Annotated in this window: 104 protein-coding genes (2 of these 104 only partly in view); 72 read left to right on the forward strand and 32 right to left on the reverse strand. The window is 64.6% G+C overall.

What is annotated here, in order from left to right:
• Positions 1-532: the final stretch of a DcaP family trimeric outer membrane transporter gene (locus OA2633_RS11585; protein WP_083783268.1), read on the forward strand. The gene continues 809 nt to the left of window position 1, outside the view; the window shows 532 of its 1,341 coding nt (coding positions 810-1,341); its start codon lies off the left edge, out of view; it ends in the stop codon at positions 530-532.
• A 131-nt stretch (positions 533-663) separates the two neighbouring features.
• Here OA2633_RS11585 and OA2633_RS15525 read toward each other — a convergent pair whose 3' ends face one another.
• The gene (locus OA2633_RS15525; RefSeq protein ID WP_009802744.1) at positions 664-1,278 is read right to left on the reverse strand and encodes a TetR/AcrR family transcriptional regulator; all 615 of its coding nucleotides are present in this window, start codon (positions 1,276-1,278) and stop codon (positions 664-666) included.
• Between the two features lie 173 nt (positions 1,279-1,451).
• Here OA2633_RS15525 and OA2633_RS11595 point away from each other — a divergent pair, with 173 nt between their 5' ends.
• From OA2633_RS11595 to OA2633_RS11630, 8 genes are all read left to right on the forward strand, one after another.
• Entirely contained in the window at positions 1,452-2,525 is a 1,074-nt protein-coding gene (locus OA2633_RS11595; RefSeq protein ID WP_009802745.1) for a hypothetical protein, read from the forward strand.
• Between the two features lie 51 nt (positions 2,526-2,576).
• Positions 2,577-3,353, forward strand: coding sequence for a 16S rRNA (cytidine(1402)-2'-O)-methyltransferase (gene rsmI / locus OA2633_RS11600; protein ID WP_009802746.1), 777 nt, complete (start codon positions 2,577-2,579; stop codon positions 3,351-3,353).
• A 132-nt stretch (positions 3,354-3,485) separates the two neighbouring features.
• Complete coding sequence (locus OA2633_RS11605) at positions 3,486-5,534, forward strand: S9 family peptidase (protein ID WP_009802747.1); 2,049 nt, start codon at positions 3,486-3,488, stop codon at positions 5,532-5,534.
• 120 nt (positions 5,535-5,654) lie between these two features.
• Complete coding sequence (locus tag OA2633_RS11610; protein WP_009802748.1) at positions 5,655-6,434, forward strand: glucose 1-dehydrogenase; 780 nt, start codon at positions 5,655-5,657, stop codon at positions 6,432-6,434.
• 11 nt (positions 6,435-6,445) lie between these two features.
• Positions 6,446-7,657, forward strand: coding sequence for a kynureninase (locus OA2633_RS11615; RefSeq protein WP_009802749.1), 1,212 nt, complete (start codon positions 6,446-6,448; stop codon positions 7,655-7,657).
• Between the two features lie 64 nt (positions 7,658-7,721).
• Positions 7,722-8,786: an SMP-30/gluconolactonase/LRE family protein gene (locus tag OA2633_RS11620; RefSeq protein ID WP_009802750.1), complete on the forward strand. Its 1,065-nt coding sequence runs from the start codon at positions 7,722-7,724 to the stop codon at positions 8,784-8,786.
• Entirely contained in the window at positions 8,783-9,571 is a 789-nt protein-coding gene (locus OA2633_RS11625; protein ID WP_009802751.1) for an SDR family oxidoreductase, read from the forward strand. The genes OA2633_RS11620 and OA2633_RS11625 overlap by 4 nt, the downstream gene beginning before the upstream one ends.
• Positions 9,572-9,729: 158 nt before the next feature.
• A complete protein-coding gene (locus tag OA2633_RS11630; RefSeq protein WP_009802752.1) occupies positions 9,730-11,205 on the forward strand; it encodes a PAS domain-containing methyl-accepting chemotaxis protein in 1,476 nt (491 codons plus the stop codon).
• A gap of 26 nt (positions 11,206-11,231) precedes the next feature.
• On the opposite strand, the gene OA2633_RS11635 is transcribed toward OA2633_RS11630, so the two are convergent.
• Positions 11,232-11,651, reverse strand: a complete 420-nt coding sequence (locus OA2633_RS11635; protein WP_009802753.1) for a MerR family DNA-binding transcriptional regulator — start codon at positions 11,649-11,651, stop codon at positions 11,232-11,234.
• A 140-nt stretch (positions 11,652-11,791) separates the two neighbouring features.
• Between OA2633_RS11635 and OA2633_RS11640 the strand changes: the two genes are divergently transcribed.
• From OA2633_RS11640 to OA2633_RS11675, 8 genes are read left to right on the forward strand one after another with little or no spacing between them, the layout of a single operon-like run.
• Positions 11,792-12,691, forward strand: a complete 900-nt coding sequence (locus tag OA2633_RS11640; RefSeq protein ID WP_009802754.1) for an SDR family oxidoreductase — start codon at positions 11,792-11,794, stop codon at positions 12,689-12,691.
• The gene (locus tag OA2633_RS11645) at positions 12,688-14,298 is read left to right on the forward strand and encodes an acyl-CoA carboxylase subunit beta (RefSeq protein ID WP_009802755.1); all 1,611 of its coding nucleotides are present in this window, start codon (positions 12,688-12,690) and stop codon (positions 14,296-14,298) included. The genes OA2633_RS11640 and OA2633_RS11645 overlap by 4 nt, the downstream gene beginning before the upstream one ends.
• 29 nt (positions 14,299-14,327) lie before the next feature.
• Complete coding sequence (locus tag OA2633_RS11650; RefSeq protein WP_009802756.1) at positions 14,328-15,497, forward strand: acyl-CoA dehydrogenase family protein; 1,170 nt, start codon at positions 14,328-14,330, stop codon at positions 15,495-15,497.
• A 1-nt stretch (position 15,498) separates the two neighbouring features.
• The gene (locus tag OA2633_RS11655; RefSeq protein WP_009802757.1) at positions 15,499-16,299 is read left to right on the forward strand and encodes an enoyl-CoA hydratase/isomerase family protein; all 801 of its coding nucleotides are present in this window, start codon (positions 15,499-15,501) and stop codon (positions 16,297-16,299) included.
• A 2-nt stretch (positions 16,300-16,301) separates the two neighbouring features.
• On the forward strand, positions 16,302-18,287 hold the full coding sequence (locus OA2633_RS11660) for a biotin carboxylase N-terminal domain-containing protein (protein WP_009802758.1): 1,986 nt from the start codon (positions 16,302-16,304) through the stop codon (positions 18,285-18,287).
• The gene (locus OA2633_RS11665; protein ID WP_009802759.1) at positions 18,280-19,158 is read left to right on the forward strand and encodes a 3-keto-5-aminohexanoate cleavage protein; all 879 of its coding nucleotides are present in this window, start codon (positions 18,280-18,282) and stop codon (positions 19,156-19,158) included. Before OA2633_RS11660 ends, OA2633_RS11665 begins: the two co-directional genes overlap by 8 nt.
• A gap of 23 nt (positions 19,159-19,181) precedes the next feature.
• Positions 19,182-21,017, forward strand: coding sequence for a long-chain fatty acid--CoA ligase (locus OA2633_RS11670; protein ID WP_009802760.1), 1,836 nt, complete (start codon positions 19,182-19,184; stop codon positions 21,015-21,017).
• A complete protein-coding gene (locus OA2633_RS11675; protein ID WP_162010992.1) occupies positions 21,004-22,479 on the forward strand; it encodes an NAD(P)/FAD-dependent oxidoreductase in 1,476 nt (491 codons plus the stop codon). The genes OA2633_RS11670 and OA2633_RS11675 overlap by 14 nt, the downstream gene beginning before the upstream one ends.
• Here the strand turns inward: OA2633_RS11675 and OA2633_RS11680 are convergent.
• Complete coding sequence (locus tag OA2633_RS11680) at positions 22,476-23,399, reverse strand: alpha/beta hydrolase (RefSeq protein ID WP_009802762.1); 924 nt, start codon at positions 23,397-23,399, stop codon at positions 22,476-22,478. The genes OA2633_RS11675 and OA2633_RS11680 overlap by 4 nt on opposite strands.
• Before the next feature lie 152 nt (positions 23,400-23,551).
• Between OA2633_RS11680 and OA2633_RS15530 the strand changes: the two genes are divergently transcribed.
• Positions 23,552-24,685 carry a pentapeptide repeat-containing protein gene (locus OA2633_RS15530; RefSeq protein ID WP_009802763.1) on the forward strand — a complete coding sequence of 378 codons (1,134 nt, stop codon included), beginning with the start codon at positions 23,552-23,554 and terminating at the stop codon, positions 24,683-24,685.
• On the opposite strand, the gene OA2633_RS11690 is transcribed toward OA2633_RS15530, so the two are convergent.
• Positions 24,682-25,689, reverse strand: coding sequence for an alpha/beta fold hydrolase (locus OA2633_RS11690; RefSeq protein ID WP_009802764.1), 1,008 nt, complete (start codon positions 25,687-25,689; stop codon positions 24,682-24,684). The genes OA2633_RS15530 and OA2633_RS11690 overlap by 4 nt on opposite strands.
• Between OA2633_RS11690 and glpK the strand changes: the two genes are divergently transcribed.
• The 3 genes from glpK (at position 25,688) to thrS (ending at position 30,576) form a co-directional block, all read left to right on the forward strand.
• Positions 25,688-27,169 (forward strand): glycerol kinase GlpK, encoded by a 1,482-nt coding sequence (gene glpK, locus OA2633_RS11695; RefSeq protein WP_009802765.1) that lies wholly within the window; start codon positions 25,688-25,690, stop codon positions 27,167-27,169. The two genes, OA2633_RS11690 and glpK, sit on opposite strands and share 2 nt — an antisense overlap.
• Before the next feature lie 95 nt (positions 27,170-27,264).
• Entirely contained in the window at positions 27,265-28,608 is a 1,344-nt protein-coding gene (gene hemN, locus OA2633_RS11700; RefSeq protein WP_009802766.1) for an oxygen-independent coproporphyrinogen III oxidase, read from the forward strand.
• Between the two features lie 126 nt (positions 28,609-28,734).
• Entirely contained in the window at positions 28,735-30,576 is a 1,842-nt protein-coding gene (gene thrS / locus OA2633_RS11705; RefSeq protein ID WP_009802767.1) for a threonine--tRNA ligase, read from the forward strand.
• A 70-nt stretch (positions 30,577-30,646) separates the two neighbouring features.
• On the opposite strand, the gene OA2633_RS11710 is transcribed toward thrS, so the two are convergent.
• From OA2633_RS11710 to OA2633_RS16315, 3 genes are all read right to left on the reverse strand, one after another.
• On the reverse strand, positions 30,647-33,940 hold the full coding sequence (locus tag OA2633_RS11710; RefSeq protein ID WP_009802768.1) for an efflux RND transporter permease subunit: 3,294 nt from the start codon (positions 33,938-33,940) through the stop codon (positions 30,647-30,649).
• Positions 33,937-35,097 carry an efflux RND transporter periplasmic adaptor subunit gene (locus OA2633_RS11715; protein WP_009802769.1) on the reverse strand — a complete coding sequence of 387 codons (1,161 nt, stop codon included), beginning with the start codon at positions 35,095-35,097 and terminating at the stop codon, positions 33,937-33,939. Before OA2633_RS11715 ends, OA2633_RS11710 begins: the two co-directional genes overlap by 4 nt.
• Positions 35,098-35,258: 161 nt before the next feature.
• Positions 35,259-36,566: a hypothetical protein gene (locus OA2633_RS16315; RefSeq protein ID WP_009802770.1), complete on the reverse strand. Its 1,308-nt coding sequence runs from the start codon at positions 36,564-36,566 to the stop codon at positions 35,259-35,261.
• 288 nt (positions 36,567-36,854) lie between these two features.
• On the opposite strand from OA2633_RS16315, the gene OA2633_RS11725 reads away from it, so the two are divergent.
• From OA2633_RS11725 to OA2633_RS11735, 3 genes are read left to right on the forward strand one after another with little or no spacing between them, the layout of a single operon-like run.
• Positions 36,855-37,427, forward strand: a complete 573-nt coding sequence (locus tag OA2633_RS11725) for a TetR/AcrR family transcriptional regulator (RefSeq protein WP_162010993.1) — start codon at positions 36,855-36,857, stop codon at positions 37,425-37,427.
• Positions 37,424-38,488, forward strand: a complete 1,065-nt coding sequence (locus OA2633_RS11730; RefSeq protein ID WP_009802772.1) for an efflux RND transporter periplasmic adaptor subunit — start codon at positions 37,424-37,426, stop codon at positions 38,486-38,488. The genes OA2633_RS11725 and OA2633_RS11730 overlap by 4 nt, the downstream gene beginning before the upstream one ends.
• Before the next feature lie 25 nt (positions 38,489-38,513).
• Positions 38,514-41,615, forward strand: a complete 3,102-nt coding sequence (locus OA2633_RS11735; RefSeq protein ID WP_009802773.1) for an efflux RND transporter permease subunit — start codon at positions 38,514-38,516, stop codon at positions 41,613-41,615.
• Here OA2633_RS11735 and OA2633_RS11740 read toward each other — a convergent pair.
• Entirely contained in the window at positions 41,612-43,405 is a 1,794-nt protein-coding gene (locus OA2633_RS11740) for a glycosyltransferase family 2 protein (protein ID WP_156776229.1), read from the reverse strand. The genes OA2633_RS11735 and OA2633_RS11740 overlap by 4 nt on opposite strands.
• Before the next feature lie 283 nt (positions 43,406-43,688).
• Between OA2633_RS11740 and OA2633_RS11745 the strand changes: the two genes are divergently transcribed.
• From OA2633_RS11745 to OA2633_RS16165, 4 genes are all read left to right on the forward strand, one after another.
• Positions 43,689-44,624, forward strand: coding sequence for a hypothetical protein (locus tag OA2633_RS11745; RefSeq protein ID WP_009802775.1), 936 nt, complete (start codon positions 43,689-43,691; stop codon positions 44,622-44,624).
• Positions 44,625-44,771: 147 nt separating this feature from the next.
• A complete protein-coding gene (locus OA2633_RS11750) occupies positions 44,772-46,703 on the forward strand; it encodes a hypothetical protein (RefSeq protein ID WP_009802776.1) in 1,932 nt (643 codons plus the stop codon).
• A 98-nt stretch (positions 46,704-46,801) separates the two neighbouring features.
• Positions 46,802-48,166 (forward strand): hypothetical protein, encoded by a 1,365-nt coding sequence (locus OA2633_RS11755; RefSeq protein WP_009802777.1) that lies wholly within the window; start codon positions 46,802-46,804, stop codon positions 48,164-48,166.
• Between the two features lie 72 nt (positions 48,167-48,238).
• Entirely contained in the window at positions 48,239-48,421 is a 183-nt protein-coding gene (locus OA2633_RS16165) for a hypothetical protein (RefSeq protein WP_156776231.1), read from the forward strand.
• Positions 48,422-48,424: 3 nt separating this feature from the next.
• On the opposite strand, the gene OA2633_RS11760 is transcribed toward OA2633_RS16165, so the two are convergent.
• Positions 48,425-49,225 (reverse strand): DUF1295 domain-containing protein, encoded by an 801-nt coding sequence (locus OA2633_RS11760; RefSeq protein ID WP_009802779.1) that lies wholly within the window; start codon positions 49,223-49,225, stop codon positions 48,425-48,427.
• A gap of 163 nt (positions 49,226-49,388) precedes the next feature.
• On the opposite strand from OA2633_RS11760, the gene OA2633_RS11765 reads away from it, so the two are divergent.
• The 18 genes from OA2633_RS11765 to OA2633_RS11850 all read left to right on the forward strand — a co-directional run bounded on the left by OA2633_RS11765 (position 49,389) and on the right by OA2633_RS11850 (position 68,864).
• On the forward strand, positions 49,389-49,733 hold the full coding sequence (locus OA2633_RS11765; protein ID WP_009802780.1) for a helix-turn-helix transcriptional regulator: 345 nt from the start codon (positions 49,389-49,391) through the stop codon (positions 49,731-49,733).
• Positions 49,730-50,614, forward strand: a complete 885-nt coding sequence (locus OA2633_RS11770) for an MBL fold metallo-hydrolase (protein WP_009802781.1) — start codon at positions 49,730-49,732, stop codon at positions 50,612-50,614. The genes OA2633_RS11765 and OA2633_RS11770 overlap by 4 nt, the downstream gene beginning before the upstream one ends.
• A 9-nt stretch (positions 50,615-50,623) precedes the next feature.
• Complete coding sequence (locus OA2633_RS11775) at positions 50,624-51,055, forward strand: TIGR01244 family sulfur transferase (protein WP_009802782.1); 432 nt, start codon at positions 50,624-50,626, stop codon at positions 51,053-51,055.
• Positions 51,056-51,371: 316 nt separating this feature from the next.
• Positions 51,372-54,302: a hypothetical protein gene (locus OA2633_RS11780; RefSeq protein ID WP_040612669.1), complete on the forward strand. Its 2,931-nt coding sequence runs from the start codon at positions 51,372-51,374 to the stop codon at positions 54,300-54,302.
• Positions 54,303-54,380: 78 nt separating this feature from the next.
• Positions 54,381-57,101, forward strand: coding sequence for a TonB-dependent receptor domain-containing protein (locus OA2633_RS11785; protein WP_009802784.1), 2,721 nt, complete (start codon positions 54,381-54,383; stop codon positions 57,099-57,101).
• Between the two features lie 125 nt (positions 57,102-57,226).
• The gene (locus OA2633_RS11790; RefSeq protein ID WP_009802785.1) at positions 57,227-58,087 is read left to right on the forward strand and encodes a type II secretion system protein N; all 861 of its coding nucleotides are present in this window, start codon (positions 57,227-57,229) and stop codon (positions 58,085-58,087) included.
• A 5-nt stretch (positions 58,088-58,092) separates the two neighbouring features.
• On the forward strand, positions 58,093-60,078 hold the full coding sequence (gene gspD, locus OA2633_RS11795) for a type II secretion system secretin GspD (protein ID WP_009802786.1): 1,986 nt from the start codon (positions 58,093-58,095) through the stop codon (positions 60,076-60,078).
• A gap of 3 nt (positions 60,079-60,081) precedes the next feature.
• Positions 60,082-61,566, forward strand: coding sequence for a type II secretion system ATPase GspE (gspE, locus tag OA2633_RS11800; RefSeq protein ID WP_009802787.1), 1,485 nt, complete (start codon positions 60,082-60,084; stop codon positions 61,564-61,566).
• Positions 61,553-62,776, forward strand: a complete 1,224-nt coding sequence (gene gspF, locus OA2633_RS11805) for a type II secretion system inner membrane protein GspF (protein WP_040613587.1) — start codon at positions 61,553-61,555, stop codon at positions 62,774-62,776. Before gspE ends, gspF begins: the two co-directional genes overlap by 14 nt.
• A gap of 24 nt (positions 62,777-62,800) precedes the next feature.
• On the forward strand, positions 62,801-63,265 hold the full coding sequence (gene gspG / locus OA2633_RS11810; RefSeq protein WP_009802789.1) for a type II secretion system major pseudopilin GspG: 465 nt from the start codon (positions 62,801-62,803) through the stop codon (positions 63,263-63,265).
• Entirely contained in the window at positions 63,265-63,807 is a 543-nt protein-coding gene (locus OA2633_RS11815) for a GspH/FimT family pseudopilin (RefSeq protein WP_009802790.1), read from the forward strand. The genes gspG and OA2633_RS11815 overlap by 1 nt, the downstream gene beginning before the upstream one ends.
• Positions 63,804-64,172 (forward strand): type II secretion system minor pseudopilin GspI, encoded by a 369-nt coding sequence (gene gspI / locus OA2633_RS11820; protein WP_009802791.1) that lies wholly within the window; start codon positions 63,804-63,806, stop codon positions 64,170-64,172. The genes OA2633_RS11815 and gspI overlap by 4 nt, the downstream gene beginning before the upstream one ends.
• Positions 64,169-64,834 carry a type II secretion system minor pseudopilin GspJ gene (gspJ, locus tag OA2633_RS11825; RefSeq protein ID WP_009802792.1) on the forward strand — a complete coding sequence of 222 codons (666 nt, stop codon included), beginning with the start codon at positions 64,169-64,171 and terminating at the stop codon, positions 64,832-64,834. Before gspI ends, gspJ begins: the two co-directional genes overlap by 4 nt.
• Entirely contained in the window at positions 64,831-65,838 is a 1,008-nt protein-coding gene (gspK, locus tag OA2633_RS11830; RefSeq protein WP_009802793.1) for a type II secretion system minor pseudopilin GspK, read from the forward strand. The genes gspJ and gspK overlap by 4 nt, the downstream gene beginning before the upstream one ends.
• Entirely contained in the window at positions 65,838-67,124 is a 1,287-nt protein-coding gene (gspL, locus tag OA2633_RS11835; protein WP_009802794.1) for a type II secretion system protein GspL, read from the forward strand. The genes gspK and gspL overlap by 1 nt, the downstream gene beginning before the upstream one ends.
• Positions 67,121-67,627, forward strand: coding sequence for a type II secretion system protein GspM (gene gspM, locus OA2633_RS11840; protein ID WP_009802795.1), 507 nt, complete (start codon positions 67,121-67,123; stop codon positions 67,625-67,627). Before gspL ends, gspM begins: the two co-directional genes overlap by 4 nt.
• Entirely contained in the window at positions 67,627-68,358 is a 732-nt protein-coding gene (gene gspN / locus OA2633_RS11845) for a type II secretion system protein N (protein ID WP_009802796.1), read from the forward strand. Before gspM ends, gspN begins: the two co-directional genes overlap by 1 nt.
• On the forward strand, positions 68,358-68,864 hold the full coding sequence (locus tag OA2633_RS11850; RefSeq protein ID WP_009802797.1) for a hypothetical protein: 507 nt from the start codon (positions 68,358-68,360) through the stop codon (positions 68,862-68,864). Before gspN ends, OA2633_RS11850 begins: the two co-directional genes overlap by 1 nt.
• Here OA2633_RS11850 and OA2633_RS11855 read toward each other — a convergent pair.
• Positions 68,861-69,349 carry an A24 family peptidase gene (locus OA2633_RS11855; RefSeq protein ID WP_009802798.1) on the reverse strand — a complete coding sequence of 163 codons (489 nt, stop codon included), beginning with the start codon at positions 69,347-69,349 and terminating at the stop codon, positions 68,861-68,863. The genes OA2633_RS11850 and OA2633_RS11855 overlap by 4 nt on opposite strands.
• Before the next feature lie 49 nt (positions 69,350-69,398).
• Complete coding sequence (locus OA2633_RS11860; protein WP_009802799.1) at positions 69,399-70,547, reverse strand: questin oxidase family protein; 1,149 nt, start codon at positions 70,545-70,547, stop codon at positions 69,399-69,401.
• 97 nt (positions 70,548-70,644) lie between these two features.
• Here OA2633_RS11860 and soxR point away from each other — a divergent pair, with 97 nt between their 5' ends.
• A complete protein-coding gene (gene soxR / locus OA2633_RS11865) occupies positions 70,645-71,088 on the forward strand; it encodes a redox-sensitive transcriptional activator SoxR (protein WP_009802800.1) in 444 nt (147 codons plus the stop codon).
• 25 nt (positions 71,089-71,113) lie between these two features.
• Here soxR and OA2633_RS11870 read toward each other — a convergent pair whose 3' ends face one another.
• On the reverse strand, positions 71,114-71,380 hold the full coding sequence (locus OA2633_RS11870) for a hypothetical protein (RefSeq protein WP_009802801.1): 267 nt from the start codon (positions 71,378-71,380) through the stop codon (positions 71,114-71,116).
• Positions 71,381-71,593: 213 nt separating this feature from the next.
• Between OA2633_RS11870 and OA2633_RS11875 the strand changes: the two genes are divergently transcribed.
• Positions 71,594-72,766 carry a CaiB/BaiF CoA-transferase family protein gene (locus tag OA2633_RS11875; RefSeq protein WP_009802803.1) on the forward strand — a complete coding sequence of 391 codons (1,173 nt, stop codon included), beginning with the start codon at positions 71,594-71,596 and terminating at the stop codon, positions 72,764-72,766.
• Here the strand turns inward: OA2633_RS11875 and OA2633_RS11880 are convergent, their stop codons facing one another.
• On the reverse strand, positions 72,767-73,519 hold the full coding sequence (locus OA2633_RS11880) for a GntR family transcriptional regulator (protein WP_009802804.1): 753 nt from the start codon (positions 73,517-73,519) through the stop codon (positions 72,767-72,769).
• A 98-nt stretch (positions 73,520-73,617) separates the two neighbouring features.
• Positions 73,618-74,400, reverse strand: a complete 783-nt coding sequence (locus tag OA2633_RS11885) for an enoyl-CoA hydratase/isomerase family protein (protein WP_040613590.1) — start codon at positions 74,398-74,400, stop codon at positions 73,618-73,620.
• A gap of 186 nt (positions 74,401-74,586) precedes the next feature.
• Here OA2633_RS11885 and OA2633_RS11890 point away from each other — a divergent pair, with 186 nt between their 5' ends.
• Entirely contained in the window at positions 74,587-74,799 is a 213-nt protein-coding gene (locus tag OA2633_RS11890) for a hypothetical protein (protein WP_009802806.1), read from the forward strand.
• A 92-nt stretch (positions 74,800-74,891) separates the two neighbouring features.
• On the opposite strand, the gene OA2633_RS11895 is transcribed toward OA2633_RS11890, so the two are convergent.
• Entirely contained in the window at positions 74,892-76,079 is a 1,188-nt protein-coding gene (locus OA2633_RS11895; RefSeq protein WP_009802807.1) for an acyl-CoA dehydrogenase, read from the reverse strand.
• A 263-nt stretch (positions 76,080-76,342) separates the two neighbouring features.
• On the opposite strand from OA2633_RS11895, the gene OA2633_RS11900 reads away from it, so the two are divergent.
• The 3 genes from OA2633_RS11900 to OA2633_RS11910 are packed head-to-tail and all read left to right on the forward strand — an operon-like array spanning position 76,343 to position 78,671.
• Entirely contained in the window at positions 76,343-76,786 is a 444-nt protein-coding gene (locus OA2633_RS11900) for a thioredoxin family protein (protein ID WP_009802808.1), read from the forward strand.
• A complete protein-coding gene (locus tag OA2633_RS11905) occupies positions 76,783-77,856 on the forward strand; it encodes an NAD(P)/FAD-dependent oxidoreductase (RefSeq protein ID WP_009802809.1) in 1,074 nt (357 codons plus the stop codon). Before OA2633_RS11900 ends, OA2633_RS11905 begins: the two co-directional genes overlap by 4 nt.
• Positions 77,856-78,671, forward strand: a complete 816-nt coding sequence (locus OA2633_RS11910; RefSeq protein WP_009802810.1) for a PhzF family phenazine biosynthesis protein — start codon at positions 77,856-77,858, stop codon at positions 78,669-78,671. Before OA2633_RS11905 ends, OA2633_RS11910 begins: the two co-directional genes overlap by 1 nt.
• Positions 78,672-78,674: 3 nt before the next feature.
• On the opposite strand, the gene OA2633_RS11915 is transcribed toward OA2633_RS11910, so the two are convergent.
• On the reverse strand, positions 78,675-79,220 hold the full coding sequence (locus OA2633_RS11915; protein WP_009802811.1) for a hypothetical protein: 546 nt from the start codon (positions 79,218-79,220) through the stop codon (positions 78,675-78,677).
• Between the two features lie 164 nt (positions 79,221-79,384).
• Here OA2633_RS11915 and OA2633_RS11920 point away from each other — a divergent pair, with 164 nt between their 5' ends.
• Positions 79,385-80,677, forward strand: a complete 1,293-nt coding sequence (locus OA2633_RS11920) for a serine protease (RefSeq protein ID WP_040612675.1) — start codon at positions 79,385-79,387, stop codon at positions 80,675-80,677.
• A gap of 12 nt (positions 80,678-80,689) precedes the next feature.
• Here OA2633_RS11920 and OA2633_RS11925 read toward each other — a convergent pair whose 3' ends face one another.
• On the reverse strand, positions 80,690-81,712 hold the full coding sequence (locus OA2633_RS11925; protein WP_009802813.1) for a DUF481 domain-containing protein: 1,023 nt from the start codon (positions 81,710-81,712) through the stop codon (positions 80,690-80,692).
• A gap of 151 nt (positions 81,713-81,863) precedes the next feature.
• Here OA2633_RS11925 and OA2633_RS11930 point away from each other — a divergent pair, with 151 nt between their 5' ends.
• Complete coding sequence (locus OA2633_RS11930; RefSeq protein WP_009802814.1) at positions 81,864-82,598, forward strand: lysoplasmalogenase; 735 nt, start codon at positions 81,864-81,866, stop codon at positions 82,596-82,598.
• On the opposite strand, the gene rpoH is transcribed toward OA2633_RS11930, so the two are convergent.
• On the reverse strand, positions 82,595-83,485 hold the full coding sequence (rpoH, locus tag OA2633_RS11935; protein ID WP_009802815.1) for an RNA polymerase sigma factor RpoH: 891 nt from the start codon (positions 83,483-83,485) through the stop codon (positions 82,595-82,597). The genes OA2633_RS11930 and rpoH overlap by 4 nt on opposite strands.
• 215 nt (positions 83,486-83,700) lie before the next feature.
• Here rpoH and OA2633_RS11940 point away from each other — a divergent pair, with 215 nt between their 5' ends.
• Positions 83,701-84,219 (forward strand): GNAT family N-acetyltransferase, encoded by a 519-nt coding sequence (locus OA2633_RS11940; protein ID WP_009802816.1) that lies wholly within the window; start codon positions 83,701-83,703, stop codon positions 84,217-84,219.
• 72 nt (positions 84,220-84,291) lie between these two features.
• Positions 84,292-85,179, forward strand: coding sequence for a bile acid:sodium symporter family protein (locus OA2633_RS11945; protein ID WP_009802817.1), 888 nt, complete (start codon positions 84,292-84,294; stop codon positions 85,177-85,179).
• Here the strand turns inward: OA2633_RS11945 and OA2633_RS11950 are convergent.
• Positions 85,176-86,177 (reverse strand): RluA family pseudouridine synthase, encoded by a 1,002-nt coding sequence (locus OA2633_RS11950; protein ID WP_040612677.1) that lies wholly within the window; start codon positions 86,175-86,177, stop codon positions 85,176-85,178. The two genes, OA2633_RS11945 and OA2633_RS11950, sit on opposite strands and share 4 nt — an antisense overlap.
• Before the next feature lie 185 nt (positions 86,178-86,362).
• On the opposite strand from OA2633_RS11950, the gene OA2633_RS11955 reads away from it, so the two are divergent.
• The 3 genes from OA2633_RS11955 to sppA all read left to right on the forward strand — a co-directional run bounded on the left by OA2633_RS11955 (position 86,363) and on the right by sppA (position 92,520).
• Positions 86,363-88,699, forward strand: a complete 2,337-nt coding sequence (locus OA2633_RS11955) for a TonB-dependent receptor (RefSeq protein WP_009802819.1) — start codon at positions 86,363-86,365, stop codon at positions 88,697-88,699.
• A gap of 132 nt (positions 88,700-88,831) precedes the next feature.
• On the forward strand, positions 88,832-90,547 hold the full coding sequence (locus tag OA2633_RS11960; RefSeq protein WP_009802820.1) for an alkaline phosphatase: 1,716 nt from the start codon (positions 88,832-88,834) through the stop codon (positions 90,545-90,547).
• A gap of 101 nt (positions 90,548-90,648) precedes the next feature.
• Positions 90,649-92,520, forward strand: coding sequence for a signal peptide peptidase SppA (sppA, locus tag OA2633_RS11965; RefSeq protein WP_009802821.1), 1,872 nt, complete (start codon positions 90,649-90,651; stop codon positions 92,518-92,520).
• 56 nt (positions 92,521-92,576) lie between these two features.
• Here sppA and OA2633_RS11970 read toward each other — a convergent pair whose 3' ends face one another.
• Complete coding sequence (locus tag OA2633_RS11970) at positions 92,577-93,443, reverse strand: LysR family transcriptional regulator (protein WP_009802822.1); 867 nt, start codon at positions 93,441-93,443, stop codon at positions 92,577-92,579.
• 105 nt (positions 93,444-93,548) lie between these two features.
• Between OA2633_RS11970 and OA2633_RS11975 the strand changes: the two genes are divergently transcribed.
• Positions 93,549-94,181 (forward strand): FMN-dependent NADH-azoreductase, encoded by a 633-nt coding sequence (locus OA2633_RS11975; protein WP_009802823.1) that lies wholly within the window; start codon positions 93,549-93,551, stop codon positions 94,179-94,181.
• A 58-nt stretch (positions 94,182-94,239) separates the two neighbouring features.
• On the opposite strand, the gene folE is transcribed toward OA2633_RS11975, so the two are convergent.
• Positions 94,240-94,869 carry a GTP cyclohydrolase I FolE gene (folE, locus tag OA2633_RS11980; RefSeq protein WP_009802824.1) on the reverse strand — a complete coding sequence of 210 codons (630 nt, stop codon included), beginning with the start codon at positions 94,867-94,869 and terminating at the stop codon, positions 94,240-94,242.
• 285 nt (positions 94,870-95,154) lie between these two features.
• Between folE and cysS the strand changes: the two genes are divergently transcribed.
• The 4 genes from cysS to OA2633_RS12000 are packed head-to-tail and all read left to right on the forward strand — an operon-like array spanning position 95,155 to position 98,326.
• The gene (cysS, locus tag OA2633_RS11985; RefSeq protein ID WP_009802825.1) at positions 95,155-96,543 is read left to right on the forward strand and encodes a cysteine--tRNA ligase; all 1,389 of its coding nucleotides are present in this window, start codon (positions 95,155-95,157) and stop codon (positions 96,541-96,543) included.
• Positions 96,544-96,582: 39 nt separating this feature from the next.
• Positions 96,583-97,011, forward strand: coding sequence for an iron-sulfur cluster assembly scaffold protein (locus OA2633_RS11990; protein WP_009802826.1), 429 nt, complete (start codon positions 96,583-96,585; stop codon positions 97,009-97,011).
• A 59-nt stretch (positions 97,012-97,070) separates the two neighbouring features.
• Positions 97,071-97,427 (forward strand): membrane protein insertion efficiency factor YidD, encoded by a 357-nt coding sequence (yidD, locus tag OA2633_RS15915; protein WP_009802827.1) that lies wholly within the window; start codon positions 97,071-97,073, stop codon positions 97,425-97,427.
• A gap of 14 nt (positions 97,428-97,441) precedes the next feature.
• Complete coding sequence (locus OA2633_RS12000) at positions 97,442-98,326, forward strand: glycosyltransferase family 2 protein (RefSeq protein WP_162010994.1); 885 nt, start codon at positions 97,442-97,444, stop codon at positions 98,324-98,326.
• 12 nt (positions 98,327-98,338) lie between these two features.
• On the opposite strand, the gene OA2633_RS12005 is transcribed toward OA2633_RS12000, so the two are convergent.
• The 3 genes from OA2633_RS12005 to OA2633_RS15535 form a co-directional block, all read right to left on the reverse strand.
• Entirely contained in the window at positions 98,339-98,893 is a 555-nt protein-coding gene (locus tag OA2633_RS12005; RefSeq protein WP_009802829.1) for a DUF305 domain-containing protein, read from the reverse strand.
• Between the two features lie 84 nt (positions 98,894-98,977).
• Complete coding sequence (locus OA2633_RS12010) at positions 98,978-99,880, reverse strand: hydroxymethylglutaryl-CoA lyase (protein ID WP_009802830.1); 903 nt, start codon at positions 99,878-99,880, stop codon at positions 98,978-98,980.
• A complete protein-coding gene (locus OA2633_RS15535; RefSeq protein ID WP_009802831.1) occupies positions 99,877-101,583 on the reverse strand; it encodes a glycosyltransferase family 39 protein in 1,707 nt (568 codons plus the stop codon). The genes OA2633_RS12010 and OA2633_RS15535 overlap by 4 nt, the downstream gene beginning before the upstream one ends.
• Before the next feature lie 110 nt (positions 101,584-101,693).
• On the opposite strand from OA2633_RS15535, the gene OA2633_RS12020 reads away from it, so the two are divergent.
• On the forward strand, positions 101,694-102,422 hold the full coding sequence (locus OA2633_RS12020; protein ID WP_009802832.1) for a glycosyltransferase family 2 protein: 729 nt from the start codon (positions 101,694-101,696) through the stop codon (positions 102,420-102,422).
• Positions 102,423-102,480: 58 nt separating this feature from the next.
• A complete protein-coding gene (locus OA2633_RS12025) occupies positions 102,481-102,969 on the forward strand; it encodes a hypothetical protein (RefSeq protein WP_083783271.1) in 489 nt (162 codons plus the stop codon).
• 80 nt (positions 102,970-103,049) lie between these two features.
• Here OA2633_RS12025 and OA2633_RS12030 read toward each other — a convergent pair whose 3' ends face one another.
• Positions 103,050-103,604 (reverse strand): carboxymuconolactone decarboxylase family protein, encoded by a 555-nt coding sequence (locus tag OA2633_RS12030; RefSeq protein ID WP_009802834.1) that lies wholly within the window; start codon positions 103,602-103,604, stop codon positions 103,050-103,052.
• Positions 103,605-103,755: 151 nt separating this feature from the next.
• Between OA2633_RS12030 and OA2633_RS12035 the strand changes: the two genes are divergently transcribed.
• Complete coding sequence (locus tag OA2633_RS12035; RefSeq protein WP_009802835.1) at positions 103,756-104,364, forward strand: TetR/AcrR family transcriptional regulator; 609 nt, start codon at positions 103,756-103,758, stop codon at positions 104,362-104,364.
• Positions 104,365-104,463: 99 nt separating this feature from the next.
• Here OA2633_RS12035 and OA2633_RS12040 read toward each other — a convergent pair whose 3' ends face one another.
• Both OA2633_RS12040 and phaR read right to left on the reverse strand, forming a co-directional pair.
• Positions 104,464-104,811: a hypothetical protein gene (locus OA2633_RS12040; RefSeq protein WP_009802837.1), complete on the reverse strand. Its 348-nt coding sequence runs from the start codon at positions 104,809-104,811 to the stop codon at positions 104,464-104,466.
• A 94-nt stretch (positions 104,812-104,905) separates the two neighbouring features.
• Complete coding sequence (phaR, locus tag OA2633_RS12045; protein ID WP_009802838.1) at positions 104,906-105,505, reverse strand: polyhydroxyalkanoate synthesis repressor PhaR; 600 nt, start codon at positions 105,503-105,505, stop codon at positions 104,906-104,908.
• 204 nt (positions 105,506-105,709) lie between these two features.
• Between phaR and phbB the strand changes: the two genes are divergently transcribed.
• Both phbB and OA2633_RS12055 read left to right on the forward strand, forming a co-directional pair.
• Positions 105,710-106,432, forward strand: coding sequence for an acetoacetyl-CoA reductase (phbB, locus tag OA2633_RS12050; RefSeq protein WP_040612684.1), 723 nt, complete (start codon positions 105,710-105,712; stop codon positions 106,430-106,432).
• An 80-nt stretch (positions 106,433-106,512) separates the two neighbouring features.
• On the forward strand, positions 106,513-107,247 hold the full coding sequence (locus tag OA2633_RS12055; protein WP_040612686.1) for a DUF4908 domain-containing protein: 735 nt from the start codon (positions 106,513-106,515) through the stop codon (positions 107,245-107,247).
• Positions 107,248-107,250: 3 nt separating this feature from the next.
• Here OA2633_RS12055 and OA2633_RS12060 read toward each other — a convergent pair whose 3' ends face one another.
• Positions 107,251-107,706, reverse strand: coding sequence for a cupin domain-containing protein (locus tag OA2633_RS12060; protein ID WP_156776235.1), 456 nt, complete (start codon positions 107,704-107,706; stop codon positions 107,251-107,253).
• A gap of 61 nt (positions 107,707-107,767) precedes the next feature.
• Here OA2633_RS12060 and OA2633_RS12065 point away from each other — a divergent pair, with 61 nt between their 5' ends.
• Positions 107,768-108,889, forward strand: a complete 1,122-nt coding sequence (locus tag OA2633_RS12065; RefSeq protein WP_009802842.1) for a hypothetical protein — start codon at positions 107,768-107,770, stop codon at positions 108,887-108,889.
• On the opposite strand, the gene gloB is transcribed toward OA2633_RS12065, so the two are convergent.
• Positions 108,890-109,657, reverse strand: coding sequence for a hydroxyacylglutathione hydrolase (gloB, locus tag OA2633_RS12070; RefSeq protein WP_009802843.1), 768 nt, complete (start codon positions 109,655-109,657; stop codon positions 108,890-108,892).
• A 104-nt stretch (positions 109,658-109,761) separates the two neighbouring features.
• Between gloB and OA2633_RS12075 the strand changes: the two genes are divergently transcribed.
• Both OA2633_RS12075 and hisC read left to right on the forward strand, forming a co-directional pair.
• On the forward strand, positions 109,762-110,547 hold the full coding sequence (locus OA2633_RS12075) for a methyltransferase domain-containing protein (protein ID WP_009802844.1): 786 nt from the start codon (positions 109,762-109,764) through the stop codon (positions 110,545-110,547).
• On the forward strand, positions 110,544-111,623 hold the full coding sequence (gene hisC, locus OA2633_RS12080) for a histidinol-phosphate transaminase (RefSeq protein WP_009802845.1): 1,080 nt from the start codon (positions 110,544-110,546) through the stop codon (positions 111,621-111,623). Before OA2633_RS12075 ends, hisC begins: the two co-directional genes overlap by 4 nt.
• A gap of 75 nt (positions 111,624-111,698) precedes the next feature.
• Here hisC and OA2633_RS12085 read toward each other — a convergent pair whose 3' ends face one another.
• The 3 genes in view from OA2633_RS12085 to OA2633_RS12095 are tightly spaced (at most 28 nt apart) and all read right to left on the reverse strand, a layout consistent with a single transcriptional unit that may run on beyond the window.
• Entirely contained in the window at positions 111,699-112,742 is a 1,044-nt protein-coding gene (locus tag OA2633_RS12085; protein WP_009802846.1) for a DUF2125 domain-containing protein, read from the reverse strand.
• Positions 112,739-113,470, reverse strand: a complete 732-nt coding sequence (locus tag OA2633_RS12090) for a 1-acyl-sn-glycerol-3-phosphate acyltransferase (RefSeq protein ID WP_040612688.1) — start codon at positions 113,468-113,470, stop codon at positions 112,739-112,741. Before OA2633_RS12090 ends, OA2633_RS12085 begins: the two co-directional genes overlap by 4 nt.
• Positions 113,471-113,498: 28 nt before the next feature.
• Positions 113,499-114,021, reverse strand: partial view of a YdcF family protein gene (locus OA2633_RS12095; RefSeq protein ID WP_241760708.1) — the 3' portion only. It continues 47 nt past the right edge of the window; only the last 523 of its 570 coding nucleotides appear in the window; its start codon lies beyond the right edge, outside the window — the gene reads right to left on this strand; the stop codon is at positions 113,499-113,501.

A 114,021-nucleotide genomic window follows, 5' to 3' on the forward strand; every position in this document is an offset into this window, starting at 1 on the left:
GGATGTGGTGGCGCGCTACAACTGGAGCGGGGATTACGGGGCGATGACCGTGTCCGCGCTGGGCCGCAACCTCGCCTATGAGGGCGGCGGCGTGGACGGGAATGCGTTCGGCTGGGGCCTGAACTGGTCGGGCAAGCTCAATCTGGGCGAGGGCTCCGACCTGCGCTTCTCGCTGACCGGCGGGGAAGGCATCGGCCGCTATATCGGCCTGAACGCCGTGAACGGGGCGGTCGTCAACGCGTCCGGCGATCTGGAAGCGATCCCGGTCTATGGCGGGCTGGTGGCCTGGCGTCAGGCGCTGGGCGACGGCCGTCGCCTCTCCATCGGCTATTCCATGCTGGAAGCGGATAACGACATCACCCTGACGGGCACGAGCGTGACCAAGAGCACCTGGTCCGCTTTCGGGGCGTATTTCTTCCCTGTTGGCCCGGTGACCGTCGGCGCCGAACTCCTGTTCGGGGAACGCGAGCTGGAAAACGGTCAGAGCGGCACGATCACCCGCGCCACCCTGTCGACCAAATATCCCTTCTGATGCCTATGAGTCCCGCCGGTTATCGGCGGGACGCTCCCTCGAATCAGAAGGCTCCCCTGCGCTGGCGTCAGACATCAACCAGCGCGTCCTTTTGCGGCCGGCGCCCCTCATGCCGGCCGCATTTTTATACGCTATTGCAGCTCAGCGCGGCTCTGGCAGTCGTGAAACACCAGGTCGAGCCGACGATGCAGCTGCTGGCGGGCCAGCTCGGGGTCCCAGGCGTGGATGACGCAACGGCGCAACACGCCCAGATACAGATCCAGAAGGCTTTCGGTCAGCAGGTCCGGGCAGTCGCGAAGAACGTTCGAGGACGTCTGGGCCGCGCCATTGAGCAGGTTGCGCACTGGCGACCAGGCCGCTTCCAGACTGACATGCAGTGTCTTGAAGTCGGATTCATTGGTCAGCCAGTTATGCCCGATCGCCGCGCGGAACAGCTCCAGGTCCTCGATATGCCGGGCCAGATGCAGATCCAGCAGAGCCTTGATGCAGCTTGGCAGATCGCCATCCTGGCAGGCGGCCAGGGAAGCGGTTTCCTCTCCGAGGCGTTCGAAGTCGTCCGCCATCACCTCGCACAGCAACGCGATTTTTGTGGGCGCGGCGTTGAGCACGGTGCCCGGAGACACATCAGCCGCCCGTGCGATGTCGACAATCTTCGCCCGGTCATAGCCTTGCGCGTGAAACTCCTCCCGGGCCGCCCGCAACACGGCGGCGCGGGTCGCGGCCTTGCGTTGCGCACGTTTCGTCATTGGCAGGTCCATTTGATCGCCTGTCTTGTTCTTGTACTTGCATCAGATGTTCGCCACCGGACGGCGGCGCTACATTAAAGCCTGTTAATGTGACTGAGCCAAGCAAGGTGTGCGCAATGCGTTGGCGCGCAAAGATTGCAGAGCCTTGATGACATGCGGATTTCACGAACGCCATGAGTGAACGCTTCGATCTTGTGATACTCGGCGCCGGCTTGTCCGGACTGGCGCTGGGGGCGGCCATGGCCCAGTCCGGGCGGCGATTGCGCACGCTGGTCCTGGAGCCTCGGGAGATCCGCCCCAATCCGCGACAATGGGTGTTTCCGACATATCCGAGCCATGCGCTGCGCCGTTATGAGGCCGGCCGGCTGACGGGATTCGAGGTGGAAAGCCTGAACGGGGCGGTGCTGCATCGCCCACTCGACCGGCTGGTGCTGGCGCGGGTGCCGGCTCAGACGGTCCAGGATGCGGCGCTGGACCTCATGGCGTCTGAACCACGATTGGTGCTGGAGACAGGCGTGCGGATCGATCAGATCCGGCGCTCGCGCTCCCGGGTTCTGGTCGATACCGGCATCGGCGTCATCCGCACCAGCTGGCTGGTCGATACCCGTCCGCCCGAGGATGTGGGACTGCCTGCGGGCCGCGGCGTGCAGCTGTCCACTCTGGTTTCCGCGCCGCTTGATGGCGGTCTGGACGAGCGGGTCCGGATCAAGCTCGCCAGTGCGGACGCCCCCCTGCTCGATCAATGGATTCTCAGCCGCGATCATGCGGTGCAGGAGCAGGCGCGGTTCACGCTCGCTCCACCATCCAGTCCGCCCGCAGCCTTGCAGACGGATCGATTGCAGGAGTGGGGCGTCCCGACCGATTCGCTGCGCCACGCTCAGGGGGTCTGGCCGCTCGCCTATCGCCCGCTCAGACGCGGCGGCGGACGGGTGATCCTCGCGCCCGCCGACGCCTATGGCCTGCGCTTTGCGCCCGGCATGGCGGCGGTGCGGCTGCATCGCTGGGCGCAGATCCAGGCGCGGCGACTGAGTTACGGGCTGAGCCTCTACGCTCCGCCGCCGCCCCCGCATTCGGCGCGGCTGTCGACCCTGCGGATAGAGGCGATGATCGCGCGCAGTCCAAGGCAGGCGGCGTCTGGCCTGCATGCGCTGCTCTACGAGGCGCCGGCGGATGGCGTGATGCGGACACTGTCCGGAACGGCCAGCTGGAGCGATTTGATGCGCGCCTGGCGCTCGGGCTCCTGGTAGGACGCAGTCTGCAGCGCTGTTCTCCCACGCTCACGGCGCTAGGATGACTGAATGACTGATTCCGCACAGACCGCTGATCTTGATGCGCCGCCGGAAACCGGGCCGCGCCTGGTGCTGGTGACAACGCCCATCGGGAATTTGGGCGATATCACCCCGCGCGCCTGGGATGTTCTGCGTGATGCGGACGCCATTGCCTGCGAGGATACGCGCGTCACGCGGCGTCTCCTGGATCAGGGCGGGATCACCGACAAGCGACTGATCGCCTGTCATGACCATAACGAACAGGCGAGCGCGGCTGGGATCGTCAAGCTGATCTCCGATGGCGCGACCGTGGCGCTGGTCAGCGATGCGGGCACGCCCGCCATTTCCGATCCCGGCTATCGCGTCGTGCAGGCGGTGATCGAGGCCGGTCTTGAGGTCAGCGCCGCGCCAGGCGTGTCGTCTGTCATCATGGCGTTGTCGATTTCGGGTTTACCCACCGACCGTTTCACCTTCATCGGCTTTCCGCCACGCAAGTCCGGCAAGCGCAAGGCGCTGTTCGAGACCTATGCCAGCCTGCCCGCCAGCCTGATCCTGATGGAAAGCCCGCAAAGACTGTCCGAAACGCTGGCGGATGCGCGTGAGGTTCTGGGCGATCGCCGGGCCGCTCTGTCGCTGGAATTGACCAAGCGGTTCGAGCGGGTCTGGCGCGGAACGCTGTCCGAGCTGGAAGCGCGCCTGTCCGATCCGCCCAAGGGTGAGGCGGTGGTTGTGATCGAGGGCGCCGAGGACGTGCGCGAGAAAAAGAACAAGTACGCCGAGTTTTCCAAGGCGCCGACCCGCGAATAAGACTTCATTAGGAATTGCAGCATGCTGGCGCTTTCAGGCGCAGCATGCGTGACCGCTGTCCCTGCCGACTTCGCCTCGACGGAGCGGTGAGCGCGTCTATAGTCTGCTGCGAGTTCACCAAGGAGTATCGTCATGAACCGTCCACTGTTCACAGGCGCTCTGGGGGTTGCTGCAGCGGTCGCGCTTGGCGCGCCGTCTTTCGCGCAAGAGCCTCTGACGCTGGAAGACCTCTTCGAAATCCGACAGGTGTCCGGCGTCGACATTTCGCCCGATGGCGAGCAGGTCGCCTTCACGCTGTCCGTGCCGCGCAATGTGGTGGCGGGTGAAGAGGATGGCGCGCCCAGGGCCGAGCTGTATGTGGCCTCCGGCCCCGATGCGGCGCGTCTGTATGTCAGCGATGAGAGCTATATCAGCGGCGCGCACTGGTCGCCGCAGGGCGACGGGCTGACCTATCTGACCCGCCGCGATGGCGATACAGGCTCGGCGCTCTATGAAATCCCGGTGGATGGTGGTCAGGCGCGGCGCATCTTCGCCCATGACGCCTCGATCCAGTCCTATGTGATCGCGCCCGATGGGGAGACCCTCTTCTTCATCGCCCGCGACAAGGCGGATCCGGTTCAGTCCGAGCTGCGCGATCGCGGCTTCATGGCCAATGTGTATGAGGAGAATGACGTGTTCTCCCATGTCTGGCGCGCGGATCTGTCCGACACGGACGCCGAGCCGGTGCGTTTTGATCTGCCTGGTCATGCCTCATCGCTGGTGCTGAGCGAGGATGGCTCGCGTCTGGCCGTGGCGCTGGCGCCGACCACGCTGGTAGATGACTCCCTGATGGAGCGCCAGTGGCATGTGGTGAACGCTGCGAATGGCTCGGTCGTCTCCACGATCGAGACCGAGGGCAAGATCGGCATGGCGGCGTTCTCGCCAGACAGTGCGCGCCTGGCCTTCATCGCGGCGGCGGATCGCGCCGACCCGACCGCCGGGACCCTGCATGTGGCGGATGCGGCGAGTGGCGAGTTCCGCGCCCTTGCGCGCGACGCCGAGCAGCATGTGAGCCAGCTTGCCTGGATCGACCGCGATTCCATTCTGACCGTCGCCAGCGTGGGCACGGGCACGGCGCTGGTCGAATACAATATCAATGGCCGCGAAGAGCGTCGCACCCCGACCGAGGCGGGCGTGATCTCTGCCATGGATTATGATCGCGATGATCGTGTGCTGGCGACGACCATCCATGCCGCCACCCATCCGCGCGAACTGTTCGTGGGCGACCGCCGTCGTCTGAGCCAGTGGACCGATCACAATCCGCAACTCGCCAATATCGCCTGGGGTGATCAGCGCGTGTTCGAATTTGAAGCCCGTGACGGCGAGCGGATCGAGGGCGTTCTGGTGACCCCGCAGGGCGACGCGCCCCAGGGCGGGTGGCCGATGATCATGACCGTGCATGGCGGCCCCGAAGCCCATGACAGCAATGGCTGGGTGAACGGCTATTCCAATCTCGGCCATATCGGCGCGGGTCAGGGCTTTGCGGTGTTCTATCCCAACTATCGCGGTTCGACCGGCCGCGGTGAGCGCTTCGCCAAGCTTGATCATCTGGATGCGCCGGGCGAGGAGTTCTGGGATCTGGTGGACGCGATCGGCGCGCTGTCAGAGGCCGGAATCGTGGACGCGGACCGCGTCGGCATCACCGGCGGCTCCTATGGCGGCTTTGCGTCGGCCTGGGCTGCGACCGTGGCTAGCGAGCATTTCGCCGCCGCCGCCCCCTTCGTGGCGCTGACCGATCTGATCAGCTTTTACGGCACGACGGAAATTCCGATCGAGATGGTGGATGTGCACTTCATGCAGCCGCCCTGGGCGGACTGGATGAACTATCTCGAGCACAGCCCGACCTATCATGCGCCGGGGTCGACCACGCCGACGCTGATCCTGCATGGCGAGGCGGATACGCGGGTGGACACCAGCCAGTCCTTCATCCTCTATCGCATCATGAAGCAGACCTCGGACGCGCCGGTTCGGCTCGTCACCTATCCGGGCGAAGGCCACGGCAATCGCCGCGCCGCCGCCCAGTATGACTACGGTCTGCGCGTGCAGCGCTGGATGACCCACTACCTGATGGGCGAAGGCGGCGAACCGCCGGCGCCGGAGCTGGACTTGGCCGAACGGCTGGGTCTGAACGACGCCGAGTAAGCGTTCAAGGAGGGAGGCGGAAACGCCTCCCTTTTTCGTTGCAGGCGCCCCCTCGCCATCGCCATCGTCCAACGCTAACGTGCCGCTTAACGCATTAAGTGACGTGAACGGGAGGAAATCATGTCCGAGAAAGACCTGTCGCTGGAAGGCCGTGTGGTTCTCGTCGCCGGGGCCAGCCGCGGTATTGGCGAAGCCGCCGCCAAGCGCATGGCGCGCAATGGCGCGATGGTGATCTGCTCGAGCCGCAAGATCGCCGATTGCGAGCGCGTGGCCGAAGAGATCAAGGCCGAGGGCGGCAAGGCGCGCGCCATGGTGCTGCATCTGGGCGAGGCCGAGCATCGCGAAGCGGCGATGGCCAGCATCAAGCAGCATGAAGGCCGGCTCGACGTGCTGGTGAACAATGGCGCGACCAGCCCCTATTTCGGTGAAGCCAAGGACACGCCCGAGGACGCCTGGGACAAGACGTTCGACGTGAATGTCAAAGGCCCGTTCTTCCTGTCCAATCTGGCGATCAACACCTTTATGAAGGATCAGGGCAAGGGCTCGATCATCAATGTCGCCTCGATCAACGGCATGCGGCCGGGCTATTTCCAGGGCGCGTATTCCATCTCCAAGGCTGCGGTGATCTCCCTCACCCAGGTGCTGGCGCAGGAATGCGGACATCTGGGCGTGCGCGTGAACGCGCTCTGTCCGGGCCTGACCGAGACCAAGCTCGCCTCGGCGCTCACCTCCGATCCGAACCTTGCCGACATGATGAACCGCAATTTCTCCATCAAGCGCGTCGGCCAGCCTGAAGACATGGCCGCTGCGATCCACTTCCTCGCCAGCGACGCATCAAGCTATATGACGGGCCAGAAATTCGTCGTGGATGGCGGCATCACCGAGCGTGGTCCGCTGTAAGGGGGACTTTTATGCTGACGCGCGAGGCCTGCGAGGCGCTGGACCGGACCGATCCGCTCAAGGACAAACGCGATCTGTTCGCACTGCCCGAAGGCGAGATCTATCTTGATGGCAATTCGCTGGGCGTGCCGCCCAGGGCGGCGCTCGCGCGTTTGCGGGAAGCCTCTGAAACCGAATGGGCGAAGGGGCTGATCCGCTCGTGGAACGATGCGGGCTGGATGGACTTGCCGCTGACCCTGGGCGCCAAACTCGCCCGGCTTGTCGGTGTTGATCCCGAAGAGGTGATCGCGGTCGATACGGTCACGATCAACCTCTTCAAGCTGGCGACCGCATTGTTGGCGCGCGATGGCGGCGCGATTGCGGCGGAAGCGGGTGAGTTCCCCACCGACAACCATGTGATGGAGGGAATCGCCAAAATCACGGGCGCACCCATGCATCGCGTGGCGGCGAATACGCGCCCCAAGGACCTGCCCGAGGGCGTGACGGTCTTCATCAAGTCCGCCGTGCACTACAAGTCCGCCGAGATCGCGGATTTCGAAGGCTATGAGCGCGAAGCCAGGGCGCGCGGTCTCAACATCATCTGGGATCTCAGCCACGCCACGGGGCTGGTCGACCTCAAGCTCAAGGCCTGGGGCGCGCGCTATGCCGTGGGATGCGGCTATAAATTCCTGTCGGGCGGGCCGGGCGCGCCGGCGTTTCTGTATTGCGCTGAAGATCAGATCAAAACGCTCGAACATCCGGTGTCGGGCTGGCTGGGGCACAAGCGCCCCTTCGGCTTTGAAGACGCCTACGAACCCGACGACACCATTGTGCGCTGGCGCACCAGCTCGCCCTCCATTCTCGCCCTGTCCGCCCTTGATGGCGCGGTGAGCGCCTATGACGGCGTGGACATGGCGCTGGTGGAAGCCAAGGCCATCGCGCTGGGCGATATCCTGCTGGAGAAGGCCGAAGCGCTGGGCCTCGAGCATGCCTGTCCGGGCAAGGGGCAGCGTCGCGGCGGCCATGTGGTGCTGCGCCATGAGCAGGGCTACGCCATTGTTCAGGCGCTGATTGCGCGCGGGATTGCCGGCGATTTCCGCGCGCCGGATCTGATGCGGTTTGGCTTCAACCCCCTTTACAATTCCTATGTCGAGGTGTTTGAGGCCGCCGAGGCGCTGGCCGATGTGATCGGGACGCGCGCCTGGGACAGGCCTGAATTCCTCGCCCGCAAGGCGGTCACCTGAAGCCGCTTGCCCGTTCCGCGCGTCTCCCCCAAGGTGAAAGAAAAACACATCAGGGGAGGGCGCGATGCTGCGCTGGACACTGGGCGGTCTGGCCGCCCTTCTGATCATTCTGGGCCTTGCCGCCTATGGGCCGGGCGCGCTGGACGCACAACCGTTCAATCCCACGCCGCCTGATGCTGACCTCATGGCGCTCTATGAGGAGGTGGCCCAGCCTGTGCGTCGGGAAATCCCCGATCTGCATGGGGCTGAGGATCTCGAACCCGGCCCGGACGGACGGCTTTACGCAAGCCTTGCTGATGGCCGCATCATGGTGCGAGAGGCCGAAGGCGGCTGGTCCGAATTCGCCAACACCAGCGGCCGCCCGCTGGGGCTGTCCTTCGGTCCGGATGGCGCGCTGTTCGTCGCGGACGCCCTCAAGGGATTGCTGCGCCTGAATGATGAAGGCGCGTTCGAGACCTGGCTGGCTGATGAGAGCGAGGGCGGGCCGCTGGTGTTCACCGATGATCTGACGGTTCTGGAAGATGGCGGCGTCATCCTGACCGACGCCTCGCGCCGCTATGGCTATGGCGAATACATGACCTCGCTACTGGAAGGTGAGCAGACGGGCGTGATCTACAAGGTCACCGGCCCCGGTGAGTTCACGGTGCTCGCTGAAGGGTTCGGCTTCATCAATGGCGTTGATCATGACCCGGAGACGGGTCGGGTCTATGTCAATGAGACCTGGGCGGGGCGCGTGATTGCGCTTGATCCGGAAACGGGCGCCTATGAGGTGCTGATCGACGGCTTGCCGGGCTATCCGGACAATCTCGCCTTCGACGAGGAGACGGGGCTCATCTGGATTGCGCTTCCGTCGCAACGCTCGCCCCAGATCGAGGGGCTCCACCCCAATCCCTTCCTCAAGCGTCTCGCCTGGCGCTGGATCCAGCTCGCCGGTCTGCCGCCCCTCCCGCCGCGTCCGGTGATGGGGATGGCGGTGGATGCCGCGGGCGAGCCTCAGCGCGTGCTCTATGGGCCGGATGACGCGCCCTTCGGCGTCACCACCGTGACGCCCTGGCAGGGGATGCTCTGGGTGGCCGGGCTCGAACGGGACGGCGTTGACGCCTACGCCATGCCCGAGGCCGTGCAATGAGCAGGCGCGCCCTGATTTCAGGCGGGTCGAGCGGGATTGGCCTTGCCTTGTCCGAGCGCCTGCTCGAACGCGGCTATCGCCTGTTCTGGGTGTCGCTGGATGAGGGTGAAATCATTCGCTCCCGAGAGGGTTTGCTCAAGCGCTTTCCTGATGCCGAGATTGAAGGGCGCGCCCTGGATCTGGCCGAGACGCACTCTGTCGCCCGGATCGTGCAATGGGTGCAGGGCGAAGGCGGGATTGATCTTCTGGTCAACAATGCCGGTTTCGGCGTTTACGGCTCGTCCCGGGACCTGACCGTTGAGGCCGAACAGGCCATGATCGACGTCAATGCGCGCGCCCTTCACGCCATGGCGCGCGCTTTCCTGCCGCTTATGGAGGATGCCGGTGGCGGGCTGATCGTCAATGTGGCGTCCAATTCCGCCTACGTGCCCACGCCCGGGCTTGCCGTCTATGCCGCGACCAAGGCCTTTGTCCGCCATTACTCGCTGGCCCTGAGCCAGGAGCTCAGGGCGGCCGGCAGCCCTGTGCGGGTGATGACGGTCTGTCCGTCTGCCGTGTCAGACACGCCCTTCAAGGATCGCGCCGCCATGGACGGGGTGCGAACCTTTTCCAGCTTTACGGCGACCACGGCGGCTGAAGTCGCGTCCGATATCCTCAAGGGGATCGATCGGGGCGCTGAGGAGGTGATCACCGGCGCCGCCATGCGCCGGGCGATCTGGCTGATGCGGTTTTCGCCGGCGCCTCTGGTGCGCTGGCTGACGCGTCGAGAGACGGAGCGCGCCTAGGTCGTCTGTTGCAGCGGAAGGGCGGGTCTGAAAAACAACTAAAAGTCAGGTATTTGGCCGCATTCCATCTCGGCGCGAAGACAACATCTGTAAGAGACTCTTAATGCGAGAGCGCGAACGTCAACGCTTGAAGCCGGTTCGGGTTTGAGGGGTTGCAGATGCGCATGTTTGGCAAGCAGGAGTCGTATTTCGAGTCGGCCGTGCTGGCGAATTTCGCCGTGATCGAATTCACGCCTGATGGTCGAATTCTCTCGGCGAATGATGCGTTCTGCAAAGTCATGGGATACGCGCAGAGCGAGATCCTTGGCGCGCATCACCGCATGTTCATGTGTGAGGGTGAGGCGGATAGTCCCGATTACGCCTTGTTCTGGCAGGCGCTGGCCCAGGGCGAGGGCTGGACCGGTGAGGCGGTGCGGCAGACCCGCTCTGGCGACTGCGTCTGGCTGGCGGCCGGGTATATCCCGATCAAGGACTCCAGCGGAAAGGTGACGCGGGTCGTCAAGCTCGCGCTCGACATGACCGCCATTCGTCAGGAGCGCTATCATTTTGAAAGCCAGATGCTGGCTGTTAATCGCTCACAGGCCGTAATCGAGTTTCAGCTGGACGGCACGATCAAGTCTGTGAACGACAATTTCTGCAAGGTGACGGGGTATTACGCCTCCGAGCTCGTCGGGGCGCACCATCGCAAGTTCTGTGACCCTGATTATGTGTCGAGCCCGGAATACAAGGCGTTCTGGGACGCCCTGGGTCAGGGTGAGTTCAAGAGCGGTGAATTCGAGAGATTCAAGAAATCCGGTGATCCGCTCTGGCTGCAGGCGACCTATAATCCGGTTCTGGATATCAATGGGAAGCCGGTCGGCGTGATCAAGCTGGCGGCTGACATCACTGACCGCGCCCTGGCGCGCGAGGCGCGCCGGCAGGCGCAGCGTGATATCGGGGCCCAGCTGAACGAGATTGCTTCGGCGGTCGAGCAGACCAAGGCCGAGGCGGAACGCGCCGCGCACTCCTCCAACGGCGCATCCGGCAATGTTCAGACTGTAGCGGCTGGTGCGGAGGAGCTTGCGGCGTCATTCAGCGAGATCGGGCGCAATGTTGAACAGGCTGTCAGCGTGACTCGCTCGGCGGTCGATCAGGCCCGGTCTACCGCCAACCTTGTCAATCAGCTCGCCGAGACCACGGACGCCATCACCAAGGTCACAGAGTTGATCGCCAGTATTGCGGACCAGACCAATCTGCTGGCGCTGAACGCCACCATCGAAGCGGCTCGCGCCGGCGAGGCGGGCAAGGGATTCGCGGTTGTCGCCAGCGAGGTGAAAACCCTGGCGGGTCAAACCGCAAAGGCCACTGAAGAGATTTCCGCGCAGATCCAGTCTGTTCAGAGCCAGACCTCCGGCGCGGTCAGCGCCATGGAGCAGATCGCAGGCACGGTGGAGCGTGTGGATCAGATCTCCTCGACCATCTCCGCCGCCGTCGAGGAACAGTCTGCCGTGACGGCGGACATTTCCCGAAACATGCATACGGCCGCCGAGAGCGTCGCTCAGGTCAACGCGGCGGTGCAAGGCATTGCTGACGCCACCCGGGCGATCAGCTCATCAACGGAAGAGGCGCGCGTCGCCGCCAATCAGGTCGCCTGATCCAGCCTGAAAGTGCACCGGACCGCTTAGGCCTCGCCGCCCCGGCGCTTGGCGAGGCGGGCCTTAGAGCCTTCATGGATCACGCGCAATTCATTGAGCGTGGTCTCGATTTCGGCCTTCTTCTCTTCCAGCCGTTCGATTTCCTGCGCGGTCATGTTGATGACGAATTCGAGCTGCCGCACGCGGCCCTCGCCTTCCTGGCCATAGAGCTCGAGAAAGGTCTTGATGTCGCTGAGCTTGGTGCCGATCGTCTTGGCGCGCAGGATCAGCTTCAGGCGCTTTCTGTCCGCCTCGGTGTAGACCCGTTGTCCGCCGACGCGCTGGGGCTTCAGAAGCCCCTTGTCTTCATAAAAGCGAATGGTCCGCGTGGTGATGCCGAAGGCGTCCGCCAGCTCGGCGATCCCATAAAGGGCGTTCGGGGTCTTTGTATCGGGCGCTTGGGTCATCTGCCTGTCCTTGTTCCCTCCTTCATACGCCGATGCGTTTCCGCAAACAAGATGCGCTTGACGTATACGTTAAGCCCTGCGAAGCTTCCTTCATACCGGCGATGACAGACCGGACCAGTCAGGGAGGAGACGGGCGCACGATGAGCGATAACGCCACACACGCCCGCTATGACAGCGTGTTTCGCGATGACCTGTTCAAGGGACAGGTCATCATCGTCACAGGCGGCGGCTCGGGAATCGGTCGCTGCATCGCTCATGAGCTGACGGCTCTGGGCGCCCACGCCATTCTGGTGGGGCGCAAGCGCGAGAAGCTCGATGCGGTGGCGGAGGAAATCGCCGGGGATGGCGGTTCGTGCGAAACCGCGTCTTTCGATATTCGCGATGAGGACGCGGTCACGGAGGCCATCGCCGACTTGGCCAGCCGCCATGGCCGCATCCATGGCCTTGTGAACAATGCGGGCGGGCAGTTTCCCGCCAATGCCGAGGATATCTCCAAGAAGGGTTGGGACGCGGTGATCGCCACCAATCTGACCGGCGGTTTCCTGATGAGCCGGGAAGTGTTCAAGACGTCCATGGCCGAACATGGCGGCGCCATCGTCAACATCACCGCAGACATGCATCACGGCATGCCGGGCATGGCCCATTCGGGCGCGGCGCGGGCGGGGATGGAGAATCTGACCAAGACCCTCGCCTTTGAATGGGCGCCCAAGGGCGTGCGTGTGAACGCCGTGGCGCCGGGCTGGATCGCGAGCTCCGGCATGGACACCTATGGCGGCGCTTTCCGCGCCATCATCCCCATGCTCAAGCAGAACCTGCCCGCCCAGCGTATGGGCTCCGAAGCCGAAGTGTCGGCGGCGGTGGCCTTCCTGCTCTCGCCGGGGGCGGCCTTCATTACCGGCGTCCAGCTTCAGGTGGATGGCGGCGCGCCTCTGGGCGAGCGCCATTTCCCGCTTACCCCGCATGAGAATTCGGAGGTCTTTAACGGCTTCCATCGTGCGGTCGATCCGGCCGTTCTGCGTGGCGAGGGGGCGGAGATATGAGCGTCCTGCCCAATCGCCTCAATCCGGGTTCTGACGAGTTCAAGGCCGCCCACGCCTCTATGAGCGAGAAGCTCGCCGCCGTGCGTGCGGCCGAAGAGCAGGTGCGCAACAATTCCGCCGCCAAGAAGGCTCGCTTTGAAGAGCGCGGCCAGCTTCTGCCGCGCGAACGCGTGGCGCGCTTGGTGGACCGTGGAGCGCCCTTCCTCGAGATCGCGCCTCTGGCGGGTCTGAAAATGCATGATGATGACGGCGGTCGCGGCGCGTCGGGCGGCGGCGCCGTCGTCGGAATCGGCGTTGTTGCGGGCAAGCGCTGCGTGATCGCGGCCTCTGACAGCGCCATCAAGGGCGGCACGGTCGCGCCCATGGGCCTCAGGAAATCCCTGCGGGCGCAGGAAATCGCCCTTGAGAACAAGCTGCCCATGATCCACCTTGTGGAATCAGGCGGCGCGAACCTTCTGTATCAGGCCGAGATCTTCGTGGATGGAGGGCGCAGCTTCGCCAATCAGGCGCGCCTGAGCGCGGCGGGCATTCCCCAGATCGCGGTGGTGCATGGCAGCTCGACCGCCGGCGGCGCCTATCTGCCGGGGATGAGCGACTATGTCGTGCTGGTGCGCGAGAAGTCGAAGATCTTCCTCGCGGGCCCGCCGCTCGTCAAAGCCGCCATTGGTGAAGACGCCGATGATGAAAGCCTTGGCGGAGCGGATCTGCATGGCGAGGTGACGGGGCTGGGCGAATATGTCGCCGAGGATGACGCCCAGGCGCTCGCCTATGCGCGCGAGATCATGGACAAGCTCAACTGGTCGCCGGCCCGTGCGCCGGGGGCAGGCGACGCGCCGCTCTATGACGCCGAAGAGCTGATGGGCGTCGTGCCCGCCGATGATCGCACGCCGTATGACGTCAAGGATGTGATCGCCCGGGTCGTGGACGGTTCGGACTTTCTCGAGTTCAAGGCGCGCTATGGCTCTGAAACCGTGTGCGGGCACGCGCGTATCGGCGGCCAGATCGTTGGGATCATCGGCAATAACGGGCCGATCCAGCCTGAAGGCTCGACCAAGGCGGGCCAGTTCATCCAGCTGTGCGACCAGTCCGGCACGCCGATCATCTTTATGCAGAACACCACCGGTTACATGGTGGGCTCGGCGGCTGAACGCGCAGGCGCGGTCAAGCATGGCTCGAAGATGATCCAGGCGGTGGCCAATGCCCGCGTGCCCAAGATCACCATCGTTCTGGGCGGCAGCTTCGGCGCAGGCAATTACGGCATGTGCGGGCGCGGTTTTGATCCGCGCTTCATCTTCGCCTGGCCCACCGCCCGCACCGCCGTGATGGGCGGCGCGCAAGCCGCCAAGGTGATGGAGATCGTCACCCGGGGCAAGAATGCGCGCGCCGGGGTCGAGACCGATGAAGAGGCGCTCGCCCAGATGACCGCCATGATCACCCAGAGTCTCGATGAGCAGAGCCAGGCGCTGTTCGCCACGGCCCGGCTCTGGGACGACGGGATTATCGACCCGCGGGACACCCGCGCCGTCCTGATTGAATGCCTGAACACCTGTGCTGAAGCGGAAGGCCGCCAGCTTAACCCCAACACCTTCGGAGTCGCGCGCTTCTAGGCCGCGACCCGATCCGGGAGGAGACGAGAATGCAGTTCACCGAGACCCACGAACAGCTTCGCGACACGGTCGCCAAGTTCGTCGCCAATGACATCAATCCGTATGTGAATGAATGGGAGGCGGCCGATCAGTTCCCCTCCCATGAGGTCTTCAAGAAGATGGGCGATCTGGGCCTGCTGGGTCTGCGCTATCCCGAGGAGTATGGCGGCGCAGGGCTCGACATGACCTATTCGCTCGTCCTCGCCGAAGAGCTGGGGATGATCGATTGCGGCGGCGTGCCGATGGCGATCGGCGTGCAGACCGATATGTGCACCCCGGCGCTGGCGCGCTTTGGATCCGATGAGCTGCGCAAGCAATTCCTCGCCCCGGCGATCGCTGGCGACATGGTGGGCTGCCTAGGGGTGTCAGAGCCGGGCGGCGGGTCGGATGTGGCGGCGGTGAAGACCACCGCCAAATCGGATGGCGATGACTACATCATCAACGGCACCAAGATGTGGATCACCAATGGTCTGAAGGCGGACTGGTGCTGCCTTCTGGCGAACACGTCTGACGGCAAGCCCCATGAAAGCAAGTCGCTGATCATGGTGCCGATGGACCTGCCGGGCATCGAGAAGCAGAAGATCCACAAGATCGGCATGCATTCGTCCGACACCGCCCAGCTCTTCTTTGATGATGTGCGGGTGCCCAAGCGCTATCGCATCGGCGATGAGGGCGCGGGCTTCATCTATCAGATGCTCCAGTTCCAGGAAGAGCGCATCTATGGCGCGGCGTCCTCTCTGAAGAATCTCGACAAGCAGATCGACCTGACCATCGAGTATACGCGCGACCGTCACGCCTTCGGTCAGCCGCTGCTGGACAATCAGGCGATCCATTTCCGCCTCGCCGAGCTTCGCACCGAAGTCGAGCTGCTGCGCTCGCTGGTCTATCGCTGCGTGGACGATTTCGTCGAGGGCAAGGACATCACCAAGCTCGCCTCCATGGCCAAGCTCAAATGCGGCCGTCTGGCGCGCGAGGTGTCCGATAGCTGCCTGCAGTTCTGGGGCGGCATGGGTTATACGGCTGACAATCTCGTCAGCCGCTCCTTCCGCGATGGCCGCCTGATCTCCATTGGCGGCGGCGCGGACGAGATCATGCTCGGCATCATCGCCAAGCTTGAAGGCACGCTGCCCAGGCGCCGCAAGCCCGAAGGCAACAACTAGCATGTCTGCGCCTCGCACCCTTCTGGTCGAGCGCCGCGCGCGGGTTCTGCATGTCACGTTGAACCGGCCCGAACTGCGCAACGCCATGTCGCTTGAAATGGTGGACGAGCTGATCGCGGCCCTGGCCGATGCCGAACAGGCGGGGGATCGCGCCATCGTCCTGCGCGGGGCGGGCGGGCATTTCTGCTCGGGCGGCGATATCAAGGATATGGGTGCGGCCCAGGGCCAGCCCGTCACGGACGGACATGACCCGATTGCGGCGGTCAATGCGCGCTTTGGCGAGCTTTGCGTCGCCTATGCCAATACCGGCCTGCCCGTGGTGGCGGTGGTCGAGGGCGCGGTGATGGGCGGCGGGTTCGGCCTCGCCTGCGTGGCCGATGTGGTGCTGGCGTCCGAAACGGCGCTGTTCCGTCTGCCCGAAACCGGGCTTGGGATCGTCCCGGCCCAGATTGCGCCCTTCCTGGTGGAGCGGTTGGGCTACTCCGAAGCGCGTCGCCTGACGGTCACGGGCGGCAAGCTTGACGCCGCTGCAGCGCTCAAGGTCGGGCTGGTGCATGCGGTGCATGAGACTGGCGCGCTCGATGCTGCGCTGGAAGCCGAGCTCGCCCAGATTCGCAAGGGCGCGCCCAACGCGATCGCGGCGACCAAGGCGCTGATGCGCCGGGCGCGGCTGGAAGCGCCGGCGAGCCTTGTGAAGGACGCCGCCATGGCCTTCGCCAGGGCGGCGCGGTCCCAGGAAGGCGCGGAAGGCATGACGGCTTTCCTTGAAAAACGTCCCGCCCGCTGGGCCGAGGAGGGGTGAGCATGACCGCGAAGTCTTTCTCCAGCGTGCTGGTCGCCAACCGCGGCGAGATCGCTGTCCGTGTGCTGAACGAAGCGCGCGATTCCGGGCGTACGGCGATCGCCGTCTATTCCGAAGCGGACGCCAACGCCCTGCATGTGCGTCAGGCGGATATGGCGGTCTGCATCGGCCCGGCGCTGGCGAGCGAGAGCTATCTCGATATCGATGCTGTGCTGGACGCAGCGAAGAAAACCGGCGCCGAGGCGATCCATCCCGGCTATGGCTTCCTGTCGGAAAACGCCGGTTTTGCGCGCGCCGTGATCGAGGCGGGTCTGGTCTGGATTGGTCCGCCGCCTGACGCCATCGACGCCATGGGCGACAAGGCGCGCGCCAAGGAATTGATGATCAAGGCGGGCGTGCCCACCCTGCCGGGCTGGCAGGGGGATGACCAGACAGACGCCAACCTCAAGGCCGAAGCCGACAAGGTGGGTTATCCGCTCCTGATCAAGGCGGTGGCGGGCGGTGGCGGTCGCGGCATGCGGATTGTCCGCAGCGCAGGCGAGTTTGACGAGGCGCTGGCCTCGGCCCGTCGCGAAGCGAAATCGGCTTTTGGCGATGACGCCGTGCTGATCGAGAAATTCGTCGAGCGCGGTCGCCATGTGGAGATTCAGGTCTTCGCGGATGTCGAGGGCAATACAATTCATCTGGGTGAGCGCGATTGCTCGGCCCAGCGTCGTCGCCAGAAGGTGATCGAGGAAGCGCCGTCTCCGGCAGTGAACCCCGAGCTGCGCGAGACCATGGGCGCGGACGCCGTCGCAGCGGCGAAGGCTGTCGGCTATGTGGGCGCGGGGACGGTGGAATTCCTGCTCGATGAGAGTGGCGATTACTACTTCCTCGAAATGAATACCCGGCTTCAGGTCGAGCATCCGGTGACCGAAGAAGTGACCGGAACCAATCTTGTGCAATGGCAGTTCGAGATCGCGTCCGGCGCGCCGCTGCCGCTGAGCCAGTCGGATGTGACCATTGAGGGTTGGGCCATCGAGGCGCGGCTATACGCCGAAGACCCCTTCAACGGTTTTGCGCCGCAATCAGGCCTGATCCTCGCCTATGACGGCGAGGTCTCAAGCGCGGGCGGGCGCGTGGATTCAGGGGTTGAGACCGGCGACCGGATCGGGACCGATTACGATGCGATGGTGTCCAAGGTGATCGGCACGGGCGCCAACCGGGATGAGGCCATCGCCTCCCTGCGCGCCGCCTTGAAAAACGATCCGCTGCTGGGCGTGACGACCAATCGCGACTTCCTGTTGGCGCTGGTGGATGGCCAGGCTTTCCGCACCGGCGCGATTTGCACCGCCGATCTCGATCAGTGGGCGGAAGAGGCGTCGGGCCCGTTTGCGAAGCCGGGTCTGGGTCATGATGCCGTCGCGCTGGCCGCCGCGCTCCTGGCTGCGGCCCCGGCAGGGGTGATCCGGTCGGGCTCTGTCAGCCAGTTTGATCTGTCGCTGATCGTCAATGGCGATGCGGTGACGGTGCGTGTTGAACAGACGGGTCCTGATGCGGTCTCGGTCTCTGTCGCGGGTGAAGAGACGCCCTGTCAGGTTCAACTCCTTGAGGAGGATGCGCCCGGCGAGATCGCGTTCCGACTGAATGGCGTGGATCAACGCGCCCATGTGGCGCGTGCTGCAGACGGCAGCCTTCATATTGCGCTGGGCGATCAGATCCGCGTCATAGCCGAGGCCTCGCCCTGGGGCGCGGACGCGGCGTCTGATCCCTCCAAGATCACCGCGCCCGTGTCCGGCGCCGTGGTGGCGGTGAATGTCAAACCCGGCGACCGGGTGAAGGCGGGCGATGTGCTGGTCGTCATGGAAGCGATGAAAATGGAAATGCGCCTGAGCGCTGCAGCCGATGGCGAAATCGCCCTGGTGAACGCGCAAGCCGGCGCACAGGCCGCGAACGGCGCGGTGCTGATCGAGCTGACGCTCAACTCACAGGAGCAGACTGATGGATAAGGCCGTTCTGACATGCGCGCTCAATGGCGTGCTGACCAATCCCAAGACCCATCCGGTCCCGGTTACCCCTGAACAGATGGCCGCCAGCGCGAAAGAGGCGTTCGACGCCGGCGCCAGCGTCATGCACGTTCACTATCGCATGCAGGACGAGGATCACGGCCATTTCCCCAGCTGGGATCCGGACGTGGCCGCCAGCCTGATCGATGCGATCCGCGACGCCTGTCCGGGCGTGATCATCAATTCCACCACGGGGATTGTCGGCCCGGACGTGTCCGGCCCTGCGGCCTGCGTGAAGCGGGTGAAACCCGAGATCGCCGCCTGCAATGCCGGCTCTCTGAACTATCTCAAGCTCAAGCGGGACGGGTCCTGGGCCTGGCCGCCCATGATGTTCGACAATCCGGTCGAGAAGGTCCAGGCGATGCTCGACGCCATGGCCGAAGTCGGCGCGCACCCGGAGTTCGAGTGTTTTGACGTCGGCATCGTGCGCTGTGTGAACATGTATATCGAGAACGGCATGGCCCCGTCCGCGCATTACAATTTCGTGATGGGCGTGGCCTCGGGCATGCCGGTGGACGCCGAGCTGTTGAAATTGCTGCTCAACTACAAGCGCGCGGGCGATCCCTGGCAGACGACCCTGATCGGGCGTCAGGAAATCTGGCCGGTTCATCAGGCCACCGCCGATTTAGGCGGTATGCTTCGCACCGGACTTGAGGATACCTTCTATCTGCCTGATGGCGAACGCGCCACGGGCAACGGAGCCTTGATCGAGGCTCTGGCGCAATGCGCCCGCAACGCCGGGCGTGAGATCGCGTCGCCGCAAGAGGCGCGCGAGATCATGGGCCTGAACGCGGCGGAGACCGCGCATGCCTGACATGTTTTACAGGGAGGAGACGCATGGAGGCGCGCGCGAGTGATTTGCCCCGCATAGGGGCGGAGAACTGGTATCCGTCCACGCCAGCCCGCTTGCTGGAAAAGGCCGAGACCCGTGGCTCGGATCCCGCCTATGCCGTGCGGCTGGGCGAGGGGTGGGCCTATACGAGCTGGGCGGAGTACGCCGAGCAGGTCCGGACTGCCGCCCGCGCCCTGATCGCGCTGGGGTTCGAGGAAGACGAGACCGTCGCCATTCTGGGCTATAACCGCCCCGAATGGACGATAACGGCGATCGCGGCGATGATGGCGGGCGGTCGCCCAGCCGGCGTGTACTGGACCAGTGCGCCGCCCGAAGTCGCCTATATCCTGCAACACTCCAAGGCGCCCGTGCTTCTGGTGGAGACCGCAGAACATGTGGAGCAGGCGCTGGAGTTGCGCGCTGAATGTCCCGAGCTCGAACACATCATCGTCATGGAAGGCGGGGCGGGCGACCATCCCGACGTGCTGAGCTGGGCGCAATTCATGGCGCTGGGCGTTGAAGAGCATCAGGATGCCGTCAGTGAGCGGATGAAGGCGATCAACGAGACCCGCATCGGCTCCCTGATCTATACATCCGGCACCACCGGCCCGCCCAAGGCGGTCATGCTCAGCCATGGCAATATCTCATGGAGCGCGGCCAAGCTCAGCGAGATGTTCAAGGCCCAGCCCGGCGACCGCACGCTGTCCTATCTGCCGATCGCCCATGTGGCCGAACAGCAGTCGAGCGTGCACAACCATGTGATGAGCGGGGCGATCATGCATTTCGCCCAGTCCATGGAAACCCTCGCCGATGATCTTCAGGCCTGCCGCCCGAACGTGTTCTTCGGGGTGCCGCGGGTCTGGGAGAAGATGTCCGAAACCATTCGCGGCCGTCTGGCCGAGGCGACCGGGATCAAGGCGAAGCTCGCAAAATGGGCCATGGGCGTGAACCGTCGATGGCATGAAGCCAAGCTTGATGGCCGATCTCCCAACCCGCTCCTGTCCTTGCAGAAACCCCTCGCCAATGCGCTGGTGATCAAGAAGGTGCAGGCGGCTCTGGGTCTGGACGATTCCCGGCTTCTGATCTCGGGCGCCGCCCCGATCAGCCCAGAAGTGCTGTGGTTCTTCACCGGTCTCGATCTTCTGATCTGCGAGGGCTATGGCCAGTCGGAAACCAGCGCCCCGACCGCATTCAGCATGCCTGGCATGATGCGGATCGGTTCCGTCGGCAAGATGATCGACGGCATGGAGGCGCGCGTCTCCGAGGAGGGCGAACTGCAGGTGCGCGGTCCGAACGTCTTTGTCGGCTACATGAACAATAACGAGGCCACCGAGAACACCTTCACCCGTGATGGCTGGATGAAGACCGGCGATGTGGTGCGGATCGATGAGGACGGCTTCGTCTTCATCACGGGCCGGATCAAGGACATCATCATCACCTCGGGCGGCAAGAACATCACGCCGGCCAATCTCGAGACCGACCTGATGAATGCGCCCCTCGTGGAGCATGCGGTGGTGGTGGGCGACGCTCGCCCGTATCTCAGCGCGCTTGTGACCCTGAGCGCAGACGCGCTGGCCGAGTTCGCCCGCAAGCATGGCCAGAGCGTGGAGGAGGCCCGGCAGAGCCAGGCGCTTCACGATGAGCTCCAGGCCGCTGTCGATGCGATGAACCGGCGCTATGCGCGCGTGGAGAACATTCGCAAGTTCCGGGTGCTGGACGCGCCTCTGAGCGTTGAGACCGGCGAGCTGACGCCAACCCTGAAAGTGCGGCGCAATGTGGTGATCTCGCGCAATCAGGCGCTGGTGGATGCGATGTATGCCGAAGGCCATGACGACATCTGACCTGCCTGCCCGGACAGATGTTCTCATTATCGGGGCCGGCATGTCCGGCCTCGCCATGGGGCGCCAGCTCAAGCGAGCAGGTGTTGAGGACTTCATCATTGCCGAGCGCGCCGAGGGGGCGGGCGGGGTGTGGCGGGCCAACGCCTATCCCGGCGCAGCCTGTGATGTGCCGAGCCATCTGTATTCCTACTCCTTCTTTCCCAATCCGGAATGGAGCCGGAAATTCGCGCCCCAGTCCGAGATCAAGGCCTATTTCGAACGCGCCAGCAAAAAATTCGGACTGGATCCGCATATCCATTACGGCCGTTCGGTCCGTGAACTGATCTATGATGAGAGCGGCGGCGTCTGGCGAGTCGGTCTTGAAGATGGCGCCCGACTCCAAGCGCGCATCGTGATCAGCGCGGTGGGGCAGCTTTCCGAGCCCTTCTCTCCGGTCCTTGAGGGCCAGGAAGGCTATCAGGGCCGTATTGTTCATACCGCTGAATGGACGCCGGACATCGACATGGCGGACAAACGGGTCGCGATGATCGGGAGCGCGGCGAGTGCGATCCAGGTCCTGCCCCATGCGGCGAAGGCGGCGTCTGAGCTGACCGTGTTCCAGCGCACGCCGAACTGGATCATTCCCAAGCCGGACCGCGCCTTCACAGGCGTGGAGAAATGGCTGTTCCGGCACATGCCGGGCTATCACTGGCTTTATCGCATGGGGAGTTTTCTCCTCCATGAGACCCGCTGGCCGGCCTTCCGGTCGGGGGGGCTCGCCACGGCCTATACCCGCCATCGCCTCACCCGGCGCATCAAGGCCGAAGTGAAGGACGAGGCGCTTCTGGACCAGGTGCTGCCCGATTATGCGCCGGGCTGCAAACGCATCCTGCTGTCCAATGATTTCTTTGCGACCCTGAACCAGCCTCATGTGCGACTGATTACGGACGGCGTGCAGCGCCTCACGTCTGGCGGGGTCGAAACCGGCGCGGGAGAGCGCATCAGCGCGGATCTCATCATCCTCGCGACCGGCTTCAAGGCGAGCGAGTTCCTGCCCAGCCTGGAGGTCAGAGGGCGTGGCGGCAAGAGCCTCAAGGAGGTCTGGGGCGACAGCCCGGCCGCCTATAAGGGGGTGGCGATGACCGGATTTCCGAACCTGTTCACCCTGTATGGGCCGAACACCAATCTGGGTCACAACTCGATCATCTTCATGATCGAACGCCAGACAGAGTATGTCCGCAGGCAGGTCGTGCGCCTGCTGGAAGAGGGCGGGAAAAGTCTGGAAGTCCGACCCGAGGCGCAGGCGATGTTCAACGCCCGTCTCCAGAAACGCCTTGAAGGCACGGTCTGGGCGGGCGAATGCCCGTCTTGGTACAAGAGTGCGGACGGGATCATCGTCAATAACTGGGCCGGTCCGGCCAGCCGGTATGCACTGGCCGTATCCGGGCAGGATCGGGACGCCTTCGCGCTCGAGCCGCGCTAGTCCGCTGACAGGATGGGCTCGGCCCAGGTTTTCAGGCGCTCCAGCGCCAGGTCCGCTTCTGGCAGAAGCGGAGCGAAGAGCGGGAAATCGTGCCAGAGCGCTTTCCAGATTTCGCAATGAACCGGCACGCCCGCCTGCTCCAGCTTCTCGGCGAAGCGGATGGAATCGTCACGCAGGATCTCATCGTCCCCGGTCTGGATGAACATGGGAGGCAGGCCTGTGAGATCGGCAAACAGCGGTGAGGCTTCCGGCGTGCTCGCCGGAGTGTCTTCCAGATAGAGCTGGGCCCCGGCCGCCAGCCAGTCCGGCTTCAGCATGGGATCGGCGTTCGCGCGTGTCCGGGCGCTGTCCCCGCTGGCTGTGAGGTCGGTCCAGGGCGAGATCAGATAGACGCCCTGGGGCAGGGAGCGTCCCTGTTCACGCTGGCGCAACAGGCTGGCCAGCGCCAGACCGCCGCCCGCACTGTCGCCTGCGATCAGAACCGGACCGTCGCTGTGAGCCATCGCCCAGTTCAGCGCTGCGGCCCCGTCATCGACGGCGCAGGGAAAGACATGCTCGGGGGCCAGGCGATAATCGACAGAGACCGCCTTGATGCGCAGGCCCTTTGCGAGACGCGTGACGAGGGGTTTGTGGCTCTTGGCGGAGCCCAGGCAATACCCGCCGCCATGCAGGAACAGAAGCAGTCCCGGACGATGCTCGTCCGGCGTGAAGGTCAGCGCTGAAAGCCCTGAAATCTCCGTCTTCTCGACGCGCACATCATCAGGGGTGGGCAACCGGTCCGCACCCGCATCCATACGTTTGCGGGCGATCTGGCGCGGATTTTCGGGAGACATCACCGTCTTCCCCGCCGTGCGCGCCATGTGCCGCGCCAGAAGGCGGCGGAGGCTCAGAGCGCTTTGCTTGCCGACCGTTTCGATCACGCGGCTCTCCTTCTTTCTCAGGACGTTCAGCCTTTCCGGTTTTCACCACACTGACAAGCGCTTCCTGTGAATGAGCGCATAACCGCGCAGATGAAACACTGATCCTTAAGCTCAAATTCGCACATTGTTTGCAGCTTTAGGGAGAGACGGGCATGCCAATTGACCAGGCGGTCATCGCGGCTCACGAGGCATTCATCGCGGGCCGCAATGGCGGTTGTCGCGCCTTTTTCCGTTTCCAGGATCTCACAGGCGTCAATCTGATGAAGCGCAAGCTCGACGGGATCGAGTTCATTGGATGCGATCTCAAGGATTCCAGTTTCGCCCTGGCTTCACTGGTGACGGCGTCCTTCTATTGTTCAAGCCTGAAAGGCGCGGATCTGCGCGGTTCGGATCTGTCGCGTGCGGACTTGCGCGGCGCCATCCTGCGTGGGGCGGATCTGTATCGCTCCAATCTGGATGGCGCGGACTTTCGCAAGGCGGTCCTTTACAAGGATGAGCGCGACAAGGAATTCAAACAGAACGACTGGGTCCAGGACCTGGAGGATGGTCGTGACGGCGCCGTGGATTTCCGCGACTGCTCTCTGCGCGGCGCGCGACTGAGTTCGGCTAAACTCAAGGGCGCGGACTTTTCCGGCGCCATGATGGAAGGCGCTGATCTGCACCAGGCTGATCTTCGAGACGCCAATTTCAAAGGCGCGGTTCTAACGGGTGCGGACATGAAGGGCGCGCGTCTGGACGGCGCCAATCTGGACAATGTGGTGCGCGATCCGGCTCAGGCGGCGCTGGCGCGGGCGTCAGACCTGATGAAACTGCTCGAACAAAGTGATCTCTATACACAGTCTCGCGGCGAACAGGGGCGGCGGGCCGTCTTTGAGGGCGAGGATTTGCGTGTCCTGGGACGCGCCTGTCAGGGCAAGGGACTGATCGGCGCGAATATGCGCGGCGTCTGCGCCGTGGGCATGGATTTCTCGGGCGCGTCTTTCATTGGCGCGAACTTCACCGGAGCGGATTTGCGCGGAGCGAACTTCACGGGCGCGAATCTCAAGGGCGTCACTTTCCGCGACTGCAATCTCAATCACGCCATCATGCAGGGCGCGGACCTTCGATCCTTTACGGGCAGCACCGGACGGGTTTTCCATCCGTCCTTCGAAGGCGCATCCCTTCACGCGGCCCGGTTCGAGGGCGCGCGCATGGATCACGAGCTGCTGGCGGCCGCGATCGGCCCTGTCCAGGCGTATGAGAATCTGACGCCGGCGCAAGGCGAGGAGCCGGCGAAGGCGTCCTAGCCCTGTTGGCGCGCCACGCGCTCGGCCCAGTCTGCGAAATCTGACTGGGCGGTTTCAAAGCCGATATCATTGAGCGTTTCATGACGGCCCTGCGGGTCACGCCGCATGGTCACATCCGAAAAACGCGCATTATAAAGTCGCGAGGCCAAGACCTTGGCCGCCTGGCCCTTGTCTGTCGCGGGATCCTCGCCGCCGGCCGCCAGATGAATGGCGAGATCGGTGCGCATGCCCCGCAGGCGATTTTCACTCTCCCCGAGCTCGGTCCCGTCAATCAGATCGCGCCACATGGAGATCGAGGCCGGCCAGCCGCAATCGGGATCGTTCACATAGGCGTCCACTTCCTCGGGGATGCGTGACAGCCAGTCAAAATCGGTGCGATGGCCCTTGATGGCCTTGCCCCAGGCCTTGAAGGTCAGGGCTTCGATCCAGGTCGAGCCTTGCTGGGACTTCTTGAACAGGCTCTCGATATTGAGAACCGCGCGCATCAGCCCGGCTCGACCGCCGAGCGCCAGGTTCGAGTTCCAGACCGCAAGGCCGGAAAGCTCGCCCTTGCGTTCCATGGCGTGGTTCATCGCCACGACGCCGCCCATGGAATGACCGAATACAATATGGGGCAGGCCCGGAAAACGCGCCTTGAGATGGTCTTCCACCGCCAGCGCGTCTTCCACGACCTTGCCCCAGCCTTTCGGCGCGCCGAACACGCCGCGCGGCGCATCTTCAGCGGTCGTTTCGCCATGTCCGCGATGGTCATGGGCGGCGACGTGGAAACCACGACCCGCCAGATAGGCCGCGAAGCGCGCATAGCGGGCCGAATGCTCGGCGAGGCCGTGATGGATCTGGACCACGCCCAGCGGCTGGCCGTCGGCCTCTTGCACATGCAGGCGCAGGCTTGCGCCGGTGGGGCTTTCAAAAGTTTCCGCAACAAACGCCATCGGGGCATTCTCCATCCGGTCAGAACCGCTTAGCTTGGCGACACCATAAGACTGCCCGGAGCGTTTCACCATGTCTCGTCCTGCACTGCTTGCGCTTGATCAAGGCACCACCTCGTCCCGCGCGCTGGTGTTTGACGAGACAGGACGCGTCATCGCGTCCGCGCAGGAGGAATTCGCACAGGGCTATCCCAAGCCGGGCTGGGTTGAGCATGACCCGGAAGTGATCTGGGCGACGGTTCTGTCCACCGCCCGCAAGGCGATGAGCGCGGCCGAGGAACAGGGCTGGACGGTCGAGGCCCTTGGCGTCACCAATCAGCGCGAGACGACCTTGGTGTGGGATCGCGCCACCGGCCAGCCCATCCACAACGCCATAGTCTGGCAGGACCGGCGGACCGCAAAAACCTGTGCGGCTTTGAAAGCCGACGGCGCCGAAGCGCTGGTGCGCGACAAGGCCGGGCTGGTTCTGGACCCGTATTTTTCCGCTTCAAAGCTCGCTTACATTCTCGACGCCGTGCCCGGCGCACGAGCGAAGGCCGAGGCCGGCAAGCTCGCCTTCGGCACGGTGGACAGCTTCCTGATCTGGCGGCTCACCGGCGGGCGGGTCCATGTGACTGACGCCACGAATGCCAGCCGCACCAGTCTTTATGCGCTCAAGACCGCAGACTGGGATGAGGAGCTTCTGAAGCTCTTCAATGTGCCGCGTGCGGTCCTGCCTGACATCGTCGACAGCGCCGGTCGTTATGGCGACACCGACCCGTCTGTTCTGGGGCGCGCCATCCCCATTTGTGGCGCAGCGGGGGACCAGCAGGCGGCTGCGCTCGGGCAGGCCTGCCTTCATCCGGGCGAAGTGAAATCGACCTATGGCACGGGCGCGTTCCTGCTGGTGAACACGGGCGACCAGCCGGTGAAATCAGAAAACCGGCTGCTGGCGACGACAGCCTGGCGTCTGAACGGGCAGTCCGCGTTTGCGCTGGAAGGCTCGATCCTGTCCGCCGGCGCGACGGTGCAATGGCTGCGCGATGGTCTGGGGATGATTGCGCGCTCGTCTGAAATCGAGGCGCTGGCGCAAAGCGCCGATCCTGAGTGCGGCGTCTATCTGGTGCCGGCCTTTTCAGGCCTCGGCGCCCCGCATTGGGATCCGGATGCGCGAGGTCTGATCTGCGGGCTGAGCCGGGGCTGCGGTCGGGCGGAGATCGCGCGCGCGGCGCTCGATTCCACCGTCTACCAGACCCAGGATCTTCTGACCGCCGTGGCCAATGACGGGGTCGAAGTGCGCACTCTGAAGGTGGATGGCGGCATGGCGGTCAATGACGCCCTGATGCAACGTCTCGCGGATATCTGCGCGGTGGAGACCGTGCGCCCGGTCAACGCCGAAGCCACCGCCTGGGGCGCGGCCTTCCTTGCAGGGCTTGGCATCGGCATGTTCTCGGACCTCTCCGAATCCGCGACCCTGTGGCAGGCTGAACGCGCCTTCGCGCCCAAGCTGGATGAGGCCGCGCGCCAGCGCCAGATGGCGGGTTGGCATGATGCGGTGCGACGCACGCTGAGCTGACCCTGCGACCGGTCGCCGCTGCGGCGAGTGGTCAACTGATGCGCATATCAAAGCCGGGCTAAGCGGGGTGTCCTTGCAGAGGAATGGAGCCCGTCATGGCGTCCCGGATCACCAACTTGCTGAGCTACGGCCAGCAACGCAGCCCGCGCTACACCAGCTACCCCACCGCCCCGCATTTTCATGAGGGCGTGACCGGAGCGGTCTATGGCGACTGGCTGGATACGCTGGATCGCGGCAAGCCGATCTCGCTCTATCTGCATGTGCCCTATTGCAAATCCCTGTGCTGGTATTGCGGCTGCAACACCCGCGCGACCACGCAGGACGGCCCGATCGAGGCCTATCTGAAGGTGCTTTTGAAAGAGCTGGCGCTGGTGGCGGACCGCCTGCCGGGTCGCATGAGAGTGTCCCATCTGGCGCTGGGCGGCGGCACGCCGGCGATCCTGAACCCGGATCAGATGGACCGGCTGATGGCCGCGATCTATGACCGGTTTGAATTTGAGGAGGGCGCCGAGCGCGCCATTGAGATCGATCCGTGCCATTTCAGCAAAGACGACGCTCAGGCGCTGGCGCGTAATGGCTTCACCCGCGCCTCAACGGGCGTGCAGAGCTTTGATCCGGCGGTGCAGCGCGCCATCAACCGCATCCAGCCCTATGAAGTGGTGGAAGCGTCCTTCAATCGCCTGCGCGAAGCGGGCGTGATGAAGATCAATGCCGACCTTCTCTATGGCTTGCCGCTTCAGACCGCCGACAGCGCCCGCGCCAGCGCGGAAGCGGCGGCGGCGCTCAATCCGGACCGGCTCGCTGTCTTCGGCTACGCTCATGTGCCGCACATGAAATCGCATCAGCGTTTGATCAAGGACGAGGCTCTGCCCGGCGCGAAGGCGCGTCTGGCGCAGGCGGATGCGATGGAGCATGCGCTGATCGAGTGCGGATACGCTCTAATTGGCATCGACCATTATGCCCGCCCGGATGACCCCATGGCGCAGGCGCTGGAAAACGGCACGCTGCGCCGGAACTTTCAGGGCTACACCACCGACAAGGCGGACACCCTGATCGCACTGGGCGCGTCGGCGATAGGCCGCACACCGCACGGCTATGTGCAGAACCGCTCGGACGTCAGAAGCTGGATGCAGGATGTGGAGGCGGGCCGCCTGCCCGTCGGCAAAGGCGTTGAGGTGACCCGCGAGGACGCGATGCGCGCCGCGATTATCGAACAGGTGATGACCTATCTGCGCGTGGACCCTGAAGCGGTCGCCGCCTTGTATGACAGGCCGGCGCCGCAGGCGGATCTGGACGATCTGGTGCGCTCGGGCGTCGTCAGTGTTGAAGGCGGGGTCATCACCGTCAATCCGGCCTATCGCCCGCTGGCGCGGCTGGTTGCGGCGGCGTTCGACGGCTATCTCGCCACCGGCGCGGCGCGGCACTCGGTGTCGGTCTAAGGGTTTGATGCGCTGCGGCGCAGCGGGCTTTGTGGACAGGCGCGAAGCGAGGATTTAAACGTCGAAGAGCGTAATGTTCTTACGTGCAATCCAACCTCTCTTTTTTGTCAAAGAAGCCTAAACACCATGTCGCAGGACAACTTCCCGGTAGAGACGCGCCGTCACTCCGCCGCCCACCTGATGGCGGCGGCGATCAAGGACCTCTGGCCGAACGCCAAATTCGGCGTGGGTCCGGCGACAGCCACAGGCTTTTATTATGACATCCAGCTCGAAGAGCCGCTGACGGTCGAGGATCTTCCGAAGATCGAGAAGCGCATGAAAGAGCTGCGCAAGAAAAAGAAGAAGTTCTATTGCGAAGCCCATGGCATCGATGAAGCCATCGATTACATGGCCAAGGAAGGCCAGGACTTCAAAGTCGAGCTCCTCAAGCTGCTGCGCGACAAGGGCTCGACCGCCATCGCCAAGGAAACGGGTGACGAATCCGTCGCGGGCGAAGGTCTTGATGAGATCACCTTCTATCGCACCGGCGATTTCGTCGATCTGTGCCGCGGTCCCCATGTGGACCATTCGGGCCAGGTGGGCGAGTTCAAGCTGCGCTCCATCGCAGGGGCCTATTGGCGCGGCGACGCGAACAACGCCCAGCTTCAGCGCATCCATGCGCTGGCGTTCGAGACCAAGGAAGAACTCGAAGCCGAAGTCACTCGTCTGGAAGAGCAGGCCAAGCGCGATCACCGCAAGATCGGCAAGGAGCTGGGCCTGTTCACGCTGGTCGAGGAAGTGGGCGCGGGCCTGCCCATGTGGCTGCCCGCGGGCAATGTGATCCGCGACGAGCTTGAAAAGCTCGCCCGCATCACCGAGCACCGCGCGGGCTACAAGCGCGTCTCAACCCCGCACATCACCAAGGGCGATCTGTATCACCGCTCCGGTCACCTGCCGTACTATGCCGAAGACATGTACGCGCCGATCATGATCGACGAGCAGGAATACTATCTGCGGCCGATGAACTGCCCGCACCACCACATGATCTACGCGCATGACCAATGGTCGTATCGCGATCTGCCGGTGCGTCTGTCCGAATACGGTCAGGTCTATCGCTATGAGGCCTCGGGCGGCCTGTCGGGCCTGATGCGGGTGCGCGGCTTCTGCCAGAACGACGCGCATATCTATTGCCGGCCAGACCAGGCGAAGGACGAGTTCCTGGCGGTCATGCACATGCACGCCGATTACTACCGCCTCTTCGGCATTCAGGATTTCTGGATGCGTCTGTCCCTGCCGGACATGGAGAATCTCGACAAGTATGTCGATGATGCCGAAGGCTGGAAGACGGCTCTGTCGATCCTGAAGCAGGCGATGGACGAGTCCGGTTATCCGTACAAGGAAGTCGAGGGTGAAGCCGCCTTTTACGGCCCTAAAGTGGACTTCATGGTGAAATCGGTCGTGGGCACCGAATACGCCATCTCCACCAACCAGCTCGACTTCATGGCGACCAAGCGCTTCAACCTCGTCTACACGGCAGAGGATGGCTCCAAGCAGCCGGTCTATGTGATCCACCGTGCGCCCATGGGCAGCCATGAGCGTTTCGCCGCCTTCCTGATCGAGCACTATGCCGGCAAGTTCCCGACCTGGCTGAGCCCGACCCAGGCGGTGGTGATCCCGATCGCCGACCGTCACGAGGAGTACGCCCAGACGGTCCGCGACCAGCTGTTCTTCTCCGAGGTGGATTCGGTGAATACCGGCATCCGCACCGAGACGGATTTCGCCTCCGAGCGGATGCAGAAGAAGATCCGCAACGCCCAGCACCGCCAGATCCCCTATATGCTGGTGGTGGGCGATGCAGAGGCGGAGAATGGGGAAGTGGCCGTGCGTCACCGCGACCATGGCGATATGGGCACGATGAAGGTCGAAGACCTGATCGCCCGCATCGCCAAGGAGCAATCAGGGCGCACAGACCTGCCCAAGCCTGAATAGGCAGGGGCAGTCGAACATGGAAACGCCGGCCCGTGGGCCGGCGTTTTTGTGTGGGCATGTCAGAGTATGATCAGGCGTTGGCCAAACGGCGCTTGCGCCAGACGCGCCAGCCGATCAATCCGCCGACCGCCAGCAGGACCAGCAATCCGATCAGGCCCGCGACACTGAGCAGGATCAGGGCGACGACAAGTCCGGCCATCACGGCAAGGCTGGTCAGGGGGGAAGCGCGCACATCGTCCACGATCATCACCAGAGCCGGCAACAGCATCAGGATGGTGATGGAGGCGAAGACGAGGCCCGCCCCGAGCGACACCGCCATGGGCACCAGGAACTGGGCCTGGGGGCTCTGCTCGGCGATGATCGGCAACAGGCCGAGCGCGGTCGTCAGCGTGGTCACAAGGATCGGGCGGAAGCGCCGCCCCGCCGCTTCGGCGATGGCGTCCTCGGCTTTCATGTCCCGCTCGTTGACGTTCAGATTGTAGCGGTCGATCAGCACGATGGAGGCGTTCACCACCACGCCCGACAGCGCCACCATGCCGAAAATGGACGGGAAGGAGAGCGGATAGCCCAGTATGAAATGGCCCAGGATCGCGCCGCCAATGCCGAAGGGAATGGCGATCAGGATGATCAGCGGCTGGATATAGCTTCTGAGCTGGGTCGCCAGCAGCGCATACATGATCACGATCGCAATCAGCAGGCCGCGCCCGAGGCTGGCGAAGTCCTCGGCCTGTTCACGCCCGGCGCCCGCGAGGGTCCAGCGCAGTTCAGGATACGCGTCGACGAGTTGCGGCAGCATCTCGCTTTCAACCCGCGCCCGGGCTTCGCCGGGCGTCAGGCGCGCCTCGTCCACATCAGCGGTCACCTCCACGATGCGGCGGCCATCTATGCGCTCGATCCGGGTGTAGCTGCGGCTCTCGGTGATGGTCGCGGCGACGCTGAGCGGCAGGCTCTCGCCATCGCGCGTGCGGATGCGCAGATCACCGAGTTCGGACAGGCCGACCCGTTCTTCTTCCGGATAGCGCACGAAGACGCGCAGCTCGTCCGAACCGCGCTGGATGCGTTGGACTTCCTCGCCAAAGAAGGCCTGCCGCACCTGGCGGGCCACATCGCGCGGCGTCAGCCCGGCCGCTTCGCCAGCGGGGGTCAGCGTGAAGTTGAGCTGGCGCTTGCCAATATCGAGCCCGTCCTCGATTTCGGACACGCCGTCGATCTCCGCCAGCCAGTCCGCCAGCTGACGCACTGCGGCTTCCAGCGCCTCGTTTTCCGGGTGGGACAATTCATAGGCGATGTCCGCATCCTGTGGTCCCGCCGAGGAGATGATGGACAATTGCTCCACCCCGGCCAGCTGTCCGGTGCGTTCCCGCCACAGGGATTCCAGCTCGGAAGAGCTGGTGGTGCGATCGGCGGACGGGGTCAGCTGGATCTGGATCTGGGCGGCGTTGGACGCGATCGTGGTGGTCGAGCTCGAGCCCGGACCTCCGAACAGGCTCGTGCGCCCGCCAATGGTCGCCTCGATGGACTTGAACACCGGCTCGCCAGTCTCGGCGTATTCGCGCTGGATGGATTCGGCGGCGGCGATCATCTGCTCGGCGGCGTTGCGGGTGGCCGTGAAAGGCGCGCCGTCCGGCAAGCTGATATCGGCTGTGATCTGTTCGGATTCAATCGCCGGGAAGAAGACGAAGCGGACAATGCCGGAGGTGGCGAGCGTCATCACCAGAATGAGGATGGCGATGCCGGCCGCAGCCACCAGCCAGCGCATGCGGGCGGCGAAATGCGCCCAGCGGCTGACGGTTCCCTCCGCAAAGGCGGTCAGGATCTGAGCCACCTTGTCCTGAATGCGCGCCAGCGGGCCGCGCGACCAGTGACCGCCGTGCGCGAGGTGAGAGGGCAGGATGAAGAAGGCCTCGATCAGCGACACGGCCAGGATCGAGATCACCACGATCGGGATGGGGCGCGTGATCTCGCCAAAGGTGCCGCCCGAGAAGATCAGCGGTCCGAAGGCGGCCATGGTGGTCAGAACGCCCACCAGAACCGGCGCGGCCACGCCGGTCACCCCGGCGATGGCGGCTTCTTCTTCAGAGCGGCCTTTCTGACGTTCACGGTCGGTGTTCTCGCCCACCACGATGGCGTCATCGACCACGATGCCCAGCACCACGATCAGACCGAACGTGGTAATGAAGTTCAGCGTCACGCCCGCCATGCCGAACAGCGCGAAGCCGCCGAGGAAAGAGATCGGCACGCCCATGGACACCCAGAACGCCAGACGCAGGTCGAGCACCAGCACGAGCAGCAGAAAGACGAGAGTGAAGCCGATGATGGCGTTACGGGCGAGCAGAGAAATGCGGTCGCGGAAGACCTGAGACTGGTCGACGACCATTTCGAGCGCCACGCCCGGCGGCAGGCTGGCGGTCTCGGCGAAGGCGATGGCGGCGTTCCTGACGCCCAGCAGGTCCTCGGAGCCCTGGGTCTGCACATCGATGAAGACGGCGGGCTGGCCGTTGAAGCGCGAGATCAGCGGGTCTTCCTCAAACCCGTCATTGATCACCGCCACATCGCCGAGACGAACCCGCGCGCCGGTTTCAGACGAGCGCAGGATGATGTTCGCGAACTCGTCCCCGGTCTCCCGGCGTGCATTGGTGCGCAACAGGATATCGCCCGACCGGGTGCGGATTTCGCCGCCTGACAGGTCCACCGAGGCGGCGCGCACAGCGTCCGCCACTTCGGTGAAGGTCAGCCCGTACTCGCGCAGGGCGTCTTCGGACACGGAGATGGAAATCTCCAGCGCCCGAACGCCGCGAAGCCGGACGGTGGAAATGCCGTCTTCCGCCAGCATGTCGCGTTCCAGCCGGGAGCCGGCCTCGCGCAGGGCGGCTTCGTCCACAGGGCCGGTAAGCGCGAAGGTGAGGATCGTGGTGACCGGCTGGGGCACCCGGATCTGGGGTTGTTCGGCGTCGGCGGGGGGGAAGTCGGCGATGGCGGAGACGGCGGTCTCCACATCGTCCTTGACCACTTGGGCGTCGGCGAAGTCCTGCAACTCGACGGTCACCGTGCCGCGGCCTTCAGACGCCACGGAGCGGACCCGGTCCACGCCTTCAAGCCCGATCACCGCTTCCTCGATGCGGCGGGTGATGGAGTCCTCCACATCGCCCGGCGTGGCGCCGGGATAGATCACCGCCACCTGCACCGTTCGCGGCTGCAGGGTGGGGAAGACCTCGGTCTGCATGGTGAAGGCGGTGATGGCGCCGCCCAGTAGGAACAGGATCATCAGAAGATTCGCGGCGACCGGATTGCTCACGAACCAGGCGATCAGCCCCTTGCCGGGCCAACCGGCATGGGCGGACGGGGGCAGGACAGGATCGCTCACGGGCGCGCCTCGTCCGCATTGAGAATATTGGCCCGGCGACCGAGCGCGTTTTCCGGAACCGGGGTCAGGATCACGCCTTCGGCATAGTCAAAAGGCGCCACGAAGACATCGCCGTCCCAGCGGTCCAGCACCTCGATGGTCACTTCCTCGATGCGGCCGTCCCGCACAATGCGCACCTGATCGAGTCCGACGAGCGCGGAGCCCGGCATCATCAGACCGCGTTCGAGGTCCGGCCCGGTCACCGTTACGGACACGAACTGGCCTGGGCGCAGCTGATCAGGGGTGTCGGGGGCGATATAGAGGTCGACGAACCGGGTGCGGGGGTTCAGGTCAGCGCCTTCGCGCACGATCTCACCGTTCAGGCTCAGGCCCGTCTCGGTGATGCTCAGCATTGCCTGTCGTCCCACAGCCTCATCCAGACGCGCCAGCTCGGCCGGGGCGATCGGGGCGACCACTTCCAGGCTCTCGATGTCATAGACCGCGCCATAGCTCTGCCCCGCAGAGACCAGAAGTCCGGGCGCGATGCGGCTGTCGATCACGCGGCCGCGAAACGGAAAGCGGATATTGGTGCGCTCGAGATTGAGCCGCGCCTGGGCCAGATCCGCCTGGGCGGCTTCGACCGCGGCGCGGGCGGCGGCCAGTTGCGGCTCACGCGCGGCCAGCGGCGTGATTTCGCGGCCGGGGTATTCGCGGCGCCATTCGGCCTGATTGATCTCCGCCTCTGCGGTCAACTGATCCAGGGCGCTTCTGGCGTCGGCGAGGCCGGCCTGCGCACGGGACACCGCAACTTCATAATCGCGCGGGTCGATCCGGAAGAGCACGTCATTGGCTTCAAAGAAGGCGCCGGCGCGCACGGCGTCCGACACCTCTATGACTCGTCCGCCCACTTGAGGCGACAGGCTGATATCGGCCGGCGTGGAGACGGCGCCGGTCAGGGCGATCTCGATCTGATGGTGTTCGGCGACAGGGCGGGCGATTTCGACGGGCGTGGCGGGACGCTCCGGTGCGGTCTGTCTGGTCGCTTCGCCGCCTGTGGAGAGGACGGTGGTGAGAATCATGGCCAGCACGATCACGGCGATGATGGCGCCGATCTGCAGCCAGCCGACCCAGCCGCTCTTTTCCGCTTCGTGTGTGTCTTTCTGGGTAGAGGTCTGCATGCCTCGCCCTTCCCCTGATCAATTGCCTGCCCATTCGCGATTTAGCACGGCACGCTCTAGGGGCCATCACACAATGGCGAAATTTTCAGTTTTCACGGGAACCGACATGAAAAACCCCGCCGGAAAGCGGGGTTGATCCAGGGGTCTTGATTGTCGGGCTGCTAGCGCACGCTGTCATCAGCGCCGGGCAAATGGACCAGTTCGGTCTGCTCGGCGACCGGTTGCTCGGCCCGGGCGAAGCCGAGCGCCTCGCCGATATTGGGCAGGTGGCCTGTGGCCAGGAAGGGCAGGCCCAGAGCCATGACGACCGAGATGACGAGGCCGATGAAGGCGCGGATGATGTCGGTCAGCACGTCAAACGCCGCATCCTTGATGCCGCGCAGCTTCGCGACCACGGAGATGGCGAGCTCGCGACCGGCCAGCAGCCCCAGGAACACCCAGGTGGTGCTCATCGGGATGTCGTTGATCTCCTTGAAGTACATCAGGATCACGCCGAAGGCGAAGTCGACGACGGTGGCCGCGCGCACGTCCACGGTGTTGGTCTTGGACAGGACGATCTTCTGGATCTCGCCGCCGCGCGCCGCAAAGATCAGCGCATGCAGGCCCAGCATCAGAAGGGTGGAGAAGATCAGCAGGCCGATCGAGAAGGTGACTGTGACGTCGCCGGTGACCGGATCAACCACGGTCTCGCGCGGCAGATAGACGAAGATGTTCGCCAGATCCTGCATCAGCCATTGCGACCAGAGGAAACCCGTCGACAGCCATTGCAGCACATACCAGGTGTTGAACCGGTGCGTGGCGAACGCAACGACGGCGCTGGCGACAATGACGATGCCCGTCGCGACCCAGTTGGCCTGGGACAGGTCCGGCAGGACCGGGCCGTTGACCAGCAGGTAGACCAGCAGCGCCGTCAGGCCGCCCACCATCGGGATGTGCCAGTTGGGCGTGCCATGGTCTTCCACATCGGTGTTGAAGACCCAGGTTTCGAACATGCGCGAGATCAGGATGAACAGCACCATGCCCGCGCCGAAGGCGACCAGATAGCCGATCACCGACTTGATCATCATGCTGCCCAGAACGCCGGCCGTGGCCGAGCCGCCGGTCAGGGTGAAGATGGTGAGCACGAGGAAGGTGGTGGAGACCGGAATGCCGAAGCGGGTCAGGATCAGGAGAACCAGAGGCGGCAGCACATGCCACCAATGAATGCCGGTTTCGGGATAGGGAATGCGGTTCAGGCGACCAAAGGCGATATCGCCGTGATTGCCGAAATATCCGTAGAGCATGACGGCGACGATGATGCTGGCTGCGAACGCCCACAAGACCAGCCAGTGCCGTTTGGAGTTGGACGCCAGGAACGTCCCGAGGGTCTGGATCACGTCGTTCGCCACAATGGCGTACGCAGCGAACATGAAGCCTATCAGCCCGAAGAGCGGGACGCCGAAAATGCCCAGCTGCCCAAGATCCGCCATGAGATCATATCCTAATTGTTCGGCCTCTGACGGAGCGTAAGCCCGTCGCGCGCCTCCCGATAGCAAGGGCGAGGCGAGCCGGGAAGTCAAAGGATCGGTTGGAGCCGCCTTTTTCAAGATTCTGTCACATCAAGACACCTCCAGACAGGTCGGGAGCACGCGCAGAAGGTGTTTGGCGCTCGTGTGTAACATTATGTGTACCGTCTGGACGGTTTGGCTCTTGTAAAACCGTCCAGACGGTATAGATGCAGTGCAGCAAAATGTCTTGTCCTGCCCATGGAGCACCGGTTGAAGCCTGAAATTCCCAACCCGGAAGCGACCGAAAAGGTCAGCACGTCCGACCTGATTCTGGACGCGGCCGAGCGCGTGGTCGCGCGTGACGGCGCGCATCTGACGATTGACGCGGTGGTCAAGGAAAGCGGGTTTTCAAAGGGCGGGGTGCTCTACAACTTCCCGTCAAAGGTCGCGCTGATCGAAGGCATGATCAAACGCATGACCGGGCGTTTCCTCGCCCGTCATGAAGAGGCGAAGGCGCGCGCCCTTTCGGACAATGCGCCTGTACTGCCCGCCATGCTGTGCGCCTTCTTCGACGACAAGCATGTGGACCGGCAGGTCTATATGGGCCTGCTGGCCGCGCTGGCCGAGAATCCCGAGCTGATCGAGCCTGTGCGTCAGGTGCATGTTCAGATGCGTGACGACATGCTGGCGCACGCCACCGACCCGGTTCTGGGCCGGATTGCGCTTCTGGCCTCTGACGGCTTGCACTTTGCCGAAATTCTCGGACTTGAAACCTGTTCGCCTGATGAGCGCAGGGCCATAGAAGCCCGCCTCGTCGCCCTTGTGACGGAGTCTCCCCAATGATTGCCCGTTCCGTACTCCTCACCGCCTGCGCCATCGGCGTTCTGGCGGCCTGTTCTCCGGCCGAGCCAGAAGAGCAGGCGCCGCCGCGGGCGGCGCGCATCGAGGCGGTCGAAGCTGCAGCAACCTCGAACCAGAGAGAATTCGTGGGGCGCGTCGAAGCGCGCCTTACGGTCGATCTGTCCTTCCAGGTGGGCGGGCGGCTCGCCGAGTTCCCTGTGTTCGAAGGCGAGCTGATCCAGCAGGGCGCGATGGTGGCCCGTCTGGAGACGCAGGACTTCGAACGCGCTCGTCGCGAAGCGCAGGTGCAGCTTCAGCAGGCGCGGCAGAATCTGGATCGCCAGAGCACGCTCAACGAACGCGGCATTGCGTCTGACGCGGCTCTGGAAGACGCCCAGACCGCCTATGATCTGCGGGCCGTGGCGCTCGACAATGCGCGCCAGAATCTGGAGTACGCGACGATCTCGGCGCCGTTTGACGGCCTGATCAGTCGCCGTCTGGTGGACAATTACACCACGGTCTCCCCGGGGCAGCCGGTGGTGCGGATCCAGGACATCAGCGAGTTGCGGGTCGCCATCCAGGTGCCCGAAAGCCTGATCGCCCAGGTCGATCGTGAAGACAAGCCCGACATGATTGCGCGCTTCCCCTTCCTGCCCGATCAGAGCTTCACGCTGGAGTATCGCGAGCTGGTGGCCGAACCGGATCAGGCGTCCCAGACCTATACGGCGCTGTTCGCCCTGCCGGACAATCTGCCCGCCAACATCCTGCCGGGCATGACGGCGTCGGTGACCGTGAACCTGCCCCAGACCGTGTCCGCCAACCAGCAGGGCGTTGTCGCCCCGCTGTCTGCGCTCAGCTCCAATCCGGACGGCTCTTTCTCGGTCTGGATCTATGACGGGACGACGGGCGCCGTCAGCCGTCGCGATGTCCTGGCCGGCCCCATCGAGGGCGGGCAGGTGGTGATCCATTCAGGGCTCGAGCCCGGAGAGGAAATTGTCACCGCCGGCGTGACCGCCCTGCATGAGGGCATGCTCGTTCGCCCCATCAATTCCAGCAATCGCTGACTGATCGGGTCCGGGAGCGACAGTCATGAGCAAGAGCGCACAGTCTGAAACGGGCGGCCGGTTCAACCTGGCCCGCCTATCCATCGAACGCCCGGTCCTGACCTGGCTGGTGATCCTGTTCTGCCTGTTTGGCGGAATACAGGGCTTCACATCGGTGGGACGTCTGGAAGACCCCGCCTTCACCATCAAGGAAGCCATTGTGGTCACGCCGTATCCCGGCGCCACGGCGGAAGAGGTGGAGGACGAGGTCACCGAACGGCTCGAGACGGCCATCCAGCAGATGAGCCAGCTGGACGAGGTGTTCTCCGAAAGCTCGCCCGGCGTCAGTGAAATTCACGTGCGCATGCGCGACGAATTTGATGGCACGGAGCTGCCGCAGGTCTGGGACGAGTTGCGCAAGCGGATCCGCGACGCCGCCAGCTCGCTGCCGCCGGGTGTCGGGGAGTCCGTGGTGCTCGATGATTTCGGTGATGTCTACGGCATTCTGTATGCCGTGGTGGCGCCGGGATATACGGACCGCGAGATCCGCGACATCGCCGATGATCTGCGTCGCGAGCTTCTGGTCGTGGACGGGGTGTCCAAGGTCCAGGTCTCCGGCGTCCCCGAAGAGCGCATCTATATCGAGATTTCCCAAGAGGATCTGGCGCGTCTGGGCCTGCCGGTGGAAGCGGTGCTGTCCACACTGTCCAACGAGAACGCCGTGGTGTCCGCGGGCGAGGCGCCGTCGGGCGACCGCTTGCTGCGGATCGAGATGCCCCAGTCCATCGGCGGGGTGCAGTCGATCGAGAACCTTCTGATCTCGCCGCGCGATTCAGGTCAGACCCTGCGCCTGTCCGATATCGCCAATGTCACCCGGGCGCCGGTCGAACGCGCAGACGTCTACATCTACCATAATGGCGAACCCGCCTTCACGCTGGGCGTGTCCGGGTTGGCGGACGCCAATATCGTCGATGTGGGCGAAGCGGTCGAAGCCCGTCTGGCCGAGCTCGAGCAGGACCTGCCGGTCGGGGTCGAGCTCAAACCGATCTATGAGCAGCACACTGTCGTCGCCGAGGCCACCAACGGCTTCCTCGTCAATCTCGCCCTGTCGGTCGGCATCGTGATCGGCGTGCTGTGCCTGTTCATGGGCTGGCGGGCCGGCGTGACCGTCGGTGTCGTGCTGCTCCTGACGGTGCTCGGCACGCTGTTCTTCATGAACGCCTTTGACATCACCATGCAGCGCATCTCGCTGGGCGCGCTGATCATCGCCATGGGGATGCTGGTGGATAACGCCATCGTTGTGACCGAAGGCATTCAGGTCTCCGTCCAGCGCGGCGAGGACCGGATGAAGGCCGCCGAGGATGCGGTCTCCTCCACCAAATGGCCGCTTCTGGGCGCGACGATCATCGGCATCATGGCGTTCTCTGGGATCGGGCTGTCCCCGGACTCCACGGGCGAGTTCCTGTTCTCGCTCTTCGCCGTGATCGGCATATCATTGATGCTGAGCTGGATCCTCGCCATCACGGTCGCCCCGATGATCGCCTATCACCTGTTCAAGGGCGAGAAGGCCGACCCGGACGCCGACCCCCATGATCGCGGCATGTATGGCGTCTACCGGAACATGCTGGTCCTGGCGCTCCGGCACCGCATCGCCACGGTCGCGGCGCTGGTGGTGATCTTCATCGGCTCAATCTATGGCTTTGGCTTTGTGCGCCAGGCGTTCTTCCCCAACTCCAACACGCCCATGTTCTATGTGAACATGACCATGCCCCAGGGCGCGGACATCCTGGACACCGATGAGGTGATCCGCGATGTGGCCCGGTTCGCCGGCGAGCAGGAGCATGCCCGGTCTGTTGACGCCTTTGTGGGCCGCGGCGCTACGCGCTTCATGCTCACCTATGCCAGCGAACAGCCCAATCCGGCCTATGGTCAGCTGATTGTCCAGACCCGGACGCTGGATGAGATTCCGCCTCTGGCGGACGCCATCCTGGCCTATGTCAGCGACACCTATCCACAGCTCGAGGCGCGATCCGAGCGCATTGTCTTCGGTCCGCCCTCGGGCGCGCAGCTGGAAGCGCGCTTCATGGGGCCGGACGCCGAAGTGCTGCGCACGCTGGCCGAAGAAGCCATGCGCCGTCTCAACGAGGCGGGCGAGTTCCGCGATCTGCGCACCGACTGGCGCAATCGCGAGCTGGTGCTTGTGCCCCAGATCCTGCCCGAGCGCGCCCGCACCATCGGCGTGACTCGCGGCGATGTCGCCGAGGCCCTGAGCTACGCCACATCCGGGTCGCGCGTGGGCGTGTTCCGGGAGGGTGATCTTCTGATCCCCATTATCGCCCGGGCGCCGGAGGCTGAACGCGCCACGCCGGACAGCCTGACGGACCGTCTGATCTGGAGCCCGTCGCAGAACGCCTATGTGCCGATCAGCCAGGTGGTGAGCGGGTTCGAGCTTGAAGCGCATGAAAGCCTGATCCAGCGCCGCAACCGGGTGCGCACCCTGACCGTGCAGGGCAATCCGGGATCGGACGAGACTACCGCGGCCTCCGCCTTCCCGCGCTTCGCCGAGATCGTCAGCCAGATCGATCTGCCCCATGGCTACACTCTGGAATGGGGCGGGGAGCACGAAGCCTCGAGCGAAGCCAATGAATCCCTGGGCGGCGTGCTGCCCCTGAGCTTCCTGGTGATGCTGGTGACGAGCTTCCTCTTGTTCCAGAGCGTGCGTCAGCCGCTGATCATCTGGCTGATCGTGCCGATGTCGATCTGCGGCGTCTCGATGGGGCTTCTGGCGACCGGTGTGGCCTTCTCCTTCACCGCGCTTCTGGGGCTGTTGTCGCTCTCGGGCATGCTGATCAAGAACGCCATCGTTCTCGTGGACGAGGTGGATCAGCGCATCAACAAGGGCCAGGCCCGGTTTGACGCCATGGTGAAGGGCTCGGTCAGTCGCTTGCGGCCGGTGCTGCTGGCGGCGGGGACGACGATCCTCGGCATGACGCCGCTGATCTTTGACGCCTTCTTCCAGGGCATGGCGGTGACCATCATTTGCGGACTCGCCTTCGCCACCGTGCTGACCATGATCGCAACGCCGGTCTTTTACGCCCTGTTCTTCCGCATCAAACCGGACGAGGTCGAGGGCAAGGCTGCGGCCTAGCTGGCGAAGGGCGGTTTCTGACGGGGCTTGGGCGCGTCAAAGGCGCGCTCAGCCGCCCTGTCGGGATAGATCAGAGAAAGCGTCGAGCCGAGCGTGTAGTACGAGCGCAGGAAGCGGAAACCCATGTAGAGCGGCAGGATCGGAATGAGATCGAGTCGTCGCCACAGGATCAGCACGAACAGCGCCAGCACGAACGGCATGCCTATGATCACCGCGATCACCGTGGCGAAGCCGGGATGGCCGTAGACGCCGCCGAACAGGAAGAAGACCACGAGGCCGTAGATCAGAAGCGGCGTCATCATCGCCCGCCGCGCGCCGTTCAGGAGGGTGAAGGGCAGGGAGACATTGCCGATCACCGAGCCCTGACGGAACAGCACGTCCCGGTTATGCGCCGTCACATGATAAAGCGAACGGAACCAGCGCGTGCGCTGTTCACGCAGGAAGGCCAGGGAATCGGGAGTCTCGGTGTAGAATTTCGCCTTGGGGTCCGCGACCATCCGATAGCCCAGAGACGCCATGCGCAGCGTGATGTCGGTGTCCTCGCCATTCATGCCTTCGGTGAAACCGCCCGCCTCGTCCAGGGCGGACTTGCGGTAGATCACGAACATGCCGGGCAGGCCGAAGACGCCGCCAAACGCGCCAAAGCCGACCTGCACAAATCCATGGCGCAGCAGCACCTCGATGGCGCGCACCTTTGAGAGCAGGCCTTCGCCTTCATGGGGCAGGGGCAAGCCGCCCACGCCGCCAACCTTGTTGCTGGCGAAATGGCGCATGGCGACTTTCAGGGCGTCGCGTCCAATGACGGTGTCGGCGTCGATCCGGACCACAAAGCCTTCCTCGATCAGGTCGAGACCGCGGTTCAGCGCCCGGGCCTTGCCGGGCACGGTGCTGGCGTCTACCCGCCAGCCGGCCAGATGCTCACATTTCGCCAGCGTGTTCTCGGCCAGTTGCGCGGTGTCGTCGCTGGAGCAGTTCTCCATCACGATCACCCGCACATCGCCTTTATAGCGCGCCGCGGCGGCGTCCACGGCCAGCAGCGTTTCGCGGATCTGGTGCGCTTCATTATGGGCGGGGATCATCACGGCGACAGGCGGCGCGAAGGCGCGCCGGCGCGAAACCTGATTGCGGAACCAGCCGATCAGCGCAAGCTGAACCCCCATTACTTGCTGGGCGAGGAACACCCCCGGGCCCATCCCGCCCAGAAGCGCGATGGAGCGTAGATACTCTGCTTCGGGGGCGTACACGGTGGAGACCAGTACGGCCGTTAGTGCGGCGATGGCGCCTGTCACGAACAGGATGGCGTATTCGTGCAGTTTGCCGCCACGCAGGACGGGCGTGCCCGAGGCGATGGGCAGACGGGCCTGGCTGATCAGCGTGTGCGGGAAGATCACAAGTCCGGCCATGCCGACAAGAAATTGCTGGAAATGCACCGGCCAGACTGCGCTCGCGCCTCTCCAGCTCGCCCAGGCGGCCAGGTCCACCAGCACGCAGGCCAGGGCGAATTTCACTACGAAGCTGAACAGCAGGACCGTGCGCTTGCCCGCCGAGCCGTGGGCGAACAGCGCATAGGTGAGAAAGAAGCTCAGAAGGAAGGTGCGGACCGGCAGAACCGCATTCATCCGGTCAGCCGTAAAGCCGACAAAATCTCGCGGTACGTCCAGGTCGAGCGTGGCGCGCGCCAGTTCCGGCAGCGCCAGCAGGATGATCGCGAAAAAGGTGAAGGTGACGAGCGCGACATCCTGCACCCATCTCGGTCGGGCGATCGATACGCCCGCTGGGGCGGAATCCACGGATCTGAAAAAATCGGCGGTGCGCCCCTGATCATCGAGGCGGGATGTCCCCGTGTCCCGTTTCCGGACGGAATCCGCAGGCGCATCAGCGGCATAGGGCTTGCCTGTGCGGGTGCGAAGCGCGGGGTCTGTGTCCTTGAGCGTGGGCGCGACGCCTTACCGCTTCATGACGCGTTCAGGTTCGCCCGCGTACTGGTTTAACTGTCAGACTTAACGAAGCATTAAAGTCTGGTTTTCGGAAGGGCAATTCATCTGCCTTCGCAGATGGGTCAAGGGTGGGACGATGAACGACTCCATGCGCACCTGCATTTTTGCTGTGGGACTGGCTGCGACCGCAGGTGTGGGCGCGGCCCAGGCGGACGGCCGGTTCGAGCTGCAATCCACCAACATGGTGACCCGATCCGATCCGTTTTCTGCGGATGAAGAACTGACCGCACTGGGCGCTGGGGTGTTCGATCTTGAGACAGGCTGGGATTCCAACACCTGGGTCCGCCGCGTCCAGCCTCTGTCCGGGCGTCAGGTCTTGCGCTTTGAGGGCCAGCTGCGCCTGCGAGGTTACCCGGACCGGGACGAACTCAACTCGGTGCTGGTGACGCCGCGCCTGCAATACTGGAACACGACCGCCGACAACCGGCTGCAACTGCGCCTGTCGGCGGGTTGCAGCGCCCTGAGCCGGGATGGCGACGCACACTGGACCCGTCCGGAAGCGGAGGCCCAGCTGCGCTATCGTCCCGAAGGCGGACGCGCGCTTGAAACCGTATTCCGGGTGCGCGCCAATGCCTATGACTTTGAACGGGCGAACCTGCAGGGGCTCGACTCAGAGCGGGTCCGCATCGGGGTCGAACAGTTCTTCCGTCCCATGGATGAAGCGCTTGTCGTGCAGCTGTCGGCCTATTTCGAACAGGCCGATGCGGACGAGGATCGCTTCTCCTTTGATGAGACCCGCCTGCGCGGCGAAATCATCTGGAATATCGATGACGCCAGCTCTGCGGCTCTGCTCGCTGATTATCGCGACCGGGACTATGAGGCGGCCTTCTCGACCCAGGAACCCTTCGCGCGTGCGGATGAACGCTTCGAGGTCGAGGCGCGCTATGAGCGCAAGCTGACCGAGCGCGTGAACGCCTTTGTGGCGGCGGGCTATCTGGACAATCGCTCCAATATTCAGGCCCGCGATTATGACGGCGCGACCTTCCGCGCCGGCTTCTCGCTCAGTCTGTGAGGGGCCGACACTCATGCTGATGGCCGAAACAAGATCGACCGGACTGGCGAGAACGCCAGCTGGAACCGGAAGATATTCACCCTCAAACGCGACTGGCGCTGATGGATCAGCCTGCCTGCACGCGATTGAGACAAGGGCGGGTCCGAGATGAAGACCAACCGCGAATACAAGCGCCGCTTTCCCTGGTTCTCCGCCTCGCTGGGCGTGATCGCGCTCGCCAGCGTGGCGACCCTGTTCGTCTCTGGCCAGCTCAATGCGGGGCAGGGCGAGTTCGGCCTGTTCGTGCGCCAGGTCTTTGATCGGCTCACAACCGCGCAGGCGGCCCTGGGGCGTGACGGCCAGTATGAGGTCAGCTTTGCCGACGCCGGCCATGAGGACGGTCTCGTCGTGTCCGGTTATCCCTCCTACGCCTCCGCCACCCTGCCGCTGGTTCGGGACCAGAAGTCGCGTGCCGTGCGGCTGGTGCTGAACGGCCGTCAGGATGTCAGCGTGGAGGCGGTCACCGCCCTGAGGGTCACGGTGAACGGGCGCCGGGTCATGGAGCGCGTGCTGGCGCCGGGCCAGCGGGACTTCAACTGGGTGTTTGATCTCAGCGACATCGTGGATGGCTCGACAGAAGCGCGCATCGGCGTGCAGCTCGCGGGCGATGTGTCCGCAGAGGTCTGTCATTCGGACCGTTCCATGGGCGCGGTTCTGAGCCTCGCCCCGGAGTCCGGGCTCGAGATCGAGCTGCAGGGTCCCCTGACCTCGGTGCGTGACGTGCTGGCGCTGACCCCGCGTCATGTGGTGATCGCCATGGATGAGGGGGATGACTGGTTTGAAATCTCCACGCGTCTGGGTGCGCGCCTCAACCGCAACGGATTTGTCGTGAGCATGATGGATCTCGCTGACGCCACGGCTGCAGTTGAATCGGGGCTTGAGGGCGTGATCCTGGCGGCGTCGCGTGAAAATCTGCAGCGGGCCGGTTTCCAGCCCGTGGGGGACAGTGCTGCGGCGGGCGCCAGCCTGTGGCGGCGCGCCGGCGCCACCATGGTCGCCGTCACCGATGCCGAGCGCATCGATACGATCCGCTTCCTCACCAGCGAGCTGTCCACCATCGCCCGCGGCGTCTCGGTCGACCCGGTCCAGTTCCTGAACGCGCAGGGCCCGGCGGTGCTGTCGCTCGAGGCTCTGGGCGTGGACACCAGCGTGCAGCAAGTCTCCGATCGTCGCGAATGGCGGTTCGATTATGAGCTGGCGAATGCGCCCCGTGGTCGCGCGGCTGACGGCGTGGGTCTTGATTTCCGTCTCCCCGACGGGCCGGTCGGCGTGACCACGGTCGCCCATGTGGCGCTCAACGGTCAGCTGATCGATTCCCGCCGTCTGGCCGGGGCGGGCCAGGTGCGGTACCGCGTCGACCTGCCGGAGAACGGACAGGGACTGACGAACGAAATCGCCGTGGCGCTTCAGCGCCAGCGCGAGGATGGCGGCTGCGAGATCTCCCAGCAGCGCTACCCCGTGCAGCTGTCCAGCGAGAGCGCGCTTCTGTTTGACGGCTCCGGGCGAGAGCGGGGCTTCACCGCCCTGCCCGAGCAGTTTGCAGGCGGTCTGGATTTGCGCCTGCCTGATATGATGAGCCCTCGGCAGCGTCTGGTGATGGCGCGGGTGACGGCGGAGGCGCTCGCCCTGTTCGCCCCGGCGGATACGGCTCTGAGCTATCGCTTCGTGCCGACAGACAATGGCCGCTCCGAGCCTGTGGATCGGCCGTTCCTGGCGATCAACAACGCGCCGGCCAATGTCCGGTCGCCGCTCCGGGTCTATGCGGACCGGCTTGTCATGCAGGCAGGCGAGGGCATGGATGTGGATGTTCGCGCCCTCTCCAACCTGACCCTGCTGCAGGTGTCCAGCGCGGAGCTTGCGCCGACCGAGGCGAATTCAAGACCTCGTTTCGCGCCCGGCCTTGTGGTGCATGCCATTGATGATGCGCCCTCCATGCTGGGCGCCTATCTGGGCCCGGATTCGCTGGCGATCATTCACGCCGATGGCGTGGCGATGGCGCCGGGCGGACAGGGGCTGCCGAACGTGGTGGGCTTCGAATAACCCATTTCACTCTATGTTAAGACCTTCGCAAGGTCGGTGCGCTCTGGTGTGTGTCTAAATGACTTAGGGACCGGGGTGATTCGCTCCGGCTGGGACGTATGGAGCTGGCCACCGCTGATGCTGTTCAACCCCGGGACGGGGAGGCGGCGTTCATCCTGCAATTGCGTCCGCCGGCGACGGCGCACGCCGAGGCGCTGGCCGCGGAGCTCGAGCGCTTCACCTCTCTGTATCTGGAACGCGCAGCAACAGATCATGTGCGCTTCACGCCGCTGGGCGCGCTGACCTGGGCGCTTTGCGCGCCTTCAGCGAGCGTCGAGGACGTGGACGCGGCCTGTGATGCGCTGGCGCAGACCCTGTTCGGTGATCCCGCCAGTAAAGCGGTGCATCTGGCCCGCCAGCCCGATCACCCCCGGGATGAGGATTATCACATCAGCAACCAGTCGCTCTCCGACGAGGAGGGCGAGGCTGTCATGGATGATCTGGCGGAACACGAATGGGATTTCGGAACCGGTCAGGACGACGAAGAGACGGAATGCGCCGGTTCTAACTCTACGCCTTCGGCTCTGTCTGCGTCGCTGGATGAGGATGCGGATTCCATCGATCTTGATGATTTCGTGCCGTCTCCCGAAGCGCAGGACGACTGGGAGCTGGAACGTCCGCTGGAAGCGGACACCCTGGCTCTGGACGAGGATGAGCTGGAAGCGGCCTTGTCCGACGCGGATGATGCGACTTCCGACGATGAGTCGCAGGATCTGAGTGCGCCGGACGCGACTGAAACGTCCTTGGACGTGGATGAGGGCGAATTCGATTCGATGGACATGGCCGAGCATGCGGCCGATCCGATGACAGAGACTGCGCCGACGATTGATGAGCCGGCGTTCGAGAGTGGCCCCGCGCCGGCATCCGATGATGAGCCGGACCTGTCCTTTGATCTGGAGCAGGATGCGCAAGCGCAGGACTCCCTCGATATTGAGGACGAGCTTGAAGAGTTCGTGCTTGAAGGCGAGGAATCCCGTCCGCCCCATCCGGGAATCTGGGACGAGGATGTGGATACGGTCGATATCGATGATATCGCCGCGTCCGCCCTGCACGAGACCCGCCTGGGGTCCAATCTTGATGTGGCAGCGGAGCTGAATGCGTTCCGTGAGGAAATGCGCGCCATCGCCCGCTCCATTCCGGCGGGCGGGCTGGATGACACCCTGTCGGATTTCCGCGCCAGCCTTGAATCACTGTCTGGCGAGTTGGGGCAGCGTGTGGATGGCGCCGCTCAGCGTATCGAGGCGGCGGTCGGCCAGCTGGATGTGGATCGTTATGATGCGGCCAGCCAGCGCGTGGAAAGCGCGGCGAGCCTGATGGAGACCAGCATTCATGAAGCGCTTGAAGCGCTCAAGCGCGCCGGAGCGGCCATGTCCGCGCCCACAGCGTCTGACATGCTGGACGCGCAGGACCGGGATTCGGTCTAGTCCGTACCTTTCTGCTTGTTAATGAACATCGTGTAATGTTATGCTTCTGTCGTATTCGCCGGGGAGGGCGCTATGCGACTGATTATCGTAATGGCCGGTGTGGGCCTGTTGAGCCTGGGCGTCGCCGGATTGGCGATGACGGGTCTGAAGACCGGTCTCTGCAAGCAACAGACGGAAGAAGCGATTCGCTTTGTCGAGCGCTTTCTGGACAGCGCGCCGGACGGTTTCGACTTTGCGCCGGTGCGTCGCAGCTAGCACTTAGCCCTTGAAGCGGAACAGCCGCGGGATGATCGCCGGGGTGCGCGCCTTGTAGGCGGCGTATTCGGGGCGTCGGGCCTCCAGTCCGGCTTCCTGCATGGGGACCCCGGACAATCTGAACAGGGTAAAGGTGACGAAGAGCGGTCCGGGCAGCGCCAGGACGCCCCATCCGGTTTCCGCTGCAATCAGCCACAGCCCCCACCAGACACAGATTTCCCCGAAATAGTTGGGATGACGGCTCCGGGCCCACAGGCCGGTGTCGAGCACCTGGCCGTGCCGACCCGGATCCTGGCGGAACCGATGCAGCTGATGGTCCGCCAGCGCTTCGTATGCGATTCCGAACAGGGCCAGCGCGCCGCCCAGCATGGCCACGGGGCCGAGCGGCGTCAGGGTGGCGAAAGCCTGGCCCATCTGAACCGGCAGGCTGGTCAGCCACAGGAGCACGGCCTGGGGCAGGAAGATGAAGACCAGCGTCGTGCGGGCATAGCTCCAGCCGCGCTTCTCGCGCACATCACTGAGCAGCTTCGTGTAGCGCCGGTCCGCGCCCTCCCGACGCCACCGCAACAGCAGATGTGCGGCAAGGCGCAGCCCCCACGCCAGAACAAGGCCGAGCACCAGCATGTGTCGCCATGTCGCGCCGGGGGAGGCGGCATGGCCGACCAGGGCGATGAGCACGATCCCGAGCGCCCAGAAGGCATCAATGAAGCTGGGATCGCGATGAAACTGGGCGATCGCCCAAAGGATTGAAAACAAACTCAGAACTGCAGCCAGATTCAAGGCGAGCAAAGGCAGGACGCTCATGGTGCGGGACAGGCTCCTCTCGCCGAACGGGTGGACCGTCCGATCAGGCTGATGGTCTGACGTCATAAGATCAGACGTCCTGACTGAGTGGAAGACTTGTCAGCGCGCGCGAAGATTTCAATTATCAAAATTGGAAACTTGAAAGCCGACAAAGGGTCGCCCCATGGTCGCCGAGACTGACATGGCCGAACTTGAACTGACCGAGCTGCGCGAACGCGCGGACGAGGTGGCCAGCCTGATGAAGATCCTGGCCCATCCCGGGCGTCTGCTTGTGGCGTGCGAACTGATGGAAGGCGAATGCTCGGTTTCTGAAATCGAGATGCGCACCGGCGTGCGTCAGCCCAATCTGTCCCGCGATCTGGCGCGCATGCGCGACGCCGGTCTGGTCTCGCCGCGACGCGACGCCAAGCATGTCTATTACAGTCTCGCGGACGCCCGCATCCAGAAACTGGTGGCGGCGCTGTGTCTGGCGTTTGGTCCCAAAGCCGGCAAGGGAGGCGCTCAATGACCACGCCATCTGCGACCCCGATCCCGACCGTCAAGGCGTTCTTTGATCCGGACACCTTCACTGTCAGTTATGTGGTGTCGGACCCGGCGACGCAAAAAGCGGCCATCATCGACTCCGTACTCGATTACGATGCGAAGTCCGGCCGGACCAGCCACACGAGCGCGGACGCCATCATCGCCTATGTGAAAGAGCAGGGGCTGGATGTCGACTGGGTGCTGGAAACCCATGTCCATGCCGACCATTTGTCCGCCGCGCCCTATCTGAAGGAGAAGCTGGGCGGTCAATTGGCGATCGGCGCCAATATCCGCACCGTGCAGGATGTCTTCGGCAAGGTCTTCAATGCAGGGAGCGAATTCCAGCGCGACGGCTCCCAGTTCGATCACTTGTTCGAGGATGACGAGCGGTTCAGCATTGGCGAGCTTGAGGCCCGCACCCTGCATACGCCCGGCCATACGCCAGCCTGCATGACCTATGTGATCGGCGACGCCGCCTTTGTCGGCGACACGCTCTTCATGCCTGATTTCGGCACGGCGCGGTGTGACTTTCCCGGCGGCGATGCGCGCACGCTTTATCGCTCGATCCAGAAAATCTTCGCCCTGCCGGACGAGACGCGCCTGTTCATGTGTCATGACTACAAGGCTCCGGGTCGGGACGAATTCGCCTGGGAAACCACAGTGGCCGAAGAGCGCGCCAGCAACATTCATGTGGGCGGCGGCATTGTTGAGGACAGCTTCGTCGCCATGCGCGAACGCCGGGACGCGACGCTGGACATGCCCACTCTGATTCTGCCCAGCGTTCAGGTGAACATGCGCGCCGGGGAATTGCCGCCCGCCGAGGATAATGGCGTGCGCTATCTGAAAATCCCCTTCGACGCGCTGTAGGAGAGAGCCATGACGCCGGTTCAGGTCAGCCCGAGCTTCTTCATATCCTCGCAGATTGCGCCTGAAGACGTGACGGCGCTTGCAGAACAGGGCTTTGTCGCGCTCATCAACAACCGTCCGGATGGCGAAGCGCCTGATCAGCCTGATTCCATGGACATCGAGGCCGCGGCGCGGGCTGCGGGGCTTGCGTATCTGCATGCGCCCATGTGCGGCGCCGAGATATCCCTTGCCGATGTCGAACGCATTCATGACCTGACCGAGCAGGCCACGGGCAAGGTGCTGGGCTTCTGCCGATCCGGCGCCCGGTCCATGCTGGGCTGGGCTCTGGCCCGGTCCGAGGACCTGCCGGCTGACGAGTTGATCGCGCTGGCGCGCGGAGCAGGCCACGACCTGTCACAATGGCGGAGCGTGTTCGACGCGCGTTACGCCGCGCACGGGTGAACGCAGTACGCGGTTCGCCCCTGGCGGCGCCTGTCACTCAAATTTCATAAAACCGAAAATGGATCGTGCATGGGCGCCACACCTGGCGCGAAGGCCTGCCATGGCACGGGATTCAGCCTGCGCATGGGGCGATGACACGCTGTGCAATGCGAGCCTGAACCCGTGCAACGGGCTGTGTCATGGCTTCGTCACGGTTCTGAAAACCCGGCGTTACAATCTTGCTGTCTTTTCACGCCCCGAGCGACCGCCTGCGCCATTGGCCAGTGCGGCGTGCCTGAAGTGTTGCGCCACTCAAAGTCCCTCGGGGGGTTCTCTGATGAAAGTCCAAATGTCCAAGATCAAGCTGCTGCTGGCGGGCGTGTCTATCGCCGTAATCGCCGCGTGCTCGGATTCGTCCATCTCTTCGCCGGGCGAAGGCCAGCTGCCGACGCCGCCGGTTCCGACCAATCCGAACCCGCCGACCCCGCCGTCTGCGGCGGTTGACGCCCGTCCGGCGGGCGGCTGCCCCACGGGCTTCTCGTCCCTGACCCAGACCCTGGGCAGCGTTGAACTCACCGCCTGCCAGACCTCGGGCACCCTTCTGGCTGACACCACCCTGCCGGGCGCGTCCGCGACCGCAGGCCAGGGCGCCATCTACTTCCTGAACGGCCAGGTCGCCGTGGGCACCGACGCGGGCGGCGACGCGGCCAACCCGCTGACCGGTTCGACCTCCGCCACCCTGACCATTGGCGCTGGCGCCTACATCGTCGGCGGCACGACCGCTGACTACCTCACTGTTTCGCGCGGCTCCCAGCTGGTCGTGGACGGCGAGCAGTTCAACCCGGTGATCTTCACCTCGTCCGACGATCTCGAAGCGACCCTGTCTGACAATCCGCGCGGCTTCAATGACGGCGCGAACGCGGAATGGGGCGGCATCATCCTGAACGGCCGCGCGCCGATCAACGCCTGTGACGATCCGGCCGCCATCGGCGGCACGGCCGATTGCGAAAAATCCGGCGAAGGCAATTCGGGCCTCTTCGGCGGCAACGACGCGTCTGACAATTCCGGTCGTCTGAACTACATGCAGGTTCGCTTTGCGGGCGCGGAAGTGACCGCGGACAACGAGCTGAACGGCATCGCCTTCCAGGGCGTCGGCAACGGCACCGAAGTCGATTACGTCCAGGTCCACAACAATTTTGACGATGGCGTCGAGTTCTTCGGCGGCACCGTGAACGTCAAGCACATGGTTCTGACCCAGATCGGCGACGACTCCATGGATTACACCGATGGCTGGACGGGCAACGCCCAGTTCGTGCTGGTTCAGCAAGGCGCGCTCGACGGTTCGCGTTCGGGCGACAACGGTTTTGAATTCGACAACTTCGAAGACAATGACGACCGTGAACCGCGCTCCAACCCGACCATCTCCAACTTCACCCTGATCGGCACCCAGGACACCGGCATGCTGATCCGTGAAGGCACCGCGGGCGACTTCCTGAACGGCGTCGTCACGGGCTTCCAGGACGAGTGCCTGCACATCGACGACAGCTCGACCCAGTCCCAGGCCGCCGCCGGCGCCCTGACGCTGAACTCGACCCTGTTCTCCTGCGACGTCCCGTTTGCGGATGAAGAACTGCCGGCCTTCGTGCACGCTGACTTCTTCAACGGCGTTGCGCCCTCTTACACCGCCAACCAGAACAATGTTCAGGCGTCGTCCACCCTGGTGGGCACCTTCTTCCCGGGCGCCAACGAGCTGGCTGTCCCGGCGCTGAACCCGACCGCCGCTTCCGTGGTGGACGCTGACCGTCGCGCCTTCTTTGACAGCGTGAACTATATCGGCGCGTTCTCTCCGAGCGAATCCGCAGGGAACTCCTGGGCCACCGGCTGGACCTTCGGCCTGTTCCCGGAAGTCACCGAATGCCCGACGGGCACCGTGGCTTCGGGCGAAACCATCGGCAACCAGTTCGTCTGCCGCATCACCGGCACCGTCGACCGTGACGTCCGTCTGGTCGCCGGCCCGCTCTATGAACTCGTGGGCGTTGTGTTCGTCGGCATCGACGCTGGTCCGGACGCCGCCAACCCGAGCACGAACGCTCTGGAAGCGACGCTGACCATCGATCCGGGCGTGACGATCTTCGGCCGTTCGACCGCTGACTACCTCGTGGTCTCCCGCGGCTCGCAGCTGCAGTCCAACGGTTCGCGCGGCGCGCCGGTCATCATGACCTCGCGTGCGGACATCCTGGCGACGGCCGCTGGCAATGACCGCGGCTACAACACTGGCAACAACGCCGAGTGGGGCGGCCTGATCATCAATGGTCGCGCACCGATCAACGCCTGTGACGATCCGGCGGCCATCGGCGGCACCATCGATTGCGAAAAGTCCGGCGAAGGCTCTTCGGGCCTGTTCGGCGGCGCGGACGCGTCTGACAATTCCGGCTCCATCCGCTATACCCGCGTCCAGTACGCCGGCGCGGAAGTGACCGCGGACAACGAGCTGAACGGCATCGCCTTCCAGGGCGTCGGCAACGGCACCACGGTCGAGTTCGTCCAGGTCCACAACAACTTTGACGATGGCGTCGAATTCTTCGGCGGCGCGGTCAACGTCAAGAACCTGCTGCTGACCCAGATCGGCGACGACTCCATGGATTACACCGATGGCTGGACGGGCAACGCCCAGTTCGTGCTGGTGATCCAGGGTGATCTCGACGGTTCGCGTTCGGGCGACAACGGTTTTGAATTCGACAACTTCGAAGACAATGACGACCGTGAGCCGCGCTCCAACCCGACCATCGCCAACTTCACCCTGATCGGCACCCAGGACACCGGCATGCTGATCCGCGAAGGCACTGCGGGCGACTTCCTGAACGGCGTCGTCACCGGCTTTGGCGACGAATGCCTGCACATCGACGACAGCTCGACCCAGACCCAGGCCGCCAATGGCGACCTGACCCTGCGCTCGACCTTCTTCTCCTGCGCCACCTCGTTCGCGGATGAAGAGCTGCCGTCCTTCGTGCACGCCGACTTCTTCAACGGCGTCACGCCCTACACCACGAACGTGAACAACGTTCTGGGCACGTCCTCGCTGACCCAGGTCTTCGTGCCGGGCGCCAACGAGAACGCCGTCATCGCGATCGACCCGCGCACCGACACGGTGATCGACGCGAGCCGCCGCAGCTTCTTCACCAGCGTCGACTATGTGGGCGCCGTTGAGAACGCGGCTGACGATCGCTTCACCGGCTGGACCCTGCTGCCGGCCGGCGCACCGAACTAAGGCCAGAGCCCTTGGATGGTCGCCTCACCCCTCAGGTGAGGCGGCCGCTCCTGTGAAACCAATGAATTGGGGACTATGATGCTTAAATCTCGCATCGCGTTCACCGCGGCTCTGCTGTCTGGCGTCTGTGTGACGCCTCTGACGGTGGCTTCAGCGCAAGAGGCGGTCGACGCCTCCCAGGCGGAAGACGTCGTGGTGGTTCGCTACCAGTATGTTCCGGACGACAAGCGCGTCACCTCCGAGGTGTCGAGCTTCCTGTCCGCTGACGATTTCGTGCTCACCGGCGACTCCAGCGTGGCTGATGCGCTGGGTCGTGTTTCCGGCATCACCATCTCGGACGGTCGCTTCCCGGTCGTGCGCGGTCTGAACGAGCGCTATTCCAACACCCTGCTGAACGGCTCGCCGCTGGCCTCGCCGGAACCCCTTCTGCGCGCCGCGCCGCTGGACCTGTTCCCGACGAGCGTCGTGTCGAACGTTCTGGTGCAGAAGACCTTCTCGCCGCAATTCCCCGGCGAGTTCGGCGGCGGCCTGATCTCCATCGAGACCTCTGCCCTGCCGGCGGAAGGCTTCTTCGAGATCGGCACGAGCCTGTCGGCTGACACCGAGACCAACTTCAACACCGGCCTGCTCCATGATGGCGGCAGCAATGACCGCTGGGGCTTCGGCGACAACACGCGCGAGATCTCCGACGAGTTCAAGCCGCTGTTCGAAACCAGCCGCGTGGGCGCCGACAACCGTATCTGGGATGACGAGACGCTGGCCCGGTTCGGCCGCTCGCTCGAAAACTCCAAGCTCTGGGTCATCCAGGAAGGCGATATCGAGCCGAACTGGGGCGTGGACGCCTCGGGCGGCCAGCGCTTCGAGTTCGACAATTTCGCGCTCGGCGTTCTGGGCTCGGTCGGTTTCGACAATGACTGGCAGTCCAAGGACGGCCGCCGCGGCGACATCACCGCCGGCAGCTCGGTCGTGTCGGGCGAGACCATCACCCAGAACACCGATTATCGCTTCATGGAGACGACCAACGACATCTCCCTGAACGCGCTGGGCTCCATCGGCGTCGAGTTCGGTGAGCACGAGATCCAGTTCCTGACCCTGGTCCTGCGCTCCACCGAAAAGGAAACCCGCTCTGAGTTCGGCAATCTGCTGCCGACCGAAGAAGACGATTTCCGCGACGATTCGACCGCGTTCTACGAGCGTCAGGTCTACACCTACCAGCTGTCTGGCGATCACATGTTTGAATCGCTGGGCGAGCTGGAGGCCAGCTGGCGCGCCGCCTTCTCCGACGCGTCCCGCAATGCGCCGAACCAGCGTCGCGCCCGCTACGAGTTCGAGACCGTGAACGGCGTCGAACAGCTGGTGCTGCGTCCGGACACCCGCGGCAACAACATCTCGTTCAGCCGCGTGGATGAGGAAGTCACCGATTACGGCATCGACTTCACCCTGCCGGTCGAAGCCCTGGGCCTGTCCTGGGAATGGAAAGCCGGTTACGCCTCCAACACCCGCGAACGCTCCGCGTTCAGCCGGGACATGGCGTTCTCGGGTTCGTCCTCGAACCTGTTCCGCTCGGCGCGCGTGGATTACATCTTCGCCGATCCGAATATCGGCGTTCCCGCGGAAGGCGGCACCTGGCAGATCCGCGAACGCGGCGCGTCGGGCGCAGCTGACGCCTATGCCGGCGAGCTGGACGTTCAAGGCGCCTATATCGCCACTGACGTCGAGATCACGCCGTTCCTGCGCGCCGCTCTGGGCGTCCGCTGGGAGGATGGCGAGCTGTCCACCCGCACCTTCAACTTCGACAATGCGGGCCAGTCCACACAGGTGACCACCCAGGAAGACTATCTCCTGCCGGCGGCCACGCTGACCTGGACCTTCGCGGACAATCTGCAGGCGCGTTTCGGGTACTCTGAAACCATCACCCGCCCGCAATTCCGTGAACTGGGCTTTGCGCTCTTCACCGACACTGAGCTTGACCAGCGCTTCGTGGGCAACCCGTATCTCGTGGACACCGAGATCACCAACTATGACGCACGTCTGGAATGGTATTTCGGCCGCGATCAGTTCCTGACCGCGGGCGTCTTCTACAAAGAGCTGGAAAACCCGATCGTTGAATATCTCTTCAACGCCGCGGAAGAGCCGGTGAACTCCTATCTGAACGCGCCCGAAGCCACGCTCTACGGCTTCGAGATCGAGTTCGAGAAGACCTTCGACATGGCCGACACTTTCGGCGATGACGGCTTCTGGAGCGACGCCGAGGTGTTCGTGAACACGAACTACACCTACAGCCAGTCGGAAATCTCGGTGAACCAGACCGATACCGTAATCGCCGCCGGCGTGCCGGCGGGCGGCTCCACCGACGTGGTGGTGCCGAACGAAGTGGCCGCTTTCTCGCGCATCCTGGATGGTCAGCGTCTGAACGGTCAGTCCGATCACATCGTCAACCTGCAGATCGGCTGGGAAGCCAAGAGCACCGGCACGCGCACCGCGCTGCTGCTCAACTGGAACAGCGACCGCGTTCGCACCATCCAGTTCAACGTCTCCGTGGACAATCCGACCACGCCGAACGTTGAAAGCTCGGCCTTCTTCCCGGAAGTGATCGAAGAGCCGCCGCTCACGCTGGACCTGGTGCACAACCGCACCCTCAGCGTGCCGCGCGCCGGCGATGTCGACCTGCGTTTCGCCATTCGCAACATCCTGGGCGAGGACTATTCCGCCTACCAGGAAGCCTTTGGCGAAGAGCGCAACTTTGAATCCTATGATCTGGGAACCACGTTCTCGATCAGCCTGAAGAAATCCTTCTAGGCCAGGGTTCGATCCGAGACAGGGAGGCGGGCTTTCTTTCGGGAAAGTCCGCCTTGCTGCTTCTCATTGTGTGATAATTCCCGTTACAGTCCGCCCGCTCCGGACCGAGGCGAACATCAAGAGCCATGACCCGCACCCAGTCTCCAGCCACAGCCACCCCCCTGATGCGCGTGAACCGCGCACTGGCCACGGCCTGCGCTGTCCTGGCGGCGCTCATGCTGGGCTGGCTTGTCGCACGGGCGATCTGGTTCGGCCTGTTCGGCGCTGCGGCTCTGGATGTGCGCATCGAGCCGCCGCGCGCCTTGTCCGTCGCCTCCGCCTCTGACCCCGCTTTGGCGCAAGCGCCCGCCACTGGCTTGTTCGCCGCGCGCGGCGGGCCGGCGGATCAGACCCTCGAGGCGGCGCCTGAAAGCCGTTTGAACATCTCCCTGCGCGGGGTGCGCGTGGGCGCCAGCGAGCAGGACGGATCCGCCATCATCGACGCCGAGAACGGGCGCCAGCAGATTGTCCGCGTCGGCGACGAGATCGCCCCGGGCATTACGGTCGAGGCCATTCATCCCGACCGGATCGAGATCAATCGCCGCGGCGCGCGGGAGTCCCTATATCTGCGCGACCGCGAACGCCGACAGGCGCGCCAGGCCGCCAGCGGGACGCCCGTGACGCCTGCTGCAACCCAGACCCCGTCTTCCTCTCCGCGTACGCCTGAACTCGACCAGCTGATTGAGGAGCTCGATCTGGGCCCGCATCTGCGCGACGGCCAGCTGATCGGCTTTGACATCGGCTCGGACGCCAATCGCGACTGGCTCGCCCGCTTCGGGCTCGAGCCGGGCGATGTGATCCTCGCCCTCAATGATACGCCGGTCAGCGCGCCTGATGCGCTGGCCCGGGCCCTCTCGGCGTCAGGCGATGTCCGCCTGAGCCTCGAACGGGACGGCCGACGCCTGACCCTCACACCGTCCGCGGCCGACGCCGCCCGACAGGAGTAAGCACCGTGACCCTGCTGTCTCGCATCCTCATTCTCGTCCTGGCTCCGGCTCTCCTGATCGGCGCGGCCTTCGCCCAGTCCAATGGCGGGCAGACACTGAACTATCGCAATGCCGAAATCGGCGCGGTGATTGACGATATCGCCCTGATGACGGGCTTCACCTTCGTGCTTGATCCTGATGTGCGCGGGCTTGTCACCATCGTCTCCGAAGCGCCGCTGACCGATGAGGAAGTGTTCCAGGTCTTTCTCTCCACGCTGCGGGTGAACGGCTATACGGCGGTGCAGACGGCGCCGGGCGTGTTCCAGATCGTGCCGCAGGCCGAAGGCGCCCGCGCCGGCGCGCCCATGCAATCGGCGACACGGGATGGCGATGTCTTCCTGACGCGGGTCTATCGCCTGAACAACACCTCCGCCCGCTCGGCGGTGCGCGCCGTGACGCCCATGCTCAGCCCGTCAGGCGCTGTGAATCCGGTGGAGTCCGGCAATCTTGTGGTGATCGTCGACTTCGCCTCGAATATCCGCGCCATCGAAGCGGCGCTGCGGGAAGCGGACCGCGACACCTCCACCGTGGAGATGCTGACGCTCGAGAACCTGCCGGCGGAAGAGATGGCGTCAGTCATCGCCCGGCTGCGCGAGCGCAATCAGGGCGGCGAGGATCAGGCGCCGTCCAATGTGACCGTCGCCGCCGTTCCGGCCTCCAACGCGCTCCTGCTGCGCGGCGAGCCGTCGGCTGTGGGCGAAATGATCTCGCTGGTGCGCCGCATTGATGCGGTCAGCGCGTCCACCCAGACGTTCCGTGTGGTGGCGCTCAACCACGCCCAGGGCGATGACCTGCTGCCGATCCTGCAGCAATTCGCCGAGGCGATGAGCGGTCCAGAAAGCGTGGGCCGACCGGTCTCCATCGCCCATCACCCGGCGACCAACTCGATCATCATGAACGCCGATCCCGATGTGCTGCGCGAGCTGGAGCAGGTGATCAGCCGTCTCGATGTGCGCCGCCCGCAAGTGCAGGTGGAAGCCATTGTGGTGGAGATCTCCGACCAGACCGCACGCGATCTGGGCGTTCAGTTCCTCCTGGCGGGTGACGGCGATGACGCAACGCCCTTCGCCTATACCCGGTATGGCTCGACCCGCCAGCCTGACCTTCTCGCGCTGACAGGCGCGCTTCTGACGGGCGGGCTCAGCTCTGGCGATGGCGAGACCACCTCCAGCACCGATGTGAATCTGCGCAATCTCGCTTTGTCCTCGCTGGTCAATTCACGAGGCGGCTCGTTCGGCTTTGGCGGCGAGCTCAATGACGGCTCTCTCTTCGGCGTCATCGTCAATGCGCTCGACAGCGATACCGATTCGAACGTGCTGTCCAAACCGCAGCTGATGGTGCTCGATAACGAGGAAGCCAATCTGATGGTGGGTCAGGAAATCCCGATCACTACGGGAGAAACCCTGGGCTCGAACAATTCCAACCCCTTCCGCCAGATCGAGCGCGAAAGCGTGGGCGTGCAGCTCTATGTGCGTCCGCAGATCAATGATGGCGACGCCATCCGCCTGCAGATCCGCCAGGAAGTCTCATCCGTGGCCGGGCCGGTCAGCGCCGATTTCGTCGAGCTGATCACCAATCAGCGCAAGATCGAGACGACTGTGCTCGCTGATGATGGCGAGATCATCGTGCTGGGCGGCCTGATCGAGACCGATGAGCAGGAAGCGGAAAGCGGCGTGCCGGGGCTCAGCCGCATTCCGGGCGCAGGGCGTCTGTTCCGCAATGACAGCCGCTCCACCACGCGCCGCAATCTGATGGTGTTCATCCGGCCCACCATCGTGCGCGATGCGGCCAGCATGCGCGACGTCACCCGGATGAGCTATGATTACGCCGTGGGTCAGCAGCGCGAAGCCACGGGCGGCACGTCCAGCCTTGAATCCATTGTCGACATGATGATGCGCGGCCAGCAGCCGTTTGCGGGCCCGCTCCCCGGTGACGATGCGGGGCGGGAGTAAGTCTTGAAGCCGCTGAACTACGCCTTTGCCCGCGAACGCGGCGTCGCCCTTCAGACCGGGGAGGTTCCGGTCTTCCTCCTGCGCGAGGATGCGGATGCACTGGCGCTGGTGGAAGCGCGCCGGGCGGCTGGTAAGGCGTTTGAAGTACGCACGCTCGATGCGCGCAGCTTTGATCGCGCCCTGTCTGAAATCTACGCCTTTGACGGCCTCGCTCATTCCATGTCGGACCGGGCCGAGGATGAGGCGGGCGAAAGCCTGTCCGACATCATCAACGACATTCCCAAGACCGCGGATCTTCTCGACAGCGCGTCGGACGCCCCGATCATTCGCCTGATCAATGGCCTGATCGCCGAGGCCGTGCGCTCGGGCGCCTCGGACATTCACGTTGAACCGTTTGAAGACCGGGTGTCGGTGCGCCTGCGCGTGGATGGCGTCTTGCGTGAAATGGTGTCGCTGAGCGGGCGGCTCGCCCCGCCTTTGACGAGCCGCATCAAGGTGATGGCCCGGCTCGACATCGCCGAGAAGCGCATCCCCCAGGATGGCCGCCTGACCCTGACGCTCGCGGGCAAGGGCGTGGATGTGCGCGTCTCGACCCTGCCGTCGCGCTATGGCGAACGCGTCGTGCTGCGCCTTCTAGACAAGGAGAGCGCGCGCTTCACCCTGGACCAGCTGGGCATGTCGCCGCGCCAGCTTGAAGACTTCCGCAAGGTGCTCAGCCAGCCCAATGGCGTGGTGCTGGTGACCGGTCCCACGGGCGCGGGCAAGACCACCACGCTCTATGCTGGGCTCAACCTGCTCAATGACCAGACGCGCAACATCCTGACCGTGGAAGACCCGGTGGAATACGCGGTCGAGGGCGTGGGCCAGACCCAGGTGAACACCAAGGTCGGCATGACCTTTGCGGCGGGCCTGCGCGCCATTCTCCGTCAGGACCCTGATGTGGTGATGGTGGGCGAGATCCGCGATGTGGAGACCGCCGAGATCGCGGTGCAGGCCTCGCTGACCGGTCACCTCGTGCTCTCCACCGTGCACACCAATTCCGCTGCCGCCGCCGTGACGCGGCTTCGGGATATGGGCGTTGAAAGCTATCTGCTGGCGACCACGATCAAGGCGGTGGTGGCCCAGCGTCTGGTGCGGCGCCTGTGCCCGTCCTGCAAGGAGGCCTATGAGCCCGATGCCGGCGAGCAGCGCATGCTGGAGCTGGAGCCGGGCGAAACCGCGCTTTTGTACAAGCCCAAGGGCTGCGACAGCTGCGGCGGGTCGGGCTATCAGGGCCGCCGGGGCGTCTATGAGCTTCTGGTCGTTGATGACGCGGTCGCCTCGATGATCCACGAGGATGCGCGCGAGAGCGAGATCGCCCGTCACGCCTTCGCCCATCGCAATACGCTGTGGCGCTCGGGCGTGGAGCTGGCCAAGGCCGGTGAGACGTCACTGGCTGAAGTGATGCGGGTGTGTCGCGAGGATGGCGAGCGCGATGGCGGCGTTTGAGTACGAAGCGCTCGACGCGGCGGGCAAGCGAACCAGGGGTCTTCTGTCCGCCGATAGCGAAGCCGCCGCGCGCAAGGAGTTGCGCCGCCGCCGGCTGGCGCCCCTGTCTGTGTCGCGCGCCAGTGAGAAAGGCGCCGGCGCGAACCCGGTCGCGAACCTCTTCAAGCCCGGGGGCCTCTCCGAAGATGATCTGACCGGCGTCACGCGCCAGCTCGCCACGCTGATTGATGCGGGCATGCCGGTTGAGGAAGCAGTGGGTCTCGTGGGCGGCCAGGCGGACAAGGCCCAGGTCGGCCGCGTGCTGATGGGCGTGCGCGAAAAGGTCACCGAGGGCGAACGCCTGTCAGACGCCATGGCGCTCTATCCTGACAGCTTTCCCGGCGTCTACCGCGCCATGGTCGCGGCGGGGGAAAGCGCGGGCGGGCTCGGGCAGGTGCTCGAGCGTCTGGCGGACTATCTTGAAAAGGCGGGGGCGCTGAAGCGTCGGGTCGGCGCGGCGCTGATCTATCCCAGCGTGTTGGGCGTCGTTGCGCTCCTCGTGGTCTGCGTGCTGCTGGTGGCCATCGTGCCGAAGATCGCCGAGCAGTTTGACACCATGAACATGACCCTGCCGCTGATCACGCGGGTGATGATCGCGCTGTCAGACGGGCTTCAGGCCAGCTGGCCGATCCTCCTTGTCGCGATCGTGGGCGCGGTCCTGCTGTATTCGGTTCTGATCCGGCGAGAGCCGGTCAAACGCGCGGTCCAGACCAGTCAGCTCGGCCTGCCGGGTTTGGGCGGGTTCGCGCGCAAGGTCGAGGCGGCGCGCTTTGCGCGCACCATGGCGATCCTGATCAATGCGGGTGCGGTGCTGCCCGAAGCCCTGCGCGCCGCGCGGCGGGCGTCCGACAATCTGCCCTTCCAGGCGATGCTGGGCGAGGTGATCGAACAGGTCGAGACTGGCAAGGGTTTGGCGGATGCGCTTCGTCAGGCGCGCTGGTTCCCGCCCCTGATGGTCTACATGGTGGCCGCGGGCGAACGCTCGGGCCGTCTGGCGGAGATGTTCCAGCGCTCCGCCGAGCATATGGAGGCCGAGGTCGATGGCGCCATCACGGTGGGTCTGAGCCTGCTGGAGCCGGGCATCATCATCGCCATGGCCGTGATCGTGGTCGGGATCGTCCTGTCGATCCTGCTGCCGATCCTGCAACTGAACACTGCTGCGCTGGGATAGCGCGGCCAGCAAGGAGACTGAGACATGCTGCTCACCAAACATGACGCGCGCCGTCTGGAGGATGAGGAAGCCGGGCTCTCGCTCGTGGAGGTCATGGTGGTCGTGGTGATCATCGGGCTCCTGGCCACCATCATCACCATCAATGTCCTGCCCATGCTGGGCCAGGCCAATTCCTCCACCGCCCAGACCCAGATCAGCCAGCTTGAACAGGCGCTGGAGACCTATCGCCTGCGCATGGGCCGCTATCCCAGCACCGATGAAGGGCTGGAGGCGCTGGTCACCCCGCCCGCCGACGCCCGCCTCGCGACGCGCTTCCCCGAGGGCGGCTTCATCAACAATCTGCCCACCGATCCCTGGGGCAATGACTTCCTCTACCTCTATCCGGGCGAGCATGGCCGCTTTGACGTCTGGACGCTGGGTGCGGACGGTCGCGAAGGCGGCGAGGGCGAAGACGCCGACATTGGCAACTGGACCGCCGAACAGGACTGATGTCGCCTCTGCCCCGATCCTCTCAGGCTGGCGTCTCCCTGATCGAGACGCTGGCGGCGCTGGCGATCATCGCGCTGGTGACGGGCGTGGCCGTAGTCATGCTCCAGCCCGAGGATTCGCCCGCACAGCTGGAGGGCGAGGCGCTGGTGCGCGCGCTCAACGAGGCGCGCCAGGAGGCGCTGGTTTCGGGTCAGCATGTCGGGTTTGCCGCCCGCTTTGACGGGCGCGGGTATCAGTTCTATCGCTTCGAGGACGGGGTCTGGCGCGTGCGCGCGGACCATCCCGCCTTTGAGGCGCACCGGTTTGAAGACCCGGACCTGATCATGAGCGTGCAGTCCGGCGCGATCAGCCGCCGGAACGAGGGCGCGCGTGATGACGCGGCAGAGGCGCTGAACGGCCCCGAAGTCTGGTTCGACCCCACCGGTTTTGACCAGCCCTTCGCCTTTGAATTGCGCGGTCCGGATGCCGTGCGGATCATCCAGCGCGATGGCGAGGGGCGGCTCAGCCTTTTCGATCCGAACGCGGCGGAGACGCCGTCATGAGAGCGCAGCGTCAGGACGGGTTCTCGCTGATCGAGATGCTGGCCGCACTCGCCATTCTGGCGCTTGCCGGGGTCGCGTTGATGAATGCGCTGAGCACGTCCGCGCGTTCGGCCACGCTGGCGCGCGAGATGACTTTGGCGCAGATCGCGGCGCAGAACCTTCTCAGCGAGGCCTTGCTGAACGCCGGTCCCGGCGCAATGCGCGATCAACGCGGCGAGTATGCGCTGGGCGGGCAGAGTTTTGACTGGGCGCTGGAAGTGGATGATGCCGGCCAACCGGATCTCTTGCGCTTGCGCCTCGTGATTTCCGAGGCGGACGCGGACACGGTCCTCTACACGCTGGAAACCCTGCGGAGGACGTCATGAAACGGCGTCACGAAGCAGGCTTCACCCTTGTGGAGGTGATGGCGGCGGTCATGGTCTTCGCCCTGATCAGCGCGATCAGCGTCGGGCTTCTGACGACCGCCCTGCGCTCGAAGGAAACCTCTGAAGCCGTGATGGCGGACCTTGCCGCCGTCCAGCGCATCCAGGCCCTGCTCAGCGAAGACATCGGCCAGATGGTGATGCGCCCGGTGCGCGATGAGGATGGCCTGACCGATCCGCGCGTGTTCGCCCTTGATGTTCAGGGCGCCGATCCCCTGAACCCCGACCGCGAAGGCGAGCCGCGCGAGATCCTGGTGCTGACGCGTTCGGGTTGGGCCAATCCCGGCGGGGTGCAGCCGCGCTCGGGCCTGCAGCGGGTCGCCTGGATCTATGACGGCGATCATTTGTGGCGCGAAACGAGTCTCTATCCCGATCTGGCGCAGGGCGCCGCGCCTGTCCGCCAGATGATTGCGGAAGGGATCTCGGATCTTCAGATCGAGGCGATGATGACCGGGGTCTGGACCGGGGTGGTCGAATTACGGCCCGGCCGCAATGGAGAAGCGGCGGCTCAGGCCCCGCGCGCGGTGCGCCTGTCCTATGTGCAGTCCACACTGGGCGAGATGGAGCATGTGGCGCTCTCACCAACCGCAGAGGTGGGGCGATGAGGGCGCGGACGTCAGAACGCGGCACGGCGCTGATCGCGGCGCTCCTGCTGGTCGCCCTGATGGCGGCGGTGGCGGTGCAATTGATGGATGTGACGCGCTTTGCCGCCTTCCGCACCGCCCAGATCGACCAGCGTGCGCAGGCGGTCTGGATGGCGCGGGGCGCGCGTGATCTGGCCGAAGCCGCCTTCCTGAATGCCGGCGCTCCAGGCCGCTCTGTGATGCGATCCGATGAGCTGTGGCTGGCCGGACCGGTCGTGTTTCCGCTGGAGAACGGGCAGGTGGTGGGCGAGATCCATGACCGGAACAACTGTCTGAACATCAACGCGCTGGTTGCGCCGGATACAGACGGCGATGACCCGCTGGAGCGCGAGGCGCGCAGCTCTGACATCCAATGGCTGCGACAGGCGTTCCTGTCCCTGTCCCTGGAGCTCGGGGTTCCCGCGGGCGAAGCCGAGACTCTGCTGGCCCAGATCACCGACTGGATTGATGCGGATCAGTCCGCGGAACCGGGAGGAGCCGAGGATCGCACCTATGGCGCCTATGCTCAGCCCTATCGCGCCGCCAACCAGCCTTTCGTGGAGTTGGAGGAATTGCGCGCCCTGCCGGTGATGACGCCCTCGCTCTATGCCGCGTACCGGCCTGTCTTGTGTGTGCTGCCTCTGGCCGAGCAGCCGCCCTTGAACATCAACACGCTGTCGCTGGACCAGAGCCTGTTGCTGTCCGCGCTTGTGCATGAGGATCTGGACCCTGCGGATGCGGAGACCGTGCTTTTCCGCAGGCCGCCTGCCGGTTATGACAGCGCTGAGGATGTCTGGGCGGACCCGCTGATGGCGCAGCTTGATCTCAGCGATGCAGAGAAGACGCGGCTGACCTTGCGCAGCCGGTGGTTCGAAATGGCGGTGCGCGTGCAGCTGGCGGAGACCCGCTTTCACATGACAGAGCTGGCTGAACTCAATGAAGGCGGCGATCTGCGCCGTCACAGCCAGCGCTTTGGAGCCTTCTGATGACTGACGTGCTGATCCTTCAGCCGCCCTCCTCGGCAATGGCGGAGCAGACCGCCCGCTGGAGCGTGATCCGCGCCGGGGCGGTCATCGCCGAGGGCGTGACGGGGCCGGGCGCAACGGTCGAGCCCCCTGCCGGAACGGTGATCGTGCGGGCTGTGGTGGTCCTGCCGTCCGAAGATGTGTTCATCCGGCGCCTTCCGGTGCCGGGCCAGTCCGAACGCGATGCGCGACGGGCCGCCCCCTTCCTGATCGAGGACCAGATCGCCCAGCCTCTGGACGATGTCGAAGTGAGCCTCGGTCCGGTTGGCGCAGATGGCGCGCGCTGGCTCGCGGCGGTGGATCGTGACCAGCTCAAGACCTGGCGGGAGATGCTGGCCAGTCTGGACGCCCCCCAGCACCATACTGTTCCTGACGGCATGGTGCTGACGGGGCATGGCGGCGATCTGACCGTGATGGGCTATGGCGACAGGGTAGTGTTCCAGACCCGGTCCGGCGACCTGGGTGCGCTCTCAGACAGCCAGGATGGAGCACGTGATCTCGACGCCGCGTTGTCCGACCCGGTCTGCGGTGCGATCGAGCCCCATCTCCTGACCCCGGTGCTGGCGGGGCTGGGCCGTCGCCTATCTCCCAAGCGGGTCCTGATCAGCACCGCGCTCGACCCCTCAGCGCTCGCGCCCGAGGGCAAGCCGATCGCCGTCAAACGCATTGATGCGCCGGATCTGCGGATCGCGGCGGCTTCTCTGCCGCCGGAAGCGCTGGACGCCCTGCCGGCGATCTTTGGTGACGCCTTCGCAACGAAGCTGGACTGGGCGGCGCTCCTGAAGCCCTGGCGCGCCGCGGCGGTTCTGGGTCTGACGGCGGTGCTGGCGGCTTCCGGGCTCATGGTGGGGCAGGCCGCCTATCTCCAGGATCGCGCCAGTCGGTATCAGGCGGCGCAGGAGGCGGAATTCCGCATGCTGTTCCCCGAGGCGCGGATCGTGAATGTCAGCGCCCAGATGCGCCAGGCGCTCAACAGCGTCAGCGGCGGGGCTGTGAGCGGGGCGGGCTTCCTGCCGCTGGCGACGGTGCTGTCGGAGACGCTGAGCGATGTGGACGGCGTCCGGGTGGACTCCCTGCGCTATGACGCCAGCCGGGGCGAACTCTCTGTGACGGCGCTCTATTCCGGGTTCGGCGACTTTGAACGCTTGCGCATGGCGGCTGAAGCGCGGGGCGCGGTGCTTGAGGATGGCGGCGCGCGGCAGAGCGCGGCAGGCGTTGCAGGCGAATTCATTGTGAGGCTGCCATGAGCCAGACCACGCTCTTCACTCCGCTCATCAAGGCCTTTCAGGCGAGAACGGCCCGCGAGCAGGCGCTTCTGGCCGGACTGGCCGTGCTGGTGGTCCTGACGATCGCCTGGTTCGGCGTTCTGGCGCCGGCGATGAGCTGGCGCGCCGATGCGGCCCGCCGATACGCCAACGCTGCGGAAGGCTATGAGAGCATTCTGGTTCAGGCGTCCGAGTATCGCGCCCTGTCCGCACAGGCGGTCAATGCCGATGATCGTGAGCCCTTGCGCACGCTGGCCGATCGTACCGCGCGCGAGCGTGGGCTGGCGATCAGCCGCGTCCAGCCGCTTGAGGACGGACGACTGGGCGTCTGGATGGAGCAGGCGGACGCGGACTCCCTGATGGGTTGGCTGAGCCTTCTGTCGCGCGAGCATGGCGTCAACGCCGAGCGTGTGAGTCTGGATCGCGAGGGCGAGACCCGGGTTCGCGCCCAGCTCACCCTGGTGCGCGCCGGAGGAGCGGGCTGATGCGTCTTATTCTGATCCTCGGCTTTGTGCTGGCGCTTGTCGCGGGACTGGCGGTCACCGCTCCGACCCGGCTTGTCTATGATGCGCTGGCCCCGTCAGGGGTGGAAGCAGGACTGGTGCAGGGCAGCGTCTGGCGCGGGCAGGCGCTGCGTGTGCGTCTGGGCGGACGGGTTGTCCAACAGGTTGAAACCGGGCTGGAGCCGGCGTCCCTGCTGGCGCTGAGCCCGGCAATGTCCATGCGGGTGACCGATCCCGAGATCCAGATTGACGCCCGGTTGCGCGCGGCCGGAGACGCAATCCGGATCGAGGAAGCGCAAGGCCTTGTCTCGGTCCGGGCATTGCCCCTGCTGGCGGGGCTGCCAACGCCGGCGGACAGCTTTGCGCGGCTCGATGGGGTGAGCGTTTCGCTCGATCAGTCGGGGCGCTGCATCAGTGCGGAGGGCGCCGTGATGAGCCCGGCCCTGGCCGATGCGGGCGCACGCTATGATGTGGCCCTGCCGATCCTGGACATGAGTGTCTTCTGCGCAGGCGATGTGCTGGCGCTCAATCTTTCGGGCCAGAGCCCGGCGGTGGATCTGGAAGGCGTCATTCGCCTTGATGCGCAAGCGCCGTCCTACCGGATCGTCGCGACGCCTCATGACCCCGAGGGCGGGCGGGTGCTATCCTTGATGGGCTTCCGCGCGGACGGGGCGCGCTGGATCGCGGACAGTGAAGAGATGGGAGAGGGCTGATGATGCGCTGGTTTCTGGCTGGCTTGTGTGCGGTGGGCGTCACCGCCTGCTCCGCCACGTCGTCTCCCGAACGGGCTCAGCTGATCGATCAGGCGCGCAATGCGCCCGATCGCGCCGACAGCCTGCCGCCGCAGAACCTGCCGGACGGTCAGTGCGGCATCTTCCTGTTCGGCATGGGCGACCGGCATCCCTTTGTGGTGTTCGAGAATGACCGCGCCGGACGCGCGCTGATCCTGCATCAGGGCGTCATCCATGAGCTGGGCGTCACGCCGCAACCGGGCGCCTTCGTGCAGGGGGAACGCTTCCGCCGGGTCTATCTCGATCAGGCGAGCAATCTCGTCTTCACCTTGACCGGCGAAGTGGGCGAGGAGACGGGGTCCGGGCCGCGCCTTGAGAATGTTCTGTTGCGCACGCGGGCGATTGACGGATCAGAGACCGTCAGGCCGCTGGGCGGGGTTTATTCCTGCCGCGACGGTTCGAACCGCACCGCTCCGGGCCGGCTCTAGAATCCGGCGGGACCGGACAGGCCCGTCTGCTGCAGCACCCAGACCAGTCCGATTCCGAACGCCAGGAACGGTCCGAAGGCGATCATGCTGTCTCCGGTCACATCCTTGCGGAAAACGTATTTTAGCGTCAGCGCAAAGACGAGCGCTGCAAGGCTCGAAAACAGAAGGATGGCGGGCAGGGCCAGCGCCCCGCACCACGTCCCCCCGGCCGCGAACAGCTTGGCGTCCCCGCGGCCGAGCCCGGGACGCCCGCGCGCCCGCTCATAGCTCTTCTCGATCAGGACGAGCGCGGAATAGCCCACAATGCCGCCCAGTGCGTGCAGCCAGACCGTCCCGCCCAGCACGGCGGCTGCAACCACGCCGCCAGCAACCAATGGCAAGGTGATCCGGTCGGGCAGGATGAAACGCCGGGCGTCAATCACCGACAGGGTGATCAATGCGCCGAGAAGCACGAGGGTCAGGAGGGGGCTGAAGACGGCGACCATACCGCCCTTATCCCCTCCCTGCCCGCATTCGCCAAGTCAGCCGGACAGATCAATCCCGGTCAGAGGCGGGCAGAACCGCAAAGGCCTGGGCTATGGCGTCAAGATAGGCCGGGTTCGCGCTGCGCTGATAGGCGCTGCAAAGCGCCTCGGTCAGCTTGATGATGTGATCATCCCCATGCCGGGCGGCGCGATGGGCCGGGTGGCTGGGCGGGAGCGCCCTGATCGGTTCGGGGCTTTGCAAGGCCAGCGGCGAGAAGGCCGCCAGAAGCGCGGCGCCATGTTCGAACGCCCTGAAGAGCAAGCGGCGGCCCAGAGCGTCGGGAACCTGCTCTGACAGGGTGCGCGCCGCTGCTGTCGCCGTTACCGCATGGGTGAAGACGATCACGGTGAACGGGGTGCGCGCATGATGCAGGAACAGGCGTGTCATCTCCAGCATCAGCGCGTCAAACCGCATCGCCAGATCGCCTGACAGGTCCACCAGGCTCGTCACCTCGGCGAAGTCGGCGGCGTGCGCGAGCCGTGCATAGCCCGCCGTGATTGCGCCTTCGCCAGGCGCATGCGCATCGGGCAGGGGCGTGATCCAGCTCAGGGTCGCGCGAAAGTCCAGCACGCCCTGGTTGGCGTGCGTTCCGACGGGCAGGGGCGTGTAGCGGTCCGCCCAAGCGGCGAGCGCATTGGCGAGGGCGTTAAGGCGCACTGAACTCACTTCCGATTGCAGGGCGCGGCTCATATGGGCGGTCTGGAGAACCGCGTGGCAGGCCGAGGTGGAAAAGCCGTCCACAAGCCGGTGAACCCAGAGGCTCAGAACTTCACGCCAGGGTTTGTCCTCGAGCTCGGCGCGGAAATAGGCGCGCCACTCAGCGTCGTGATCCTGTGTTCCGATCTGCGACCGCCAGTCATCAGGATCGAGCCGCCCCGGAGCCGGACCGGACGGGGTGAAGCCGGGGATTTCCTGTTCGAGCCAGCCCAGGGCCTGCTCGCCCTGTCCCATGGCGCACAGGGCCTCCATCACCATGGGGGCATGGTTGTAGTAACCGTTCGCGAGCGCGGGCGAGACGGTGTCCAGCCGTGTCAGCGCGGCGTCCAGGCGGGAATAGTCGGGACGGGATTTCAGAAGGCTGCCGGCGGCCTGGGAAAGGGCGCGGTCGGCATGCCAGTTCCGGGGCGCAGGCAGGGCGAAGTCGAGGGGGGCGGCCATGGGCAGGCTCCAGTGATCAAGGTCTGATATTGGCAAGCCTACTTTCTCAAGCTAACTTGAGATCAAGGAAATAAAATCCAGGAATATCAATGTGGTGATGCGGCGACAGAAACTTCTGAAAATCGGGGAGCTGTCGGCGCGCACGGGGGTGCCGGTGTCGGCCCTGCGTTATTACGCTGATGCCGGTCTGATCCAGCCTTATCGCACCAATGCCGGACAGCGCCGCTTCGCGCGCGCGGACATCCGGCGCGTTTCCTTCATCCTGATCGCCCAGCAATTGGGGCTCAGCCTGGAAGAGATCGGGGCCATTCTTCAGCGTCTGCCTGACGGGCGCACGCCGACAAAAGCGGATTGGTCTCAGATTTCCGGCGGCATCCGGAGGCGGGTCGAGGCGCGGATCGCCGAGCTGGAACGCATTCGCGAACGTCTGGACGGCTGTATCGGCTGTGGCTGCCTCTCGCTGGAAACCTGCAAGCTCTACAACCCGCAGGACCGGCTGGGCGCGCAGGGGCCGGGGCCGCGCCGCCTTCTGGGCGACTGACCGGACCCGGCCCGTCCGTGTCAGGCTAGAGCGGGTAGTCGCGCTCCGGATTCACGCCCGCCGTTTCAAGGAAACTGCGCAGCTGGCGCACTTCATCCTTGGGCAGGGAGTGAGAGGCGTGATGGAAATTGGCGGTATGTCCGTTCAGGCTCACGGCGAATTTCGCGCCCGACCGCTCGCTGATCTCGGCGCCCAGATCGGTCAGCACATGCTCGACCTCGGCGGGTGACAGATTGGCCGGCTCGGGATGTGCGAACAGGGCATGCAGGGTTTTCCGGTGTTTGTGGTTCATCGCGTTCTCCTCCCCTTGCTGGGTCTGAAACCAGACTGGCAGGCGGATGGAGCGGGGGGAATGCGACCCTGTGTCCTTGTTCAGCTGAGCCTCAACTCACTGTCAAAGCGTGTGGTTTCCAGGATATTCACTCTAAAGTCGTAGATCGGCTTGGACAGAGTCTGTCTTTTCGTTAACATTTGCGGAAAGTGGAAACTGAGCTGTGAGTCTTGCATGCATCAGCCTCTGAGCGGCCTTCGGGTTCTCACCATCGAGCAGGACGGCGCGGGGCCTTATGGCACGCAACTGCTCGCCTCGCTCGGCGCGGACGTCATCAAGATCGAGAACCCGTCCACGGGCGGCGATAGCGGGCGCTGCGCCGGTCCTTACTTCCTCGGCGAGTATGACAGCGAGTTCTTCCAGACCTTCAACCGCGGCAAGCGCTCCATGGCGCTCGATCTCAAGGATCGTGGCGACCGCCGTATTTTCGAGCGGCTCCTGGCCACAGCGGACGCCTGTGCGAACAATCTCAGGGGCGACCTGCCGGCGGAGCTGCAGGTCGATTACGCCCATCTGCGTGAGATCAAGCCCGACATCGTCTGCGCGCACCTCTCCGCCTATGGCCGGGACAGCGAGCGGGCGCACTGGCCCGGCTATGACTATCTGATGCAGGCCGAAGCCGGGCTGATGGCGATGACCGGGGAGCCCGATGCGCCGCCCACCCGCTTCGGCATGTCCATGATCGACTATATGGGCGGCGCCATGATGGCGCTCGGCCTGGTCTCGGCGGTGCTGGGCGCCAAACGCACCGGGCGGGGCTGCGATGTGGATGTGTCGCTCTACGATGTCGCGCTGAACCAGCTCTCCTATCCGGCTACCTGGTATCTCAATGAAGGCAAGTGCGCGGAGCGTCAGGAGCGCTCGGCCCATCCGTCCGTCGCGCCCAGCCAGCTCTTCCGCACGGCGGATGGCTGGATCTTCGTGATGTGCCAGGCGCCCAAATTCTGGGGCGCGTTCTGCAAGGCGATCGGACGCGAGGACCTGCTGGCGAATCCGGCCTATGCCGACATGGCGGCGCGACGGATGAATCGCGAGAAGTTGCAGAACGAGCTCGACGCTTTCCTCTCGACCCGCACCACGGCGGCGTGGATGGCGCGTCTTGGCGGGGTGGCTCCGGCGGCCCCGGTCAACTCGATGTCCTGCGCGCTGGGGGCGCCGGAGGCCCGGTCAAGGATCGAAACGGTCTCCCATCCCGACAAGCCCGAAGGCCTGAAACTGGTCCGCGATCCGGTCCGGATCAACGGACAGAACGCGCCCTCCTGCCGGGCGCCCAAGCTGGGCGAGGATACCCGGGACATTCTCGACGAGATGCTCAGCGACAAGCCTGGGGACCGGGCGGCGGAGTGATCAGTCCGCTTCGCGCTGCATGGTCATTTCATACGTGAAGCGATCGGCCGGGTGCACGGTGTCGGACAGGGCGATGATGCGTCCGCCCTTGTCGTAATAGCGCCGCATGGTCCGCAGCACGGCGGATCCCGGCTCGGCGTCCAGCACGTCCGCTTCGCTGTCGGTCAAAAGTCCGCCCGCAATGGTCTGCTCGATCCGGGCGGTCGGGGCGCCGCGCTCGGTGGCCATCCATTCGGTGACGCCGCCATTGAGCTCGACGAACACATCCACCGGCGGGGCGAGATCAGCGCGGATATACATGTCCGTCAGGGCGACAGGCGCGCGATCGGGCTGACCGCGCAGGCCGTGGACGTGCAGATAGTCTCCCCCCGGGGCGACGCCGAAGGCGCGGGCGACGGCGGGATCGAGCGGGCCCACATGCTGGCGCAGCGGCTTCAGGCGCGCCGTGCGGGTATACTGCATCAGATCATCCACCCCGCCCAGGCGCTGGGCGAACCCCGCGCGGGCTTCGGACGCCACCACGACCGTCCCGGCGCCGCGGCGACGGGCGATCAGGCCGGCTTCCGCCAGCATGCGCAGCGCTTCGCGCACGGTGTGACGGGACACGCCATACTGTTCTGTCAGGGCATGTTCGGTGGGCAGCAATTCACCCACGGCCGGATTGCCGGCGGCGATGCCCGCTCGCAGGGTTTCGGCCAGCGTCATGTAGCGCGGCGCGCTGGAGACCGGTTCTACGCCTGAATGATCGGACACAGGATCCTCCCGCCTTCAAAAGACGGGGCTAACATAGTCGTTGCCACTAGGAATGCGAGTTGCGCCTGCATGGTGCAGAGCAACAAAGAACCAGAGGCTCAGGGCTTGGGGAAATTCGGACGGCGTTTCTCAAGGAAGGCCTGATAGCCTTCCTGGAAATGCTCGCCGGAAAAGGCTTCGAGGAAGAGCTGCCGGGTCTGTTCGCAATCCTCGTCCTGACCCGCTTCAATCAGGGCGATCATCTGTTTGGTGATCTTCGCGGTATGGCTGGAGGTCTGGGTGATATGGCTGACATATTCCTCCACCGCTTCGGCGAGAATGCCCTGCGGCATCAGCCGGTTGATCAGGCCCATCTGGAGCGCCGTCTCTGCATCGACAAGCCGGGCGGTGAACAGAAGGTCCTTGGCGGCGGACGCGCCCACCGTGCTGACGAGACGGCGCATGTCGTTGAAGGGATAGACCAGGCCCAGCTTGGCCGGAGTGACGCCGAACCGCGCGCCCTGGGCCGCGAACCGCAGATCGCACGCCAGCGCTAGCGCGCAGCCCCCGCCCACGCAGGCCCCTTCAATGGCGGCGATCGTGGGCTTGGAAAAGCGCGCCAGACCGTCGAGCGCCTCTCCGATGGCGCGCGAATAGGCGGCGGCGCGTTCGGCGGTGGCGTAGACCTCCTCGAACTCGGAAATATCCGCGCCCGCCGCAAAGGCGCCGCCCTTGCCGCGGACGATCAGCACCTGGATGTCGCGATCGGCTTCCGCTTCAGCCAGCAGGTCGGGGATTTCCCGCCACATCGCCTCGGTCAGGGCGTTGTGCTTGGACGGGCGATTGAGCACCAGCGATGCAATTTCGCCGTGACGGGAAAGATAGATCTGTTCTGCATGCATGGCTTTGCCCCGGAACTGCATCCTGCCTGGGGCGTTGTTTGCGCCTGAATGTGGTGAATCGTCAAGAAATTAGGGGTGAGGCGGATTGTCCTCGCGGGAAAAAATTTATCCGTACCCTGCCAAAAAACTTGACGTCGACCGCGAAAGGTGACACTTTTATAACGGTGAGCAATACAGGAGGTCCACATGTCTCATCTTGTTGGTGTGGGTCTGATTGCCGCCTGGTTGGCCTTCGCACTGCTGGCGCCGCGTCTGGCGTCCGCTGAAGTGACCAGCATCCTGGCCCTGGTCGGCATGGCGCTGACCCTGGTCGTGCTCTTCGCAACGGGACGGCTGACACGGCCTGACCCGCTGGCGTTGAACCTGACGGCACGGCGTCCGTACTGGGAAACGCGCTAACGCGCTTTTCCACGGCGACAGACCCGAAACAAAAAAGCCCCGGCGCCCTGGCGCCGGGGTTTTTTGTTGTGCGACTGAAAAGGAGATCAGGCTTAAGAGAAAGCCTGAAGCCCGGTCATGGCGCGGCCCAGAATGAGGGCGTGCACGTCATGGGTGCCCTCATAGGTGTTCACGGTCTCAAGATTAATGGCGTGGCGCAGGATGTGGTATTCCTCGGCGATGCCATTGCCGCCATGGATGTCGCGCGCCTCGCGGGCGATGGCCAGGGCCTTGCCGCAATTGTTGCGCTTCATCATGGAGATCGCTTCGGGGATCCAGGCGCCCTGATCGAGCATGCGGCCGAGCGCCAGCGCGCCCTGATAGCCGAGCGCGATCTCGGTCTGCATGTCGGCGAGTTTCTTCTGCACCAGCTGGGTTCCGGCGATCGGCTTTCCGAAGACGACGCGCTCCATGGCGTAGTCGCGGGCGGCGTGTAGGCAGAACTCGGCCGCGCCCATGGCGCCCCAGGCGATGCCGTAGCGCGCCTTGTTCAAGCAGGAGAACGGACCGCGCAGGCCCTTCACATGCGGCAGCAGGTTCTCTTCGGGCACGAAGGCGTCATTGAGCGAGATCGAGCCGGTGATCGAGGCGCGCAGCGACAGCTTGCCTTCGATCTTGGGGCAATCGAAGCCTTCGGTTCCCTTGTCGACGATGAAGCCGCGGATCTCGCCGTCCAGCTTGGCCCAGACCACCGCCAGATCGGAGATCGGCGAGTTGGTGATCCACATCTTTGCACCGTTCAGCACATAGCCGCCATCGGCCTTCCTGGCGGTGGTGCGCATGGCGCCCGGATCCGAACCGCCATCGGGTTCGGTCAGGCCGAAACAGCCCACATATTCGCCGCTGGCGAGCTTGGGCAGGTATTTGTGCTTTTGTTCTTCCGTGCCGAAGGCCTCGATCGGATACATGACGAGGGAAGACTGCACGCTCATCGCCGAGCGGTAACCGGAATCAATCGCTTCCACCTCGCGCGCGATCAGGCCGTAGGCCACATGGGACAGGCCCGCGCCGCCATATTCCTCGGCCACGGTGGCGCCCAGCAGCCCCATCTCGCCCATCTCGGTCATGATGTTGCGATCAAAGCTTTCCTCACGATAGGCGTCGACCACGCGCGGCAGCAGCTTCTCGCGGCAATAGCTGCGGGCGCTGTCGGCGATCATGCGCTCCTCTTCGCTCAGCTGCTGCTGAAGGTGAAGCGGGTCTTCCCAGGAGAAGCTCAGGCCGGTCTCTTTCGCCGCCATGCGTGGATATCCTTCTTCGTCTCTTACGGCCCTATATGGCCCGGCGCCGGTGCGATGACCAGCGGCGAGCGGGCGATGCGTCGTCTCTGCCCGAGGTGGTAGCGGACCGAGCGCGTGAGGGGCAAGCAGGCGCTTGGCGCCGAGCTGAAGTTTTCCGGCCCTGACACAGGCGTGAAGACCGGTCGCACCCGATCAATCTGGACCTTTGAGCCGGAAGGGCGCAGTTTCCCGGTCCAGTGACAAGAGTGAATCCGGAGCGCCGCATGACCCGCCCCTTTCTGCCCGATGACATCGCGATCGCCGATCTGCAAACGCCCTATGCGTCCGCCCCAGAGCCGAAAGGCGCACTCGGGAATGCGGAATACGCGGCCCGCAACGGCAAGCGGGTTCTGGCGGTGTTCGGTGCGGACTGGTGCCCGGACGCGCGGCGCTTCGCGAGCGTGCTGGCGTTGCCGCAGCTGCAGGACTTCCTGTCCGAGCGCTACGAGATCGTGCTGATTGATGTGGGTCGCTATGACAGGAATATCGATCTGGCGGCGGGCTATGGACTGGAGAAGATCGAGGGGGCGCCCGCGATCGTGGTGGCTGATGCGGATGGCCGCGTGGTGAATGCGGGCGGCGCCTATGACTGGCGCACCGCCCGCTCGCGCCGACCGCAGGAATTCGCCGACTTTCTCGCCGTGTACGCCGAGGTTCCCGCCCCGTGACCCGTCAAGTCGTTCTGATCGGGGCCGGCCATGCCCATATGGAGGCGCTGCGCCAGTCAAAGCGCTTCGCTAATGCGGGCCTGACGCTGACGCTGATTGACCCGGGCGCCTTCTGGTATTCCGGCGCCGCCACGGGCGTGCTCTCCGGAGCGCTTGATCCCGCTGCGGCGCGACTGAATCCGGCGGACATGGCTGGTCCGTTCCTGCATGTGCGCCAACGGGTCGCCTCGGTGAATTCTGTGACCCGGACGGTCCGGCTCGAGGACGGTCTGGAACTCAGTTATGATGTGTTGTCGCTGAATACCGGCAGCCATATCGCCCACACGCCGCTTCTGGAGGCGGGCGCCATTCCCGCCAAACCGGTCAGTGCGCTCGCCGCGCTTCGGGCGACGGTCGAAACCGCCGGAGGGCGCCTGCGTCTTGCGGTCGCCGGCGCCGGTGCGACAGGGCTGGAGATCGCGCTGTCGCTCGCCAGCCTGCAGCGCCGGCTGGGCGCGCACCCGCAAATGGTGCTTGCCGGCCCGGATCTGTTGCCGGGCTGGCCGGACAAGGCGCGCGACCTGGCGCGCGACGCGATGGCGCGCTGTGGTGTCGAGTATGTGCCCCGCAGAGTGCAGGATCTGTCGATGGGTCTCATCCATTTCGGGGAACGCAGGGTCGCGCCCGTGGACATTCTGGTGGCCGCGACCGGGCTGAGCGCCAATCTTCCCGACGGATTTGACGCGTCCGGTGACGGCTTGCCGGTGAATGAAGACCTGTCCTGGACGGGCGATGGCTCGGTGTTCGCTGTGGGTGATTGCGCGCGCATGGTGGATCACCCCCGGCCCAGGCTGGGCGTGTTCGGCGTGCGCGCGGCGCCCATCCTGATCCAGAATCTGATCAATGCGGCGGGCGGTCGTACGACGCGTCGGCGGTATACGCCGCAATCGCGCTGGCTCTCGATCCTGGATGTGGGCGACGGCACGGGCCTGGCCCGCTATGGCGATCTCGCCTTTCAGGGCAAACCGGCCCTCACGCTCAAGCGCTGGCTCGACGGCCGCTTCCTGCAACGCTTCCGGGAGGAGCATTGATGGAATTTTCCTACGCAGAGATTCACGCCTTTCCCGACGGACCCAAGCCGCATTCGGGCAATCCGGCCGGGGTTGTCCTGCTGCATCGTGATCTGTCGGATGCCGACCTTCTGGGGATCGCGCAATCGAACAACCTGTCCGAGACAGCCTATCTCAAGCCCATGGGAGAGAAGGATCAGTGGTCTCTGCGCTGGTTCACGCCGGGGCTGGAGGTGGAGCTGTGCGGACATGCCACGCTGGCCTCGGCCGCCTGGCTGTTTGAAACCGGCCGCGTGGTGGGACCGGAGGCGCGCTTTCACACCCTGTCAGGATTGCTGAAGGTCTCGCGTCTGGAGGATGGCCGGTACCAGATGGATTTCCCGGTGATCGGATATGAGCCGGGCAAGGCCGATTCCGCCGTGGTTGACGCGCTGGGCGGCGGCGAGCCGGAAGCCGTTTACGAGATCGAACGCGTGCACGGCAATCGCTATCAGATGCTGGTGTTCGCCGATGAAGCCGCCGTGGTGGGGCTCAATCCCGACATAAAGGCGCTCGAGGCCGCCCGCACCAATGTGATCGCCACGGCGCCGGGACGGGCGTCGGACTTCGTGTCCCGCTTCTTCGGCCCCGCCAGCGGGGTGGACGAGGATCCGGTGACGGGCTCCGCGCACTGCACGCTGGCGCCGTACTGGTTCCAGCGTCTTGAGAAGACCGCGCTGAAGGCGCGGCAGGTCGGCCCGCGCTCCGGCGCGCTCGAGGTGCGCGCCGGGGCATCGGGCCGTGTTCTGCTCGTCGGGTCCGCCCTGCGTTATCTGGACGGGGTGATCCGGCTCTAGGTCCTAGTGACGGCCATGGCCGTAATGGTCGCGACCGCGTCCGCGGCCATGACCGCGACCATAATGGTCGTATCCGCGACGGCCGTGGACGACCTGCACGGGCACCGCGCCCCAACGAGTCTCGGCGTAATAGCCGCCCGTGCGACGATCAAGATAGGCGCGATCCGGGCGCAGGCGATCGCCGGTCCGGCCGTCCCGGGCTTCCCGGCGGCTGGGCACGTAATCCCAGGCGCGGTCCGGGCAATCGATGATCCGGCTGTCCCGGCGGTCCTCGCGGCGATCCCGCCAGCCGGTATCGCGTCGGCGGTCGCGGCGGTCCTCACGCAGATCCGGGCAGGCATTGGCGTAGACCACGAAATGGCCCTCCGGGCCGTTCCAGCGATACCCGCGATGATGGGGCTCATAGCCGCGGCGGTGGCCATGGGCCTGAGCCGTTGCCGCAGTGCTGACCGATACGGTCAGATCGGCGGCGTTCGCCGCGGCGGGCAGGGCGGTGGCGGCAAGTCCGGCGAAGGCGGCCGCCGCAGCCAGTTTTGCGAACAGTTGCATTGTGTGTCTCCTTCATCCTTGGCCTTCCGGCCTGATGGGGACGACAATGACGCATCGCGCCTGAACGCATGCTGGGCTAGGCTTTCATGTTCTATTCAACCAGATGAACGATACTGAGCTTGACCGGCGCAAGGGGGCGTGCGCCAAAAGTGATTGGGGATCCTATGCTTAAATCTGTTTTGGCTGCAGCCGCCGGACTTGTGATGCTGGCGGGCGGCGCCGTCGCCCAGCAATTGAGCTGGCCGCAGGGCGAGACGTTCACCAGCCGGGACTATCAGGACATCCTGCACCAGGTGACCAAGCCCGGGGCGCGTCCCGCGACCGGAGCCAGCGCCATTGCCGGCGATGACAGCTGCCAATACGCCAATGACAATGAGTGTGACGAGCCGGGTCTGGGCACCGGCGCCTGCGTGGCTGGCACGGATCATTCCGATTGCTGGCGGTTGATGGCGGGCGTCGAGGATGATTCCTGCCAGTGGGCCAATGACGGCGAATGTGATGAGCCCGGCTTCGGCACGGGCGCCTGCACCCAGGCCACGGACCGCACCGATTGCGGCGCGCTGATCGAACTGCGCTTCCGCAATGACCAGTGCGAGACGGCTTTCAACGGCGTTTGCGAGGAGCCGGGCGTGGGCAATGGCGCCTGCGAGGCGCGGACCGACCGCGCCGACTGCATCGGTCGCGAGCGCCCGATGACCATTCAGGATCATTATTTCGGTCATGATGACCGGGTGCTGATGGATACGGGCGTCTTCCCGTGGAGCGTTGTGGGGTACATCGTCTTTGACGCTGGCGGGACCTGCACCGCCACTCTCATTGACGAGGATGTGCTGATCACGGCGGCCCATTGCGTATCCGAGAACGGGCGCATCAATGCCGCCGGCGTGTTCCATACCGGCGAGAACCTGCCGGGCGGCGGTCGCTCGGCCCGGGTAATCGACTACCTCATGGATTCCGAATGGGATGAAGAGGTCTTCAATGCCGGCGATGACCGCGACGGCACGGACTGGGCCATGCTGCGCATTGACCAGCCGCTGGGCGCGGAGCTGGGTCATGTGGGTTTCGAGGCGCTGGTGGATGTCGAGGGCCCGCGCGCGGCCCTGCGTGCGCCCATCCGTCAGGCGGGATATTCCTGGGACACCGGCGAGCATCTGTCGGGCAATCTTGATTGCCGCATGGTCGAGGTCTTCGACGACAACACCATGGCGCACAATTGCGACACCACGCGCGGGGATTCCGGATCCCCCTTCATGATCGAACGCAATGGCGAGTGGCGCGTGGTGGCGACCGATTCCAATTTCCGCTCCAATCCGGACGGACCCTTCATCTATATCGCGGCGCGGTCGGATCGCTGGGTTCCGCTGGTGGCGGACTTCGCCGCGGGACGGATCGGGAATGGCGGCCTGCGTCCGCGCGGGCCGGGCAAGCCTGGCAAGCCCGAGCCGATCAAGAAATAGCCGCAGGCGCGATCAGAACTCCCGGACGAGGGCGAGGTCGGTGCGACTGTCACCGGCCTCGAAGCCCGGCTCGGGGTCAAATTCGTAGCGATACCGGTAGCGCAGCTCCAGCGACCACAGATCCCCAAGATCGGTGTTCAGCTTGAAGAGCTGGTCGGCGCGCGCATTGTTGGAAGCCAGGAACCGGGTTTCAGATTCCAGCCGCATGCTGTCGCTGAGCTGAAGCTCGACATCGGACAGCAGGTCGAATGCGCCCTCATAATAGGAGCCGTTGTCCGCTTCCTGGATGTATCTCAGGCCGGGTGCGGCGCGGATCGTCCATTCCGCCTTGTCGCGCTGCAGGGCGCGATAGCCGGCGCCGACGCCCATGAAACCCGTCCAGTCAAAGCCCGAGACCTGGTCGCGCTCCCATTCTGTATTGGTGAACAGGGTCCAGCGGTCACCGGCCTCGCGCTCGCCGCGCGCTTTCAGGATCAGCTCGTCCCGTCCCACATTGTCGTCCACTTCGGAATAGGAATAGATGATGCTGGATTCAAAGCCCCAGCCGACCAGTTCGCGCTCCGCATCCAGGCCCAGCGTATAGTCCAGCCGATCGGTGTCTCCGCTGTCAGCGCGCACGCCCAGCCGGACCTTGCCGGTCCACAGCTCGGATTCAGCCTGGGTCAGCAGCAGGACGGCGGAGGTCGGGGCGGCGATCCAGAACGGGTCGACCCTGGAGGTCAGCTCGTTCTCGACCGCCGCCTCTTGCAGCTCGGCGTCCACCGCGATCATGGCGGGGGGCGGAACAGGCGTCACGGGCGCGACCGGCAGGCCCAGCGTTCTGCGGGCTATGATCGCGTGATGATCAGACAGGCGCGCGGCGCCAACTGCGATCCGTTCCGCCGATTGCGTCAGGGACAGCAGATGGATGGCGTTGGTGAAGACCGCCTCGTCATCCTCCGCCGCAGCCGCCGCCAAGAGCTCCTGGAAAGGGGGGGCGAGGCCTTCCGCCGGCGCAGCGGCGAGGGTAAGAGCAGCAAAGGCGGACAGGATCATGCATCAGGCTCCGGGCGGGGATAGGAAAACAAACACATTCGGACGGGGAAACAAACCCTTGAGCCTGTAAAACTGCCGTATGCCTTGACGCTTGCGCAGGAACGCGGCACGCCTTTGACCTCATTGGCGCTCCTTTGTGACGAGATCTGAAATGACCGACCCAGTCGCTGACCGTTATGCCCGCACCGAGCCGCTCTTTCCCGACTGGGCGGCCCCGATCTATTTGTGGGTGTCGGTCGCGGCCTCGGTGATCTATCTGGGCCTGGACCTGACGACGGCCTCCATGCCGGGGCTGGCGCTGACCAAGGCGCTGGGGATCATCCTGCTGGGCGTCTATGCGCTGCTCAAACGCGCGCCTGTGCTGGCTGTGGCGCTGCTCTTGTCGGCGGGTGGGGATTACGCCCTCGCCATGCGGCCCCCTCAACTGGAAGCCGGGATCGGCTTCTTTGGCGCCGCACATCTCACCTACATCGCCATTTTCGCGCTGATGGTCCTGAAGGGCGGGATCAAGCGCGAGGGCCTAGTGCTGGCGGGCGGCCTGTTCGTCTATGGCGTGGCGATGTGGCTGTGGCTCAATGGCGGCATGGGCGCGCTGATCGCGCCGGCCAGCATCTATCTGGGCATCATCCTGGTGATGGCCATGGCCGCAGGGATGATCAAAGGCCCCAATCTCATCGTGATCGGGGCCCTGTTGTTCGTGGTGTCGGATTCGGTGCTGGCCATGCGCTGGTTCCGCGGCGTGCTCGTGTTCGAGAACGGGCTCGACTGGGGCGGCGTCATCGTCTGGGCCACCTATTACGGCGCGCAGCTCTGCCTGACCCTGGGCGTGGTTCGCGCGCGGGCGTTGCAGGCGATCACGGGGCGGAAGGCTGAGCCGGCGGCTTAGGCCGGCATCAGGCCGCGTTCCTCGGCCAGCCGCTTCATCTCGTTCTGCAGCTTTTCAAACGCGCGCACCTCGATCTGGCGGATGCGTTCGCGGCTGACGCCATAGACCTGGGCGAGATCCTCGAGCGTTTTCGGCTCCTCGGTGAGGCGGCGTTCCTGGATGATGTTCTGCTCACGCTCGTTCAGCGCGCCCATGGCCTCCTGTAGGAGGGTCATGCGCATGGAGAATTCATCGGATTCCGCGAGCTCGTCCTCGGCGTCATCCGCATCATCATCGGCCAGCCAGTCCTGCCATTCCGCCTCGCCATCCGCGCGCATCGGCGCGTTAAGGGACGCATCGGGGCCGGACAGGCGACGGTTCATGGAGATGACGTCGTCATCGGTGACGCCGAGCTTGGTGGCGATTTCCTCGACCTGATCGGGGCGCAGATCGCCCTCGTCCAGCGCGCGCATCTGGCTCTTCATCCGGCGGAGGTTGAAGAACAGCTTCTTCTGTGCGGCGGTGGTGCCCATTTTCACCAGCGACCAGGAGCGCAGGATGTATTCCTGGATCGAGGCGCGGATCCACCACATGGCGTAGGTCGCCAGGCGGAAGCCCTTGTCCGGATCGAACTTCTTCACCGCCTGCATCAGGCCCACATTGCCCTCGCTGATCACCTCGGCGATCGGCAGGCCATAGCCGCGATAGCCCATGGCGATCTTGGCCACGAGACGCAGGTGCGAGGTGACAAGCTGGTGGGCGGCGTCAGAATCCTCGTGTTCCTGCCAGCGCTTGGCCAGCATGAACTCCTGATCCTTCTCCAGCATGGGGAATTTCCGGATCTCCGCGAGATATCGCGACAGACCGGCTTCGGGCGACATGGTCAGCGCCGTTTTCATGTTTGCCATGGTTGTCACTCCCCAGTGAGCCCTTGGCGCCGACGGAATGACCAGCGCCGCGTTCATTTAGGTAGCCGATTTGCAGATTGGTAGGGGTCACAAGCCAGTGAAGCTGAAACCCGATCTGACACATCCTGCAATAAACCAGAAAACGGCGCCCAGATTAAGGCTCTCAGCGGAAACAATGTATTGCTCTCGCGCGAAAGCCCGCGAAAACTGACCCCATGAGCATTACCGTGAGACAGGCCCGATCGGGCGATCAGGACGCCCTCGCCCTTGTGGGGGCGACGACCTTTCTGGAAAGCTATGCCGGCGTGGTCGACGGCGGCGCGATCATCCGTCATTGCGCCGAGCGTCACACGCCGGAGGTCTACGGACAGGCGCTTGAAACGCGCAGTCATGCGCTCTGGCTGGCCGAGATGGCGCCGGGCGCGGCGCCCGTGGGCTATCTGCACCTGACCCCGCCCGACCTTCCGGTCGAGACACGGCCTGACGATCTCGAGATCAAGCGCATCTATGTACTGGCGAGCCTGCACCGCACGGGCCTGGGGCGCCGCTTCATCGCCGAGGCGGTCAACCATGCCCGCGCAGAGGGGGCGTCGCGACTTCTGCTGGGGGTGTATCAGGGGAATGAACGGGCGCTCGCCTTCTATGAGCGCATGGGCTTCGACAAGATCGGCACGCGACAGTTCGATGTGGGCGGACGCATCTATGACGATTGGGTGCTGGCGTTGGGCGTCTAGCCTGAAAGGGTGCTCAAGCCCCTAATCCGATTGTCACTTTATGCGCTCTCTTAAGCGCTTTAGGGTTGGCGCATGGATACTCTGTTTGCGCAAGTTCTGCTCCCGCTCGCCCTGGCGTTCATCATGTTCACTCTCGGGGTGGGGCTGACGCCGGCGGACTTCAAACGCATCGCCTTGCAGCCCAGGGCCTTTCTCGTCGGCACGGCGTTGCAATTCATATCCCTGCCGCTGATCGCGATCGCACTCGTGGCCTTCCTGCCCATCCCGCCCATCGTCAAGGTCGGCGTGGTTTTGCTGGCGGCCTGTCCGGGCGGCACGACATCGAACCTGCTCACGCACATGGCGCGCGGCGATGTCGCGCTGTCGGTCTCCCTGACCGCGATCACCTCGCTCGCCTCGGTGGTGACCGTGCCGGTGGTGCTGATGGTCGCGCTCGCCCTGTTCATGGGACCGGACGCGCCGCAGGTGGGGATGGTCTCAACGGGCGTGGTGATCTTCGCACTGACCGTCATACCGGTCGGACTGGGCATGATTCTGCGCAAGCTGGCGCCGAAACCGGCTGTGGCGCTGGAGCGTCATTCGCGTTTCATGTCCGGGCTGGTCTTCACCGCGGTGGTCATCGCCACCGTGCTCAATGAAGGGATTGGCGAGACCCTGCGGCGTCTCACTCAGGCGGGTGCGGTGTCGCTGGCGTTGAATGTCGCCGCCATGGCGGTGGCGTTCGCGGTGTCGAGCTGGATGGCCTTCAAGATGCGTCAGCGCGTGGCCCTTACGCTGGAATGCGGCCTGCAGAACGCCACGCTGGCGATCGTGGTGGCGAGTTCGCTGCTGGGCGATATCGACTACGCCATGCCCGCCGCCATCTATGGCCTGATGATGTTCGCAACGGCCGGGCTGTTCATCCTGTGGGCGCGGCGCTGGTCGAAGGCAGCTCTCCGTGCACGGAATATGGCGCTCTAGAGCCGCTCCAGAAACCCTTGCAGTCTTTGCATGTCCTTGGGCAGCTCGGTCTCGAACCGCACCTGTTCGCCGGTCACCGGGTGGTCAAAGCCCAGCACGGCGGCATGCAGCGCCTGGCGGCGGAAATCCTTGAAGTCCTTGCCGCTGTCCAGCTTTGCGAGCGGCGTGGAGCGGCCCCGGCCATAGACCGGGTCGCCCAGCAGCGGGCAGCCGATATGGGCCATGTGCACCCGGATCTGATGGGTGCGTCCGGTCTCCAGCCGGCAGCGGACCAGCGCGCACATGGGATGCCCCACAGACTTGCCGGGCTCCTGACCAAAGGTCGCCAGCGTCTCGTAATTGGTGATGGCGTGCTTGCCGGCTTGAGAGCCGGGCGCATCGATCACCGCCATCTTCTTGCGATCATGGCTTGATCGCGCCAGTCGCGTCTCGATCCGGCCTGTGCGGGGCTGGGGGGCGGAACGGGTGAACGCCAGATAGGCGCGCTCGACCGTGTGGGCGGCGAATTGTGCGGACAGGCCCTGATGCGCCTTGTCGGTCTTGGCGGCGACCATGACGCCGGAGGTGTCCTTGTCGAGGCGATGGACAATGCCGGGGCGCTCCACCCCGCCGATTCCCGACAGGGACCCCGCGCAGTGAAACAGCAGGGCGTGGACCAGCGTGCCCGTCCAGTTGCCCGCGGCCGGATGCACCGCCATGCCGGCGGGCTTGTTGATGACGATCAGATGGTCATCCTCGAACAGGACCTCGAGCGGGATGTCCTCGGGCTTGGGCGTGGCTTCCACCGGAGCCGGCACATCAAGGCGATAGACGCCTTCGCGCACCTTGGCGGAGGGATCCGTAAGCGCCTCTCCATCGACGAACAGGCAGCCTTGCTCGACCAGCGCCTTGCAGCGTGAGCGTGACAGATCCTCCCAGATCGCGGCCATCCAGCGATCAAGCCGCTCACCGGCGTCAGCGGAAGTTGCAATCTGCTCTCGTGAAGTCTTGGCGTTCATTTCCAAATGAATTGACCTATTCGTATATGCATATCCAGTGGCATTTGGGTAACGTCATCTGCATTACGCCGAACCGTAACCATTCTTTGTTCGAGTCGTTAGCGAAGCGTCACACTTGACCCCTACCAGCAGCCGGTCTGCGCACATCTCGTGTGCGCTATGTAACAAGTTCAGGGGTCCTTACAATGACGTTCAAAGCTCGCCTGTCTGCGTGCGCCGCTCTTCTCGCCCTCGCACCGGCCTCGACCGCCTTCGCGCAAACCGAGGTCAATGAGCAGGTCACCGACGTGATCACCGTGACCACCCAGTTCCGCGAGCAATCCCTCGCTGACGTTCCGATCAACGTGTCGGCGTTCAACGAGGAGCTGATCGAGCGTCTCGACATCCGCAACATGGAAGACATGGCCCTGTTCACGCCGGGCCTCGTCATTCAGGAGCAGAGCCCGAACAATACCGGCTACTCCCTGCGCGGCATCACCACCGACAGCGGCGTTTCGACCGCCGAAGCGCGCGTGGCCATGTTCCAGGACGGCCTGTCCATCTCCCGCTCGCGCGGCTCCTATGTGGAACTGTTCGACATCGAGCGGCTGGAAGTCGCCAAGGGCCCGCAGCCGACCCTGTTCGGTCGCGGCGCGCTGATCGGCGGCATCAACATCATCCAGAACAAGGCGGCGTTCGAGAACTCCGCCAGCGTCTTCGCCGGTCTGGGCAATTACGACGCCTATGAAGTGGGCGGCCATGTGAACTACGCCATCGCCGACGCTTACGGCCTGCGCGTCGCCGCGGTGAACCGCGTGCGCGACGGTTACATCCCCAATCTGGGCGATGGCGACGACCTGCAGGGTCGTGACGTTCTGGCGGGCCGGGTGGTGTTCTCCGGCGAACCGACCAGCTCTTTCAGCTTCGACCTGATCGGCAACTGGCAGCAGGACAGCGGTCCGGGCAGCTCGTTCAAATCCGGCGTCATCGCCCCGCAAGGCGGCAGCACCAATCCGTATTCCGCAGCCGATCTGCGCGTGATCGACGGGTTTGAGAGCAATCAGGGCCTGGGTCTGGACCGGACTGTCTGGGGCATCACCGCCCTGACCAGCTGGGACATCAACCCGTCCTGGAACCTGTCCACCGTGACCGGCTATCGCGAATACGACTCGGTCGAGATCTTCGACCCGCTCGGCATCGGCTTCGAGGCCCTGAACTTCGGCGAAGACGCGACCGGTCGCCAGACCAGCCACGAAATGCGCCTGAGCTTTGACAATGGCGGCCGCTTCACCGCGTTTGGCGGCGTCACCTATTTCTACGAAGCCAACACCCAGCGCATCCCGGCGATCTACAACGAGGCCGTCACCCAGGCCCTGTTCGTGCGTCTGGGCCAGTTCGGCAATGTGAACACGCTCGCCGGCCTGCTCGGTGTTCCGGCTTCGGCGCTGACCGATCTCGCCAACCCGTTCCCGTATTCCATCGCCGCCCTGTCCCAGGGCATAGGCCTGGTGCCGCTGCGCCCCAACTACACCGAGGAATCCGCGAACGCTGGTTCGACCGAGGCGCTCGATTTCTTCGCCGACGCCTCTTTTGACGTCACTGACCGCCTGACCGTGACGGCCGGCCTTCGCTATACCGACGAAAGCAAGAATGCGTCCGGTTATGGCGGCACCAGCATGGGGCCGAACCGCGTCACCTTTGGCCCGGCGCTGATCCTGACCAGCTCGCCGAACGGCGCCGAAATCAGCTCCAGCGCGGACTTTGATGACTGGACCTATCGCGTGAACGCCGCCTACGAGGTGAGCGATCGCATGAACGCCTGGGTCAGCTATGCCCGCGGTCGCAGCCCGGATCTGATCTCGATCGACTCCAATTCGCCGACCCTGTTCAGCACCTCTCCGGCCGAGATCGTGGACTCCCTGGAAGTGGGCGCCTTCTTCACGCTGGATCGCGGCACGCTGACCGCCTCCATCTACGAGTCCAAGTACGACAACTTCCGCACCTCGGTGTTCGACCCGCTCACCAGCACCTTCGTGCCGCAGAACTCCGGTTCCGCGACCCAGCGGGGCCTCGAGCTGCAGGGCGATTTCCGCATCACCGACACGCTCGACCTGATGGCGACCTATTCCTACAACCTCGCCAAGTTCGACAAGACCTCGAACGGCGTGGCTCAGGAGCTGGGCGGCAACCGTTTCCGGTATGCGCCCGAGTACTCCTTCTCGCTGGGCGCGCGCTGGGAAGCCCTGACCCGGCCCTGGGGCACGGTGACCATCCTGCCGAGCTTCTCCTGGCAGTCCCATGTCTTCACCGACAACGACAATGACCGCTTTGTCGGCGTGCGTCAGGACTCCTACGGCCTGCTGCGGGCCCGGGTGCGCTATGATGATCCGTCCGAACGTTATTTTGCGGAGATCTACGGCAACAACATCGCTGATCAGGAATACCTGATCGACGCCGGCAACACCGGCGCGGGCTTTGGTCTGCCGACCTTCATCGCCGGCGCGCCGCGCACTTACGGCTTCCGCATCGGCGCCAGCTTCTAGGCTGACGCATTAAGACTCGTCCGGGGGGACGGGGCTGTGGCCGGCGCGGGGAGAGGGGCCTTGCGCCGGCCTTCTTGTTTGGTTTCTACTTTGCCCGAGCTCGCTCGATCGAGCCGATCACAGGGGGATGACATGTCACAGCAATTCAAGCTGACGCGTCGCGCCGCGCTGGCGGGCGCCGCAGGGCTCGGCCTGGCCGCCACGGCCTGCAGCCGCGAAGAGCCGAGCTTCGTGCCGCGCCTGCCCGCTGACGGTCCCTTCAAGCATGGCGTGGCCAGCGGTGATCCGGACCAGAGCTCTATCATGCTGTGGACCGCCATCACCGCCGAGACGCTGGACGCGCCGGTGCGGGTGGAGCTCGCCGAGGATGACGCCTTCAGTTCGATCCTTCTCGAGGCCGAGGCGGCGCCGGCCGCGGCGACCGTGAACGGCATGACCCCGTTCAAGCTGCTCGCAGACGGGCTGCAGCCTGGGCGGGACTACTGGTACCGCTTCCACTTCGGCGATGCGACAAGCGAGACGGGGCGCACGCGCACCCTGCCTGAAGCCGGCGTGGACCGTTTCACCATCGCGGCTTTCTCCTGCTCGAATTATCCGGCGGGCTTCTTCAACGCTTACCGCGCCGCGGCGGATCGCGGCGATATCGATCTTGTCGTGCATCTGGGCGATTACCTCTACGAATATGGCCGCGGCGGTTACGCCATGGAGGATGACGAGCGCCTGGGGCGGGTGGTCGAACCGGCCCACGAGATCGTCACCTATGAGGACTATGTCACCCGCTACGCCCAGTATGGCGCGGACCCGGACCTGAAGGCGCTCAAGGCGGCGGCTCCCTGGCTGACCATCTGGGATGATCACGAGACCGCCAACAACGCCCATCTCACTGGCGCCGAGAACCACGACCCGGAGGAGGGCGAGGGCGCCTGGTCTGACCGTGTGGACGCCGCGCTGCGCGCCTATTACGGCTGGCTGCCGGTGCGTGAGCCGCAGGACCGCCGGGCGCGCTATGGCGCGCTCGAGATCGGGGATCTGGCGACGCTCATCTTCCTGGAAAGCCGTTTGCTGGCGCGCTCTGACGAGATGACGCTGGATGATTTCCCGGTGCCGCTCGATTCCGATCCCGAGGATCCTCTCGTGCAGGAGACCGTGCGCAACTGGCTGCAGGCGCGGGTGGGCGGCGAGGACCGGACCTTGCTGGGCGCCGAGCAGTTCGACTTCGTCATCCGCACGCTCGAGCAGTCGGTCGCCGCCGGCAAGCCCTGGCGGATTTTCGCCAACCAGGTGCTTATGGGCTCGGCCACCGCGCCCGATTACACCAAGGAGCCGCCGCTCTGGCTGCGCTGGGGCATGCGTCTGGCGGGCGGGCAGATCTGGGATTTCGCCCGGCAGACCCAGTTCGGCGTGCCGATGACGCTGGACACCTGGGATGGCTTTCCGGCCGAGCGCGAACGCCTGTTCAGCGCGGCGCGCGAGGCGAACGCCGATTTCATCGTGCTGACCGGTGACAGTCATAATTTCTGGACCGTGGATTTGAAGACTGATGGCGGTGAACGGGTTGGCGTCGAGTTCGGCGTGACCTCCGTGACCAGCCCGTCCGACTATGAGTTCGTCAACGCGCCGAGCGTCGATTTCGGCCAGATGACGCTGAAGGCCAATCCGCACATCCTGCATCACAGCGTGTACGCGAAGGGGTTCGTGCTGCTGACCCTGACGCCGGAAGAGGCGGTGGCGGACTTCGTTTCGGTCTCCACCATCAAGGACACCGCCTTCGAGGCCGGGCTCGACAGTCGCTGGCGGGTCACGCCGGCCCTTGGCGGACCTGTGGCCGAAGTCGAGCGTCTGGGCTGATCGCATTCACCGTTGCGGTCTTTTAAGGCGGTCGCGCCTAGACAGGGCTGTGCAGCTGGGCCAATTTGAAGGTCAATTCGGGGGTGAAATAAGGGGTTCCCATGTCGTCTGACGAAAACATCGTGGCGCGCATCTGGCGCTATATCGGCGCATTCCAGCACGGAATTCTGCGCATTTTCGGGATCTTCGTGATCCTTTTCCTGCTGATCGTCTTCATTGGCGGCCTGTTGTCGAACGACGAGTTCGAGCTGGCGGACAGCGGCGTCCTGATCTTCGCGCCTGAAGGTCCGGTCGTGGAGGAACCCACCACCATCTCTCCCAATGACGCCTTCACGGCGTCCCTGCTGGGCGGCGGTCCGGGGTCCGAAGTGCTTCTGAGCGATGTGGTCGAGGGCTTCCGTCGCGCCACCGAGGATGACGACGTCACCACCATCGTGATGAATCTGGAGCGCTTTGGCGGCGGGTATCCGGCCGCCCTGCACCAGATCGCGCACGAGATGGACGCCTTCCGCGATGCGGGCAAGGAAATCATCGTCTATGGCGATAACTATTCCATGACCGGCTATTTCCTGGCGTCTCACGCCAGCCAGATCTATCTGCACGATATGGGCGGCGCCAATGTGAACGGCTATGCGGTCTATCGCACCTTCTTCCGCTCCCTGCTCGAGCGCCTGAACGTCACCGTGAACGTCTACCGCGTGGGCACCTTCAAGTCGGCGCTGGAGCCCTATCTGGGCGACGAGATGTCCGAGCCGGCCGCAGAAGCCAACCGTTATGTGTTCGGCGATCTGTGGAACGCCTATCAGGATAGCGTGGAAGCGGCGCGCGGCCTGTCTGACGGCGCGCTCCAGACCTATGCCGACCAGTTCCCCGAGCTGCTGGTCGCCCAGGGCGGCGATACGGCGGCGGTGTCCCTGAACGAAGGCTTGGTGGATGAAGTGATCGGCCGCGGTCATTACCGTGACCTGCTCGAAGAGCGGTTCGGCCGCGATGAGAGCGAGGATTCCCTGGGCTTCGTCGCCAGCGACTTCTTCGACTATGTCGAGGCCAATCGTGAGTTCAACCTGATCCCGAGCGACAAGATCGTCGTGATCAAGGCTGTCGGCGGCATTGTGGACGGCAATGGCGATGGCGGCGTGATCGGCGGCGATCAGCATGCCGAGCTGATCCGTCGCGCGCGTCTGGACGACGATGTGCGGGCCATCGTGCTGCGCATCGATTCGGGCGGCGGTTCGGCCTTCGCGTCCGAACTGATCCGCGAGGAGCTGGAAATGGCGCGCCTCGAAGGCAAGATCGTCATCGCCTCCATGGGCGGCGTGGCGGCGTCTGGCGGCTACTGGATCGCCACTCCGGCGCATGAGATCTGGGCCGAGCCGACCACCATCACCGGCTCGATCGGCATTTTCGGCTTCATTCCGACCTTTGAGGACAGCCTGGCCGAGATCGGCGTCTACGAGGACGGCATCGCTCTGACCGAGACGGCGCGTCAGCCCTCCCAGTTCGGCGGCGTGACCGAGGAATGGGACACCATCCTGCAATCCTCCATCGAGGCCGGTTATGAGCGCTTCCTGTCCATCGTGGCGGAATCGCGCAACATGACCCGCGACGAGGTGGACGCTGTGGCGCAGGGCCGCATCTGGACTGGCCAGCAGGCGTTCGATCGCGGCCTGGTCGACCAGCTTGGCGGGTATGACGAGGCGATTGCCGCCGCGGCCGCCCGTGCGGGCCTGGAAGAGGGCGATTATCGCGTCATCGAATTCCGTGACGAGGTGGACCCGTTCCATCAGTTCCTGCAGATGTTCGGTCAGAGCGCCGGCGTTGCGGTCTTCGGCGAGGGCCTGCTGGGTTCGGGCCTGCTGGGCGATATGGCCCGCGGCGCCCAGGCCGAGATCGAAACCATCAACATGATGAACGATCCCAACGGCATCTACGCCACCTGCTTTGAGTGCACGGCGTTCCGCACGGCGCACTAGGCGACGCAGACTGCAAACGCAAAGGCCCGGCTGGTTCAGCCGGGCCTTTTTCGTGATCAGGGCTGGAAGTGGGGGCGGAGCCAGCTGAGGAACTTGCGCACCTTGCTCGACTGAAGGGCCTCTTCACGCCCCGCAATCCTGTAGGCGGGCCCCTTGAGCCGGGCTGCCGGGCCGACCGGAACCAGCAGGTTCCGCTCGACCAGAAGGCTCAGCAGATAGGGGCTGCCCAGCAGCACGCCCTGTCCCGCCAGCGCACACTGGACGGCGTATTGCTCATCCTCGAAGACGCGGTCCTGCGCGATCTTGAGCGATGCGCCCGTCTGTTGCGACAGGTCCGCCCATGTGGGCGCCGCGCCGATGGGCATGCGCCAGCTCGGGCTGAGCAGGTCCACGCTGCGCCCCGCCAGCGCCTTGTCGCGCAAGGCGGGCGTCGCGAAAGCGCCGAACTCATCCTCGACCAGAACCTCATCGCCCTCCTGCGCAGGTCCATAGCGGATCGCGAGATCGATCTGCGGGGCGCGCTTGAGGTCCACAGGCGCGTAGGAGGGTTCGATCTGCACGTCGAGATCGGGCAGGTCGGCGGCGAGCCGGGCCAGCCGGGGCGCGAGCCACAGGCTGGCGAAAGCCGGCGTCACCGCCAGGGTGAGGCGGCCGGACCGGGTTTTCAGCTCGGCCACGGCCAGGTCAATCTCGGCAAAGGCGCCGGACAGGCGCTCGGCCAGGTGCTGGCCCTCCGCCGTGGCGCTCACCCCGCGCGGGGACCGGATCAGCAAGGTCAGACCCAGCTGACCCTCCAGCGTCTTGATCGCATGCGAGAGCGCGGTGGGCGTCACCCGCAATTCCCCGGCGGCGCCCGCCAGGCTTCCATGACGGATCGCTGCTTCAAGGGCGCGCATGGCCCGGTGGGAGAGATGGGCTGACATGAGAAAATCTCATTACGGAGTGAAGTTATCTCTATAGCGCATGACGCCAATATGAGGAAATTCAGACGCCTCTTTTGAAACCTGACAATCTGAGAGGTGAGAAACATGCATGTCCTGAGAGTGGATGCGAGCGTGCGCAAGCCAGGCTCGCTCAGCCGCAAGATCGGAGACGCCTTCCTGGAGGCGCTGGGCGAAACCCATCCTGCAATGACAGTGACCGAACGCGATGTGGGCCTGAACCCGCCGCCTCTCATCACCTCAGACTGGGTGGCGGCGGCCTTTACGCCGAAGGCGCAAAGAAGCGCGGCGCAGTCACAGCTTCTGGCGCAGAGTGATCACGCCATCGCCGAATTGCGTCAGGCGGAGATCATCCTGATCACCGCGCCCATGTACAATTACGGCATGCCGGCGGGTCTGAAGGCCTGGGTGGATAGCGTGGTGCGCAAGGACGAGACCTTCACCTTCGATTTGGCGCGGGGCGACTTCCCGCTCCAGCCCGTCCTGTCCGGCAAGACACTGGTCCTTGCGACGGCCTGGGGCGAGTTCGGCTTTGAGCCGGGCGGCGTCCGGGACGGGCAGGGCCATCTGATAGGCCATGTAAAGGCGGTATCGGGCTATCTGGGCGCGGACCGTTTCGAGCATGTGGGGGTGGAGTATCAGGAGTTCGCCGATGATCGCTTTGAAGCAAGCATGCAGGCGGCGCTGGAGCGCGCCAATGCCCTGGGCGGGCGTCTTTAAAAGAAAAGCCCGGGAGCGGACCTCCCGGGCTTTCGCCTGATTGCGGATCAGCCTGCGCCTAGCGCTTGGACTGCTCACACAGATTCATGAAGCGCTGGCGCAGTTCGGCGTTCGCCTTGAATTCGCCGCGGAACATGGTGGTGATCGTGGAGACGTTCGGGTGGTGCACGCCGCGCGTGGTCATGCACTGGTGCTTGGCGTCCACGAAGATGGCGACGCCCAGCGGGCTCATCGCGTCCTCGATCGCGTCGGCGATCTGGGCGGTCATGGTCTCCTGGGTCTGCAGGCGCTTGGAGAAGGCCTCGACCACCTTGGCGATCTTGGAGATGCCGACAACGGCGCGGTCCGGCAGATAGGCGACGCAGGCCGTGCCCAGGATCGGCGCCATGTGGTGCTCACAGTGAGACTCCACATCGATATTGGTCAGCATGACCATGTCGTCATAGCCCTGCACATCCTCGAAACGTTTGCCGAGAATCTTGTGCGGGTCTTCGTCATAGCCGCGGAACCAGTCGTTATAGGCGTTCACGACACGCTTGGGCGTCTCCAGAAGGCCTTCACGGCGGGGGTCGTCGCCGGCCCAGCGCAGCAGGGTGCGCACTGCTTCTTCAGCTTCTTCACGGGTCGGGCGAACGATGGCGTCCTCAGGGAGGCTGGCCAGGGTTTTCTTGTCAGTCATGGCGTCCATGAATGGCGGATCCTTTCGTTGACGGGCGCCGTCCTGCGCAGGACAGAACGACGAAGTACCGGTTTCCGGATCCAGCAGGGCGGGACGGGGAAGCCGTCGGCGCGCGCCGGGTCTAGATGTTATCCTCCGGGAAGCGGGTTTCACCGCGTCCAGCGCTTAGTTAGTTTCGGCATTTCAAAAGTCCAATGCCGTAACAAGTCTTTTTCCCAAGCGGACGACGTTGTAGACCGGCACCTTGGTGCAACGCAAATCCCTGCGCTGCGCTCAGACTTTGGAAAAGTTCAGATGACCGTCCTCACGCTTTACGACACCGCAGCGCGCAAGAAGCGCGACTTCGTCCCGATCGATGCCGACCGGGTGACGATGTATGTGTGTGGTCCGACGGTCTATTCCGAGGCCCATATTGGCAATTTCCGCCCGCCGGTGGCGTTTGACGTGCTGTTCCGGCTGCTGCGTCACATCTATGGCTCCGAGCATGTGGTCTATGCGCGCAACATCACGGACGTGGATGACAAGATCAACAAGGCGGCCGCTGACGCCGGCGTTGATATTTCCGTGATCACGGACAAGTACGCGGCGATCTATCGCGAAGACAGCGCGGCGCTGAACATCACCCCGCCGACGCTCGAGCCGGCGGCGACCGCGCACATGCCCCAGATGATCGCCATGATCGAAAAGCTGATCGCGGACGGTTTCGCCTACGCCGCCGAAGGGCATGTGCTGTTCTCGGTCGGCAGCTACGACAAGTACGGCAAGCTGTCCGGGCGTTCGCTCGACGACATGATCGCGGGCGCGCGCGTGGAAGTGGCGCCCTACAAGAAGGACCCCGCGGATTTCGTGCTGTGGAAGCCGTCCAAGCCCGGTGAGCCGGTCTGGGAAGCGCCCTTCGGCGATGGCCGTCCGGGCTGGCACCTGGAATGCTCGGCCATGATCGAGGCCACACTCGGCGAGACCATCGACATTCATGCCGGGGGCGGCGATCTCGTCTTCCCGCACCATGAGAACGAGGTGGCCCAGTCCGTCTGCGCCCATGCGGGCGCGCCTCTGGCGAACTACTGGCTGCACAACGGCTTTCTGTCGATGGCGTCCGAGAAGATGTCCAAATCGCTCGGCAATGTGATCAAGCCCAATGACCTCTTGCAGAACGGGGTGAAGGGCGAGGTGATCCGCTACGCCCTGATGACCGGCCATTATCGCGCGCCGCTCGACTGGAACGCCAAGCTTCTGGAGAACACCCAGCGGTCCATGGACCGGCTCTATGGCGTCCTCCGGCGCCTGAAAGGGGTCAACGCGGCCGATGTCGCTGCGCCCGAAGCCGTGATGGACGCCCTGCTGGATGATCTGAACACGCCCAAGGCGCTGGCGGCGCTGTTCGAGATCGCCGGGCGCGCCAACAAGGCCGACAGCGAGGACGCGCAGGCCCGGGCCAAGGGCGAGCTTCTGGCGGCGGGGCGCCTGCTGGGCCTGTTTGACCAGGATCCGGACGCCTGGTTCGGTCTTGATACGGTTGATGAAGCGCTGCGGGCCGAGATCGACCAGCTTCTGGCCGAACGGCTGGCGGCGCGTCAGGCCAAGGATTTCGAGAAGGCGGACGCCATTCGCGAAATCCTGAACGCCAAGAATGTCCAGGTGGATGACGGGCCGGAAGGGGCGACCTGGCGGCTCAAGGACTGACGTCTTGAAATCGCCCGCCGGGGTGCGGACATAATCGCCATGAGCGAGATCTACACCAATGACCTTCTGGAGCTGGCGGCCGATATTCTCCATATCGGCCGCCTGCCGGACCCTGACGGCAGCGCCAGCAGGGTTTCGCGCATCTGCGGGTCCGAGCTGACGCTGGATCTGAAGGTCGCGGATGGCCGCATCGCCGATCTGGGGCTCGAGGTGAAGGCCTGCGCCCTAGGCCAGGCCAGCGCCAGCGTGTTCGCCCGCGCGGCCCTCGGCGCTGACCTTGAAGAAATTCGCGTGACGCGGGAGGCGCTTAGGTTGATGCTGAAAGAGGGCGCCCCGGCGCCGAATGGTCGTTTTTCCGCCCTCAAGGCGCTTCAACCCGCCGCATCCTATCGTCAGCGGCACGGCTCCATAATGCTGGCGTTTGACGCCGCCGAGCAGGCGTTTGAAGCTGCGTTGTCGCAGGACTGAGAGCGGCGTAGCCGGTCCCGGCCAGATTTGGATTGATCGTGTGTGAAACTGGGCCTCTAATGTGCGAACGAGCTGGAATTACACGTTTGCCGACTCGCGTAGGACTGGTACTGCTTCGCGCCTATCAGATCGGATTGTCTCCGGTGCTCTACGCTTTTGGCGTACGATGTCGTCATCAGCCCAGTTGTTCGAATTACGCAGTGGGATGCGTGACCGAACAGGGATTGTGGCGCGGCTCCTGGCTGGCCGCGGGCCGCGTTCTGCGGTGTCGGCCCGGCGGGACCTGGGGGTATGATCCGGCTCCGACACCTCGCCTGGATGTGGCGTGGTGGAAGGTCTGGGCGCTACGCGAGGGGCCGGCGCGCGACACAAAAGGCTACATTCTTTCGGCGGATGATGCGCCGGAAGATGAGTGAGCGGGGGAACGGACGTGGATCAGCCAGTCCGATCAGGAATTTCAGCCGTCATCGTGACCTTCCGCACGGGTGACGTTCTGCTTGAATGCGTGGATTCCGTCCTCGCCGCCCCGGACATTGACGAACTGGTCCTCGTCAATCACGACAATCCACCCGAAATGGTCGAGCAGCTTGAGCAACGCGCCCGCCACGACGCCAAGCTGAGACTGGTGCATACCGGTGAAAATCTCGGCTTTTCCAAAGGCTGCAATATCGGCGCGCAGGCCGCACGCGGGGATGCGCTGCTCTTTCTCAATCCTGATGCCGTGCTCAAGCCCGGGGACGCCAGCCGGCTTCTCAAGACCGTTCAGGGGCGAGCAGAGCCGGCCATAGTAGGGGCCCGGTTGATCGGGCCGGACGGCCGGGAACAGCGCGGCGCGCGTCGCGGCGCCTTGACGCTGGGGTCGGCCCTGACCGGTTTCCTGGGTCTGTCCTGCGCCTTTCACCGCGAGCATGAACCGCTGCCATCCAGGCCGGTCGCCATGCCGACCGTTTCGGGCGCGGCCATGCTGATGACCCGGCGCGGGTTTGAGCGGCTGGAGGGGTTTGACGAAGGCTATTTCCTGCATGTCGAGGATATCGACATCTGCAAGCGCGCCCGTGATGCAGGCGGCGAAGTGATTTTCGAGCCCCGCGTCGAGATCGCCCATGTGGGCTCCACATCCAAGATCAGCCAGATCAAGGTGGAGATCTTCAAGGCGCTCGGTCTGGCGCGCTATTTCACCCTGCATGGCGGAGTGGTCGGACCCTTGCAGGGGTTCGTGCTCGGGCCGGTCTTTCTGGTGGGCGCAGTGATGCGCTCGGTGCTGTTTCAGATCCAGGCCCGGACCGCCGGCAAGCTGCCCGCGTCCGAACTCTAGATCACCGATCGTCTAGGGCACATCCGAGCCGGCAGGCTCTTGCGGATTCAACTGACCTTCAAATTCAGGCATCGGGCGAGCCTCCGCCTCGGCCTGGCTGGTCGCCGGTCCGTTCTCGGCAATGTCGCGGATCAGCCACTCCATTTCCTTGATCTCGCGGCGCTGGGCCTCAATGATCCCGTCCGCCAGTTCGCGCACGCGCACATCCTCGATGCCGGCGCGTTCACTTGTCATGATGGCGATCGAGTGGTGCGGGATCATGGCCTTCATGTAGGACTGATCACCCACCGTCACTTGGGAGCGCACCAGGAACAACGCCAGCACGAACACAACGGCGCTGCCGGCGTAAATGCCGAGATTGATCCTCGCATTCCTGTACATGCCCAACATGAAGGACAGCATGACCACGGCCATGGCGGCGCCCATGACGAAGGTCATGTAGAAGCGGGTTTCGCTCCAGCGCACATGCTCGAGCGCAAAGGTATTGAAATACATCAGGATGAACATGACCAGGGACGACGTCCCGATCATCGCGGCGAAGCGCCAGTAATTGCTCTTGCTGTCCATGCCTCAGGCCTCGTCAGTTGCGAGTAGAGAAACTGTCTAACGAGGCATCTCGCGTCCGGTTCCACTGGACGGGGAATGTGAGGTTCAACGGGGCGGAAACGGCCCCGCCTTCGAGAGCGCGGACTCGATGGGGTGCTTGAGCGCGACCTGTTCGAGCCAGTGCGCCGTCTCGATCATCTTGTCCAGATCAATGCCCGTGCTGAAGCCGCCCCGTTCGAGCATGTAGACCACATCCTCGGTCGCCACATTGCCGGTGGCTTTGGGGGCGAAGGGACAGCCGCCAATCCCTCCGGCAGAGGCATCGATCACATCAACGCCCGCCTCGACGGCGGCGAAGACATTGGCGATGGCGGTGTTGCGGGTGTTGTGAAAGTGAAGGCGCAGACGCGCCTTCGGCGCGGCGTCCCGGACAATGTCGACCGCCTTCTTCACCTGCCAGGGCGTCGCGACGCCGATCGTGTCCCCGAGCGCGATTTCCTGCGCGCCCGCGGCGGCGGCGCGTCCGGCCAACTCGCCCAGAATGGCCGGGTCCACCTCGCCATCGAACGGATCGCCAAAGGCCACCGAGATGGTGGCCGACAACGGGATGGCCGCGTCATGGGCCAGCACCGCGATGCGGTCCAGAAGGTCAGCGGTGTCCTGCGGCGTGGCGTTCTGGTTGCGTTTGCCGAAGCCTTCAGAGGCGACCATCACATAGTTGATCTCGTCACAGCGGGATTCGATGGCCTGACGCATGCCGCGCTCATTGAGCGCCAGTCCGATGAAGGACACGCCGCGATCACGCGGAACCTGCGCCATCACCTCGATGGAATCCGCCATCTTGGGCACGGCCTTGGGATTGACGAAGCTCGCCGCCTCCATGCGCTTCACGCCGGTCTCGATCAGCCGCTCGATGAATTCCAGTTTGACCGAGGTGTCCAGCAGGACCGGGTCGTTCTGCAGTCCGTCGCGCGGACCGACTTCCACAATCTCGATCGGGCGGCTCATGGCGTACTCCCTGAAGGCTCGGTTGCAGCATCGGGGCTGCAGCCGGTCGCGGCGATCAACAGGACCGTGTCGTCGCCGCGTGAATAATTGAACCCGTCCACCAGCCGGACCGCGCAGGCGCGCTGGACAAGTGGACGAAGCGTCTGGGCCGCGGAGTCGCTCCAGCGGCTGAGATCAAAGACGTAAAGGCGCGGAGCGGAGAAATCGAGGTCTCCGCTGGCCAGTTGCGCAGCGATTGCGTCGGCATCTCGCAATTCCACCTCGCCCCGGGTCAGGAAGACGAAGCTGGGCTCGGTGTAAGTGGAGATCAGCGGGGCGTCGGGGACAAGGGTGCGCAGGTCCGCCACTTCCCGGGCCGCGGGGCCCGAGGGAAAGAGGATCGAGGCGGAGGGCGCGACCACGCCGCGGCCCAGCCCGTGCCAGCTCAGCCCGAGGACGACGAGCGCGATCAGCGCCAGGTCATAGCGCCGCATATAGAGGGCGAAGGTCGCCGCCAGCCCGCAAAACAGCATCAGGGCCGCCGCCAGATAGGCCGCCCAGAGCGCGCCGTGAAAGCGGATGCCGAGGGCGATCAGTACGCCTGAAGCCAAAATGACGCCCAAAGCCAGAAGGCCCAGTCCCAGCAGACGCCAGCGGCGCTCCACCCGTCCCCACCGCACAAATCCGAGCCCGGAGATCACGGCGATCGCCGGATAGATCGGCAGGGAATAGTGCGGCAACTTGGTGGGCAGAAACTCGATCAAGAGCCAGGCGGGCGCGATGAAGGCGACCAGCAGGCGCGCAGCCCGGGCGTCCGGCGTCTGCTCGCGCCAGTCCTTGACGAGGCTGGCGATCCCGGCGGGCAGGCTGACGATGGCGGGCAGGAAGAGGAGCGGCAGCAACAGGAGATGACTGCCCGGCGGCGCGCCATGGCCCTCATGCCCCGAGGTGACCTTGGGCGCCATGTCCCCGCCGAGCGCTTCGGTCAGAAAACGCCCTTCGGAAACGACCTGAACGCCGATGAGCCAGGGCAGGATGATCAGCGCCGCCAGAACGGGGCCCGGCCAGTAGAAGAAGACTTTCAGCCAGACGAGGCGCCGCTCGAGCGCGCAGAGCGCCAGTACGGCCAGAGCCATCATGATCGGAGTGACGGGGCCTTTGATCAGGGCGGCCAGCGCCACGAACACCCACATCAGCACCGCCCATTTGCGGCGTTTGGCGGGCGTTTCCGCCAGCCAGACCTCAACGAGCGCCAGCACGCTCAGCCCGGTCATGGCGGCCAGCATGGCGTCGGTCTTGGCGATGCCGCCCTCGCTGGCGAGCAGCAGGCTGACCGAGACGAGCGCGCCGGCGAAAACGCCCGTGCGATGGTCGTACAGCCGCCGCCCGACCCAGAAGGCGCTGAGCGCCGCCAGCATCGCCCCCAGCACCGAAGGCAGGCGATAGGTCCAGATCTCGCGCGCCGCGGGTCCGGTCGTCACGGCGACGGTCAGGCTCTGCATCCAGTAAATGCCGATGGGTTTCTTGTGGCGGGGCTGATCCTGGAAGCGGATATCGATGATATCGCCGGTCTCGGCCATCTGCGCGCTGGCCTGGGCGAAGCGCGCTTCGTCCCGATCCAGAACCGGCAGGGTGAACACTCCCGCAAGGCTCGCAACGAGCGCAAGCAGGGCAATGAACAGGCGGGCCCGTTCGGTGTTTATCAGGCGATCTTGCAACAACATGAACGGCCCGGGCGCAGGAAAACAGAAAAAGGTCGTGCGTCTGTCTCAATAATCGGTATGAAACGCGGCGAGATATTCTTCAAGCAAGTCCGTCCAAGACGAAGCGTTTCATGACCGATTCCCGCCCTGAGCTGAGCATTATCGCCCCCATGCACAATGAGGCGGGCAATGCCGCGCGCCTTGTGGAAGAGATTTATGGCGTTCTCAAGGACCGCTCGCACGAGATCGTCATTATCAATGACGCCAGCACGGACGGGACGCTGTCTGAACTGATCGCCGCCAAGGAGACCGTTCCGACGCTGCGCATTGTCGCCCATCACCGCAATGCGGGACAATCGCGCGCCATTCGCACGGGCGTGCTGGCCGCCAGGGCTCCCTTCATCTGCATGCTGGATGGCGACGGTCAGAACCCGCCGGCGGACATCCCCACGCTCGTGGACGCCCTGATCGCCGAGCCTGATGGCACGGGCATGGTGGCGGGACGCCGGGTCGGGCGTCAGGACAGCGAATGGAAGAAAACGGCGTCGCGCCTCGGCAATGGCGTGCGCAAGGCGCTTCTCAATGACGACGCCGATGATACCGGATGCGGGCTCAAGGCCTTCCGCCGGGACGCCTATCTGCTCCTGCCCTTCTTTGATCACCAGCACCGTTTCCTCCCCGCCCTCATGAAGCGTGAAGGCTATCATGTGGAATTCCGCGATGTGGGCCACAGGCCACGCATGGCGGGACAATCGAAATATACCAATCTGGGCCGTCTTTTCGCCTCGTTGAGCGATATGTTAGGTATAATGTGGCTCAACAGTCGTGCGCGTCAGCCCGGCGGCTGGGACGAGATCTAGAGGCTCCGGTCCAATCCGGCGCCGGTGGTGGACGGGCGACGGGGATAGGAGGCCGACCATGGCCGATTCAACGGGTTCAGGTGTTGCTGTGGGGCTCGCCAGCTCTGAAGCGCAAGTTCAACAGAGCGGGGGGCTCAACATGTTCACGATTTTTCCGAAGCTTCTGATACCGATGGCGATTTACGCCCTGGTGGCCTATAGCGACGCCTTCTTCGGCGCCGAGGGCGCGTCCATGCTCACCAATGCGCTGTTCACCCTGGGCCTGCCCAGCGGCGACTGGGCGGTGTCGGCGGCCGACCTCATCCTGACGCTGGGCCTTGTGATGCTGTTCATCGAGATGATCGGTTCGGCCAGTTCGGGAACCTCGTCGCTGCTGAACCATGGCCTGTCCATGGCGACGCTGCTGATCGGCATCCTGCTCTTCCTGCTGGTGCCGGTCTTTGCGACCTCGACCTTCTTCCTGCTGATCGTCATGGCCCTGCTCGACGTGGTGGCGGGCTTCACCGTGACGGCAATCTCCGCACGTCGCGACCTCGGCGCCGGCTAGACGGACCGCCAGAGACGCAGAAGTACGGCCGGCTCGATCCTCGAGCCGGCCGTTTTCGTTTTGGCGCGAGAAGCCGGACCTCAGTCCCTGCGCGACCAGGCGAAGGCTTCAAACGGGGCGTCCACCGGGGTGTGCGCCACATGATTGGTGTAATTGGACATGATCTTCTGGCTGTAGCCCAGGATCACCTCAAGCACATTGCGCTGGGAGAAGCCGGCGTCGAAGAAGGCCTGCATGTCTTCATCCGACATCACGCCATGCTGACGGATCAGCTTCAGGGTGAAGGTCCGCAGCGCCTCCAGACGGGCGTCCGGCAGCGGAGTTTCATTGCGCAGGGCCTCGTTGATGGCGTCATCGACCTTCATGCTCCTGGCGATGAAGGAGTGGGCCGGCACGCAGTAATGGCAGTTGTTTTCCACATTGATGGTCTGCCAGACCACGGTCAGCTCTTCGGCATTGAAGCTGGTGTTCTGAAACAGCGCATGCACGCGCTGATAGGCGTCCAGCAGTTCAGGGGCTTCCGCCATTACGGCGTGAAGGCCCGGCACCATGCCGAAGGCTTGCTGAGACTTCTCAAGCAAGGGCTGTGAGGCTTCTGGCGCGGTGTCGGCGGTGTGAAGGGTGAACTCGGTCATGGCGTGATCCTTTCGCTGGCCCCGGCGGAGGGGCAGGCGAGAGCTAGGACTCTTTGAGTGATCACTCAATAATAAATTTGAGCAATCACTCAAATGTGAGCTATGCTGTGCGGGCTTTCCCGGAGTAGACTGGGGCGAAAGGGGGCCTGTCATGCAACGCGCCGCGCCATATGATCGAAATGAAGCGCTTAAGGCCGCTCAGGACCTGTTCTGGCGCAAGGGGTATCACGCCACCTCGTTGAAGGATCTCGAGGCGGCGCTGAACATGAAGCCGGGCAGCATCTACGCGGCGTTCAAGAGCAAGCACGCCCTCTACCTGACCTGCCTGGAACGCTATTTCGACGAGACGGTGGCCGCATTGGATGCGCGTCTCGAGGCCTCGCCCACCGTGCTTGACGCGTTGGCGGACTTTGTCCGCGCCTTCGGCAGGGAGCATCTGGCCAGCGAGACGCCCGTGCGGGTCTGCATGCTGGTCAAGACCGCCCTCGAGGCGACGGAGGACGAACCGGAATTGCGCGACCGGGCGCAGGCCTATCTTCTGAAGATGCGCGCAGCGTTCGAGACCTGCTTCCGTCAGGCGCAGCAGACCGGAGAGGTGTCCGGTGATCATGACCCGGCGCAGCTGGCGGTGAACCTGCAGGCGGACATCACCGCGATCCGGATCGAGGCCCAGCAGACTGGCGGGTCAATCACGACGGCCTGGCTGGCCAATCGCAAGGCGCAGGATGTGCTGGCGCTGCGCGACAGTCCGGCGCACTAGGCCGCGCCTAGATCATCACGAACAGGAATGCCAGAACCCACACCCCGTCCCAGACGGGGCTGAACCGGTGTTCGATATTGTCCAGGGTGAACAACGCGCTCATGCGGACCGCTCCTGACCGCGCTTCGGCGCGGGCGCGCTCAGGCTTTGCGCATTGTCATACGCGCGAGCGTAGCGGGCCCGTTCGCTGGCGTCGGCGCGCAGACCGCGGCGCGGGTGCGGAAAATCGGCCTGAAGCTGAACGCCGGTTGCGCTAGTGATGCGGGCGACCGCCGGTTCGACCGGTGCGTCCGTGCGACGCCGGCCTCGACGCTCCGAGGTCGCAGGGCCGAGACGGTCTTCCTGCCGCTCGTGCGTGCGCTCGGTCGGGTGCACCTGCACCGAACGCGAAGAGGTCGGAGCCGGGAGCGCGGGGCGGCGCGCGGAGTGTGAGCCATAAACAAACATGGCCTGGACCGAGCAAGGTCCAGGCCAGTTTTAACGCTTCGTTTACGTCTCTAAACGCGCCATTAACCGTGATCGCGTTTCAGTTCGGGACGGATCACTCCTTGGAGGCCAGCTGATCGAGCTTCTGACGCATGGCGTCCAGCTCCGCACGCAGCGCCTGCACGTCGTCAGACTTGGCCGAGGACTCCTGAGAGGACGCGCCGGGCATGTCGCCCATGGAGGCGCCGGTTGAAAAGGGGGTGAACATGGACATGGCCTGCTGGAACATCGCCATGTTGCGCTTGGCCTGTTCCTCCAGCATGGCCATGGAATTGCCGCCCATGGCCTCGCCCATTGCGCCCGCCATCTTGTCGCGCATGGCCTGGTGCTGGCGCGCGAAGGTCTCCATCGACATCTGCAGATAGCTCGGCACCATGGATTGCATGGAGTCGCCATAAAAGGAGATCAGCTGGCGCAGGAATTCGACCGGAAGCAGAGTCTCGCCCTTGGACTCCTCCTCGAAGATGATCTGGGCGAGAACGCCCCGCGTCAGATCGTCACCGGACTTGGCGTCGATGACCTTGAAGTCGCGTCCTTCCCGGACCAGCTCGCGTAAATGGTCGAGCGTCACATAGCGGCTGGCGGACGTGTCATATAACCGCCGGTTCGCATATTTCTTGATGATCACGGCGTCAGACGTCTTGGTCTCGGTCACGCGTTGTCCTCCCTGCGGTCCCTGGTCTCTTGCTTCGAACTCTCCGGAATAACCGGCTCGACTCAGCTGGCATTCAACGTCATTAATCAAGTGCGGCGCGAAGGCTCGAAGGCAGGCGCTCCCATCATGATTGCTGCGAGCGCCATATTGTTATGCTGCGCAGCATAACCCGAGTTTGGCCCGAAGGACAAAGGGGAAATCGAGATGCGGCGAACAGCTTTGGTGACAGGGGGCACGCGGGGAATTGGTCGTGCGATTTCAATTGCCTTGAAAAACGCCGGATACGCCGTTGGCGCGAACTATTGTGGCAATGACTCTGTTGCGGCGCAGTTCACGGAAGAGACCGGCATCCCGGCGTTCAAATGGTCCGTCGCCGATTATGACGCATGCGCGGAAGGCATCCGTCAGGTCGAGCAGGCTCTGGGGCCGGTCGATGTGCTGGTCAACAATGCCGGCATCACGCGTGATGCGCCGTTTCACAAGATGACGCCCGAGCAGTGGCGCGAAGTGATCGACACCAACCTGAATGGCGTTTTCAACATGACCCATCCGGTCTGGTCCGGGATGCGCGATCGCGGCTTTGGCCGGATCATCACCATTTCCTCGATCAACGGTCAGAAAGGCCAGTTCGCCCAGGCCAATTATTCCGCCTCCAAGGCCGGGGATCTGGGCTTCACCAAGGCGCTGGCCCAGGAAGGCGCGCGCAAGGGCGTGACCGTGAACGCCATCTGCCCGGGCTATGTGGCGACCGAGATGGTGATGGCCGTGCCCGAGGAGATCCGCAACCAGATCATCGCGACCATTCCCGCCGGTCGTCTGGGCGAGGCAGACGAGATTGCCCGCTGCGTGGTGTTCCTCGCTTCTGACGACGCGGGCTTCATCACGGGCGCGACGCTGACCGCGAATGGCGGGCAATATATGACCTGAGGGCAACAGGGTCGGGCCGAGCGCAGACAAGCCGCGCTCACGCCTCGAAATCGCCGTGAAGCGGATTACACTGTGCCTTCATGAAACGTGGAATTCTTGTCCTTCTCGTTCTCAGCGCCGGTCTGTGGGCGCTCGGAACCGGAGAAGGCGTCGCACAGAGCAACCCGTTCCGGCGCATGCTGGGGCAGGAAGTCCAGACCGTAGAGCGTTCGTTATGGTTCGAGCGCGCGGACGGACGCGGCGGCTTCACATTTGATCGTTCGGCCTCCATGCCGCTCATCCGCGCGGATGACGATGACGAGATCATGGCTGTTCATCAGGTGCGGGCGGCCGGGGGCGGCGAAGTCTGGATCACCGATACCGGACGCATGCTGCTGCGCCAGTCCAATCTGGGCGGCTGGACCTATTTCCCGTCTGACCGTCCCGACGGCGTGATCGTCGAACCCGTGGGACAGGCCCAGCCGCTCGCCGCCGAACCCATGGATGGCGAAGCGCTTGAGCGCGTGGCCACCGAGATGGCGCATGCTCTGGCCCAGATTTCCCGCAAGGAGGTGCTGGCGGAGCTCACGGCGCTCGACCCGGAAGGCAATGCGTATATGGCCGACGCCATGCGCATGGTGCGCCGGGGCGCTGATCTGGCGCCGCGCCGCACGGTGCGCGAGCTTGAAGTGGTTCGGCTGGGCATCGGCGAGGCGCCCCAGGTCAGCTATGACGGGCAGGTGCTGGATGTCTCCATCACCCCGTCGCTGGGATATGGGGGGCGACCCAGCTCGGCCCTGATCCGTCGCAGTTTTGAAAACCCGGCGCCGCGCTAGACCCTAGCCAGGCGCGCCGTCCGGCCCCGGCCGCCAGTCCTCCGGCGCCAGCTCGAAACCGTCGAACTCGAACCCGGGCGCCACCAGGCAGCTGACCAGCGTCCAGGCGCCAAGGGATTCCGCCGTTTGCCAGGCATGAGCGGGAATGACCTGTTGCGGGCGTTCGCCCGCGCGCAGATTGGGGCCGAGTCTTTGATGGCGGGCGGTTGTCGCATCCTCGCTCCAGCTTAGCGACAGGGGGGCGCCCGCCTGCCACAGCCAGGTTTCGGCCGCGTCCACCTTGTGCCAGCGGGACACTTCATCCGCCGCCAGCAGGAAATAGATCGCCGTGAAGCGGGCCCGACCATCCGGTCCGGGGGCGTCCCGCCAGGTCTCGACATAGTGTCCGCCTTCGGGATGGGGCTTCATGCCCAGCATCCGGATGATCTCGTTGACTCCCATATCTCCGGATGGCGTCATGGCGCGCTCCTATTGGCCTGATTTTTGCAAGACATTCCCGGAACAGAACAGGCGCAGGTTCATGACCCAGAATACCTTTGGTAAGCTGAAATTGCTCAAATCGGGTGGCTCGACAAGCCGCGTGATGGATTTGCTGTCTGTTCAGGAAAGCGCCGGCGCTCTGGGTCTGACCAGCAAGACCTCCATGTTCAACACCAAACGCCTGAACACCAGCTTCATTGTGAAACACACCCTGCGCGCCTGGGAGCGCGAGCAGGTCAGCGGCGCCCGCATCTCGGCCACCAAGATCATCATTCCGATGTCCGAGACGAATCTCGATTCAGGCGGACACAGCATTTTTGTCGAGGATCCGGGACTCGCCGAGAAACTCAGCACCCATCTGGGCGTCGCCAAGACCTTGCCGCGTTTCCGGGAGGATATTGCGCGCCTGCGCGAGCTCTGCGCCCTGCCGTCCTTCGATCCCTACCTGCTTTATGATCATTTCCGTCGCTCCAAGCGCAAGGTGTCTGACGCCTATTTCCAGATGAGCGCACAGGAGGTTTCCCAGATCAGCGAGTTCGTTGCGGGCCAGATCAATCTGCTGGTGCGCCGTGCGCTCAACACGGCCCAGGACGGCTCGCTCCTGCAGGCGCGTCGTCTGGCGAACACCCTCTTCGAGGACCATGAATCCGAGAAGCTGGATGTGCTGCGCAGCGCGCTGAACATGACGCCGGATCAGTACCGGCTGAGCATGAATGGCTGGAAGGGCACGCTGTATTATTGCTGGCGCGCCGGGGCCTGCGGCAAGGATCTGTCAGACTTCCTGACCGCGATCAACGCCCTCAATCTGGGCCAGCTGCATGCGACAGACCGGGACGAGTACCGCCAGCTGGTGGCGGGCGTGTCCAGCGAGGCCAAGCAGCGCTGGGCCCGGGTTCAGACCAAGCTTCAGCAGTACCATGATCAGTTCGCACGTTTTCTGAATCACGGTGATGGCGGCGCCCTGTCATCCTTCCTGAATGCGGCTCCGGAACTCTTTGTCGAGATGGGCGACGATATCAGCCGCATCCAGCATGTCTGCGCGTCCTGGCGGTTCTGGCAGGGTGATCGCAAGGCGTCAGAGCTTCCGGTTGCGGAAGGCCGCGCCCTCCTGCTCGATTATGACAGCGTTCTGAGCTTTGAAGAGCAGCGCAAGGCCGCCTGATCAGAAGCTGTCCTTGCGCCGACGCAGTTCGGCGAACACCTCTGCATCGCTGGCCGCTTGCAGACCGAGCCGGGCGCGCAGACCCTCGTCATCCCAACGCAGGAAGGGATTGGATTCACATTCGGCGGCCAGAACCGTGGGGATTGTCGGCTTGTCCTCGGCCCTGAGCTCATCCACGCGCCGGGCATAGCTCTGAAGCGCGGCGTTCTCCGGATCTACGCTCAACGCAAACCGGGCGTTCGCCTGGGTGTATTCATGGGCGCAATAGATCACGGTTTCCGGCGGCAGACCGCGCAACCGCGCCAGTCCGGCCTGCATCTGCTGGGGCGTGCCCTCGAACATCCGGCCGCAGCCCAGGGCGAACAGGCTGTCCCCGACAAAGGCGACGCCCGCCTCCTCGAACCAGTAGGCCACATGACCGAGCGTATGCCCGCCGACATCCATGACCCGGGCGGTCAGGTTTCCCAGTGCGACCGCGTCACCGGCCGCGACAGGCTGGTCCACATGACCGATGGTGGCCGCTTCGGCCCTGGGCGCGACAATGCGGGCGCCCGTCGCCTGCCGGATCGCTTCATTGCCGCCGGCATGGTCCCAATGGTGATGGGTGTTCCAGATGGCGCGGATCGGCCAGTCCAGGGTCTGGGATTCTTCCAGGATCACATCCGCTTCCGGCGTGTCTATGCAGGCGGTCGCGCCCGTCTCCGAACAGCGGATCAGAAAGCCGTAATTGTCCTGAAGGCAGGGGAACTGCCGGATTTCAAGCGCCATCAGGCCGCCTCCCAAATGTGTAACCCTTGAACGAGAGCTGGGTCTTACCCTTATCAGGTCAAGAGCCTAGCATGGGGCTCGACCCGCTTGCCATGAGCTGACCGATGCGAACCGACGCCCTTGATATCGCCCGCTTCTACCGCACCCCGCCGGGCCGGGCCGCGCGGGATATGGTGCAGCGTCGCATTCTGGCGCTCTGGCCGGATGTGGACGGGCTCGACATGCTGGGATTTGGCTATGCGCCGCCCTATCTGGAGCCCTTCCGCGGGCGGGCGCGGCGCACCATCGCTTTCATGCCCGCCGCCCAGGGCGCGGTGCCCTGGCCCGCCCCCGGTGTGGGCAAGGGCGGGTTGAGCATGCTGGGCGACGAGCAACGGTTCGCCTTCAAGGAAGCGCTCTTTGACCGGGTGATCCTCGTGCATGCTCTGGAAGAGGCGGCTGATCCCGCCCGCCTGCTGCGCGAGGTCTGGCGGGTGATGGCGCCGGAAGGTCGCCTGCTGGTGATCGCGGCGCACCGGACCGGATTGTGGTCGCGCGCAGATTCCACCCCTTTCGGTCATGGCCGACCGTTTACGCGCAGCCAGCTCACCGGCCTGCTCAGCGATTCCCTGTTCGAACCGATCGCCTGGTCGCGCGCCCTGTTCACGCCGCCCTGGCGGTTCACTTGCGGACCCAAGACGGCGCGGGCGTTTGAAAGTGCGGGCGAGCGGCTCTGGCCGGCCTTTGGCGGACTGATCCTGAGTGAAGCGGTCAAGCATGTGGGCGCGGTGCGCGCGGGCGGCGCGACGCAGCGGGTGCGCAGAAAGGCGCTTGAAGGCGTCACAAGGCCCGCGCTATCTCCTCGGTCAGATCGCACACCGCATGAAGATGAGCAGAAAGGCGCACCATGACGCTCCAACCCCGTCCCGGTCTTCTCGACATCAAACCCTATGTGCCGGGCGCAGCCGCGCCGGAAGGGGCGGTGAAACTGTCCTCGAACGAGAACGCGCTGGGCTGCAGCCCCAAGGCGGCGGACGCCTTCAAGGCGGCGGCGAGTTCGCTGCACATCTATCCCGACGGCGGCGCGACCGAATTGCGCGAAGCCATCGCGAAAATGGAAAACCTCAAGGCCGAACAGATCGTCTGCGGCGCAGGCTCGGACGAGCTGCTGCAGCTGATCGGCAAGGCCTATCTCGGCCCCGAGGACAAGGTGGTCCAGAGCCAGTATGGCTTCCTGGTCTATCGTCTGGTGGCGATGCAGTCCGGCGCCCGGATCGTGTCTGCGCCTGAAAAGAACTATACCGCCGATGTGGACGCGCTGATCGAGACGGCGGGTGATGACGCCAAGATCGTCTTCCTGGCCAATCCCAACAATCCGACCGGCACCTGGATCCCGGGCTCGGAAATCCGTCGCCTGCGGGAGGGGCTACCGGATTCCACCCTGCTGGTGATCGACTGCGCCTATGGCGAGTTCGTCGATGCGCCGGAGTACGAAGACCCGCTGGCGCTGGTGGCTGAGTACGACAATGTGGTCGTGACCCGCACCTTCTCGAAAATTCACGGCCTGGCCGGTCTGCGTCTGGGCTGGATGTATGGTCCCAAGGACGTGGTGGATGTGATCCACCGCGTGCGCGGCCCGTTCAACGTCAACCTGCCTGCCATCGAGGCCGGGACCGCCGCTATTCAGGACCGCGACTTCCTGAAGAAGTCCAAAGAGCACAATGACCGCTCGCTGGCCTTCCTGACCCAGCAACTGGGCGGTCTGGGCTATGATGTGACGCCGTCGGTGTGCAATTTCGTGCTGGTGCATTTCCCCGAAACGCCGGGCAAGACCGCCGATGACGCGAACAAATTCCTCGCGGAGCGCGGCCTGATCGTGCGGGGCGTGCAGCCCTATGGCTTGCCGAACGCGCTGCGCATCTCGGTGGGGCTGGAAGAGCACAACCGCGCCGTGGTTGAAGCGCTCGAGGCCTTCGCCAAGGCGTAAGCGCGCCAGCGCTCAACGGTCGAAAAAAGCCCCGGACGCCAGGCGTCCGGGGCTTTTGCGTGTCTGCGGCGGCGCCTAGTCCAGTGCGCCGACTTCGCCGATCCGGGCGGGCCCCAGGAACAGGCCGCCATCCTGCAACAGGAAGGGCAGGGCGATGCCCTCGTCACGGCGCGGCGCCATCATGGCCGCCAGACGCAGCGCAGCGCCCTGTTCGTCATAGACGAGGCGGGCGTCTTCCAGCGCCGAAATCAGACTTTCAGGGTCGGAGACCACCACGCTCAATCGACCCGCAGGGCGGATCTCGCGATCCAGCGTGATCTCGCCCGACCCGGTCAGGGCGGCCGGGCCCCAGTCAAGCCGGGTTTGCCGGATGACAAGACGGCCGCCGGCGCGGGACCAGGCCAGCGGGTCTCCCGCCAGGGACAGGGTGTCGAATTCTGTCAGCACGCTATCAAGCTGAACAAGCGTGACGGTGTCGCCAAAGGCGGACTGAAGCGGATTGTCGAGCTGGCTGTCATGAAACCGCATGCCTTCGATTTCGAACCCGCTGATGAATTCGCCTGTCTCGGCCATGCGCCCGTTCATTGCAAAGCGCTCGACGGCGCCGATCATCGGTTCGGGTCCGGACAGGGCCTCAATGGACAGGGCGTTGATTTCCGCGCCGATCTGGCTCGTGACTCCCTTGCGGGTGATGAGGCTGAGGCGCGCCTTCTCGCTGACGAGGGCGTATTGAGAGCGCTCGCCATCAATGCGCGTATCCAGAATGGCGTTCTGGCCCAGCGTGACGATCCAGTGATCAAGATTGTAGAACTGGGCGCTGGCGGCGGCGGCGTCCATGGAAATCCGCCAGCCTCCGTCCGTGGCTGGCGCGCTGACTTCCGCTTCGCTCAGATGGATGGTGAAGCGGAACGGATAGCCGCGCACCTTCATCGTGGAATAGTCAATGGCGTATCCCGCCTCGACCTTGTCCTCGATCCAGGCCTCGGCGGCGGTGTGGATCTGGCCGGACATGATCACCCAGTAGGCCGCGTGGATGACGATCGCCAGCGCGAGCGCGCCAAAGGGAAGATACAGGCCGAGCCGGGAATGGGGGCGAGCCGGGGCGTTTTGGGCGGTCATGCTGCGGTCTCGGCGGAATGGGAGGCCGGCAGAAGCGCGTCCGAAGCGGTCTCGATCCGGGTTTGAAGTTCAGCCATGAAGGCGTCCTTGCTCAGGCCCGGTTCGATCGCGGGCAGGAATTGCACAATGATCACGCCAGGTCTGCGCACGAAGCCATGGGGCGGCCAGTAGAGGCCGGAATTGAGCGCAACAGGGACGCAGGGCGTTTTCATCGCCTTGTATAGCCCCACGACACCGGGTTTGTAGCTGTCGCTTTCACCCGGCTCCAGGCGCGTGCCCTGCGGGAAGATCACGACCTGACGGCCTTCCTCGGCGCGCTGGCTGGCCTGTTTGAGCATGTCGCGCAGGGCTTTGGCGCCCGCGGAGCGGTCCACCTTGATGTTCTTGAGCTTCATGGCGTACCAGCCAAAGAAGGGCAGATAGGCCAGCTCCTTCTTCAGAATGATCGCCGGATCATCCAGAATCGCCCAGAAGGCCAGGGTCTCGAACATGGACTGGTGCTTGGAGGCGACGAGGGCGCCGCCCTTCGGCAGATGCTCGCGTCCACGGACCTCATAGCGAATGCCGCAGATCAGTCTGAGGCCGCCGAAGACCAGGGCCAGATAGACGCGCATGCAGCCTTTCACGCCGCTGCGCGGGCCGAGCAGGAACGGGGCGCAGACAATCCCCATCACCACCATCAGCCCGTACATCCAGACGACGAAAATTGCAGACCTGAGTGCGGCCACGTAGCTCTCCTAGACAGTTCAGATGGGCTTAAAGCGTGCGAACGCGTTCGCGTCCATAGACGGCGGCGTATTTTACATACTCCACCAGCCATCGCCGCGCTTCATGGCCGCCGCTCCAGGGCGCCGGCGCCGGCACGCCATAGGCCACCAGTCGGACATCCGGCATCGCCGCCTGCAGCTCCAGTAGCGCGCGGGGCATGTGATAGTCGCTGGTGACGACGATGATCCGGTCATAGCCGTGCTGGCGGGCCCAGGCGGCGGTCTCGGCGGCGTTGCCGATGGTGTCGGCGGCCTGAAGTCCGAAATCCACGCAGCATTCGAAGAGCGCCTGAGACGCCCCGGCCGCGGCGGCGATATCAGCCGGCGGACTGTCCGGATTGACCCCGGAGATGAGCAGACGTCGCCCCGAGCCGTCCTGCAACAAGGCGGCGGCGGTGCTCACGCGGTTGGGGCCGCCTGTCAGCACCACGATCGCCTGTCCGCGCACGGAGGCGTCGGGGGTGAAGGTGCGGGCCTGGCGTACAAACAGCGCAAAGCCCACCACGAAGGCG

Source organism: Oceanicaulis sp. HTCC2633, from assembly GCF_000152745.1.
Taxonomy (GTDB): domain Bacteria; phylum Pseudomonadota; class Alphaproteobacteria; order Caulobacterales; family Maricaulaceae; genus Oceanicaulis.

Bases quoted from the DNA above. Each gene is read 5' to 3' on its own strand.
- OA2633_RS15525 (WP_009802744.1), bottom strand. From the start codon at position 1,278: ATGACGAAACGTGCGCAACGCAAGGCCGCGACCCGCGCCGCCGTGTTG.
- OA2633_RS11595 (WP_009802745.1), top strand. From the start codon at position 1,452: ATGAGTGAACGCTTCGATCTTGTGATACTCGGCGCCGGCTTGTCCGGA.
- rsmI (WP_009802746.1), top strand. From the start codon at position 2,577: ATGACTGATTCCGCACAGACCGCTGATCTTGATGCGCCGCCGGAAACC.
- OA2633_RS11605 (WP_009802747.1), top strand. From the start codon at position 3,486: ATGAACCGTCCACTGTTCACAGGCGCTCTGGGGGTTGCTGCAGCGGTC.
- OA2633_RS11610 (WP_009802748.1), top strand. From the start codon at position 5,655: ATGTCCGAGAAAGACCTGTCGCTGGAAGGCCGTGTGGTTCTCGTCGCC.
- OA2633_RS11615 (WP_009802749.1), top strand. From the start codon at position 6,446: ATGCTGACGCGCGAGGCCTGCGAGGCGCTGGACCGGACCGATCCGCTC.
- OA2633_RS11620 (WP_009802750.1), top strand. From the start codon at position 7,722: ATGCTGCGCTGGACACTGGGCGGTCTGGCCGCCCTTCTGATCATTCTG.
- OA2633_RS11625 (WP_009802751.1), top strand. From the start codon at position 8,783: ATGAGCAGGCGCGCCCTGATTTCAGGCGGGTCGAGCGGGATTGGCCTT.
- OA2633_RS11630 (WP_009802752.1), top strand. From the start codon at position 9,730: ATGCGCATGTTTGGCAAGCAGGAGTCGTATTTCGAGTCGGCCGTGCTG.
- OA2633_RS11635 (WP_009802753.1), bottom strand. From the start codon at position 11,651: ATGACCCAAGCGCCCGATACAAAGACCCCGAACGCCCTTTATGGGATC.
- OA2633_RS11640 (WP_009802754.1), top strand. From the start codon at position 11,792: ATGAGCGATAACGCCACACACGCCCGCTATGACAGCGTGTTTCGCGAT.
- OA2633_RS11645 (WP_009802755.1), top strand. From the start codon at position 12,688: ATGAGCGTCCTGCCCAATCGCCTCAATCCGGGTTCTGACGAGTTCAAG.
- OA2633_RS11650 (WP_009802756.1), top strand. From the start codon at position 14,328: ATGCAGTTCACCGAGACCCACGAACAGCTTCGCGACACGGTCGCCAAG.
- OA2633_RS11655 (WP_009802757.1), top strand. From the start codon at position 15,499: ATGTCTGCGCCTCGCACCCTTCTGGTCGAGCGCCGCGCGCGGGTTCTG.
- OA2633_RS11660 (WP_009802758.1), top strand. From the start codon at position 16,302: ATGACCGCGAAGTCTTTCTCCAGCGTGCTGGTCGCCAACCGCGGCGAG.
- OA2633_RS11665 (WP_009802759.1), top strand. From the start codon at position 18,280: ATGGATAAGGCCGTTCTGACATGCGCGCTCAATGGCGTGCTGACCAAT.
- OA2633_RS11670 (WP_009802760.1), top strand. From the start codon at position 19,182: ATGGAGGCGCGCGCGAGTGATTTGCCCCGCATAGGGGCGGAGAACTGG.
- OA2633_RS11675 (WP_162010992.1), top strand. From the start codon at position 21,004: ATGACGACATCTGACCTGCCTGCCCGGACAGATGTTCTCATTATCGGG.
- OA2633_RS15530 (WP_009802763.1), top strand. From the start codon at position 23,552: ATGCCAATTGACCAGGCGGTCATCGCGGCTCACGAGGCATTCATCGCG.
- glpK (WP_009802765.1), top strand. From the start codon at position 25,688: ATGTCTCGTCCTGCACTGCTTGCGCTTGATCAAGGCACCACCTCGTCC.
- OA2633_RS11690 (WP_009802764.1), bottom strand. From the start codon at position 25,689: ATGGTGAAACGCTCCGGGCAGTCTTATGGTGTCGCCAAGCTAAGCGGT.
- hemN (WP_009802766.1), top strand. From the start codon at position 27,265: ATGGCGTCCCGGATCACCAACTTGCTGAGCTACGGCCAGCAACGCAGC.
- thrS (WP_009802767.1), top strand. From the start codon at position 28,735: ATGTCGCAGGACAACTTCCCGGTAGAGACGCGCCGTCACTCCGCCGCC.
- OA2633_RS11715 (WP_009802769.1), bottom strand. From the start codon at position 35,097: ATGCAGACCTCTACCCAGAAAGACACACACGAAGCGGAAAAGAGCGGC.
- OA2633_RS16315 (WP_009802770.1), bottom strand. From the start codon at position 36,566: ATGGCGGATCTTGGGCAGCTGGGCATTTTCGGCGTCCCGCTCTTCGGG.
- OA2633_RS11730 (WP_009802772.1), top strand. From the start codon at position 37,424: ATGATTGCCCGTTCCGTACTCCTCACCGCCTGCGCCATCGGCGTTCTG.
- OA2633_RS11735 (WP_009802773.1), top strand. From the start codon at position 38,514: ATGAGCAAGAGCGCACAGTCTGAAACGGGCGGCCGGTTCAACCTGGCC.
- OA2633_RS11745 (WP_009802775.1), top strand. From the start codon at position 43,689: ATGAACGACTCCATGCGCACCTGCATTTTTGCTGTGGGACTGGCTGCG.
- OA2633_RS11750 (WP_009802776.1), top strand. From the start codon at position 44,772: ATGAAGACCAACCGCGAATACAAGCGCCGCTTTCCCTGGTTCTCCGCC.
- OA2633_RS11755 (WP_009802777.1), top strand. From the start codon at position 46,802: ATGGAGCTGGCCACCGCTGATGCTGTTCAACCCCGGGACGGGGAGGCG.
- OA2633_RS16165 (WP_156776231.1), top strand. From the start codon at position 48,239: ATGCGACTGATTATCGTAATGGCCGGTGTGGGCCTGTTGAGCCTGGGC.
- OA2633_RS11760 (WP_009802779.1), bottom strand. From the start codon at position 49,225: ATGAGCGTCCTGCCTTTGCTCGCCTTGAATCTGGCTGCAGTTCTGAGT.
- OA2633_RS11765 (WP_009802780.1), top strand. From the start codon at position 49,389: ATGGTCGCCGAGACTGACATGGCCGAACTTGAACTGACCGAGCTGCGC.
- OA2633_RS11770 (WP_009802781.1), top strand. From the start codon at position 49,730: ATGACCACGCCATCTGCGACCCCGATCCCGACCGTCAAGGCGTTCTTT.
- OA2633_RS11775 (WP_009802782.1), top strand. From the start codon at position 50,624: ATGACGCCGGTTCAGGTCAGCCCGAGCTTCTTCATATCCTCGCAGATT.
- OA2633_RS11780 (WP_040612669.1), top strand. From the start codon at position 51,372: ATGAAAGTCCAAATGTCCAAGATCAAGCTGCTGCTGGCGGGCGTGTCT.
- OA2633_RS11785 (WP_009802784.1), top strand. From the start codon at position 54,381: ATGCTTAAATCTCGCATCGCGTTCACCGCGGCTCTGCTGTCTGGCGTC.
- OA2633_RS11790 (WP_009802785.1), top strand. From the start codon at position 57,227: ATGACCCGCACCCAGTCTCCAGCCACAGCCACCCCCCTGATGCGCGTG.
- gspF (WP_040613587.1), top strand. From the start codon at position 61,553: ATGGCGGCGTTTGAGTACGAAGCGCTCGACGCGGCGGGCAAGCGAACC.
- gspG (WP_009802789.1), top strand. From the start codon at position 62,801: ATGCTGCTCACCAAACATGACGCGCGCCGTCTGGAGGATGAGGAAGCC.
- OA2633_RS11815 (WP_009802790.1), top strand. From the start codon at position 63,265: ATGTCGCCTCTGCCCCGATCCTCTCAGGCTGGCGTCTCCCTGATCGAG.
- gspI (WP_009802791.1), top strand. From the start codon at position 63,804: ATGAGAGCGCAGCGTCAGGACGGGTTCTCGCTGATCGAGATGCTGGCC.
- gspJ (WP_009802792.1), top strand. From the start codon at position 64,169: ATGAAACGGCGTCACGAAGCAGGCTTCACCCTTGTGGAGGTGATGGCG.
- gspK (WP_009802793.1), top strand. From the start codon at position 64,831: ATGAGGGCGCGGACGTCAGAACGCGGCACGGCGCTGATCGCGGCGCTC.
- gspL (WP_009802794.1), top strand. From the start codon at position 65,838: ATGACTGACGTGCTGATCCTTCAGCCGCCCTCCTCGGCAATGGCGGAG.
- gspM (WP_009802795.1), top strand. From the start codon at position 67,121: ATGAGCCAGACCACGCTCTTCACTCCGCTCATCAAGGCCTTTCAGGCG.
- gspN (WP_009802796.1), top strand. From the start codon at position 67,627: ATGCGTCTTATTCTGATCCTCGGCTTTGTGCTGGCGCTTGTCGCGGGA.
- OA2633_RS11850 (WP_009802797.1), top strand. From the start codon at position 68,358: ATGATGCGCTGGTTTCTGGCTGGCTTGTGTGCGGTGGGCGTCACCGCC.
- OA2633_RS11855 (WP_009802798.1), bottom strand. From the start codon at position 69,349: ATGGTCGCCGTCTTCAGCCCCCTCCTGACCCTCGTGCTTCTCGGCGCA.
- OA2633_RS11860 (WP_009802799.1), bottom strand. From the start codon at position 70,547: ATGGCCGCCCCCCTCGACTTCGCCCTGCCTGCGCCCCGGAACTGGCAT.
- soxR (WP_009802800.1), top strand. From the start codon at position 70,645: ATGCGGCGACAGAAACTTCTGAAAATCGGGGAGCTGTCGGCGCGCACG.
- OA2633_RS11870 (WP_009802801.1), bottom strand. From the start codon at position 71,380: ATGAACCACAAACACCGGAAAACCCTGCATGCCCTGTTCGCACATCCC.
- OA2633_RS11875 (WP_009802803.1), top strand. From the start codon at position 71,594: ATGCATCAGCCTCTGAGCGGCCTTCGGGTTCTCACCATCGAGCAGGAC.
- OA2633_RS11885 (WP_040613590.1), bottom strand. From the start codon at position 74,400: ATGCATGCAGAACAGATCTATCTTTCCCGTCACGGCGAAATTGCATCG.
- OA2633_RS11890 (WP_009802806.1), top strand. From the start codon at position 74,587: ATGTCTCATCTTGTTGGTGTGGGTCTGATTGCCGCCTGGTTGGCCTTC.
- OA2633_RS11895 (WP_009802807.1), bottom strand. From the start codon at position 76,079: ATGGCGGCGAAAGAGACCGGCCTGAGCTTCTCCTGGGAAGACCCGCTT.
- OA2633_RS11900 (WP_009802808.1), top strand. From the start codon at position 76,343: ATGACCCGCCCCTTTCTGCCCGATGACATCGCGATCGCCGATCTGCAA.
- OA2633_RS11910 (WP_009802810.1), top strand. From the start codon at position 77,856: ATGGAATTTTCCTACGCAGAGATTCACGCCTTTCCCGACGGACCCAAG.
- OA2633_RS11915 (WP_009802811.1), bottom strand. From the start codon at position 79,220: ATGCAACTGTTCGCAAAACTGGCTGCGGCGGCCGCCTTCGCCGGACTT.
- OA2633_RS11920 (WP_040612675.1), top strand. From the start codon at position 79,385: ATGCTTAAATCTGTTTTGGCTGCAGCCGCCGGACTTGTGATGCTGGCG.
- OA2633_RS11925 (WP_009802813.1), bottom strand. From the start codon at position 81,712: ATGATCCTGTCCGCCTTTGCTGCTCTTACCCTCGCCGCTGCGCCGGCG.
- OA2633_RS11930 (WP_009802814.1), top strand. From the start codon at position 81,864: ATGACCGACCCAGTCGCTGACCGTTATGCCCGCACCGAGCCGCTCTTT.
- rpoH (WP_009802815.1), bottom strand. From the start codon at position 83,485: ATGGCAAACATGAAAACGGCGCTGACCATGTCGCCCGAAGCCGGTCTG.
- OA2633_RS11940 (WP_009802816.1), top strand. From the start codon at position 83,701: ATGAGCATTACCGTGAGACAGGCCCGATCGGGCGATCAGGACGCCCTC.
- OA2633_RS11945 (WP_009802817.1), top strand. From the start codon at position 84,292: ATGGATACTCTGTTTGCGCAAGTTCTGCTCCCGCTCGCCCTGGCGTTC.
- OA2633_RS11950 (WP_040612677.1), bottom strand. From the start codon at position 86,177: ATGAACGCCAAGACTTCACGAGAGCAGATTGCAACTTCCGCTGACGCC.
- OA2633_RS11955 (WP_009802819.1), top strand. From the start codon at position 86,363: ATGACGTTCAAAGCTCGCCTGTCTGCGTGCGCCGCTCTTCTCGCCCTC.
- OA2633_RS11960 (WP_009802820.1), top strand. From the start codon at position 88,832: ATGTCACAGCAATTCAAGCTGACGCGTCGCGCCGCGCTGGCGGGCGCC.
- sppA (WP_009802821.1), top strand. From the start codon at position 90,649: ATGTCGTCTGACGAAAACATCGTGGCGCGCATCTGGCGCTATATCGGC.
- OA2633_RS11970 (WP_009802822.1), bottom strand. From the start codon at position 93,443: ATGTCAGCCCATCTCTCCCACCGGGCCATGCGCGCCCTTGAAGCAGCG.
- OA2633_RS11975 (WP_009802823.1), top strand. From the start codon at position 93,549: ATGCATGTCCTGAGAGTGGATGCGAGCGTGCGCAAGCCAGGCTCGCTC.
- folE (WP_009802824.1), bottom strand. From the start codon at position 94,869: ATGGACGCCATGACTGACAAGAAAACCCTGGCCAGCCTCCCTGAGGAC.
- cysS (WP_009802825.1), top strand. From the start codon at position 95,155: ATGACCGTCCTCACGCTTTACGACACCGCAGCGCGCAAGAAGCGCGAC.
- OA2633_RS11990 (WP_009802826.1), top strand. From the start codon at position 96,583: ATGAGCGAGATCTACACCAATGACCTTCTGGAGCTGGCGGCCGATATT.
- yidD (WP_009802827.1), top strand. From the start codon at position 97,071: ATGTGCGAACGAGCTGGAATTACACGTTTGCCGACTCGCGTAGGACTG.
- OA2633_RS12005 (WP_009802829.1), bottom strand. From the start codon at position 98,893: ATGGACAGCAAGAGCAATTACTGGCGCTTCGCCGCGATGATCGGGACG.
- OA2633_RS12010 (WP_009802830.1), bottom strand. From the start codon at position 99,880: ATGAGCCGCCCGATCGAGATTGTGGAAGTCGGTCCGCGCGACGGACTG.
- OA2633_RS15535 (WP_009802831.1), bottom strand. From the start codon at position 101,583: ATGTTGTTGCAAGATCGCCTGATAAACACCGAACGGGCCCGCCTGTTC.
- OA2633_RS12020 (WP_009802832.1), top strand. From the start codon at position 101,694: ATGACCGATTCCCGCCCTGAGCTGAGCATTATCGCCCCCATGCACAAT.
- OA2633_RS12025 (WP_083783271.1), top strand. From the start codon at position 102,481: ATGGCCGATTCAACGGGTTCAGGTGTTGCTGTGGGGCTCGCCAGCTCT.
- OA2633_RS12030 (WP_009802834.1), bottom strand. From the start codon at position 103,604: ATGACCGAGTTCACCCTTCACACCGCCGACACCGCGCCAGAAGCCTCA.
- OA2633_RS12035 (WP_009802835.1), top strand. From the start codon at position 103,756: ATGCAACGCGCCGCGCCATATGATCGAAATGAAGCGCTTAAGGCCGCT.
- OA2633_RS12040 (WP_009802837.1), bottom strand. From the start codon at position 104,811: ATGTTTGTTTATGGCTCACACTCCGCGCGCCGCCCCGCGCTCCCGGCT.
- phbB (WP_040612684.1), top strand. From the start codon at position 105,710: ATGCGGCGAACAGCTTTGGTGACAGGGGGCACGCGGGGAATTGGTCGT.
- OA2633_RS12055 (WP_040612686.1), top strand. From the start codon at position 106,513: ATGAAACGTGGAATTCTTGTCCTTCTCGTTCTCAGCGCCGGTCTGTGG.
- OA2633_RS12060 (WP_156776235.1), bottom strand. From the start codon at position 107,706: ATGACGCCATCCGGAGATATGGGAGTCAACGAGATCATCCGGATGCTG.
- OA2633_RS12065 (WP_009802842.1), top strand. From the start codon at position 107,768: ATGACCCAGAATACCTTTGGTAAGCTGAAATTGCTCAAATCGGGTGGC.
- gloB (WP_009802843.1), bottom strand. From the start codon at position 109,657: ATGGCGCTTGAAATCCGGCAGTTCCCCTGCCTTCAGGACAATTACGGC.
- OA2633_RS12075 (WP_009802844.1), top strand. From the start codon at position 109,762: ATGCGAACCGACGCCCTTGATATCGCCCGCTTCTACCGCACCCCGCCG.
- hisC (WP_009802845.1), top strand. From the start codon at position 110,544: ATGACGCTCCAACCCCGTCCCGGTCTTCTCGACATCAAACCCTATGTG.
- OA2633_RS12085 (WP_009802846.1), bottom strand. From the start codon at position 112,742: ATGACCGCCCAAAACGCCCCGGCTCGCCCCCATTCCCGGCTCGGCCTG.